Consider the following 115,343-nt stretch of genomic DNA (forward strand, 5'->3'; position numbering starts at 1 on the left):
GAGGTGGACATTCCGGCATGTTGACCCCTGCAAGTCTTTAATAAAATGCGTATCCAGGGGAGTTTTACAGAGGGGTCAGGATCCCGGAACAGGGGTCAGCTTGTTCCGGAATGAGGGGTCAGGATAAAACGGAATTTGCAATAGATCTCTATAACGATATCCTGCGTCAATTCGGTATCGTCAACCCTTCCCAGGCGGAAGAGTACCGCTCATTCCTCCTGAGTTTACCGATAAGAACACAAATCCAGTTTCTTTCGGCTTTCGAAAATACCCCACTTATTAGCCAGGTAGATGTGATGGACACTTTCCTGAGTGACCTGTATGAAAAAAGAGTGGATATCGAAACGGCAAAATCGAGTTACAAACACCTGATCCCGATCATACTCAAACTACTCGTCAAGGAAAAGGCGCTCGATGAAGCATACCTGTTGCAACCCACCACCAGCGATTTCAGCCTCAACAATGCCCTCACCTCATTAAGCTTCCTTTTCACACAAAAAACCATTGACTATCCCTATCTTATTTTTGAATATTTCATCAAAATAGGTTATACGAGAAACTTATTAACCATTCTGGGATACCAGGAGAATGAGCATGAAAAGGTTGTTTCATTACGGTCTCCATCCATTGAGGGATTATGTAAACATGCTTCCATTTTTAGTGACGCAAGCTTAAAAAGCATAGCCTGCTATATCACTTCATACTTACAGGCCGTGCTGGACAAAGATAAAAAGGAAAAGAACTCGTTCGGAATGATAAAATTCCCAAGAAAGGAAGTCTACAAGATGCTTAAGCTTCGAAAGGAGAACGGGAGCATGCGTACCGGAAAGTCCTCGTTCATCTTCGAGAGGGAGAATGTAATCGCCTCTTTTCCCCTGAGCATATCGCAGCATAACAGAAGAAACGAGGGATTCGCCATTTATTCGGTATATGTCTTGCTGGGAACGATCGGAGAATTAATAAAGAAAGTGGAGGTACAGGATACATTGAACGGAATATACGAACTGTCACAGATAAGATCGTATCCCATGCCCCTCTTCGGTGACTCATCTTCCACCGGTACCAGTGACATAGAGGGCCCATTCGATCTGGAAAATACATTGGAGGAAGACTCGTTCTCCTTCCTGTTACCTTCCATTCAAAGATGGATAGATGCATATCCCAAAAGTGACATGTACCTCTCTCCCCAGTTATTGGGAAAAATAAGCAATCGCTTCTTTGATGCCTTGAGCCATATCGAAAACAGGGAAACGTCAAAGCATCTGGGTGACAGCATGCACAAGAGGATCATCGTGTTGATGAATTCAATCCTGGTGGAAGATGTCAAGGAAAATTTATGGGACAGGGTGATATTGAATATCAACAGCCCGATAAACAGCAATGAGATTTTTTTCAGGAATATGCATAAATTGAATAATTTCCCTGATATCAATCATAAATTGTTGTTCTCACGCTGGATGCTTTCCTGTCCGTTACTGCTCCTCTACCTGAATAGGGATAATGATCACCTGCTCGAAGTAATTGAAAAATTTTCTCAAGGTTATCTCGATGAAGAGACAATCGAAACCATTAAAACCTACTCGGTATATGGATTCTTTTCCTCTATTGTCTCGTAAAGGGTCAAGAAAATATAAGATTGCCTGAAATGGCTGTTTTGGTGATATCATGTTTCTTGATAGGATATCCACGGTACATTGGGAGGAATTTATTCAAAAGAAATTTTCCGTGTTGTAATTGATATATAAGTGCCCGTAGAACTACCCTTTTATCTATTCCATCAAGAAAAACCAAAAATAACCTTTCAATCCTAAACTATTTTTTGTATTTTTGTACAGAATGAGGATGTTATGGAAAAGAAGGTATTAACTCAATTTTTGTCCCAATTAGGAATTGGAGACCTTGTTTCCTTCAAAAACAAAGAGGGCAAATATTGCTCTTGCCTACACTTTGACGTACAAAATAAGTTAGCACAGATAAATCCGGATGCCATATATCTCTTCAATCATCAGCCCTTGATCCTTTTCTTCGATTTATCAGACAATACAGACAAAAGCAGGGAAGAGGATACCCACAAAAAAATATGGTCTTTCGACAACTCTCCTATCGCCTTCATCGTCAAAAATAACGAGATAAAGATCTATAACGCGCTAAACTACCTGAAAGAAGAAAAGCAATTAGAAGAATTAAAACTTGACAACGAAGGAATAATTGAAAAGTTCTCTCTCTGGAATTTACAGAGTAATGGGTTCTGGAAATGGTTTCAAGAAGAATATATAGAGAATAACAGAAGAAAAGAAACCAAGAAACGTGCCAACGAGCGGTTATTCCAGAATATAAAAGATGTAAGAAACGCTTTGATCGATAGAGAAAGCGACCCTGAAGGGAGTATTCCCAATTCTCTTATCTTGAGATTAATTTTTATTCGATATTTAATCGATAGGAATGTTGAAATAGACAACGATTTTATTCCGGGTAAAGACATCCACACAAGACGTGCCAGTTTCAGCAACTTAATAAGAGATTATGACAGGTTGTCGCAGTTGTTCGCCATACTGAACAGCAGATTTAACGGGGTTCTATTCAAGGATATAGATATAGATCTTACACCGGTACAAGCTGGAGCTTTATCGGATATTTTTAGCGGTGAGATACCTGAAGAAGGGACTTTATTTTACGGAAGTGACTTCTATTTCGACATATTCGATTTCTCCATCATTCCCGTGGAGGTGATTTCCGGAATTTACGAATCATTGATTGATCCGGAAACAAGAGACCTCCAGTCGGCCGTTTATACATCTTCTTTTTTGGCCGATTATATTTTAAATGACACGGTTGATATTTACCTGGAACAGCACAAGGTTTCTGAATGTAAAATCTTCGAAGTGGCAGTCGGATCCGGTGTCTTCCTGGTCCAGTCCCTGAGGAGGATGATCGAGAAAGAGATCGAACTGAACGGGAATGCAGACAATAAAGCTTTCAGTGAACGCATCAGGGATATAGCCAAACGGAATTTATATGGTGTCGACATTAACAAGGAAGCATTGAAGGTTACTTGCTTTTCAATATACATTGCCTTATTGGATTACCAGAAACCTAAAAATATAAGTATCTATCAATTTCCAACCTTATTGGATGAGAATCTATTCGAGGCTAATTTTTTTGATACGAATCATCCATTTAATCAGGTTATCAATACAGAGAAACCTGGTTATATCCTGGGAAATCCGCCATGGAAAAGCAGTAAAGATGAATGCCATGTAGAATGGCTCAAAGCCAAAAAGAAAACGGTTGGCGGATTTGAAATTGCTCAGTCTTTCCTCCTAAGAACCAAGGACTTCATGGATGACAACACGAAAGTTGCGTTGATTGTTACCAGTACAATATTCTACAATGTTTCTACAACAACCCGGACGTTTAGGAAGGAATTCCTTACCACATACTGCTTGACTAAATTCTTTGATTTATCTCCGGTCCGACGCTTGATATTTGAAGAAAAAAACAGCCCCGCCAGCGTGGTTTACTACCAATTATCGAAAGGTGAGAGTTATGTAAACAACATGGTAAATCATCAAGCCGTCAAGATGAATTACTTTCTCAAACATTTCAAGATGTTCGTGATTGAGAAGTTTGATAGAAAAATGATTCCTCAACGACTTTTTTTAGAAAACGACTGGATGTTTAAAATCGCATTGTATGGTAATACTTTGGATTTTAATTTTATAAAAAGACTCAATGAAAAAGGGAACAGATTACGCGATCATCTAAACAACTGTGCCAAGGGAGCTGGTATTCTAAGTGGCAAGAAGGAGGATTATCCACTTTATAAACAAATAATAGGTAGAGATTTAATATTGAATGGCCAAGTCAATAGATATTTCTCAAGTGTGAATACTCCACATAAAATATCGGAAGAAGAAGCATATTTAAAAAGCGGGAAAATTGCCAACTTATACGAAGGACATCAAATATTATTCAAAGAACAAACGAAAGACGAAAGTTATCTAGCTGTTTCATTGACAGATAAGGCTTATGTGTTCAAAAAGGGTGTTTTCGGTATCAGCTCTTTTGACTATGAATATATAAAGAACCTTTATGCTTTATTTATTTCCAGCTTATATACATACTATATTTATGCTGTTTCAGGATCATGGGCAACATCTACAAGGCCTCAGATCAGGTGGAAAGAAGAATATTTATCTTTTCCTTTTATAGAGCCTGACCTTCCGATAAAAAATAAATTAAGCATCCTGGTTGACAAATTTATAGCGCCTTATAAGGAGTTCTATAAACCATTCAACTTGGGAGAACCTTTTGAAAACGTATCATTATTGTCTCAAATTGATGAGATTATCAATGAACTATATGAGATAAGAGAATACGAAAAAGATCTTATTGACTATGTGCTTACTGTTTCAAGATATCAATTCCAGGAGAGCAAAATAGATTTAATCACAAATTTCACGTATGGTGATAAGACTCATTACAGGAATCATAATCTTGTGATGGAAAGATATGCGGAAGTGTATCTGCAAGAATTTGAAAAAATTTATCCCAACGAACATCTGCAGGTGGAGGTGTATATATTACATCACTTTATCGCCATGAATTTCGTGTTTTATGCGGAGAAGGTAGATAAAAAGATAATTTTTCCGGAAAATAAGAACGAGTTCGAGGTATTAGAACGGTTAGCGGACAATTTAAGCTTGTCGGAAGTAGCGAGTACTACAGATCCTGAAAAGAACCTGTTCATTCAAAAAGATATCAAAGGTTTTGATAAAAATTCATTCTATATAATTAAACCCAACGAGTATAAATCGTGGCACCGTGCCATGGCATGGTACGATATTGCAGAGTTTAAATCCAAGATAGAAGAAGCTGAACTTACTACTCATTTAAATAATAAGGAAAATGAGTGACGCTTCTACATTTATATCCAATAGGAAATATTCCATCACAGAAAATAGGATAAGAAATATTTTCTGGTATATTGGAGAATGCTATACCTTACTTCTGCTCAATACCAAAATACCGTATTCGATAAGCGAGGTAAGAAAATCCACGACAATCCATTTCGAGGATTTTTTAAGATTCAGGTTGGTAGAGGATTATCTTGTCAAGAACAAAGAACTTTTGAAACAAAGAACTTCGACATTGGACGAGATCAATTTTACCGCGGAAACGCAGAAGGAATTTATCGATATAGAAGACAACAAGCAGAAGGTTGATAAAATAGACATTTTTATCAACAGGTTAGGACTTTCCAACACGTGGGGAGAACCTGAAGAGAAAATCTATTTTGCCATTGAGTGTAAAAGAATCAGAGAGTTACACGATACAATCCAATATCTTGGTGATATAGAGAAATTCACCAAAAGAGCCTATATTGATATTAGATTACCATTCGAGGGTCAGTTAGGATTTATTGAAAATAGCTCAATATCCCATAAAGAGGTAGTAAGTAATATTAATTCAAAACTTCAAAATAACAAAAAGATCACGACAGATTTGTTACTGGAAAATTGTGTGCTAAACCAAAATATCGAGAGCACTTATATATCAAAACATAAAAGAAATATACACATCCAAGAGTCTTTTTCTATCTACCATCTGTTTCTGGATTATTCCACTATTGTAACAGACTGATATAATCAAACATTATTTTACACGATCTTTCTCTCCACGGCATATTTTATCAGGGCGGCGGTATTGGGCACCTCGAGTTTGGTCATGATATTCTTACGGTAACTTTTCACTGTTTCATAGCCGATACACATGATGTCGGAGATGGTGTTCATGGTGTGCCCTTCTGCAATGAGACGGAGCAATTCCCGCTCGCGCCGGGAAAGGGAGATGGCGTCCTCCTTTTTGGTGCGTAACAGCAAATCGACCTCTTCACACAGGAACCGCTCACCGAGGGCCACCGTACAGATCCCCTCGATTATTTCCTCGACGGTGGAGTTTTTCAGGACATAGCCCAACGCACCGTTTTCGAGCGATTGGGTGATGACATTCAACTCGCTGTAGCTCGTCAGCATCAATATCTTTATATCGGGATATCTCTTCAGTATCCGGGCACAGGCATCGATGCCACTGCCGTCAGGCAGGCCGATATCCAGCAACAACACTTCGGGGGTGAAACCGGCAAGCATCCTCCAGCACTCTTTCAGCGAACAGGCCGTACCGGTAATCCGTGCTACACCCGAATCGTGAATGATCCTCTCCAACCCATCTACTACCAATGGATGATCGTCAACTATCTGTACCCGTATCATTCCCTTTGATCTTTAATTCCACATGCACTTCCGTCCCTTCCTTCTCCGCAGAAAAGATATCTATATTACCTCCGAGCGCAGCTACCCTCGTACGGATATTCTGCAACCCCGTACCGGCTGTGGCGGCCGAAGTATCAAAACCCCTCCCGTTATCTTCCACTGTCAACGAAATGCGGTCCCTGTCCTGTACGATATGTACCAGGATATGGGTTGCGTCCGAATATTTCAACGCGTTTCCCACCAACTCGTGTACAATGCGGTATACGACTATTTCCAGCTGGCTATCCAGACGATCCTCTTCACCGAACCAGGCAAACTCGATTTTTTCAACGGTGCGGCAAAAATCGGACAGGGCGACTTTTAACCCGTAACGGCCCAACGATTCCGGCATCAGATGATGGGCCACCCGCCGCAATTCACGCAACGACTCGTCGAGCAGGCCCATGATCCGGTTGATACCTTCCACGCCCGGGAACTCCAGCAAAGCCCCGTTTTTGAGTTCGCTCATATTGATTTTCGCTGCCGAGAGGATACCTCCCAGCCCGTCGTGCAGATCACGGGCAAGCCGGGAGCGTTCCTGCATCTCACCCTCAAGCACGGAACGTGTGGCCACCAGTTGTTTCTCCTGTTCCAACTGTTTCAGTTGCAATTCGGTCTTGCGTCGTTTCTGCCGTGACCAGAGAAAGAGGAAGAGCAATGCCAGTATCCCCGACACCATGGCCGCGCCGCCGATAATGCTGATCAGAAGGATCGATTTATGCCTTTGGTTAAGCAATTCGATCTGGGCCTCTTTTTGTCCGGTCCCATATTTTATCCTGAGTTCCTCGTTATTGCGCAGGATATTGTCGCCCAGAATCACGTCGCCAAGGGAATCGACCTTAAAAAGCATTTTTTGACTTTTCACGAAATCCCTCTCATCAAGAAGGGCCAGCTCGGCAAGCACCTGGTAGCATTTACGTTCTTCTTCGATCCACTGCTGCTCCCGGGCGATCGTCAACGCCTCTGCAACGCATGCCCTGGCTTTTTCATAATCGCCTTTATAGAGCTCGCAGTAAGCGATTGCCCTGAGGCTTATCAGATATCCGGTTATGTCGCCGATGGAGTCATGCAACGCAAGGGATTCCCAGGCATATTTTTCCGCGGTTTCATAATCAAATTTTTGCAGATAATGATCTCCAAGATTATTCAACACCGATGCTTTCATATCTATGTAACCGGTTGCTTCCGCTATCCGCAACGCCTCCGTGAGGCATTCCAGATGCTTTTCCCACTTCCTTGGAAAAATATTGGCATAAAGTACTGACAGATTGAGTAGTATATGCCCGCGGATGATATCGTCGGGATAATCCTTCATCAGCTCCAGCGCTTTTTCACCGTACGGGATCCCCTGGTCGGGCTGTTCGGTATGCCGGCAGAAGGTTTGCATCACATCGTACAAGGCTGCGAGGTTTTTCGGGTTTCCCGCTTTCTCGAAATAGGGAAGCGCCTCGATATAATATTCCAGGGCCGTATTGTAAAGACGCTTATAGTGATAGACGTTACCGGTATTGACCAGCACTTTATTGATTTGCTCTTCATCGCCGATCTCACGCGCCAGCTCCAGTGCCTGCAAGTTGATGACAAGAGAAGAATCGAGTTTTCCTTCCAGGTTAAGCAGGTAGGTATAATTGGAGGCGAACCGGATACGCCCGACCGGATAGTCGATCTTCTCGCTGAGTTCGCCTGCCGTGCGGTAAATCCTTTTCGCCGCCTCGTGATCCTGTAACTCCACTTTGTAGCCGAGTTCGTAAAGCCGGTTGATAACGGCCGTATCAGGATTCGCTCTCGCGGCCTGAAGGATCGAATCGATATTTTGCCCGTACAAGTGCATACAGGCCACTGATAACAAGAGGATGAAAGTCATATTCTTCATTGCGGTCACTATATCCGGTTAATGTAAATTTTTTTGTAAAGATATACTATTTATTCAATATCTATCAAGGTATCATTGTTATATGTTTAGCCATTCAACGTTACCTTTTCGGGAAGATCTAAGGAATTGAGGGTAAAGACAATCCCGCATCGAAGTTGATTGCAGGCCCCCCTTCAGCTGCGAACCGTCCGCTGACCTCCGCTCCCGAAAACCCTCCTAATCCGGCTTTCAGGGTGCTGGTAAACGCCACATCTTTGCCTGTGATGCTGACTTTGCTGATGATGCCGGTTGCATGGATACCGAAGCCGGATTTTTTCCTGGGTTTTATTACCGTTCCCAGTCTTCCAGCGGGGGCGGAGGCGGGTCGATGGTAGAAGTGGCTTTCACATTGGCGATACTCCTGAACTCCAACGTCACATGTATCTCGATGGTTCTCCCGTTACCCTCTTCATAGGATTTGCCGGTCAGGATGAACGACCGGATGCCGCCCGAAGGGTTGAGGAAATATTCATTCAGTGGAAATTCGTCAATCAGGGGCGGGGTAACATGCTCCTCGTATTCCCGGTCGGATATCTTCCCCTGTACATTTACCGACACCTCGTTAGTGTAAGGTTCAAGCTTCATCAGTCGGTCGTCCCACCTCAGCATCCGCCCGTTTCCCGGGATGGGTTTTGCGAAATGCTCCGTATAGGTTGATACGTCCAGCGCAACGGCATACTTCCTGTGTACCGGCCTTAATACCGGCTCAGGGTCATTTTCGTCCATTTCATAATAAGGGTGGATTCCCATCCTGATGGTTTGCTTGTCGTTGATTCCCGCCGCGCGGTAATCGAGCGTCTTCACGTACTTTTTACCATCACGGGAGAAATCCTTGTAGTCCCATTCCGTCCGTTCGATGTTTACCTGCAAAGGGCACCGTTTCCGGAATACCACTTTAAAATTGTCGTCCTTTACCTCATAATCGCTGCTGGCGACAAAAACGGGGGTGTGCCCTTTATCCCTTAAATACCACCAGTAGCCAGGATCGGATGCAATTTCTTCAATTCTTCCCCTCACCACATCCCCCACCAAAGAGCCTTTTATCTGCATGATCTCCTCCCATTTTGGCGCAGGAATCCTGTCCGAGGGAGAGGTGTTGACCGTACGCACTTCGATGTTTACCCTCACTTCGTAGCACAGCGGGTATTTCACTTCTTCCTTTTTGCTGACGGTAACGGTGCAGATGGCTCTTTTGGCTCCGCGGTCGGCATAGGCGGTGATGACGGTGGTACCCTCCACGGTACCGGCATATACCCTGCCATCCCGCTCGAAAGCGATACGGGCATCTTCGCTTGTACAGAAATCTATTTTTGCCCCGGCAGGCAGAATGGTAAACTTCAGCGGGGCGCTTTCCCCCATTTTCAGTTTCATCCTGGTGGGGCTGATAGAGAGTGAATCCACTTTCTGCGCGGGCGGCCTGGCGGATTGCCCCAAAGCCGGTGCAACTGCGAGCAGTAGCGCCACCATCACCGGCAGCCATTGAACTTTCCCGAAAGGAAACGCCGTCCGGGGGGATTTCAAACCGTGATATTTTGCTTTTTTCATTGATTTAAAGTGTTTTAATTTCACCTATTAACAATATTATCCTACTTAATCCCTACTTGCAAAGCGGTACTTGGCAGCATTCGTTTCGGGGTCGAGCGAAGGTTTTTCGCCTTCAAGGCTGAAAAGCACATAATCTCCAAACTCGTCCTTGCCGAATTCAAAATAGTCGGACTGGTCGGATTGGGATTTTTTATCTTTCCATGTTTTGCCTCCGTCCGTACTCTGTTCGCCGACCTGCTTGGAAAAAGTAATCACGTTATCCTTCACGGCATATTTTCCGGTAATGGAAGCAGCCCATGTGCCGCCGTATGGGCCGTTCCACACTATCATCTCTGCAAAAGTGCCATCCGCCTTGAAGTAGTAGATCATTCCCATCCCCGCGGCGCCTTCGTATCTGCCGGTAAGGGTATTGTAACGGCCACCCGATATACTACCGGAGAACCATGTCCCAACAAAGCGGAGATTCCACTTGTCCACCTTTCCACACCTTCCCACTTTCCCACATTCCCACTTTCCCACTTTCCCACTTTCCCACTTTCCCACTTTCCCACTTTCCCAAATTGACTAATAATCAACAATCTCCACACCTTCTGGTATTTCAAACTTGTCCGCCGGAGGTGCTACGGTTTCTATTTTGGTTACTTCGGTAGTCACAGGCATTCCCATGGCTTCGCCTTTCATTTTCATCATCAGGTTACCGTAAAGCAGGTATTCCATACCCAGACTGTTTTTGTCACTTTTCAGCCGGTATTTTTTACACGGATATCCCATAAAGGTTTCTTCGCCGAGAAGCTCTATGTTCATCTCTCCCAACATTTCTTTGGATATTTTTTCCATATCCATGCCCATCGGGCTGATAGCCGGCGGCCGGTTGAAATGAACGCCCGTTTTCTTTTCGAGGTCGATTTTCCAGTAATCTTTACCTTTGGTGATCTCGATTTGCCTGTCTACCATTTTTTCTCCCATCATCTCCATTTCGATCACGGTTTCGGTGGCTTCCCATTCGCCCCACTTGTCGAAATAGACCACGGGGTTACTTTCTATTCCCATGGCACTAGTTTTCTGGTAAATAATCCCTTTTTCAAAAGGGTATTTTTTTGCTTTGGCATCCGCCTTCATTTCGGTAACAGGTGTATCCTGCCCGTCCTCGCTTTTGCTTTTCCTGTTGCAGGTGCAGAGTATCACAAGTGCAAAGCAGAGCATTGCAAATAAAATTGATTTGTTTCTCATCTGTTTGAAAAATTAAGTTTTTATTCCTCTATATTAAGTTTTATCCATCAATAGTAAATAATGGTTGATCATTGCAGGATACATTGTTATAGCTGCCCAAGGGTAGTCTCAGAGACCAATTGCGCTGCTCTTTTCGCCAGATCATCTGCTTTTCCTGGATCTTCGCCATATTTCACAGTCAGTGTGAATAGTTTGAAGAGGCCGCCGTCATCTTCGCACATGCCATAATTAAGCGCATTCGTAATATTTCTCACTCCTGATAGTATCTCCATCCGAGTCCATGCAGAGTGTCTGTTGTATGATTCCTGCACCCCACGGGTATTCGTTCAATTGTGGCGGATCGGTTTCACAGTTTACGGTCGAATTCTCTTTATTCATTTCGGCTTTGCGCTCACTGCTTCACAAATTAACTTCTTTCATTTGCTTCGCGACTCGGCAAAGCTCGAACAAGTTCGGCTTTGCGCTTATTGTCCTACAAATTAACTTCGTTCATTTGCTTCACGACTCGGCAAAGCGCAAACAAGTTTGCGCTTTGCGCTCACTGCTTCACAAATTCTACGCGGCGGTTTTTGGCACGTCCCTCATCGGTACTGTTATCGGCTATGGGTGAATTCTGCCCTTTGCCCACAGCTTGTAGCCGATCTTGTGCAATACCCATTTCTATCAACTTATTCATCACGGCTTTCGAGCGTTCATCCGAGAGTTTTTGATTTAGTTCGGCTCCTCCGGTGGAGTCGGTATGTCCTTCCACAGAAAAGCGTAAATCCGATTTCTCGTTCATCAATACGACGATACGGTTCAATTCGCCGTATGATTCGGGCTTGATGGTAGCCTTGCCCACATCGAAGGTAATGCCATAACTGATAAACTTGCCATCGTTTATCATGCGGTCGTAAAGCGGAACAGCTCCCTTTGCCATACGCATATTCGTAATGGCCATGGTGCCGGGAGTCATCCCACCCCAATTGCTCGCGTCGATTGCCAATGTCTTAGGTGCGGCTACGTTGGGGATATTTATCACCCTGATCCCGTTTACGTATGCTTTGAATGCCCGTTGATTGAAGGAAACGGAAAAATGGTGCCAGGAGTTTTCGTTTATCTCAAACTCACCTTCTCCCCGTCGTTGTTCTCCCGAAGGAGTCCTGAATATCCACGATATTTTACCTTTGTGTTCGGATATGAGATCACCGAATCTCAAATAGATCAAGTCATCTCCGGAATAGTGTGTTTTCCCTTGGTAAAAGCCCAGTTCATACTGCTGGTCAAGTTTACTTTTTTTATCGTTTATCCAGAAGTCAAATTCTACCGTAAACACATCGGGCAGATAATTGGACATATCTTTCATCAGCGGAGCGATACGTGCGCCCGCTTCAAAATTGATCGCCTTTACGCCATCAATTTCAGCTACTTCCGAAACGCCATTTATCAAATCCCATTGTGAAGGAAATTCTCCCATTTTTTCATTGGCAAGATTGTCCTCGAAAAAAATTTCATCGCCCGGCACAAAATCCGATTTCATATAGGCCATGGTGACCGACTTGGTGTCCCCACCCTGCTTATCACCGGTAGATTTTCCGGTTCCGGCCTGTTCTGCTTCTGTTTCCGTCTCTTCATCCGTTTCGGTATTTTTATCTTTTTCCGACCCTTTATAAGTATCTTTGTCGGTTGCCTTATCTACGGCTTTACCGACTGCCTGTTCCGTTTTCTGTTCGGCTTTTCTCTCTATGGTACGCTTAGCCGAATTTTCCACTTTTTTCCCTACTTTATCGAGCCAGCTCTGGGCGTTCGCTTGCGTAACGGCAAGCAGGATCAGGGAAATAAATAATAGTAACTTTTTCATGATGCTTGAATAATTAATAGATGAATCTGTTTATTGATGAAATGATTACGGCACCCAATACCGCCGAAAGGATGACAGATACCAGTGCTACTGCCAGCAGGCTGACGAGGAAGAAAGGTGTTTTCTTTTCCGGAGGGGTCTGAAGCATTGGCGATATACCCAAATACAACAGATAGAGTCCGTAAAGCCCGGCAATCGTAGCCAGAAAAGAAAGGGGTGGATAGATCAGTAAAACTCCGGCTACGCACATGGGGGTATAGGAATATACTACTAACCCGAACGCCTTGTCGAAATTTTTCAGTGAATCGAACTTATCGGCCAGGAAAGAGATGATCCATGCCGACAGATATACTCCGCCCACCGTGGAGATAAATGATACCAAAGCCTGTCGTATTCCGTATCCTACCGATCCGAAATGAACACCTATCACACTGTAACCGATCAACCCATACCCGATAAAACCGGCGATTGCCGGTATCAATGCCAACGGAATCAAATAGCCGGTCAACAATTTAATATGACCGTTATTTTCTTCCGAGATCAGATCCCACTCTGTTTTGGGAGTCATCAGAATGTTTTTCGCTCTCTCAATTGTTTTCATACGATTAGTTATATTATATCATTAAAAGTGTCAGCAATAGAATGACCGACACAAAAATAAGGAGTGTAAAATATACGATTTCACCCCCTTTTTCGGGTTTTTCAAGAATTTTTCAAAAATAATATGGTGGTAAAAGGTATTCTTTAAGACATAAAAAACGCCCTGAAAATTCAGGGCGTTACATCTGAGCGAAAGACGGGACTCGAACCCGCGACCCTAACCTTGGCAAGGTTATGCTCTACCAACTGAGCTACTTTCGCATAATTATTTGGTTTTTCACTAAATCCTCTGATTCAGCCTCCTTGCCAAGGTTAGTTCCCATTTCCTTTTTGGGGCAAGGTTATGCTCTACCAAGTTCTAATTATGGTGCAAAGATACCTTTTTGTTTTGTCTCGGCAAAATATCAGAGAAGAAAATTAACGTACCAAGGCACATATTTTTTCCAGATAGAAAGCATCGATTTCGTCGAAATGATCGAGCCGGTCACTGTCGACATCCAGCACCGCAGTTACCAAACCGTTATTCCTAACCGGAACAACGATCTCAGAACGCGACAAGCTGCTGCAAGCAATATGGCCGGGGAACTTCTCCACATCGGGGACGATAAGGGTATGGCCCCCTTTCCATGCAGTGCCGCAAACTCCTTTGCCATACATAATACGGGTACAGGCCGGGGGACCTTGAAAAGGGCCGAGCACTAACCGGTCGCCTTCCACACGGTAAAAACCGACCCAGAAAAAACCAAATGCTTCCCGAAGGGCTGACGCAATATTCGCCATATTGGCTATGAGATCAGGTTCACCATCCGTCAATGCCTGCAACTGAGGGAATAGCGCTTTATATATTTCCCCTTTGGATGCTCCATACGGAACTTGTAAATCTTCTGCCATCACATTCCTCTTTGATGTGTGAAAAGTCGCGTTGCCTTTACAGACAACGCGACTCCATGAAAACATTAAAGAAAAACGAGTTACAGGACACGCACTTATCGTGCCTGTTCCTGTGCTTCGCGTACCATTTTGGCGTTAGGAAGAATGAATACTTCCACACGACGATTCTGTGCCTGACCGGCCTTCGTATTATTATCGGCTATAGGTTGGGTAGAACCAAAACCTTCTGCAACCATACGAGTTCCGGACACACCTTTCGATATAAGATAGTTGTATACCGACTCGGCACGGCGCTGCGACAACGGATTGTTGATAGCATCACTACCTGTACTGTCGGTATGGCCATAAATCTTCACATCGGTATCGGGGTTGCTTTGCAGTGAAGCGGCAAACTTGTCAAGTGACGCGCGTGAAGCGTTGTTGAGCGAGCTTGAGTTGAGCGGGAAAAGAATACCCGATTCAAAGGTAACCTTGATAGCCTGACCTTCATTCACTTTCTCTACCTGCGCTCCTTCAATCTTCTCGAGTTCGGCTGCCTGCTTGTCCATCTTGTTACCGATAATAGCTCCGGCAGATCCACCTACCGCAGCACCGATCCCGGCACCCCAGGCTGCACCTTTACCTCCACCGGCAATAGCACCTATTCCCGCACCGATAGCTGCACCGGCTCCTGCACCGATACCTCCACCTTTTACCGTATTGCTTGCTCCACAGCCTGATAACACCAACGCGCCACCCAAAAGTCCGATGGCAAATAATTTTGAAAATTGTTTCATAGTTCGTTTTTTTATTTAATCTTATTTTTTGGTTAATCGAACAAATTAAGCGTGTCGCAATAACCCAATTCACCGGCCACGATAGCTTCAATCTGCTCGTCTGTATAATCTTTTCCTATTATCTCCTTGTTTTTACGGGCATTCTTGCCAATATATTCCAGAAGTTCTCCTTCATCCTTATCGAAATCGATTTCTAAATCCTCGTCGGCATCCTCATCGAAATAGCCCCTCTCCTCATAGAAGTCATAAAAAAGATCTACGATGTAGCTAATCTCGTCATCCGAGAACTCGTCCTGCATCTCTTCAGGCAGATTCTCCCGTATGAAACGCAGTGAATCGTCCTCATCATACTCAAGTACTTTATCTTCCTGACTCATGTGCTTATGTTTTTAAAAAGTAATGTCGTTTTACTAAATAATGAACAAAGATGAGAAAAATAAGTTCACCTTATTGTTAAAAACTCATCTTTTAAAGTGGATGTGGTTTTTCTCTACAACAGAGGTATTGAAAAGGTAAATGATCTCCGGACAAAGGGAGGGTACCCTTCTATCCGGAGACTCTTTTTTAACGACGGACGTTGCGTTTGGCGTTTTCTTTAGCCTTCTCACGTGCCACCTTCTCTTGCATCTTCTGCGCTTCTTCAAGACGAGCCATGAAGCCCGATTTCTTTTTGACTTTCTTCTTGTTGGCTTCTAACTGTGCCAGGATCGCATCCTCGTCAATCACCTGTTTCATGATAAGGGTAAGAGCAATTGTGATCAGCGTGGAAAGGAAATAGTAGTAATTCAATCCGGCAGGATAAGAGTTCAGGAAGAAGAACATGAAAATGGACATAAAAATGGGCATATACTTCATACCGGGCATCGTCTGCGCACCGGTATCGGTCATCGACATGTTGTATTTGGTGTAGAATACATTAACCACAGTCATCAACAGACAGAATATGCTGATGTGATTCCCCAGGAAACGGGAGATCAAGGGAATATTGCCGCTCCAGGATATCAGGGAGTCGTAGGTTGACAAATCATCCGCCCAGAGGAAACCCTGTTGACGCAATTCAATGGCGGCCGGGAAGAAGAAGAAGAGGGCCAACAATACCGGCATCTGTATCAACATGGGGAGGCAACCACTCATCGGGTTGACGCCCGCTTTATTGTACAGTTCCATAGTGGCTTGCTGACGTTTCATCATCATCTCCTGATCGGTGCCGGGAAATTTCTTCTCAAATTCCTGTATCTGCGGACGAAGGACTCTCATCTTCGCCGACGACATAAAGGATTTGTAGGTGAGCGGCAGAGTAATGATTTTCACCATAAGAGTGAGGATAAAGATGATAAGCCCCATACCCCAATTGAGAGAGAGAAAAACGTTAAAGACCGGAATCACGAACCATTTATTGACCCAACTGAGCCACTTGTAACCCAGGTAGACATTCTCCTCAAGTTCCAGTTTATCGACACTATTGGTAACTCCCTTATCGTAAGCCTTGAGCGTACTGTAATGTACCGGACCGAAGTAATAATTAAAACCGGCGGTAATCAGATCGCTGTCGGGACTTACTTGCGCAGGAACCCATCCTTCGGCCTTGTAGTATTTCGTATAATCGTGACTGGTAAGCACTTCGGAATTGAGTATGGTATTGTTGAAGGGTTGCTTACCGATGATGATAGAAGTAAAGTACTGATCTTTGAACGAGAACCATTTAAGCGGTTCGGAGAGTTCCTTATGATCGTTCTTTGTCTCACTCATTTTCTCTACATCCTGCTTGTCGTATTTATAGTGGATGCGGGTGAAACGATTTTCGAACATACGTCCCTTCTCTTGCTGGCGGATTTTCTGCTCCCAATTCATACGGAAATTGGTAAGACTTTCGGGATGAAGGCCATTTTTCATACCGGCCAGCCGCACCTCAAAATCCATCATGTATTCATCGGGCGGAAGGGTGTATACAAAATCGATATAATGACCCGGACCTTGTTGCAGGCGCATAGTAACTGATTGTCCATCCGCGCCTTTCATAGGCGTAAACATCTGGTCTTCAGTAGAGAGACGGACGCTATTACGATTGAACAGGTTCAGATTGAAACGCGCTTCATCGCGGCCATCAAACAAGAAGAGGTTTTCTCCGGTGTGATGAAGATATTCCTTGAGTTGTACCGACTGTATAACACCGCCACGCGTATTAAGGAGGATACGTAGTTTCTCATTTTCCAATACCACGGTCTCTTCCTTCGCCGGGGTAGGAACTACCGTTGGGGTATCCGGATATGTAGCTTCCTCACTACTATTCTCCATGGGGAGAACAGTAGTAGTATCTACCGCATTGGGTGCACCCGTGCTAAAGAAATCATCAACAATGTTTATCTTACCGGGTACAGCCGTGTCAGAGGCCATACCTGCCCCCTTTTGTTGCGCCTCGAGTTGGGCACGTTCTGCATTCACCAACTCGATGGAGTCAAGCGCACGTTGCCGTGCCTCCCTTTGTTGTTGATCGGGCCTATTAAAAATAGTAAAAGCAATAATGATGGCTGTGATAAGCAGCAATCCTGTGACTGTATTTTTATCCATTATCAGTTTTTATTTTTTACCTGCATCGTGTAACTCCGCCGCTGCCTGCATAAAACTCATGAAAAGGGGATTGGGAGAAATTACGGTACTATTGTATTCAGGGTGGAACTGGGTACCGAGGTACCAGCGAAGATGAGGCACCTCTACCACTTCCACCAAGTCAGAATCGGGGTTGATACCGGTACATTTCATACCGGCTGCCTCAAACCGATCTTTATAGGAATTATTAAATTCATAACGGTGACGATGACGTTCACTCACCTTCGTCTTCCCATAAGCCTTGTATGCCAGCGATCCTTTTTTGATGGCACAATCATAAGCACCAAGACGCATAGAAGCACCCATATTGGTGATATGTTTTTGCTCTTCCATCAAGTCGATAACCCTATCGGTCGCCTTGGGATCGAACTCGGAAGAGTTTGCTCCCGGGATATTCAAGACGGAACGTGCATACTCAATGACCATACATTGCATACCGAGACAGATCCCGAAAGTAGGTATATCATTTTTACGCGCATATCCCAATGCCAGGTACTTTCCTTCAATACCCCGTTGTCCGAAACCGGGAGCGATAACGATCCCATCGGCATCATGGAGTATCTCTCCAATATTCTCTTCGGTAATCTTTTCAGAGTGACAGAGATCCAGTTTTAGTTTCCTGTCATTATAGATAGCTGCCTGTGAAAGCGCTTCGTTGATCGATTTATATGCATCGGGCAACTCGGCGTATTTGCCTACCAATTTGATACAGACATCTTTCTTCGCATTTTTACGTTTTTGCAGGAATGCTTTCCATGCTTCCAGGTCGGCACTACCTTCCAACGGCATATTCATCCTACGCAACAGCACCTCGTCCATACCCTGTTTCTGCATCATCACAGGCACTTCATAGATGGTAGATACGTCGACAGACTGCATCACAGCTCCCTGCTCCACGTTACAGAAGAGGGCCACCTTATCGAGAATATCCTTATTGAGATAGCGGTCGGTACGTAACACCAGCATATCGGGCTGGATACCGAGCGATTGCAGTTCCTTGACGGAATGCTGCGTGGGTTTGGTCTTCACCTCTCCCGCAGCTGCAATATAGGGCACATAGGTGAGATGAAGACAGAAGCAATTACGTCCCAGTTCCCAGCGGAGTTGTCGTACCGCCTCCAGAAAAGGAGTAGACTCGATATCTCCCACTGTCCCGCCGATTTCGGTGATGACGAAATCGAACTTACTTTTCACACCGAGTGATTTGACATTACGTTTGATTTCATCGGTAATGTGTGGAATGACCTGCACGGTCTTACCGAGATAATCGCCGCGGCGCTCCTTATCAATAACACTCTGATAAATCCGTCCGGTGGTGATATTATTCCCTTTAGTTGTCTGTATATTAAGAAAACGTTCATAGTGTCCCAGGTCAAGGTCGGCCTCGTGCCCATCCACCGTGACATAACACTCACCATGTTCATAAGGATTAAGGGTTCCAGGGTCGACGTTGATATACGGGTCGAACTTCTGAATGGTGACTTTATAGCCTCTTGCCTGCAATAGTTTACCAAGCGATGCTGCAATAATCCCCTTTCCCAGAGAGGAAACTACACCGCCTGTAACAAAAATATACTTTGTATCGGCCACGATTATGAATTTATTTAACGTGAATGAATTTTCGAAGTTGCAAAGATAATAAAAAGTGGAAAGGTGGGAAAGTGGAAAGGTGAAATTTAATATGCCAATCCCGATAAATCGAGACAAGTAATGCTAATATACCAATCCCGATAAATCGGGACAAGTAATGCCAATGTGAATAATGTGTGTAATTGTTGAATTGTTGTTGAGTTATTGATTGATACAGATTGAACCCTAAATCCTAAATCAAAAAAGTCTTGACTCTAACAGTCTAACAGTCTAACTGTCTTGGTTCTAAAAATCTAACAGTCTAACAGTCTTGGCTCTAAAAGTCTAACTGTCTAACAGTCTTGGCTCTAAAAATCTAACAGTCTAACAGTCTTGGTTCTAACAGTCTAATAGTCTAACAGTCTTGAATCTAAACTACATTTCCACCAGTGATGCGTTTTCACAACGCATGATTTTACCGGGAAAAGCCTGTACGATAGAGTAATTATGGGTAGTCATAATGACGGCAGTACCACGGCTGGAAATCTGCTGCAAAAGAGCGACGATCTGGCTGCCGGTTTCGGGATCGAGGTTACCGGTAGGCTCATCTGCCAGGATGAGAGCGGGAGAGTTGAGCAGGGCACGTGCGATCACCACCCTTTGCTGTTCCCCTCCCGACAGTTCGTGTGGCATTTTATAAGTCTTATTCTGCATGCCAACCTGTACCAGCACCTCGTTGATACGGTCCTTGATCTCACGCCGGTTCTTCCAGCCGGTAGCACGCAATACAAACTCAAGATTTTTCTCGACAGAGCGATCGATCAACAGTTGAAAATCCTGGAACACAATACCTATCTTCCTACGAAGAAAAGGAATCAGCCGGCGTTTGATACCGGCTAATTCATAATCGAATACCTGGGCATATCCCTCCTCGATGGGCAGCTCGGCATACATACTTTTCATCAGGGTACTTTTCCCGGAACCTACTTTACCAATAATATAAAGAAAATCTCCACGCTTGACAGTAAGATTGACATTGCGGAGAATGATGTTTTCCTCCCGATTGAGTTGTACGTTGGAATAATTGACAAGTTGTTCCTGCACCATCGTTCTTTATTTAATGAATTGGATAGTAAACGGGTATTTCCAGTACTCTCCGTTATTTCCTTTGACGGCAGCAATCACCATAAAGATAGTATATGCCACTCCCAAAAGAGCTGCCAACGGAATACCGATCACAGTAATACAGAACACAACAGCATAAATAGCATAACTGATCATAGCATTAAGAATGTTCTTACCATGCTTATCAACATTGGCATTGGTATCTTTATTGGTGGTCCACATAAGGATTGGAATAATGAAACCGGCCAACGGCACTATGGCTCCTGCAAACTGGGTGAGATGCATCAACATCAGATAAGTGTTCTCCTCAAGACCGAAGAGAGGCTTTTTTCCGGCATTACTGAAACTATTACCCGGATCGTTGAGAATTCTTTCTTTCTCGCGTTGGTATTCCTCTTCGGAAATACTCCCTTTTTCCCGTAATTCGTCGAGAATTTTTAAATCTTCGTACTTCATAATTCAAGTTAATAGTGAAAAGTGAAAAATTAAAAGTGAATTTTCCCAGAAACAGGGCAAAGTCAAATTTATTTGTACTCTGCCGAGTCGCAATAGACTCAGGAGCCGCCCAATAGCAAGTCGATGGTCTCTACCATACGTTCGAACTCCTCTTCTTCGAACAGGCGTGTAAGCATTACGATCTTGCCTTCCCTGTCGATGATGATATTACGGGTGATACCTGCCTTCTTTTCGGCATACAAGCCAAAGATACCGGCATCGGGATCCAATCCTACAGGATAGGTTACTTTAGTGGCGTTGATCAACTCCCTGATCTTTTCTACCGGCTCTTCACGGTCAATACCGTAAAGTGCAAATTCAGGGTTATCCTTGTGACGCTGCCAGATGCGAGATTCGATATAGGGCATTTCCTTACGGCATACACCACACCAACTGGCGGTAAATTGCAGCATCACCACTTTCCCCTTTAAAGAAGAAAGTGAAACATGGGTGCCGTCGGGCAATTTCATCTTAAAATCGGGAGCCTGGTCTCCCACCTTCACCAGAAACTGACGATCGTCATCTCCTACTGTTTCCTGTACTTCGGCAACATTATCACAGGAGACGGCTGCTGCCTCACGACCCTTTCCGGGAGCGGAAGCAGATGAAATTAACAATATAACTGCGAGAGAGATATAGAGTATAAAAAATTTACGCATATTGATCATTCTTCTTATTTGTAACCATAGCTTTTTTACACATATCGATCTTACAAAGATATATTTTTTTTCGATCGTTGTCGTTTTTTAAAAAAAATAATTACAATCACTGTAGCTACAAGTGATCCGATGATATCGGCAATCCAATCACCCCATTCGGCACTGCGCGATGAGAAGAAATACTTCTGCAACAGTTCAATGGCACCTCCATAAAGCACAGGGATAACGAATCCCCAGAAAATCATACGTAAAAGAGGAGGATTCCCATTGTGCATCCTGTAGTAATCAACCAATGAGACAGCAGAAAGGACAAAGAACATACCGAAATGGACCAGTTTATCCCACGGAATTCCTTCGGGCATACCCGGCATTTGAGAAGAGGAAATAAGACAGGTAGCAATGAAAATAATCAATACTGTGAGTAATGGGAGAAATGTATAACGGAAGAGATTCTTCATAAACAATAATGTTGTAAAACTGCAAAGATAACCTCTACTAAACGATTTTACCCAATCTTTGTTGAACAATTTTTTTTTGTTCATGAAAAATGAGGTTAAAGAAAAGGGCTACCACCTACCAACGAACGGGATTTATAAACATATAACTAAAACAGTATTTTATTTTCGTCAAAAATTCGTTCCTTTGCCTTCTGGAAATGGTGGATAGGTGGGTAAAGTGGACAGGTGGTTTAGACTCTAAAATAATGGAATATAATATGAGAAGGATTTTTCTTTGTATACTGGTAATTTTCTCCGCTTTGCAAATGAAAGCACAAGCACCGGCGGCGGAAAATAAAAATCAACGTTACTTCGATATCAATAAGAATATCGACATCTTTAACTCTGTACTGCGTGAATTGGATATGTTTTACGTGGACAGTGTAGAGGTGAATAACCTGGTACAAAATAGCATCCGCAATATGCTGACCCGGCTGGATCCGTATACAGAGTATTATGCAGAGGAGAACATGGAAGACCTTCAGTTCATGACGACAGGTGAATACGCCGGCATCGGAGCAATCATATCCTATAATAACGGACAGATAGTGATCAATGAACCTTATGAGGGACTTCCGGCAGATAAGGCAGGATTGAAAGCGGGCGACGCCATCCTGGAGATTGACGGGAACGATATGCGTAAATCGACAGTAAAGGAGGTCAGCGATAAATTGAAGGGAACCCCGGGTACATCGCTTGAATTGAAAATCCGCCGCCCCGGAGAAGACAAGGAGCGGAAATTAACAATCGTACGTGAAAAGATTGAAGTGGATCCTATTACCTACGCGGGAGTGATAGACGACAAGATCGGTTATCTTCATTTCGGGAGCTTCACGACACGAAGTGCCGACCGGGTGAAGAAAACAGTTCTGGATCTGAAAGCGAAAGGAGCCACATCCTTGATCCTGGACCTGCGCGGTAACGGAGGAGGTATCCTTGACGAAGCGGTGGATGTGGTGAACCTGTTTGTTCCGAAAGGGGAAGAGATCGTATCGACCAAAGGAAAAGTGAAGCAATGGGACAGGACCTATCTGACCCGCAATCAGCCATTGGATGAGCTTATCCCTGTTGTGGTGCTGATTGATACCGGGTCAGCCTCGGCATCGGAGATCGTCGCAGGCGGCCTTCAGGACCTCGACCGGGCAGTAATCGTTGGTAACCGGTCATTCGGAAAAGGACTGGTACAAACACCTCGTGATCTCCCCTATGGAGGAAATATTAAGATCACTACCTCAAAATACTATATCCCAAGTGGCCGTTGCATCCAGGCGTTAGACTACTCGCACCGTAATCCGGACGGAAGCGTGGCCCGGGTCCCCGACTCACTGACAAACGTGTTCAAAACACGTAACGGACGTGAAGTACGTGACGGTGGGGGTATTACTCCGGACATTACCATTCCTCAACCCAGAGGTGGGACGATCGCTTTTTACCTGATGACAGACAATATCATCTTTGATTATGTGACCGGATGGGTACAAGAGCACAAGGAGATTGCTCCACCTCAGGAATTCCGGCTTGCAGAGAGTGACTACGAGGCCTTCAAGGAGTTTGTAAAGAAACGGGAGTTTGAATATGACCAATTAAGCGAACGTTCCCTGGAGCAACTGAAGAATATGATGGAATTCGAAGGATACATGGACGTGGCAAAAGAAGAATTTGCAGCATTAGAAGCCAAATTACATGCAAATCTGGATCGGGATCTGGATCTGTTTAAAGAAGATATTTCCAGCATAATCGAATCGGAGATCGTACAACGTTTTTATTACAAGAAAGGCGTACTGCTGCATCAACTGTCGAATGACAATGTGTATGAAAAGGCTGTGGAGGTACTTCGCAACCAGGAAATGTACCAGTCGATACTCCGTCCCATGCCGGCCAAAGTCCCGTCTGCTGATGAAATGAAAGAAAAGCTGAAAAACCAGTATTCATGGAAAGACAATAAGGAAAAACAGCGGGAAAGAGGACTGGTTAGCTGGATGATGTGCTGATAAAAAGTGGGAAAGTGGGAAAGTGGGAAAGTGGGAAAGTGGGAAAGTGGGAAAGTGGGAAAGTGGGAAAGTGGGAAAGTGAATAGGTGGACTGGTGGTTTTAGGTTTAGGTGCCGGTTAGGCTTATAATATTTCCGCGATGATGATGCCGGTACATGAAGATTGACCAGTACAATAGTCACTAAGTGTCTTTTGGTCGATTACCACCTTTTTCTGTGTGGATGAAGCATGAATAAAAGTGAGACGGTTTCTTTCGTGAAAAGCAAATCCCATGTGGGTTACATCCAGCCCTTTAATATCTGTAGCGAATGCCACCATAGACATATGGGGGATGATAACTGCCTTACCGGCTATATTTTCTTTCGGTAGATAATAAAATCCACCCCGTTCATTGACGCCTTTTTCTATCGCCTGTACCTGCTGCCACAAGACATCATCACTCTTTAACTGCCGATAAGCATTGCGGTGAGTAGTCATAAAATCGATATTTTTTTTCTCCAGGATACCCCCCAGTCCGGCAGATCTGTTTTTCAATATTCCCTTCTTCTCATTGTCATACAGCCAATCGGATGTATAATGAAGCCGGGAGGCATATCCCCGAAGGTTATTATCCCGGTAACGGATTCGTAGCAGCTCCCTGAGAAAAATGTCGAAGTGAGGATTTTCAGACCTGACGGTGTTCACCAATGCCACTACCGACTCTACAAAAGTAGTGCAGTCGAACTCACGCAGGTTAACCACCAACTTTTCTTCACCTTCCATCTCAAGCGTATGCGATACATAGGGATTCCCTAAAAAAAAGAGGGCTGTCTTCTCAAGCAGGCTATCGGTTGAAACAGATTTCCAGGGATCGATATAGGTGAGGTAACGGCCAAAAATATCCCGGTCTTGGGGAGTATATACCGGCTCCGGGGTATCATACATGGAAATAACCGGTTCAAGGATACCGTATTCGGAAACAACTGTATCAGGAGCCATTTCCATAGCTTGGACCGGCGCAAAGAAAGACAATGCGGGCGCTATTATCAAAAAAGCTATGATTAACTTTAATGAACTGGGGATTGGCCTATTTTGTATGAGAACATTTCTCATGTCCATTTGATCCGATTACAGATTTGATCCGATTACAGAATCGGAGAGGTAGCTTTCGAAAGCAGATAGGCATCCATAAGGGTGATAGCTGCCATAGCCTCCACGATAGGCACCGCACGTGGCAAAACGCAGGGGTCATGACGACCTCGCGCCTTAATGACCGTATCGTTTCCATGTATATCCACTGTCTCCTGCTCCCGAAGGATGGTAGAAACCGGTTTGAACGCTACACGAAAGTAGATATCCTGTCCATTGGAAATGCCAGCCTGAATCCCGCCTGAGTGATTGGTGCGGGTATTCACCCTGCCATTATCATTATAGAAAGCATCATTTATCTCCGACCCACGGGCAGATACATCGAAACCTGAACCGTACTCGAAACCTTTGACGGCATTGATACTCAGCATGGCTGAACCTAGCATTGCATGAAGCTTACCGAAGACCGGTTCTCCCAAACCCACAGGTGTCCCTTTAATTACACAGGTGACAGTCCCGCCAATAGTATCACCCTGATAACGCACTTCCTGAATAAGCTTGATCATTTGCTCCGCGATATCAGGATCGGGACAACGGACAAAATTATCTTCGGTACGAGAAAGGTCGTATATCCTATAATCATTCTCCAGCGCAAGATTACCCACTTGTGATGTATAGGCCGTAATGGCCATACCGAGATGCCGCAGGTAGAGTTTTGCTACGGCACCTGCCACCACACGGGCGATGGTCTCCCGTGCGGAGGATCGTCCCCCACCCCGGTAATCGCGGATACCATATTTCTGGTGATAGGTAAAGTCGGCATGAGACGGGCGGAAAGCCTCTTTGATATTATCGTAATCGGACGACTGCTGGTTCTCGTTCCTCACCAAAAAACCGATTGGAGCACCGGTAGTTTTATTTTGAAATATTCCCGAAAGAAATTCCACCTTATCGGTCTCCTTACGGGGTGTAGTGATACGGGACTGTCCGGGACGTCGCCTGTCGAGTTCCGATTGTATAAAGTCCAAATCTATTTCCAGCCCCGGAGGACAACCATCAATCACTCCTCCCACTCCGGCCCCATGTGATTCGCCGAATGATGTCAACCTGAATATTGTTCCGAATGAATTCATCGAAATAAGTACCAATTTACCAGTCAATTACTAATGACCAATTATTAATTACCAATGATCAATAACTGTATGGTTAAGATTAATGGCAGCCGCAACCACCTTCTCCATGTCCGTGAGAGGATCCGCAACCGCAACCGTCTTCTGCGTGTTCGTAGGAAGACCCGCAACCACAACCACCTTCTTCGCCTGAACCGCAACCACCACAGCCACAACCGCCTCCGGAAAAGAGGGCTGCAATCTCTTCGACAGAGGCTTCACGCACACCCACAACAGTTCCTTCGAAATGCATGATCTCACCTGCTAGCGGGTGATTAAAGTCCATGGTAACCACTTCATCATCAATAGAAACGATAGAACCCATCAGGCGATTACCGGCAGAATCCATCATAGGAAGGGTATTACCTTCGAAAAGCACCTGGGCATCGATTTGACCATCGATCTCAAAAACATTCTTGGGCAATTCAATAACTTTGGTTTCGTCATAATCACCATAAGCTTCGTCGGGAGTAAGATGAAAAGAGAAGGTGTCACCTTTTGAAAGCCCTTTGAGTTGATCTTCGAAGGCTTCAAGCATTGAGTTAGTGCCAAAAATAAATTCCAGCGGTTGTTCAACGGTTGCCCGTTCCATCAATTCCCGTTCTTCTCCTTCGCCTACATTAAGGTCGTAGGTAACCGTAACATATTTGTTGTCTGATACTTGCATTGTCTCTCGTTTTAATTTATATTGTTATTTTTACTTCTTCACAATCCACCTATTCACCTATCCACTTATCCACTTTGTCCACTTCTCAACATCTAACAACTCAATAGCTCCGATGTTTAGGGGTGTATTGCTTTTTTCAAATTTATTAAGCCCTTTTCGAGGGTGCTACGCGGACATCCCGCATTGAGTCTCATAAAACCTTCTCCGCCCAAACCGAACATGGCACCGTCGTTTAACGCCAGATGTGCTTTTTCAATGAAAAGTTTCACCAGCTCACGTTGGGGCAGGTCAAGGGTCCGGCAGTCGAGCCACACCAGGAAAGAGGCTTCAGGCAGGATTGTTTTTATTTCCGGGATATTCTCTTTAAGATAATTATCCACAAAATCAATATTCGCCTGCACATAAGCCAGCATCTGATCGAGCCACTCCTCGCATTCGTCGTAGGCAGCACGTGTAGCGGTGAAAGCGAAAATGGTTCCCTGTTGCAATTCGCGCGGTTCGAGGTAAGCGAGGTATCTCTCCCTTATCTTTTTATTAAGGATGACCGCAAAAGAACTGACAATACCGGCAATATTGAATGTCTTGCTGGGTGCCATAAGCGTTAGCGAAATTTCCTCCGCCTTCGCTGAAACCGAAGCAAAAGGAGTATGTTGGTGTCCGGATAATGCCATATCAGCATGGATCTCATCGGAAACGACCAATATATTGTTTCCATAACAGATGTCGGCCAGTTCATTCAACTCAGCGGGTGACCAGGTCCTACCACCGGGGTTATGGGGATTACAAAGTATCAACATCTTACAGTCATTATCAGAAACGATCCGGCGCAATCCTTCGAAATCCATTTTATACTGCCCCTCTTCGAGGATCAACGGATTATTGACCACTTCACGGCCCAGTGATTCAGTCACGATACGAAAAGGGTGATATACCGGCGGTTGGATGATTATCTTGTCCCCTTTGGCAGTAAACTCATCGATGGCAAAGGCAAATCCTTTCACCACGCCCGGTACAAAGTTGATATGATCGCCTTTTACCTGCCAATGATGACGCCTCGCCAGCCAATTGACGATAGAAGAGGTATATTCTTCCGACGGAAGTGTATAACCAAACACTCCATGTTCGACTCTTTGCTTCAATGCCTCTACGATAGCCGGTGGCGACTTGAAATCCATGTCGGCCACCCAAAGCGGAATAAGATCCTCCTGTCCAAAGACAGGTTTCAACCTCTCTAATTTAACGGCATTACTACCCGAACGATCTACTATTTCATCAAAATTATATTGCATCTTTTTATTTTTAGAACCAAGACTTTCAGAACCAAGACTGTTAGACTGTTAGAGTCAAGACTGCTAGACTTTTGGAGCCAGGACTTCTAGATTGTTAGAGTCAGGACTTTTGGATCTAGGATTTTTCAATCTTCACCCAATCCCTATCAATCTCATTGGCATTACTTGTCCCGATTTATCGGGATTGGCACATTCATCATTCATTCTCAAACTCATCCAAACAGTTAAACAGTCAAACGATTAAACGATTAAACACTAATAATATACCGATGGGAGCGACGTATTGTTACGGGCTCTTTTTCCCCCGAAGTTGAGTGATTCCACTGCAAAACCGGCCATGAACTGATGAGAAACAATTCTTGTGATAAGATCATTCACGTGGCTATGATAATAATCTCCCAAATAGGCAGCACGAAGAGTGATATTATGGAGTGGAATATCCACCGAAAAATAGTTACGTAATGCACGTTGATTATGGAAAGAACCAAAATGAACTGTTCCCTTCCCATTTCCAAGGGTAAAAATCTCATAATAGGAATGTCCGTATTCAGGAGAAAAGAACATCCCGGCGAAAGGAGTACCAACCTGCCAGCGGAAAGTAAATATCTTCCAGTTATAGAGAGCGATCGCTGAAAGATGGAGATTGGTGGATACTTTCAATGATCCCGGGTTATTGGAATTTCGCACATTGTACATCCCACCCAATGATGCTCCCCATCCACCTCCTCCGTAAATCTTCAGATTGTCTCCTTTGAGCAGGGGATAAAAGCCGGTGAGCCGGTAATCGAGATTACCATAATATTCCGATGCCGAAGCAGTAGGATTTTTAGTGATAGCAGTCTGTATAAGGAATTGCTGCTGCATAAGCAGTCTACCTTTCACATAAGAGGTTCCTTTGATACGGTCGTGCATGAGTGACACGCTAGTTCCCCTATACCTGAGAGGAGAAAGGTAGCTATCATCGAGAAACGCCTTACCAACACCAAGCAGGGTAGATTGGTTGACAGGACTTACCGGGGAAATATGGGAGTAATTCTCCTGTGAAACCGTCATAAAGAGAAAACCTATCCATATACTAAGCAGTAGTACTGTTTTTTTCATCCTGTTTTTTTATCTTTAGAATTAAAACAATTTCATCTGGCCCGTGATTTCGTCACGCAAGTCGGCATCAGAGACGTCATACTCCCCGTTTTCTTCACTATAACCGTTGTCACCATTCTCTTCCGCAATCTCCACCTTCATTACCTGCTGCGGCTCTTCTTCCGGTTCCGGAAAGCGGAGCGGTTCAAGCTCCTCCACGGTCACCACCTCGTAATTGGATATACGTTTACCTTTTGCCTTATAACTTTTCACACCGATGAATTCCTCTACGTCGATCTCCAATGGTTCGCGAAAATCGTCGTGACCACCAAAGACAGCCTTTACTCTCGGGAAAACCGTATCGGTAAGTAAAAAGAGGCGTGATTGGGGGTTATCACCTATAAAGCGAAGCGGTTTCTCCGACGGTTCAAACGTGAACCGTTTCAGATAGACATACTTTTGATCGGCATCAAAAAGTGCTGCCGTCCATACCTTATGTTCGTCGAACTTCGCGATATGGAGTATATTATGTGGAAAATGGTTGGTGAGGTCGAAGTTACAGATGTAGTATTCACCGTTGGTAGTGACCACAAGAATCATATCTTCACCCTGGAACTCACCGAGGAATTTACCGCTGCCTTCATAATTGAGACGGAACACGTCGGGATCAAACCATACCTTGCGACCGCCGAGTGTGGAGACCCCTTTTTGCTTAAGCTGTATCCGATGTATTTCTGCCTTGGTCAGGATATTACCCATCGCTTGCCTCCCTTTGATCTCTATCTCACTGAAATCCTTCTCGAACTGGAGGATACGCATGCGGGGCTTGGGTTTAAGGATCACTTTGATGGTTTCAGCCTCTCCATTTGGATTGACACTGAAATAAGCGATACGCGATCCGGGTTCACCACGGGTGAGATCGTATTCCTTGTCACGGTTGACACCGATCACCGCAAAGCGCTTGATATAGTGAGGTGCCTTTTTGCCATCGCGGTATACCACATTATAAATGGTTCGCTTGTCATTTCTTTTGAATACACCCGCATAGAGTATACCCTTACCGACAAACATCTTTTCGCTCACTTTCACCACCTTGTATTTTCCATCTTTGAAGAAGACAATGATATCGTCGATATCGGAACAATTGCAGACAAACTCGTCTTTTTTCATGCCGGTACCGATGAAGCCTTCCTCCCGATTCATATAGAGTTTCTCGTTGGCTTCGGCAACCTTGGTGGCTTCGATATTTTCAAAACTACGGATAATCGTATGACGCGGGAAATTCTTTCCATATTTTTCCTTGAGCATCAGGAACCATGCAATGGTATAGTCGACCAGATGGTCGAGGTTATGATCGATCTCCTCGATATCTTCCTTCAGTTTGGCGATCACCTCTTCCGACTTGTCGGAATTGAATTTGAGGATACGTGCCATCCTGATCTCCATCAGCCTGAGAATATCGTCACGGGTGATCTCCCGAAGGAAAGAAGGTTTATAAGGTTCGAGACGGTGATCGATATGCGTGACGGCATTATCCATATTTTTAGCGTTCTCAAACTCCTTGTCCTTATAGATACGCTCTTCGATAAAAATCTTCTCGAGAGATGCGAAGAGGAGCGCCTCCTGTTTCTCAGCCTTCTCGATCTCCAGTTCACTGCGCAGCAGCTCACGGGTGGTATCTACAGAGGAGCGCAACACATCGCTCACAGTGAGGAAATGCGGCCTGTTATCATCGATGACACAACAGTTGGGAGAGATACTAATCTCACAATCGGTAAAAGCATAGAGCGCGTCGATTGTTTTATCGGAGGAGACACCCGGTGCCAGTTGTACATGGATTTCCACATTTTGTGCCGTGATATCATCGACTTTCTTGATCTTGATCTTGCCTTTGTCGTTGGCTTTAAGGATGGAGTCAACCAAACCGGCCGTAGTCTTCCCATAAGGGATATCCTTGATGATAAGGGTTTTATTATCCAACTTGGTAATGGTAGTACGGATCTTGACAGAACCGCCTCTTTCTCCATCATTGTACTTCTCCACGTCGATATATCCTCCCGTCTGGAAGTCGGGATAGAGTGAGAACTCCTCATCCTGAAGGTAACTCACGGCGGCATCACATACTTCGTTGAAATTATGCGGCAATATTTTAGAAGAGAGCCCTACGGCAATCCCTTCGGCACCCTGTACCAGAAGAAGAGGAAATTTGGCAGGAAGTGTGACCGGTTCTTTATTCCGACCATCGTATGATGCTTTCCACTCGGTGGTCTTCGGGTTGAAGAGCACTTCGAGGGCAAATTTATTGAGACGTGCTTCAATATAACGTGGTGCGGCAGCACCGTCACCGGTAAGTATATTTCCCCAGTTACCCTGACAGTCGATCAGCAGATCTTTTTGTCCCAGTTGTACCAATGCATCGCCGATAGAAGCATCACCGTGTGGATGATATTGCATGGTTGTCCCGATGATATTGGCTACCTTGTTATAGCGGCCATCATCCATCCGCTTCATAGCGTGCAGGATACGACGTTGTACGGGCTTGAGTCCGTCGAAGATATGGGGCACCGCACGCTCCAGGATCACGTAAGATGCGTAATCAAGAAACCAGTTCTGATACATTTTAGAAAGGTTGAGTGAACTGTCGTCACCCAGTTTTACCGGCACTTTAGAACCGGCAAAAGATTCGGAAGAGAGATAAATTTCATCTTCTTCCTGATTTTCCTCTCTCTCTTTTATATCGTCGTCGTTAGGTAATTTAGGAGACATATATTTTATTTAGAACCAAGACTGTTAGAGCCAAGACTGATAGACTGATAGACTGTTAGAGCCAGGACTGATAGACTGTTAGAGCCAAGACTTTTAGACTGTTAGAATCAAGACTTTTAGACTGTTAGAGCCAAGACTGATAGACTTTTAGACTGTTAGAGCCGAGACTGTTAAAAGCGAGACTGTTAGAGCCAGGACTTATAGGCTTTTAAAACCAAGACTTTTAGATTTGGGATTCAATCAATCTCAAACCAATCTCATCATTCACATTGACATTACTTGTCCCGATTTATCGGGATTGGCACATTAAATTATTCCTCAAAGGTAACAATTTCAAGGGTAATTGCCAAATCAGAAAGTCCACTCTTTGGAAGTTTTCGCCTTGTCAGTTTCTATCGGTACGTCCGCCTTCGTTTTAATAGGTTCTTTTGTATTGTTCTGAACTCCTGCACCTTTATAATACTGCAATACATTGGGCATAATTGATTCAATCCGAGCAATGCGATTATTATCGTTGGGATGTGTACTCATGGCTTCAGGAACCTGGGCTCCACCTGAATTTTCCGCCATTCTGGTCCAGAAAGAGACGGCAACACGGGGGTCGTAACCAGCGATAGCCATCAGTATCAATCCGATCTCATCAGCCTCATATTCATGTTTACGGGCATAAGGCATCATCACGCCATATTGTGCTCCCAAGCCAAAGACAGCACTTCCAAGCTGTTGCATAACCTGCGAATTACCCAAAAATCCTCCTGCGATAGCACCTCCATACTGTAAAGCTACCTGCTGGCTTAACCTCTCATTGGAGTGGCGCGCGAGCACATGGGCTATTTCATGCCCCATCACTACGGCCAAAGCATCTTCTGTTTGGGTAATAGGGAGCAGGCCGGTATAAACAACCACCTTACCACCCGGCATGGCAAAGGCATTGACACTATTATCCTTTACCAGATTAAATTCCCACGAATAGTTATCCAGCTCAGATGCGTATCCATTATTGGTATAAAAAGTCTTTACCGCAGTGGCTATGCGTGCACCTACGCGGCTGACCATCTGCGCATTGGTTGTCCCTCTCTCCACAGGAGCCGTACGCATGAAATCCTGATACTGCTGCAAACTCAATGCAATCACCTCCTCGTTAGAGACCAACTGCAACTGCCTTCTCCCGGTAAACGGTACGCTTCCACATGCATCGAGCAGCACTACTGCCACAAACATTACAAGCGTCAATTTTATGGTTCTTTGTAATTTTTTTTGCTCCATATTATATTGTTATTTACGATTTATGATCTGGGATTCATGATTGGGGAATCATAAATGATAATCAATTTTGGCAAAAGTATAAAAAAATCCGATCCAAATAGCGCGACTCCACATAAAAAAGGGTAACCTGTCCTCAAATCATCCGACAAGCTACCCTTATAATATACTGTATGGAGACTTTTCCTCTTTTACCTCCTCAACCGGTTGAGTGACCTCACCAACGCTTCATCGGCACCTATCCTGCGAATGGCGAGCAATGAGAAGATGATAGCGATTACCGGCATAATAACCCCAATTCCTATTTTCAGGAATTGCAGACTTTCCGCCGAAGTAAGTGTATATAGGATGAATCCAAGATAGAGATAAAATCCTATCATGAAGATAACATTGAATATGGAAAGACGTATCTGCAACATCCTGTTCTTGTAGAGGAAAACAGTAAGGAGTGCCAATACCGAACTGGCAACACCCATAACGAACAACCCCCAGGTAGAATCGTTCAGTTGGTCGTTCATGTATACGCCCATTGCCTTAAACACAGCCTGATCGGAATTATAAAGAAACAGGGCAAGAGGTGTTACGGAAGCAACCAACATGGCAACCGCAGCCAGGAGAAGGAAAATCGACTGGATACGTTGTAACATATTATCCGAACATTTCTTTTTCCTTGGACGGATTGCGGTAGTAAATCTCTCCTTCTTTCCATTCTTCAATGGCCAGCAAAGAAGGCTTAGGCAGTTTTTCGTAGAAACGGGAGATCTCGATCTGTTCGTGATTTTCGAATACCTCTTCCAGATTATCGCTATAGGAAGCGAATTCCTGTAGTTTGGCATCGAGATCCTGCTTCATTTCAACAGCCAACTGATTGGCTCTCTTACCGATGACCATCACCATTTCATATACATTACCCACCGGATCCGACATTTTCATTACATCGCGTGTCTCAGTGTTGGTACTTGCAGCAATTTTCTTGTAATCCATTTTTATTGTTTGTCTTATTGTCTGTTTTCTTTTGATCAAGAAGAGGGAAGCTCATCTATTTTGTCCTGAGCTTGACGATAATACTTATCGGCCTCTGCTATATATTTACCTTCGGGAAATAAGTTCTTATAGTTGAAATACTCATCAACAACCATACGATAACGCTCCGGCTGTGCCCTCAAAGCACTGTTCTGTGCGTACTCGAAACGGGCCCGCAGGATGGTAATCTGATATTCCTCCATATATTTGGAGAAAGGATAGCTCTTCATCGCCTCACGGGAAGTGATTACAGCCGACTCATAATTATTACCCATAAAATTGCCCAGATTCAGGTAAAGTTGGGCAGCAAGCAATTCTTTATAAGCCAGTTTCTCCTGAAGTTCGAACAGGTAGTTCTTCGCCTGATCGGCTCTCTCGGTTTGCGGATAGCGTTCGATATATTTTTGGAATTCAGCAATTGCAGTATAGGTTTTTGTCTGATCCAAACGGGGGTCGGGAGAATCGAGATACATACCATACGCCGAATAGAAAAGGGCCGGTTCGGCATATTCTCCTTTAGGATAAGTAGTGTAGTAGGTTGTAAACCACTGGGTAGCTGAATAGTAATCTTTTGAATTGTAGTGACTTTGAGCAAGGAGATAGACCGACTCTTCAGCCTGGGCTGTTCCCTTCATAAAAGCGACCAACTCTTCGAGCAATGTAATGGAACGGTTATACTTACCTTCCTCGAAATACTTTTTAGCATAACTGTATTTCAAGTCCCTGTCGGTACTTTTCAGAATCTTGTTATACTCATTACAAGAACTTAACGCCAAAGCGAGCAGCAAAAAATAGTACAGTTTTATTCTCATTACGTCACCAGTGGGTTTTAGGGTGCAAATTTACTGAATCTTTCTCATTTATGGATAACGGAATAGCTGTTTTTATTCAATTTTAGGATTTGGAGTTGATAAAATCGAGGATACTATCCACATATTTCCGTTCATTGCTCAGTTTAGGTACCTTGTTTTGTCCTCCTGCTTTTTCCCTGAATTTCATCCATTCATAAAAAGTATTCTTTTCGACGACCTTCACAATAGGCATACCGAGAGACAGGTTGTAAGAGCGTTTTGCTTCATAGTCGGAATTGAGCCGTTTCAGGCTCTCATCGAGAATATGTACGAAATCGACGAAATCACCGGAAGGAGGAGTTTCGAACTCGATAAGCCATTCGTGTGCTCCGTTGCTGTACTCCCCGAAATAGACAGGAGCAGCAGTGTATTCAGTCACTTTGGCTCCGGTTGCGCGACAGGCTTCATCGATAGCTTTATCGGCATTATCGACGATCAACTCTTCCCCAAAAGCATTGATAAACTGCTTTGTACGTCCCGTCACTTTGAAAAGATAGGGATCAGTAGAGGTAAATTGCACAGTATCGCCAATCCTGTATCGCCACAGACCTCCACTGGTAGTGATTACCATAGCGTATTGCTTGCCGGTTTCTACTCCGCTCAGGGGAACAGTGTACGGATTTTCCTTATCCCACTCCCCGATAGGGATAAACTCGTAATAGACATCGTTATCGAGCAATAAAAGCATATCTTTGGAAAGGGATGAGAACTGTACGCCAAAGAATCCCTCCGAAGCATTATAGGTTTCCCAATAACGCATCTTTTGCGAAGGGATGAGTAACTCATACTGTTCCTGAAAAGGAAGAAAACTAACTCCACCATGAAAGAATACTTCGAGGTGTGGCCATAGTTCGGGGATAGAACGGCCGGTATCTTCCACAATTTTTTTCAGTAACACCAGTATCCAGGAAGGGACTCCCACCATAGCACGAATATCGGCTTTGACTGCAAAGTCGGTCAACTTCTGCAGTTTTTCCTCCCAGTCGGGTAACAGTGCCACACTCTCGGGTGTTCTTTTTCTTTTTGCCATTATCGGAAGATTTTTCATCAAAATAGCAGAAATATCTCCTGTATAAATATTACCCCCGATACGGTTGATCTGCTGGCTACCTCCCAACACCAAAGTTTTCCCCAATATGAACGCGGTATCGGGATGATGAAAAGCATAGATTCCCAACATATGATAACCGGCCCGATAGTTTCCGTTATACAACGACTCTTTAGTGACAGGAATATATTTGCTTTTATCTTCAGTAGTACCCGATGACATGGCGAACCATTTCACAGGAGTATCCCAGAGTACATTCTGTTGATTATTTATGATTATCTTATCAAGCCAGGGACGTAATTCTTCATAGGAAATAAGCGGCACCCGTATCGTAAAATGATCACTATTCCGAATGGATTGAAAATTATTCTCTTTTCCGTAAAGTGTATTCCGCCCATGCTCAAGCAAGTTCTTAAAGGTTTTCTGTTGAGTTCCGAGCGGATCATCTACAAATTTTTTCACCGGCCTATAATAGCCGGTAAGTATGGAGCGGGTTATTTTCTGAATCATTCGATAAGGAATTGAAACGCAAAGGTAGACAAGAGTTTCGTAAATTTGAAGAACAAATTCACAATTTAATTAAAAACGGGTTATCCCATACGACTGATTTTATGGAGTCTCTCTTCATCGATGATCTTAATCTTTCTACCATCAATGGCAATGATGCGTTCGTTTACAAAGTTAGAAAGGGTACGAATAGCATTCGATGTAGTCATATTAGAAAGGTTGGCCAGGTCTTCACGTGCCAGGTAGATATTGATAGTGGCGCCATCTTCTTCAAGTCCATAACTCTCCATAAGGGCCAGAAGAGACTCAGCTAACCGCCCTCTCACATGCTTTTGCGTAAGGTTGACAATTCTCTGGTCGGCCACACCAAGATCGACAGATAACAACTGTATGAATAAAAGAGCCAGATTCCCATTCTTACGCAGGAACTTTTCTATCAACTCCATGGGAATCATGCATACAGTACAGGATTCGAAAGCCATAGCGGCTGTCACATAATTCTCACGCGCAAAGTAAGCCCTATAACCAAAATATTGCATAGGGCGTATAATCCTTATGATCTGACTTCTACCTCCTATCCCACTTTTAAGGATTTTCACCTTCCCGTTAAAAAGGCACATCAGGTATTTAGGCACATCGTTCTCAATATATATCGCTTCATTTTTCTTAAATTGAACAATACGAGCAGAGCTGCGCAACATTTCCCGTTCGGCATCCGTCAGTATCCTCCAAATATCAGATAATGTGGAGGATAAATCGATGACTTCTTTCTTTTTTCCTGCCATGAATGTTATAGAACTATGTTCTAAAACACAAATATACCGGTTTTTTTATAATTCACCTTAAAAAAATATCTTTTTTCTGTGATATCGAATAAGTTTAAGCAAGCTTGGTTTTTCTCCCGGCTTTCACTATATTTGCATCTTGTAAAAAAATGAAAGGGAAAGTCACTGTATATATCCTGTTTCTGTTCATTACTCCCTTAAAAAGTTTCGCTTTGGAAACGGAGTTGCCGGTAGATACCATAATGAAGAGAGTAATGCTTGCTGCTGAAAGATACAACGATCTGGTCGAGAGTTTTTCTGCAGAAATATATACACGTACCTATGTGGAAACCCTGAAGAAAAATTTCCTTTATAAATACACCCATCTGATTCCCCGGTTTGTATTGCATGACCCTGACAATGCGGCAGCTGTGATTGAAACCATCAGTGATTTACGATTTGAACATCCGAATAACTATGTACAGGACATACAACACGTGACCGGTACGCTTACCGCCAGAAAAGATCTCGACATGATACCGTTCGAGTTACTGAATATCAATATTTACGGCGAGACTACCAATGATGAAAGTTTTTTCATGCCTCTCCGATTCAGCACATCCAAATATTACCGGTATACGCTGACACGTACCTTTACCGAAAATGAAAAGACCTATTACAGTATCAACTTCAATCCTATTTACACAAACAGCAAGCTATTGAGAGGGACATTCATCATAGAGAATGGGAGTTGGCGTGTGATATCTTTCAGGGGCGAGGGTATCGATATCTTTTCTGATTTCTCGTTCGAAATAACCATGGGAGACGAATGGATCACCCTCTTCCTGCCGGTGCGATTCACCATCTATGAAACAGCATCTTATCTTGGAAATGTACTGGCAAGCAGGCACCTGGCAACGATCAAATACAAAGAGATGAAAATGAGACGGACAACAGAGTCTGTCCGTTCACTCAATATCAGCGACTTCTACAAAATACGGCTAGACTCCGTACCGCTGCAAAGCGATTCAACTTTCTGGAATGAACATCGGCCCATCCCTTTGCAGGCGATGGAAAGGGATGTACTTAGCCAGTATCGGCAAAGACAAGCGGAGAAAGCAGCCCGAAAGGCCGGGAACGATACTCTCCGCAGCCACAATTTCGCGCAACAGGTACAGCGGGTAGTGATGAACTCCAACTACGAATACCGTTCTACGGCAATCGGATATTCGGGTTTGCTCAACCCTTTGATGGTGGGATATACTTCGCGCGACGGTATAACCTACCGTCAGAAACTATTTTTTAATTTTGACCTGAAACATAATCGTACCGTAAAGATGAATGCCTTCGCCGGATTTATGGTCCGTCATAAGGAGTTTTTCACCGACCTGACCTCTACATGGAATTATGATCCTTACAGGTTGGGGAGCGCCACCATATCCATAGGAAACGGTAATCCCACCTATAGTTCTTTATTCGTCGACCAGATTCAGGACAGCCTTAATAACAGGGGCATCAATTTCGAGGATATCTCAGTGAAATACTACAGGGATTACTACCTGAAGTTGTACAATACATTCGAAGTGACCAACGGCCTGTTAGTGCAGACAGGGATTGATTACCATATCAGAAAGAGCAAAAACAACATGAGCAAGTTACGTTCTTCCGACAACGACAGTGAACCGATCGAAGAGCTGTTTGGCACCCGAAAATCATTCGCACCGTTCATCCGTATCAGTTGGACTCCTCAACAATATTACCGCTACGATGGACGACAAAAGATATATGAACGTTCTCCCTTTCCCACATTCAAGCTGGAGCTATCCCGAAGTTTTCAGAATGTCCTCGGGAGTACTTCGGAATATAACCGGATAGAGGTCGATCTCAGCCAGAATATCTCTTTTGGATTGAGACATTCACTTCAGTATCATGTGGGTGCAGGCAAATTCATCAACCAGAAAACAGAGTATTTTGCCGATTTCGTCTATTTCTCCAAAAACAACTTCCCGGAAAACTGGAATGACGGGTTGGGCGGCATCTTTAATCTGCTAAGCCGAGACCTGTATAATGCCTCCGACTCATACATTCAGGCGCATACCATGTTTGAAGCACCTTTTCTCATTCTGAAAAGTATTCCGTTCGTCTCCGATTTCGCCGAGAATGAACGAATTTACGTGAGTCAATTATACACCCCACAGATCATTTCCTATTCCGAACTGGGATATGGTATCGGCAACCGTTTTTTTAATGCCGGTTTCTTCTGCTCGTTCCACAAGACCGACTTCAGGCAACTGGGGGTAAGGGCGTCGTTTGAGTTCTGAGGAAAGTGGATAAGTGGACAGGTGGACAGGTGGTTAGAAATAGTTCAAGCAAGCTTGGTTTTTCTCCCGGCTTTCCTTATATTTGCGGGGCTATTTGTTTAGAGAGAAGAGAGAAGATTGGCTAACCGACAGAAGAGAATGTCAGGTGTATAAATAGCCTAGTTTTATTTGAAAAGTTTAACGGCAGATGATCTGTTTTCCCAACGCAAAAATCAATTTAGGGCTACATGTTGTTTCCCGCCGGACGGACGGCTACCATAACATTGAAACCATCTTCTATCCTATCGGGTTGAGAGATGCCTTGGAAATTATACCTGTAGAAAAAGAGTCTGCAGGAATTCCTGAATTTTCAGGAAACACCCATTCAATAACAACACGAGATAATACTTCTTCCCGGAAGTACCGTTTTTTTCAGACCGGAAACCCAATTGATGGTGATCCGGATAACAATTTAGTAATCAAAGCGCTGAATCTTATTACCTTTGAGAAAGAACTCCCGGAAATCGATATCCATCTGCTCAAAAAGATACCTTCCGGTGCAGGACTGGGCGGTGGATCATCGGATGCTGCCTCTACACTGATACTACTCAATGAGACTTTTGGCTTAGGGTATTCGAATGAGGAACTAATACTACGTGCCGCCCGTTTAGGTGCCGATTGTCCCTTTTTCATCCTGAACCGCCCTGCTTTCGCTTCCGGCATTGGAGATGAATTGGAACCCATAGAAATAGACTTAAGCAACTATACTCTCTTACTGGTAAAACCGGATATTATGGTGTCTACCAGAGAGGCTTACAGTATGATCAACCCACGAGAACCGGAGTTATCACTGAAGGAGATCATACGAAAATCACCGGAAACATGGAAGGAATTGATGAAAAATGATTTCGAACCACCTGTTTTCAAAAAATTTCCCGAAATTTGCAGGATTAAGCAACAACTTTACGAGATAGGAGCAGTGTATGCCTCCATGAGTGGATCGGGATCATCGGTCTTCGGTCTTTTTGAAAAGGCTCCCGATTGGCAGGGAAAATTTAATGATCACTTTGTCTGGTCGGATAAGGAAGATTGAGGGTGATTGGGTAGAGATTGATTAAAGATTGAATGAGATTGATGTGATAATGCGCCAACCCCGATAAATCGAAACAAGTAATGCCAATGAGATTGATTGAAGATTGAAAAATCCTAAATCCAAAAATCGTGGCTCTAACAATCTAAAAGTCCTGGCTCTAAAAGTCTAGCAGTCTTGACTCTAACAGTCTAACAGTCTTGGCTCTAACAGTCTATCAGTCTTGGTTCTAAAAGTCTAAAAGTCTAAAAGTCTTGGTTCTAAAAGTCTAAAAGTCCTGGCTCTAATAATTTATAAAATATGAAGCGATATATTTTTTATTCTTTTTTTACGGTTATTTCACTGGTAATGAACGTAAAGGCTCAGCAGTCACTGATGCCAGATAAGATTTATTCTTTCGAGCCCATTCCGGTGCAAAAGCCGGTAATGCTGGATAGTGTAAACCTGGACAAATCCGCCTTTTCAGATGAGCAACTACTTGCCTACCAGGTTTCCTTTCCGGCACAGGACCAGTTTACCACAGCCCTAACCTCGAATATAGCCGGTTTTTTCACTCTGCCAAAACCACAGCAGGGACAAGCATTGCAGTTATTTTCCTTCTTTGTCACCAGCGACCAGTATGGTAAGGGAAAACTCACCATCACATCTCCCAACCCATTGGAATTGTGGGTCGATAACGAAAAACGGGCAACTAAAACCCAGGTGAATGACAGCCTGCGCGGGGCGGGATCGGTGGATACTAACCTGAGCGGTCCGGCAAATAATGTACGTATTATCATAAAAATGCTTATCTCGGCGGATTACAAGGCCAACCCCGCCCTGAAAATCGAACTAAAACCCGACAAGGAAAATTCTTCGCTTACCTATACATTTAATAATATAGACAAACGAAGGATCAATATAAAAGATATCCTGGAAGGAAAAAGAGTAAACAGCTCCTCCATTTCCCCGAGCGGTCGATTTGTGTTACTCGGCCTGAGAGAAACATTACCTGGCGGCAACGTACGTAATTATACAGAGGTATACGATACCAAACAGAAACGGACAATATTATCGGAACCAGCCGGCAGAACACAGTTGGGTTGGATGCCCAAATCGGATTTGCTTTATTATGTGGAAGACAGCAATGAGGGACGGACGATCTACACTTTGGATCTACTCACGGCAGAGACAAAGATTATCGCGGAAGGACTCCCTAAAGAGCATTTCTATATGTCACCCGATGAACAATCGATCTTCTTCTCGACAAAGAAAAGCATCTCCATCAATAATCCCGGTGGACTAAAAAGGCTGATGGGAATTGATGACAGGCAATCGGGATACCGTGATCGCTACTTCCTTTATCGGCATTTTTTCAATACCGGACTCACCCAACAACTCACATTCGGGCGACAGACAGCATCGCTTAACCATATAACCGACGACGCAAAAAAGCTACTCTTTTCCACCTCCGAAGAATATCTTACGGAGCGACCATTTCAGAGGAGTTCACTCTATTTACTGGATTTGGAGACGATGGAAGTAGACACTATCTGGAAAGATGAATCTTACGCCTACAATGCCCAGTTCTCACCCGACGGAAAATATCTGTTGATCCATGGTGCTCCGGAAGCGTTCGGAGGGATCGGTCTCAATATCAAAGAAGGACAGATTGCCAATAGTTACGACACCCAGTCGTTTATCATGAACCTTGCTACCCGAAAGATAGAACCAGTCACCAGGAATTTCGGACCTACTATCAGCAGCCAGCAATGGAGTACAAACGACGGCCATATTTATTATCGCGTGGAAGAGGGAGACCGTGCAAATGTTTATCGCTATGATCCACAACGGAAAAAATTAGATAAGCTACCGCTCAAAGAAGATGTGATCCGCTCATTCAATATTGCTGAAAACGCAACATGGGCAACCTACACGGGTGTAAGCACCTCGAATTCAAACCGGAGCTACCTGTTGAATCTGAAGACGATGGAATCAATTCTCATTTCCGATCCTTATGCAGAAAAGCTTAATAAGTTGCAATTGGGAGAAGTGAAGGACTGGCAGTTCACCAGTTCTTTCGGCGATGTGATCGAAGGACGTTACTATCTCCCACCCAATTTCGATCCACAGAAAAAATACCCTCTGATCGTTTATTACTACGGTGGAACCAGTCCCACTTCACGAACATTCGAAAGCACTTATCCGTTACATGTCTATGCTGCACAAGATTATGTTGTCTACACGCTACAACCGAGCGGCACCACCGGCTACGGCCAGGAGTTCTCAGCCCGCCACGTGAATGCATGGGGCAACCAGACAGCTGAGGAGATCATAGAAGGGACCCAGACATTTGTAGCTTCGCATCCTTTTGTAGATGGAACCAGGATCGGTAATATAGGAGCATCGTATGGTGGATTCATGACTCAATATCTTATTACCAGAACGAATATCTTCTCCGCATCAGTATCGCATGCCGGCATCAGCAATATTGCCAGTTATTGGGGTGAAGGATATTGGGGTTACTCCTACAGTGCCGGAGCAAGTGCAGGAAGTTATCCATGGAACAATCCCGATCTCTATGTGAAACAGAGTCCACTCTTCGCGGCTGATAAAATCAACACACCACTGCTACTACTACATGGTACAGTCGATACCAATGTACCAATGGGTGAAAGTATCCAGATGTATAATGCACTGAAGCTGCTTGGCAAGGAGGTGGAATTTATCCAGGTGGAAGGAGAAAATCACGCCATTTACGATTACGAAAAACGAATCGCATGGAACAATGCCATCTATGCATGGTTTACCAAATGGCTGAAAAACGACTCCCGCTGGTGGGACTCCATGTTCCCCAATGAGTGAAAAAGTGGATAGGTGGTTAGGTGGATGTGATAATTTAACGATTTAACGATGAAATGATTGATCTGGAAAAACTTTGCAATGAGGTAAAAGAACTGGCACTCTCTACGGGCCAATACCTAAAGCAAGAGCAAGCGGTTTTGCGAAAGGGAGATATCAAGCTAAAAGGTACGCGTAATTACGTAACTTATATCGATAAAGAAGCGGAAAGCAAATTAGTAGAGGGATTGAGCAAATTACTACCCGAAGCGGGATTCCTCACGGAAGAGGAAACTGTGAAGTTTGAACCGAGAAAATACACATGGATCATTGATCCGTTGGACGGCACAACCAACTATGTACATGGCGACTTGCCCTTCTCGGTAAGCATCGCACTGATGAAAGCAAAAGAGATTATCCTGGGAGTGGTCTATGACCCGGTAGCTGGGCAGATGTATTCTGCCACCGGAACCGGGAAATCTTTTATGAATGATAGTCCGATAGGTGTAAGTAGGCACTCCACATTAGTAAATGGCTATATAGGCTTTGGCATTCCGTACAGCCTGGACGAGAGAGGCGAGAAGATACTCTCAAATGCCATGAAACAATTTCGCAAATGCAGTTTCCGCATCAGGGGATCAGCCGCGCTGGAGATCTGTTATGTGGCGGCAGGCGTCAGCGACACTTACTTCCATAGCGGCCTCTCACCGTGGGATGTAGCTGCAGGAGCGTTCATCCTGCAGTGTGCCGGAGGGAGATGCACCGACTTTTCAGGCGGGGACAATTATATTTTCAACAAGGAGTTGGTAGCTTCAAACGGGATCATTCATCAGGAAATTATGGATACGATTATACATGCAAATTAATGGATAACCAAACTGTTTTAATAGCATTCCTACTCACTCTTTTTGCCGGGCTATGCACCGGTATCGGCAGTTTGACCGCTTTTCTGGCAAAACGCACCAACACCAATTTCCTGAGTTTCTCATTGGGCCTTTCCGCAGGTGTGATGATCTACGTATCGTTTATGGAATTGATGCCCAACTCATTGGAAGGACTTACCGGAGAGTTTGGAAAAAAAATGGGGATGCTCTATATGATCCTCGGTTTTTTCGGCGGGATTGGACTGATCTCTTTGATAGACTTCCTGGTACCCAAATCGCAGAATCCTCATGAGATACATGGCGTGGAAGAGATGCACTCAAACTACCGGTTGAAACAAACAGGTATGATCACGGCCATCACCATTGCCATCCACAATTTCCCCGAAGGGATTGCGACGTTCATGTCCGCTTTGAATTCCCTTGAAATAGCCATCCCCATCACGGTGGCCATCGCCATCCATAATATCCCTGAAGGGATTGCAGTATCAGTCCCCATCTATTACGCTACCGGCAGCAAGAAAAAAGCATTCTGGTTATCATTCGCATCAGGATTGGCAGAGCCTTTGGGTGCGATGATAGCTTTCCTGTTCCTGCTTCCTTTCTGGACTCCGCTATTAGATTCGCTTATTCTCTCGGCAGTGGCAGGAATAATGGTTTTTATCTCCCTGGATGAGCTGCTACCCAGTGCGGAGAAGTATGGAAAACACCATCTATCCATTATCGGGTTGATGGTAGGTATGGCGATCATGGCATTGAGCCTCTATTTGTTTGTCTGAACAAAAAAGATTATTTTTGTTTCTCATTTTCAACACTCAATACATACAGCGATGACAACAGATATTAGACAAATAGGCGAACGTATTAAAGGGTTACGCGAAGCAGTCGGTTTATCTCCCGAAGAGATGGCTCACAGGCTGGAAGTAGATACAGATGATTACCGGCAATATGAAGTGGGTGAAAAAGATATCTCAGTCTCATTCTTACAACGCATTGAGCGGGAGTTCAGTGTGGATCTGGGTACCCTGATGTTTGGAACTGAACCACGGATGAATTCCTATTTCATCACCCGGAAGGACAAAGGTGTAAGCGTGGAAAGAGTTTCAGCTTATAAATACCAGTCGCTCACCTCCGGGTTCACCAATAACGTAGCGGAAATCTTCGTGGTGACAGTAGAACCCAAACCGATAGAGAGTGATTTCTATCAGAATATCCACCCGGGGCAGGAATTCAACATGGTACTGGAAGGAAGCATGATGCTGCATATCAACGGCAAGGATCTTCAGTTAGACGAAGGCGACAGCATCTATTTCGATTCGTCGCTTCCACATGGGATGAAGGCACTCAATGATAAGCCGGTGAAATTCGTTGCCGTCATCCTCTACCCATAACAAACCGAGAAACAAAATATTTACCTACATCCGTCGGGATCTTACCATCAGAGGATTTTGACGTTATAACAAGGTTATCATGTTAGAAAAATTTATAAAGAAAACATCGTTCAGTTCGCATCAGGATTTTATCGACAATTATCACATCTCGGTACCCGAGAACTTCAATTTCGCGTATGACGTGACCGACGAGTGGGCACGGACCAACCCCGAAAAACGAGCGCTCTGCTGGACAAACGACAAAGGGGCACATAGGGATTTAACGTTCGGCGAGCTGAAAACACTTTCGGACAAGGCTGCTTCGTTCTTCCAATCGCTCGGTATCGGAAAAGGAGATATGGTGATGCTTATCCTGAAGAGAAGCATCGAATTCTGGCCAGCTATACTGGGGTTGCACAAGATCGGTGCCATAGCTATTCCCGCCACTCACCTGCTGACCGACAAAGATATTATCTACCGCAATAATGCGGCCGACATAAAGGCGATCGTAGCCGTAGAGGACGACAACCTGATAGGGCATGTGAACAAGGCGATGGACAAATCACCCACAGTACAATACCGCATCATGATAGGCGAGACCATTCCCGAAGAATGGATCGATTTCTGCCGTGGAACAGAGGAAGCTGCCCCATTCGTGAAACCGGAGAAGGTGAACGACAACGACGACATCATGATCCTTTACTTTACTTCCGGCACTACTGGCGAACCCAAGATGGTGGTACATGATTTCACCTATCCCCTGGGACATATCACCACCGCCAAATACTGGCACAACCTTCACGAGGATAGCGTACACCTGACCGTAGCGGATACCGGATGGGCCAAGGCAGTCTGGGGAAAGTTGTACGGACAGTGGATCGTGGGTGCCTGCGTATTTGTATATGACTTTGAAGGCCGTTTTATTCCAGAAGACATGCTCAGGATGATATCGGAATACAAGGTCACTTCGTTTTGCGCTCCTCCTACTATCTTCCGGTTTTTGATCCGTGAAGACCTTTCCAAATACGATCTTTCGGCGCTGGAATATTGCACTACCGCAGGAGAAGCACTGAACCCCTCGGTATTTGAAACGTTTTATAAGCAGACGGGTATCAAGATGATGGAGGCGTTCGGCCAGACCGAAACGGCACCTACCATCATCACCTTCCCCTGGATAGAGCCGAAACCGGGATCGATGGGTGTTCCCAATCCCCTTTACAAGATGGATTTGCTGACACACGACGGCCGTTCGGCGGAAGATGGGGAGCAGGGTGAAATTGTCTTCCACACCGATGAAAACAGACCACTCGCTCTGTTTAAAGGGTATTACCGCGATGAAGCGCTTACTCGTGAAGTGTATGCCGATCACGTGTATCATACGGGTGATATGGCGTGGCGTGACGAAGACGGCTATTACTGGTTTGTGGGACGTACCGATGACGTGATCAAAAGTTCCGGATACCGTATCGGCCCCTTCGAGGTGGAGAGCGCCGTAATGACCCATCCTGCCGTAGTGGAATGCGCGATCACCGGCGTACCTGACGAAATCAGGGGACAGGTGATCAAAGCCACCATCGTGCTGGCTCAGGAATATAAAGAAAAGGCAGGTGACGAACTGGCCAAAGAGATCCAGGAGCATGTGAAGAACGTGACAGCTCCTTATAAATACCCCCGATTGATTGAATTTGTCAACGAATTACCAAAGACGATCAGCGGCAAAATCCGACGGGTGGAGATCCGGGAGAAAAACTAATGTGCCAATGTGACTAATGTGACTAATGTGCCAATATGACTAATTGAAAAGAAGTGAAGAAGTCGAGGTATGGAGAAGTCATTTTCAATTGTCCATTGTCAATTGTCAATTAATAAAGTCTTGGCTCTTGATTCTAAATAATAAAAATTTTAATGATATGAAGAAAGCATACGTATTTCCCGGTCAGGGAGCCCAATATGTGGGCATGGGTAAAGAGTTGTATGAAACATCACCCTTAGCGAAAGAGTTGTTCGAGAAAGCGAACGAGATTCTCGGGTTTCGGATTACCGACCTGATGTTTGCAGGTACGGATGAGGACCTGAAACAGACAAAAGTTACGCAACCGGCCATCTTCCTCCATTCGGTGATTATGGCGAAAACACTGGGTGAAGAGTTCCAACCGGATATGACCGCCGGCCATTCACTGGGAGAATTTTCAGCATTGGTAGCGGCCGGTGCCTTATCATTCGAAGACGGCCTGAGGTTGGTACATGCCCGTGCATTGGCGATGCAGAAAGCGTGCGAGAAACAGCCTTCCACCATGGCGGCCATCCTGGCGCTTGACGATACAAAAGTAGATGAGATCTGTGCATCGATTGACGATGTGGTAGTTCCCGCCAACTACAACTGCCCGGGACAGATCGTGATCTCCGGATCGATCGGCGGCGTTGAAAAAGCGTGCGAGCTGATGAAGGAAGCCGGTGCAAAACGGGCATTGATCCTGAAGGTAGGTGGTGCCTTCCACTCACCGTTGATGGAACCGGCACGCGTAGAGTTGTCGGCTGCCATCGAAGCAACACCCTTCTCTGTACCGGTTTGTCCCGTGTACCAGAATGTATCTACCACCGGTGAAACCGATCCCGAAACCATCAAGAAGAACCTGATCGCACAACTTACCTCACCGGTAAAATGGACGCAATCGGTACAACAGATGATTGCCGACGGTGCTACAGAATTTGTAGAACTCGGCCCCGGCACCGTATTACAGGGTTTAGTATCGAAAATAAATAAGGAAGTATCTGTTTCAGGAAAGCAATAACCCGCTTCAGATATTGTCACAATAAAAAGAGGCTGTCTCAGGATGAAGTTGAACTTCAGTGAGACAGCCTTTTATCGTAAACTGCTGAATTCATCTTTTAATTCATTTGAAGATTTATCCATCATCCATTTTTTATTGCCGCAAAGTTGGCTACCCATTGGAAGATAAAGAATCCGATAATGAAAATAAGTGTCAGCAAATTAAATACCATTCCTGTCGAAAAGGCTAATATGACGGCAAGGATACCTGCGATTCCGAGTGCGATTGAATAACCGGGCAGGAGATATTTGGATTTGGATGGTAAAAATATGACGCTGAATGGTACCATCATGACAAAACCAAACAAAGCAATAGTGAGAAATCTCACATCCGACAGGATGAAATAAAGCAGCATACCGGCAACACATGTGAACAATGCTCCAGCCACAAAGTTGGAACTCATCTTTTCTTTCTTGTCGAGCAATAATTGCCCATAAACGTTGAACCGTAAAAAAAGATTGCTTATAGGCCCGATTATCCAGGTAGAAAATGCTATCAATGAGAGTAAGATGACCACTGGGATCAGGTAGGGCTGTAAAGAGTCATTAGTTTGGGCGGTAGTATTTAAAAACCTCACCACAAAATAAAAACCGATAATAATCCCCCACTGATATCTGGCAGTGTGTTTTTCCATCCAAAAAGCATATTTCAGGAACGCCCTATAAATGGGATTGGCTGCTTTCAATGCCTCCAACATTCCGGATTGTGCATAACTGTAGTCTGGATTGTTTTTCAAGGACTCCTTAAAATGTTCCAATGCTTTTTTATGGTCGCCCTTTTCCAATAATCCCCAACCATAATTAGCGTGAGTGTAAGCGTTATTCGGATCTTCTCTCAGTGCGCCTTCAATAGTGTTGAACGACTCTTCGCTTCTATTCAATTTCAGTAAAGCCGTACTTCTGGTGTTCAATCCCAGGATATTTTCGGGATCAATTTCCAATGCCTTATTGGCAAACTCCAACGCTTCGTTATATTGCTTGCGGGTCAGTTTGATATTGGCCAGCAGGGCAAAGTAATCGGCGTCGTATGGATCTAATGCTATGGATTGCCTGATATTCTTCTCTGCCTCATCATAATCACCCTGTTTGTAGGCAATCCGGGATTTGGTATAAAACAAGCCAGCCACATCGGGTGATAATCCAATGGCATTGTCGATGATATTTGTTGCCGTATCATATTTTCCCAGTTGCAAATTGGCTTCCGCCAACAAGTAGAGATACTGGATATTTTCCGCATCGGTCGTAAGCATATCTCTCAATATATGATCTGCCTCTACATACCTTCTCTGTTCGAGTAAAACTTGCACCCTCGATAGTCCGCTGTCTTCTGTCATCTTATTTCTTTATTTGCATATAAGTCAAAATATCATCATATAACCCCGAGTCGTTTGCGAATAAAGCGAAGTTCCTGGCTGTCATAAACCACTCCTGTGTAGTTGGTTTATGCCTTTTAGCAGCATTCAGCAAATCCCGGGTATTGATCGGTTTGGGAATACCATCTAAAAATGAAGATTCCAACTTTTCTTCAATCGCCATATCGATGATCGCATCGATATCGGCACCGGAATAGTTCTCCGTCTTTTTGGCAATTGTGCTGTAATCCACTGATTCTATCGGCTTTTTTTGCAGTTTGAGCCTCAGGATAGACTCCCGGCCCATCTCGTCTGGTGGTGGCACGAAAATGATACGGTCGAACCTTCCGGGACGCCTGAAGGCAGGATCTAAATTCCAGGGCGTATTGGTTGCGCCAAGAATTAAAACCCCTTCATTGTCACTGTTTATACCGTCCATCTCCTGTAAGAACTGATTGATCAAATGCCGCCCGCTGGACTGTTTCATATCGCTACGGCTTGCCCCTAATGCGTCAATCTCGTCGATGAACAGTACGCAGGGAGTATGTTTTCTTGCTAACTCGAAGATTTCATGCAGATTTTTTTCGCTGTTGCCGACCCACATATCCAGGATATCATTCAAGTCTACACTGATAAATTCAGCGTTTACCTGGCCTGCCGTTGCTTTGGCAAGATAGGTCTTGCCGCAACCCGGAGGGCCGTATAGTAAAATTCCGCCCCCGGCTTTCTTCCCGTAAGCCTTGTAGAGGTCGGGATGGAGTAACGGTCTGATAATCTTTAGTTCGATCTCTTTTTTGACACTCTCCATACCGCCTACATCGCTAAAATTGATGGTCGGCTTTTGCAGAAAACGGTTATCGATCTCCTCATCTCCGTCCATTAGTTCTTCACGGGCTCCCCTCACTCTCAACTGAGAGTCCAACTCTTCGTCGACATAACCAGGATCTATCGCCAATGCTTTCTGATAAGCATCTATTGCTTTAGATATTTCATTTTCTTTCAGAAGCCCCCTGGCATACAAGATAAAGGTCGTACCATCCCGGGTACCTCCCTCGATCACCTCTTCCAGGATCACATTACAAGCAGAATAAGATCCTTTTTTAAAGTAGAGATTGGCAAGCCCTACTTTTACTTTCGTATCGTTTGTTGAGTTCAGGAGAGTAATATATTCCAATTCGGCTTCCTCAAACCGGTTAAGTTCCAGTAATGTCTCTGCCAGTAAAAGTCGCAAAGGCCTGTTGTCAGGCGAATGCTTTAATGCCTCTCTTAAACTCTCAATGGTGCTGTCATTCATGCTTACATGCGTGATGTTATGTCCATAAAATAATGTCAATTCACAAATATATGCATTTTTTCTTAGTCAATAATTCTATCTGAATGTTTATTGCATGATTGTGAAAATAGACCTTCGGGAACTACTGATCCTCTCTTCAAATTTTTCAGCAGTTTTCAGTGACAACAGTAATAAGAGTTGCATTTTCATTGTGGATTAAGGATTCTTATCTAATTTTTTTTGTTAAAACCGCAATTAGAAAATACATTTGCACCGTAACTCAATTACTAAAACAGAAAACTATGCAGAAATTAGTGCTCATATTTACACTCATTGCATCTGTTGCTCTTTCGGCACAGGCACAGGATGAGTTTTTCAGCGCTCCCGACTATGCGCAAATTGGAAGGAACATAAAAGAACCTACTTCCTCTTATTATTATCCGAAATTGATGGAGAAATATATGTCCGGTGATGATAAAATGACTATGGAGGAAGGGCGGCATCTCTATTTCGGATTTATCTTTCAGCCTCAATATACACCGGTAGATACCTCCACCTATAACAATAAATTGGTAGAAGTATTGTCGAAAAAGACTTTTACACCCAATGATTTTAAGAGTATCCTGGAGTACTCTAATGCACTGTTGCTGGAAGATCCGTTCAACCTGCGTGCATTGAATGCCAAACTACTGGTGTACGCACAGGAAAACAATGTCGAAGAGTATAAGAAGGTGGCTCAACAAAGACATGTGGTACAGAATGCCATAGCCGGGACCGGAGATGGGATGTCGGATAAAACGCCATTTTACGTGATCAGGGTAGCACATGAATACGATATACTCCCTTTCCTGGGATACAATTTCGGCGGTGAGGATAAAATCCTGTCAAACAAAAAGGTGAATTATCTGTCACTCGGCACCAATCGATTCGGCGTAGAAAGGGTATATTTCAATATAGCACCGGTTATCGATCAGGTGAGTTCACGTGGCGGAGGAAAAATGTAAAGTGGTTGTTAAAACCACTTTCTTTTTTTAAAATACCATAGCATACCAATGGCGATTAACACCATCACTCCCCAAACAATGAAATAACCATATCTGAGATGCAGTTCGGGCATATTATCGAAATTCATTCCGTAGACACCTACAATAAATGTGATAGGGATAAATATGACCGAGAAGATGGTAAGCAGCGCCATAATATCATTGAGCTTTGTACTCATGGAAGAGTGATAAATATTCAATTCATCATACAGTAGTTCACGGTAGTAGTCTAATAGCTCTACCACCTGGTTTATATTATCCTGAAGTTCCTTGTAGTGTTTTTCGTTTTGAGGAGTAATAAAATCGCTATCAGACTTCACAAGACCTATGATCATCTCTCTGGCAGGCCTTATATTGCGTCCCAAATTGCTGAGTTCACGTTTGAGAAGGTTTATTATTTTGAGAGTTTCCTTACCGGGATTTAAGATCATCTCGTTTTCCAAATTTTCAATCTTTTCGCCCAATACCCCCAGGATAAAGATGTAATTATCAATTACCACATCCAGCAGAGAAAAGCCCAGATAATCGGCACCCAATGTCCTGAATCTCTTTGAATGCTTTCTGACCCGTTCCCTGACGGGGTTAAAAAGATCGCTCTTCTCTTCCTGAAAAGTGATGAGCAAGTGATCCATGATCATTACACTCAGGTTGTCAATCGATATAAGATTCGTCTTTTCATCGATTTGCATCATCTTCAATGAAATAAAAAGGCCATTATCGAACTCTTCCATCTGAGGGCGGATACCGGTTTGCATCACATCCGACAAGATATCGGCCGGAATCTGCAGAGTATCCACCAACTCAGCCATCAATTGCTCATCGTGTAATCCATCGATATTCAACCAGACAAGTGCTTCTCTATTTTTATAGGACAGAAGCTCCCCTACCGACCCGATTGTCAGCTCATTCACCTTCTCGAAATCAATCTCAAAAAGTGTCATCCGGACTTCTTCGGAACGGTGCCGGCCACGGAATTTCAGTTCGTATGGTGAGAGGCCAATGTCTTCTCTACGTTTAGGCATAACGAAACTTTTCTAAATGAATAGGATGAAGTAACAAATTACGACGTTCTTCTTCCAAATCTGATGTTTATTCATAATCGTTTTTAGTGATAATCTACAAAATCCAAATTTACAGTATTTATTTGAAAAACAACAAAATTTCCCGTAAACTTAAAAGAGGCCGAATGACAACGTGTAACAAGCCTAAACACTTCTATTCCAAATCAAATCTCCCAGCTATCACAAATCTAAAGAAGCTAAGTTTGGAACACTAAAATCAATTAGTAAAGAATTGGAGTTAAACTTCAGGTGAATTTCGTTTGAGCCGTATTCCCTTTTCCAGTTTTATCGTGCGAAAAGCATAAAAAACCGCTCCCGATCCTGCAAGACAAACAGGCTTGGAGAGCGGATTTTCAATTATTGATTGTCCTAAGCCTACTTAGTCATTCATCAATACATGCATGATCTGGCAGGCTGATTCGGTGATGGAGCTTCCGGGACCGAAGATGGCCGATACGCCGGCACGGTAGAGGAAGTCGTAATCCTGAGCAGGAATTACTCCACCAGCGATGACCACGATATCGGGGCGGCCTAACCGTTTCAGTTCTTCGATCACCTGCGGCACAAGTGTCTTGTGGCCTGCAGCCAACGAAGAAACACCCAACACATGCACATCGTTTTCAACTGCCTGACGGGCTGCTTCTGCCGGTGTCTGGAACAGGGGTCCCATATCCACGTCGAAACCACAGTCGGCATAACCGGTAGCTACCACCTTGGCACCACGGTCGTGTCCATCCTGTCCCATCTTGGCGACCATAATCCTGGGCCTGCGACCCTCTTTCTGTGCAAACTGGTCTGTCAAGGCACGCGCTTTCTCCAGCGTCGGTGCCGATTTTGATTCTGATGAATACACGCCTGAAATTGTTCTGATTACTGCATTATAACGACCTACTATCTTTTCACATGCGTCGGAAATCTCTCCCAGAGTAGCACGCAACCTCGCAGCTTCTATGGAGAGTTCAAGGAGATTACCTTCTTTGGTCTCTACACAACGGGTGATGGCATCAAGCGCTTTCTGTACCGCTTCGTTGTCACGGTTGGCTTTCAGTTGGTTGATACGTTCCACCTGCTGCTTGCGCACTTCGGTATTGTCGATATCGAGAATATCGATCGGATCTTCCTGTTCAAGCCTGTAACGGTTCACACCGATGATCGCCTGCACACCCGAGTCGATACGGGCCTGTGTACGGGCAGCGGCTTCCTCGATACGCATTTTGGGAATACCGGTCTCGATGGCTTTGGCCATTCCACCCAGCTTTTCAACCTCCTGAATAAGTGCCCAGGCCTTATCGACCAGTTCCTGGGTAAGTGCCTCTACATAGTAGGAACCGGCCCACGGATCAACTTGACGGGTGATCTGAGTCTCTTCCTGGATATATATCTGGGTATTACGGGCGATACGGGCGGAGAAATCGGTCGGCAGCGCGATCGCTTCGTCGAGTGCATTAGTGTGGAGCGACTGGGTATGTCCCAATGCAGCAGCCATCGCCTCGATACAGGTACGTCCCACGTTATTGAACGGATCCTGTTCGGTGAGAGACCATCCCGATGTCTGTGAGTGGGTACGCAATGCCATCGACTTCGTATTCTTTGCACCGAAACTCTTCACGATCTTCGCCCACAACAGACGTGCCGCACGCATCTTGGCGATTTCCATAAAGTGATTCATACCGATCGCCCAGAAGAAGGAGAGACGCGGTGCAAAAGCATCCACGCTGATACCGGCATTGATACCGGCTCTCAGGTATTCAATACCATCAGCCAGGGTATAAGCCAGCTCGATATCGGCGGTAGCACCCGCCTCCTGCATGTGGTATCCGGAGATAGAGATGGAGTTGAACTTAGGCATCTTCTGCGAGGTGAACTCGAAGATATCGGCAATGATCTTCATCGAGAATTCCGGCGGATAGATGTATGTATTACGCACCATGAATTCTTTGAGGATATCGTTCTGGATGGTACCGGCCATTTCATCCAACTGTGCTCCCTGCTCCTGTGCAGCTACGATGTAGAATGCAAGGACGGGCAGTACGGCGCCGTTCATCGTCATGGATACCGACATCTTGTTCAATGGGATACCATCGAACAGGATCTTCATATCTTCTACCGAGCAGATGGATACACCTGCTTTTCCCACGTCACCCACTACTCTTTCGTTATTGGCATCATAACCGCGGTGGGTAGGCAAGTCGAAGGCGACGGAGAGCCCTTTCTGTCCCGAAGCAAGGTTACGGCGATAGAAAGCGTTGGATTCTTCAGCCGTAGAGAACCCGGCATACTGACGGATCGTCCAGGGACGCATCACATACATCGTGGAGTAAGGTCCACGCAGATAGGGAGCCACACCCGCAGCATAGTTCAGATGCTCCATGCCCTCAAGGTCTTCCTTCGTATAGACCGGTTTTACCGGAATCTGTTCCGGTGTGATCCAATCGGGTTTGATTTCATTTTTTTCAGCCCATCCTGCTACATCGGTCGACGTAAAACCGGCTGAATGAATATCTATATCTTTAAAATTTGGTTTCATTTTTTTGATTTTTTGATTTTTAGAAGCAAGACTTATAGACTTTTAGAGTCAAGACTTATAGGCTTTGAGAATCAGGAGTCAAGACTATCGGACTGCTTGGCTTTTTTAAACCATTGACAAATGCAAAAATCATCTTTTGGAGTTCACCTATTTTGACTTGGAACTCTTCTAACATATCGTTACTGATATATGATAAATTAGATGCGATAATTAAGGAAGTTTCAAGTTCAAATGATGAGCCAACGGCAATTTCCAGGAAACGGGCAAAATCTTTATCACTGGACTTTGCAGAACCTTCTGATATATTTAAAGGAATGGAAGTGGCTGCCCTACGTGTCTGTGAAGTCAACCCAAAAACCTCGTGCTGTGGATAAGCCTGGGTTAATTGATAGACTTCTGTAACAAGCGCCACGGCCCTTTTCCAAATCTCTAATTTCTTGAAGTTATGCATTGTCTTAAATCTAACTTTCTTGATTCTATTTATCTTGACTCTAATAGTCTTGATTCTAACTGTCTAATCGTCTTGATTCTAATCGTCTTGGTTCTAAAAAAGCTTCTGATTGAATGCTTTCAATGTCTCCAGCACGTTACTGCGTATATTGATGAAATGCTCGATGCCAATCGCTTTGAGGTCATCCATGCATGCGGGAGCACCCGCTACCACGAAAACCTCTTTTCCATCTTTGAGATGATTATAAGCTTCGGGAGCCAAATCAGCATATTCGTCATCACTTGAGCATAATACCACCACATCGGCATCTTTGGCGCGGGCTGCATTGACACCCTCTTCCACTGTCTTGAATCCGAGGTTGTCAATCAACTCATAACCGGCACAGGCAAAGAAATTGCTTGAGAACTGTGAACGTGCCAGACGCATAGCCAGGTTACCGATGGTAAGCATAAACACTTTGGGGCGTTTTCCGCTCTGTTCGGTAGCCAGACGCAGTTCGTCGAATGCATTGGAAAGACGGCGTGTATTGAGTCGCTTGAGCGGCCTCTCCTGCTCATCATCGTTTCCGCAACCGCAGTGGCACGACTTATCTTCAATTTTGGTATTCATGGCCTCATTAAAGTTGGGATACTGATTGGTACCCAACAGTATTTCACGACGGTTGGCCATGGCATTGAAGCGGGCATCGGCCGAAGCATTGATAGCATCTTGTACCGTACCGGCCTTGATGGCTGCATAGAAACCGGTCTCCTCAGTTTTGAGGAACAGCTTCCAGGCTTGTCCGGCCAACGAAGAGGTGAGCATTTCAATATAGTATGATCCTGAGGAAGGATCGGTGATCTTGTCAAAATGAGATTCCTCTTTCAGCAACAGTTGTTGGTTCACGGCAATACGTTCCGCGAAAGCAGTAGGAGTTTCAAAAGCCTCGTCGAATGGACGTACCGTAAGTGAGTCGACAGCACCGATGGTGGCTGACATAGCTTCTGTCTGTGTCCGCAACATATTCACGTAGGGGTCATACAACGACTGGTTGAATCGAGAAGTAGAGGCATGGATATTCATTTTAGCGGCACAGCGGCAGGTACCGTCGGGTGCTTTGTTATCGCATTCATGTGCACAAGGTGGTTTATAGGCATCCACGATCTCAGCCCACAGCCAGCGGGCAGCACGGAACTTTGCGATCTCCATGAAGTAGTTGGCACCTACACCCAGTTCGAATTTTATCTTTTTGGCTGCCATGGAGGGGTCGATACCATTCTCAATCAGCGCCGAGAGCACCTGGTTTGCGTAGGAGAGGCTGTAACCTAACTCCTGATAGCTATAGGCTCCGGCATCGTTCATCCTGTCTCCGGATACGGTAATAGCACGATAGCGGGGAAGCGGTGCTGTAATTTTTATTATTTCCACTACCTTTTCCACCCAATTGGGTTCATCAATCCCTTTTTTCAGGATTTTCCTGAACGGATCGAATTCAATCGAGCCAAAGCATTCCATCACATTAAGATTCCGTGAACGGACATAGTCTACCACCAACCGTGCCAGATCGATCGTACGCGAGATACAGGTACTGAAGTTCAGCTCTACCTTATCGGGGGCGATACCCTGAAGGAGGATTGCAAGGTTCTCTGCCGAAAGTTCATTCTTCGGCAACCGAAATCCAAATGAGGTAACACCCTTTTCGAGCAAAACAAGTGCTTTCCCATTTGCTTCTGCAAAGTTCTTCACATTGATCTCCTGACGCACATACCACTTATTATCCTTTCTGGTACTGCGTACATAAGGAAATTGCCCCGGCAGATTTTCAACGGCCAGGGATCCCTCGATATCTTCCGCACGATAAAAAGGATTCACATTAAACCCTTCGTTGGTTTTCCATACCAGTTTTTTTTGGAAGTCGGCCCCTTTCAGGTCCTTTGTGATAACATCCATCCACTCTTCGGTGGAAACCGGAGGAAAACCTGTGAAAAGTTTCTCTCTCTGATTACTCATAATTCTCTATTTATTTATTATTTTGAAGTTGCATTATCAAAACCGGATCCACCGGTGCTAAAAGAGAACAAAAATAATTCTTTTTATTCTCTTTAAAAAGTATTTACGCTCTTAATTATTGAACTGTCCAAGCGATGATTTTATTGAGTCGTTGAACCGTTGAATTGATAATTGATATAGATTGAATGAGATTGATAAATTTCAAATCCAAAACTCAAAAGCCCCGGCTCCCGGTTCTAACCGCCCTGACTTTAACTGTCCTGGCTCTTGGCTCTAACTATCTAAAAGTCTAACAGTCTTGGTTCTAACAGTCTTGGTTCTAATAGTCTTGGCTCTAAAAGTCCAAAAGTCTTGGCTCTAAAAGTCTAACAGTCTTGATTCTAAACATCTAGCAGTCTTGGCTCTAATAGTCTAACAGTCTTGGCTCTAATAGTCTAACAGTCTTGGCTCTAACAATCTAACACTCTTCCCTCACATCGATATCAATCCCCTCCGAATGGCGTAGAAAGTAAGCCCTGACACGGTTTTGATTCCTGTTTTAGAAATGATGTTTTTCCGGTGTGTAAGTACCGTATTATGGCTGATATGTAATTTTTCGGCTATCTCTTTGTTGAGGTATCCCCTTACGATAAGGCGAAGGATCTCCTCCTCGCGGTTAGTGAGTTGATGTGCATGTTGTGCGGGGTGTTGTTGAGCATGTTCACCGGTAATAGCATGGTGGAGGTGCCGGATACCGGTTGAGTCGAGTTCGTTCAATTTCGGGCGCAATATTTTCTCGCGTAACCGATTGTGTATGGTAAGATCTTTTTCAAAGGAATGAACAGAAAAGATGATCGCATAAAGAAGGTTCTGATTTAGCTCCTTGGAGAGGTGTCTGATCAGGATGTTCTTCAGATCATGAAGTAATTCATAAGGGAAGTCGTCATCGAAAAGGGTTTGATTCTGGAGATGCTCGGTCATTTTATCCTTGAATTTCACAAAGAGATTATTGAGCATTCCTAACTCCTCGTTTCCCGGAGCGCTGATGGCAATAAAGGCATTCAAGTGTTTCCCTATATTAGGTATCAGTTCGTGGATATAACTTTCTACCGTAGACTGAAAATAATCCGCTATCGATTCGGCATCGAAGAGAGAGAGTGATGCCTCCGGGAGATAATTTTCGTCGAGGTAGACATTGAGGATAGCCAGGATGAAATCGGGGTTGAGTGAATGCTCGTCACACAGTTCCAAAATAGTCTTATCACCCACACCAAGCCGTATTCCAAAACGGTTCAGTACAGGAATAATCTCATTGTGCTCCAGTAGCACATCTGCTATAATATTATTTCGATTCAATAATGGCACTTATCTATTTTGATTTACTTTGGTTTTGGCCGTGTAATTGCGATCGCGTTTGCGCTCCTGATATAAATGGCGAATAGTAGCCAAAGGGTGCAAAAAAAGCATTCGGGGTGCGGCAAAGCGCATCACCTCCTTAATTTTCGCCCTCATACTTTTCTGATAGCAATGAATGGTGCAACTGGCACAGGAAGGCTTTCCTTCACCAAAGGGACAACATTCCAACCGAAGTAGAGCATACTGTTCCAATGATTGACACCCTTTGCATAATTCCCTCCCGGAATCGTGTTTGGAACGACAGTAAAGTGCAATCATACTGCTGACAACTTTTTTCTCCCTTTCGTTCATTCATTTCCCTCCTAAACTGTAAAAATAGCCATATTCTTTATTACAGCCAAATCGATTTTTCATTTTCCTTCTATACCAAGCCCTAATGATCCAGTAGAAACAATACGATTATTTTCTTGAAATCAGATAATTACCCTCTGAATTCTGACTGATCCGGTATCCATCGTTCAGTTCAATAATCCATCCTTTTCCCACAACTTTCTCATCTGTTATTTCCAATGGTGCCGAGACAATTGCCCATCGCCAATCATTCCGGAGTAGTACTCCTCCCTTCTCCACAACAAGGATACCCCAACTATCACTAAGAGTGATGGTGGGATAAACCGTTCCTTCATCCTCATCAAGAGGAATCAGGCTTAACGGATCGAAAGCCATATCCATCTCTTCCAACCGGATTTCGAGGCATGGCCGTTCAAAAAATTTCTCCCGGTAGATATCGAGTAGGATATTATGGGTAAACTCCCTCTTCGATTCTTCTTCGGCAATGACCCATCCCCCATACTCTTCGGCAACCTGTTTGACATAGGATTGCAACAGGATGCGCCTCTCTACACCAAATGCATCCGAAAAGAGTTCAGTGAGTTGGGTATCACCATTAATTCTTTTATTCCAGTTGTTATCTTTCTGATACAGGAAGAATCCATACACCGAAACTGTTTCATAAGCAAAGGAACGGACAAATGAGGGAACCTTTTCAAAATCTCCGATCCGCCGGATGAGATATTCACGCCACTGCCACTTATCACGTCCACTCATTATCTGCCCGGTGTATGTAGCCAGTCCTTCGAGCATTTCGAGGCTGTTTTCCCTTGTCTCGGCTCCCCGGTAGAGCACATACCGGTATTTTCTGAAAAGCAGTGCGTTCCTCAGGTGTTCTTCGGCACGATTGGCTCTTGGAGCCCTCAATGCAGCCTCCAAAGCAGCCATTTCGAGACGCAGATAAATTCGTCCTTCCCGAAGGTCGAGATGGGCGTTTTCCTCCTTTTGGAACTGAAATCCGAGTGATGGTTGGGCCACATGGAACAATTCGTGGGTAATAAGATCGGTACGGTCCTGCTCGTTGTAGGATAACGGCAGTTTGATCATCGCCCAATGAGTGCCGCTCCACCGGATATCGGTATTGGAAAGAGGTACAGCTTTGGGTAATATTCCTTTGTAGAGGCCATTCTCGAATGTCAGGAGACCCTCCGCATCGGGTCGGTTGGCATAAGCCTCTCTCGTCTCCGGATCTACAAGTAGAATGGGCCCATAAATATTTTTATCCCACAATCCCTGATATAAAGAAGTTGCATCCTCTACTTGTTTGAAATAGAGTAAGAGTGAGTCTGCCGGATATTGTGAAGCCTTTGCGGCTGTTGTCGCGAGCAGTCCCGTCAGACATATGCCGATGAGCAGATTCATTGTTTTTACGCTCTTTACTTACGCATTATTTTCGCAGAGAGCCGTGTGACCCATTTTCTCGGCAGGAATCGAATACCGAATGGGGCCAATTTATTCATAGTACCATGGATGACCACGGGCTTACCTTTCATCATAGCCCTGAATCCCAGTTCAGCTACCTCTTTCGCATCTGCTATCTTCACGTTCTTCACTAACTGGGACGCGTTCATATTCGATACTTCACCGAAATGAGTACTGGTGGGCCCAGGGCAGAGTGCGGTAACTGAAATATGGTCATTCTCCAACTCATTTCCCAATGCTTCCGACAAGTGGAGCACAAATGCTTTAGAGGCAAAGTATACCGCCATCATAGGCCCGGGCTGGAAAGCTGCCGTGGAAGAAAGGTTCAATATTCGCCCTTTTTTACGTCCTTTCCACTCCTGCACGAAGAGATGGGTGAGTTGGGTAAGCGAAGTGATATTCAGTGTGATCATCTCTTCATAGCACTCCCAGGAAGTATCGACAAATGATCCATAATCACCGAAACCGGCATTATTGACCAAATAATCCACCTCCCATCCTTTTTCCTTAACCTCCCGGAAAAGTTCCCCTGCCGCCCCGGAAAGTGAAAGATCCTTTACGACGGGATAGACAGTAACACCATACCGGCTCTCCAATTGCTCCTTCAACAACATCAATCTGTCGCCGCTACGGGCAGTAATGATCAGATCACAATGGTTTTCCGCGAAAAGAATGGCCAATTCCTTTCCTATCCCTTTAGATGCGCCGGTGATCAATGCTGTTTTTTGCATACTTCTATCCATACTATGGCAAAAATACACTTTTTTTAGTTGATATCAACTTCGTTTTCTCGATTTATCGATCCGGAGAAAAATAAAAAGCAGGATAGTAAACCCCCAGAGTGATGAACCTCCGTAACTAAAGAAAGGCAAAGGGATTCCGATAACGGGCATAATACCAATCACCATACCGATATTGACAATCATGTGAAAGAGGAAGACACTTACCACGCTGTAGCCATAGGTACGTCCAAAAACAGTTGTCTGTCGCTCAGCCAGACGAAGTAAGCGGAGCACAAATATCATCATCAGCAATAACACAACTGCGGAGCCGATGAAACCATGCTCTTCACCTATGGTACAGAAGATGAAATCGGTATCTTGTTCCGGAACGTACTTGAGTTTCGTCTGCGTACCGTTAAGGAATCCTTTTCCTGTCAGCCCACCCGAACCGATAGCGATCTTGGATTGTCCCACATGGTATCCCGCACCACTCAGATCCTGTTCCATCCCCAGCGTCACCTTGATACGCATCTGTTGGTGTGGTTGCAATACATCATAAAACACATATTCCGACGATTCGAGAAAAGCAAAAGAGCCAATCAGAAACAGGAAAATATAGAGATACGTTTTTCTTCTGTAACGGAAGAAATTGAATAAGAGGAAGAGCGCGGTAAAAGACAAGGCTATAATAGCGATAATGCCCCAGTCTACCTTCACGGAAAGAAGGGTAGCCACGAAAGCCATCAGGAAGATTGTGCCTGCCGATAGCAAAAGGATAAGAGAACTACTCAGACGTTTTATATAATTCCAGACCATGGCCGCACAGAAAACAATGATCAGAATAACCGTGATAAACTCTCCAATGGAGAGCGTCCCCATCTGGCTATCTGAAAATCGGATTCCCAGAATAAAATAGATGATGGCGGCGATACCCATAAAAAGGAAGCCACCCGGCAGTCCTTCCCTGTACATCACCAAAATGAAGCTTAGATATACCAGTGCCGTGCCCGTTTCACTCTGGGCAATCACCAGGATCACCGGTAACAGGATGATACCGCTTATCAGCAATAGATTTTTTCGTTCCATCAGGTGGAAACCGTAAGAATTAAATACCTTGGCAAGCGCCAGGGCGATAGTGAATTTCATAAATTCGGCAGGTTGCAAGCGCACCGGCCCGATGATCAACCAGGAACGGGAGCCATTGATATCTTGCGCTACCAGAAGTGTGACTATCAGCAATAGAATGCCTGCCAAATAAAAAAGAAAAGCATAGGTTTCGTAGAAAGCAATATCGATTTTCAACAATGCAAAAGCCAGTAGAAGGGAAGTTCCTATCCAGACCAACTGCATCCCTGCCCGGGTAGAAAGATCGAACAAACCCTTGGCATTTTCCAGATCGAAACTGGCAGCATAGATATTAAGCCATCCAAGCAGCACAAAAAGGAGGTAGAAAATGACAGTTATCTTGTCTACTTTCCCCTTTTCCTGTATATCGTTATTTGCCTGATAAACCATCGTATCCCATTTTTTATTAGTTCTTCGGCGGAAGTGAAGGCAGATTTCTGAGATACCAGGAAGGCTGTATTGCACGGTTTACGATGGTAGTCTCCAGCCATTGATCGCTCTCGGGGATCTCACCCATAAAAAATTTCTGCATCATCAGCCTCGCGATGGGTACTGCGTTCGTAGCTCCAAAGCGGCCGTTTTCCACCAATACCGCGATGGCCACCTGCGGATCATCTTTCGGTGCAAATCCCATAAATACTGAATGGTCGTCACCATGCGGGTTCTGCGAGGTACCGGTTTTTCCACACACATCCACCAACGGCGACAGGTTTATTCCCCGGCAAGTACCCATAGTCACGGCATCCCTCATTCCTGCGACGGTTACATCAAAATATTCCCTGTTGATACCCGATTCATGACGTGTTGTATAGGCTTCATCCAACGGTGCTCCTTTCCGTTCTTTCACCACATGAGGTGTATAATAATATCCCCTGTTGGCTATCATCGCTCCCAAGTTGGCAATCTGCAGGGGTGTAGCCGAAATCTCTCCCTGTCCGATAGCAATCGAGATGATGCTATGGGCATTCCAACGTCCTGATTTGAATATATTCGTATAAAACTTGGAATTGGGAATCAATCCCCTTTGCTCGAAGGGAAGGTCTACTCCCAGCTTGTAACCGTATCCCAATTTCACCATATAATCGCGCCAGACGTCCAAAGCCGCCCCTGTCGACTCGTATTTCGTCCTGTTGCTCAACATGGCGTTAAGGCCGTAGCAGAAGTAGGAGTTACAGGAAGTGGCCAACGCCGGTTGAAGTGACAGTGGCGATCCGTGGGGGTGGCAGCCAGGACGTCCTCCCAACGGAGGGTATCCACCATAGCAGGAATAGTGAGTCTGAGTGGTGATAATACCTTCCTGCAGAAAAATAAGTCCCTGTGCGGGTTTGAATGTAGATCCCGGAGGATATGCACCAGCGATCGCCCTGTGCAAAAGGGGTTTATACGGGTTACTCTCGAGTTGACGGAAATTGGCACTGAAATTGGAGCTCTTCCCGGTAAGCAGCACCGGATCGTAAGTAGGCGCCGAAACCATGCAGAGTATCTCCCCCGTTTTGGGATCGATCATCACGATGGCTCCCACTTTATTGTGCATCAACTTCTCGCCATAAGCCTGCAGATCGATATCGATACCCAGGGTCAGGTCCTTTCCCGATACGGGCGCTTTATCATGAGCTCCCTCTTCATATCTCCCCTGCACCCTTCCATGTGCATCCCGCAGCAGGATCTCCACCCCCTTTTCACCCCGTAGATCCACTTCATGAGACAATTCAATCCCCGATTTTCCCACATAGTCCTTCCTTACATAATAAGGATCGGTGGCGATCTTGTTCTGATCCACCTCAGCCACATAGCCCAGTACAAGCCCCATATTGGGATAATTGTACTGCCGCTCGGTACGGCCCTGGATATAGATGCCAGGGAATTTATAGAGTTTTTCCTGTAATAGTCCGTACTCTTCCACATCGAGTTGTGACATGAACAGTTGCGGGGTATAGGATGAATAACCGGGGTTCTTGCGACGATCTCTCATATCGGCATTCAGTATATGAAACCGCTCTATATCTATATTGAGTGTGCGGCAGAAATCGAGTGTATCGAATTGTTTCATCTCCCGCACTACCATCATCACATCGTAAGTGGGCCTGTTATAAACAAGTAGTTTACCGTTTCTATCGTAAATGGCTCCCCTTGCCGGATAGAGAGTTCTCCGCAGGAAGGCGTTACTATCGGCGTAATGCCTGTATTGAGGGCTCATCAACTGTAAATTATACAGTTGAAACAGATAGACCAATACAACTATTACCGCTATGGCGGCAATAACATATCGTCTTTTGGCGAGGGGATTGTTATTGTTCACCAGGTTTTCTCCTAAACATTAAACTATCCAGGGCAATAATCAACGGGATTGTGACAATGGAGGAGGTTCCAATCCTTAGCAGTGTATTCTTCAGATTAAAGAGTGTGAACGATTCAATAAAGAACAACAACGTGAGATGCAGGAGCACCATAAAGATGGTGAATCGCACGAAAGGACCGGCAGCAGTATTGATGCCGGGCACGAAATCGTCGTACCCTTCCCTCTCAAAGAAAAGCCCCATAATACTTTCCCTGAAGGCAGCCACAATGGTAATTGCAGCGGCATTCATTCCCGGCGTATTCAAAAAGATATCGATGATCAGTCCCATCAGAAAGGCGAAAATAATCACATAATAGGGGCTTCTACCCACAGGCAGCTTCAGCAGAAAATAAATATAGAGAACCGGAGTGGCAAAACCGAACAGGCTGATCCGGTTCAGGAGCAATGTCTGAAGCAATATCAGCAGCAAAAAAAGCACTATTTCATAAATATAATTCAGTTTCATTGCCGTAACATATCTTCGAGTTGTTTCTGTTCCTGGTAATAGGTATCGTCTATCACCAGCACGTCTTGCAATCTATAGAAATTAGTAGCCAGCCGAACATTGAACGTATTGAAATTATCATCCTTCGACCAGCCTTCACTGCTCACAAAACCAATAATCGTATTTCTTGGAAAAATACGGGAAAAACTGGTCAACACCGTATCACCTTTATGAAAGATCTCATGTTTGGGCAATTCCTGCAATTGTGCCTCCCCTATACTTGTCCCGTCCCACGAAATAGAACCATAATTTTCAGAATTTTTCAATCGGGCACTCAACCGGAATTTGGGGTTAATGAGAGGAATTATAACCGATCTGTTTTGAGAAACAACGGATACCACTCCCACTACACCTCCTGCCGAAATCACTCCCATATCGGGTTTGACTCCATGTTTCGATCCCTTATTGATCGTAATAAAATTATTAACCCCGGAAAAACTGAGATTGACCACTTCGGCAGGGATATAATCGAATTGGGGCATAGGAACGGAATCGCTCACAAAAGCCGTCACTTTAGTGGAATCGGCTGCAGTAAGGATATTTAGTCTCTCTTTAAGCGACAGAATTTCCCGTTCCATTTCTGCGCTTCTCTCCAGCAATAACTGATTATTTTTCTTCAGATGGAAGAAGGTTGTAACATCTTTGGTGAATGTGTAAAACCATCCTGTCACCTGATTGGCAGAGGTAAGATAGACACTACGCTGGTAGGAGTTATGCGTAAAAACGAGATAAAAACTGAATGTTACCAACAGTGTGGCAAGCAACCAGTGACTATTCCGAATGATAAAGTTAAAAAGATTACGCATCTAAACCTATATCTGATATCTTACATTCTAAATCCTATATCTGAAATCCTACATCTAACATCAGACATCCTAGATACTATATCTGATATCCTATATCTAACATCCTAAATCCTGTTTATCGCATCAAAAAGGTGAATTTATCAATATTCCTCAACGCAATACTGGTTCCCTTTGCTACCATATGGAGCGGATCGTCTACTACTCTGAAAGGGATACCTATCTTCTCCGACAGTCTTTTGTCGAGACCTCTCAGCAAAGCGCCACCGCCGGTCAGGTAGATGCCGTTACGTACAATATCAGCATACAATTCGGGAGGTGTTTGTTCCAACGCGCTCAGTACAGCTGAGTCGACCTTGGATACCGACTTCTCGATGCAATGGGCAACCTCCTGATAGGATACAGGTACATCCATGGGAAGAGATGTCATCCTGTTAGGGCCATGCACGACAAAATCTTCCGGCGGATTATCGAGCTCGGTCACCACGGAACCTACCTGGATTTTGATCTGTTCAGCGGTACGGTCACCCACCTTTATATTATGTTGACGTCCCATATAATCCTGGATATCTTCGGTGAAATCATCACCGGCGATCTTGATCGATTTATTGGAGACGATGCCGCCGAGAGAGATCACTGCGATCTCGGTAGTACCCCCACCTATATCCACAATCATATTTCCTTCGGGAGCCTCCACATCGAGTCCAATCCCAAGGGCGGCAGCCATCGGCTCGAAGATCATATAGACATCACGGCCACCGGCATGCTCTGCCGAGTCGCGCACCGCACGGATTTCCACTTCAGTACTACCGGAAGGAATACAAATAACGACACGTAAGGATGGCGAAAAAAGTCCACCTTTATTTTTATTTGCCATTTTAATCATACCCCGGATCATCTGCTCGGCAGCATTAAAATCGGCAATAACACCATCCCTCAACGGCCTCACCGTACGAATATTCTCATGTGTTTTACCGTGCATCTGTCTCGCTTTCTCACCCAGAGCGATCATCTTATCGGTCTTGCGATCCAGTGCGACGATAGAGGGTTCGTCCAGAAGTATCTTTCCCGCGTTGTTCACAATAACGGAATTAGCAGTACCGAGGTCCATTGCCAGCTCCTGTGTAAATGAAAATAAGCCCATAATTATACTATTATGCAATATTGTTTTTAATGTTTGAAGTGCCTTACTCCGGTTTTCACCATGGAAAGGCCATTTTGGTTGCAGTAGTCTATCGACTCCCCATCTCTGACAGAGCCGCCAGGTTGAATCACAGCTGTAATACCCGCCTTGTGTGCAATCTCCACACAATCGGGGAAAGGGAAGAAAGCGTCACTGGCCATCACTGCACCCTGCAGATCGAAATGGAATGTGCCCGCTTTCTCAATTGCCTGGTTCAGCGCATCAACCCTTGAGGTCTGTCCTGTACCGCTGGCGATCAGTTGCTTATCCCTCACGAGTACAATAGCGTTCGACTTGGTATGCTTGACCAGGATATTAGCAAAGAGGAGATCTTCCGTTTCTTTCGCCGACGGAGTCTTGGCTGTCATCACCTGCAGATCATCAGCAGTTTCGACACTCATATCCTTATCCTGTACGAGTGTTCCATTCAGTACAGAACGGTATTGCATCCGTTGTGTAGTTTTCTCACTCGATTTCATCACCAAAATTATACGATTTTTCTTTTGGAACAAAATATCCAAAGCTTCTTTATCGTATTCAGGGGCAATGATTACTTCGAAAAATAGCTCGTTAATAGCTACAGCAGCATCTTTGTCTACACACCTGTTGGTGACGACGATACCACCAAAAGCAGATACCGGGTCAGCGGCTAACGCTGCGTCCCACGCCTCTTTCACTGTCGGGCGGCAAGCCATACCGCAAGCATTGTTATGTTTGAGGATTGCCAGAGCTGTTTCATCAAAATCAGAAATCAGCGATACGGCAGCATCAATATCAAGTAAGTTGTTATAGGATATCTCTTTCCCATGAAGCTGCTCGAACACATCATCAAAGTTACCGTAAAAGAGCCCCTGCTGATGAGGATTTTCTCCATAACGGAGAGGCTTTCCGCCATCCTGGGCAATACGAAGCGCCGTGTTGCCATCACCGTCAAAATAACTAAAGATTGCCGAATCATAACCGGATGAAACCATAAAAGCCTCTTTTGCAAAACGACGACGATCATCTATGTCGGAAGACCCTTTCTTTTCTTTGAGCAAGGCGAGTAACGGCTTGTATTGTTCTTTCGAAGCTATGATAATGACATCCTTATAATTCTTCGCAGTAGCACGTATAAGGGAGATTCCTCCTATATCGATCTTCTCGATGATCTCCTCCTCTGTTCCTCCTGCAGCAACCGTTTCCCGGAAAGGATACAAATCTACAATTACCAAATCGATAGACGGTATATCATATGCTTTCACCTGTTTCTTGTCACTCTCATTGTCGCGACGGTAAAGTATTCCTCCGAATATTTTCGGATGAAGGGTTTTTACTCTTCCCCCCAGAATCGAGGGGTAACTGCTGACATCTTCCACTGCTTCGCACTCATAGCCCAAAGACTGGATAAACTCCTGTGTACCGCCGGTAGAAATAAATTTAACCCGTAAAAGATGTAGTTCCCGAAGTATTTCCTCCAACCCATCTTTGTGGTAGACCGAAATAAGGGCTGTTTGAATTTTTTTTGACATTATGTGTCCGTTTAAGTCATTATTTTTAAAATGAGTACAAAGGTATAAAATCTATCGCTCTTTTTTGTCAATAGACTTGTTAGTTTTGCATAAATTTGAAAAAAAACAGCCGGCAATCACTTGCAAGCTGAACCCCATGTGGTAAAATGATCCATTTACCACCAAATAGAGAGAATGAAAGCACAAAGGTAACGCTGATTCCTGTCGGAACTGCATAAAACCGGTTAAGTTAATATGAAGTTCCTGTTACAAAAGTGTTTCATTCCATTCGTATTGATTATTTGTTACTCCCGGGATATAAACAAAGGGACCGCTAAATAGCAGCCCCCATTGATATATGGTCATGAAAAAAAATCAACCTCTTACTTCCCAACCCAATGCGCTGGCACCCAATACGGCTGCATCACTCTCTTTGAGTTCGGAGAACATCAGTTGTACTTTATTCTGAAAGATGGGTAACATATTCCTCTCCATACTTTCACGGATAGGATCCATAATGAGATTACCCGCTTTGGAAAGACCTCCGAAAAGGATAATCGCCTCAGGACTTGAGAAAGCCACAAAATCGGCAAAAGCCTCACCCAGCATCTCACCGGTGAATTTGAAGATCTCTTTGGCGAGTTCGTCTCCAGCCACAGCGGCATCAAATACATCCTTGGAGGTGATATCTTCAGCGGGGATATTGCGGAGACGAGTCTGTGTGTCAGGCTTCAGTTCGAGGTATTCACGAGCTGTACGTGCCACACCTGTTGCCGAAGAGTATGCTTCGAGACATCCGGTTCTTCCGCACCCGCAAAGACGGCCGTTGTGACGGCGCATAATCACGTGCCCAAGTTCACCGGCAAAGCCGTCATGCCCATACACCAACTGTCCGTTCACGACAATACCGCTACCCACACCTGTACCCAGTGTGATTACGATAAAATCTTTCATTCCGCGGGCTGCACCATAGGTCATCTCTCCAATAGCTGCAGCATTGGCATCGTTGGTGAGTGCTACGGGAATACCCACCCGGTCTTCCAGCAACTGGGCAAAAGGGATTACTCCTTTCCAGGGAAGGTTGGGTGCAAACTCGATACTTCCGGTAAAATAATTACCGTTGGGGGTACCTGCACCGATTCCTTTGATCTGATCTTTGGTGGTTGTTCCCGCGATAAGATCTTCAATCAGGTCAGTCAATTCATCCAGATAATCTTCTACCTGAGTATGTTTGGATGTTTTGATACTGCCACTCTTTAAAATCTGTCCTCTTTTGTCAACAATGCCGACCACGGTATTGGTACCGCCGACATCAATACCTATTGCATAGGGTTTATCCATAGATTTGTTTTATTAAAAGTTAGTCAATGAATGATTATTCAATTTTTTATCCGCACAAATATAGGACTTTTTTGTTAAAATGGCTCCATAGTGAGGGATTTATTTCATTTTTCTTCTATCTGTCGTTTTTTTCTTATTATTAGTCTTTTAATTTTTGTTTTTTATACAAATTATTTCTTCTTTTTGATTTTAATTTCTTTCTTTGTAGTCGAACAAACTGAGACTTTCAAACTATTTAAAATTCATAGAAGTAAATAAAAATCTTCGTCATTAAATAGTTTCTTATTATATCAAAGAACGGGTAGAGTAAAGATATGTACAACACGGAGGATGATGTTTTTATCTGGAATGAATTTCTTGCAGGAAATGATCGCGCATACGAATTCATATACAGCAAGTATGCCCAGACACTTTTTACATATGGCCTTACTTTAACCGATAATACAGACCTGGTACAAGATTGTATCCACGATATTTTTGTACGTATATATGAAAACAGGAAAAATCTGGGAACGACAAATAATATCAGATTATATCTGGTCTCAGCGCTAAAAAACTCCATTCTGATGGCATTCCGCAAGCAACAAAGTTATAACAAGTTTAAGAATTCTATCGATGAAGAATATTGGGAAGATTCTGAGAGTATAATCGACAAATTAATCAGTTCGGAGGAAGAAACAGAGCAAAAGGCTGTTGTTGATCGTATCTGGTCGATCCTGACCACCCGACAAAAGGAGATTGTTTATTACAGGTTTGTTGGAGGGCTTTCATTAAGCGAAATTGCTGAACGCCAAAATATGGATTATCAATCTGTTGCAAATATCATCTATCGGGCCATAAAAAAAATAAAAAAATTTTATTCAAAAAGTGATTAAAAAATGATAGCCGTGCATTATATTAATATAATGCGTGCATCATGGAAATTGAAAAACAAAATAAGAATTATAGGGATTTCACATTTGAAGATTTTCTTCAGGACGATTTTTTTATCAAATCCATGCTAAGGCCTACGGAAGAGTCAGAGTCTTTCTGGCGTGAGTACCCCAAAAACACGAGAGAATATGACAAGGCCGTTAAGTGTATTCAGGATTTGAATGAGGATTTGTTGGATGAGCATGATGTATATAAAGTGTGGCATCTTATTCAAGCCTCCAATCATCGCCGACGGACAAAAGCCAGACCGTTTTATTTAATCATGGGTTTGGCAGTAGCAGCAAGTATCGCCCTATTACTCTACTTCAACCCTTTTGTTGGGAAAAACAATAATGACAATCGAAATATAAGAAGTTTTGCCCACAACAATATACCTATTATTGAAACAACTGAAACACAATTATTCATATCAAATAACAAAATCATATCCGTACCGGAAAAGGAATCGGTTATACGATATGATTCGGCTTCAATAAAAGTCTCCTCAAAGGTTATCTCCCAAGAAACAGTAGAGCAGGAAATTTCAAGGGATAATATAGCCGATTTTAATCAACTGGTCATACCAAAAGGCAAACGCTCTTTTGTTAGTTTGGAGGATGGCACACAAATATGGGTCAATTCCGGCACCAGACTGGTATACCCGTCGCGGTTTGCAAGCGACAAAAGGGAGATATTTGTTGATGGCGAAATCTATATCGACGTGAAACCGGATCACGATAGGCCATTTATAGTACAGACCCGCGATATGGACGTACAGGTCTTGGGAACCAGGTTTAATGTGCAAGCTTACCATGCAGATGGACAGAAACGTGTAGTGTTGCAATCGGGATCCGTCAGGATTTCTTCTGCCATATCCAAGGGAGAAATCATTCTGCAACCATCTCAGATGTATGAAGTAATCGGTGCAAACGAAACAGTCAAACCCGTTAACGTAAATAACTATACTTCCTGGACTGACGGGATGTATATCTGTGACAGTGAAAGATTAGACTTTATTCTTAACCGGCTCTCCCGATATTATGGAAAAGAGATTACCGTAGATAAGAGAGCAGCAGGATTGAAATGTAACGGAAAATTGGATTTAAAGGAGAGCTTGAATGATGTATTGAACATTCTTCAATATATCGTACCTATAGAATATACGAGAGAGAATGAGATATATTCGGTAACATATAAACCCTGAACGCCTATGGAGAAAGTAAAATAAAAAAAGCGGCCCGATATTGCAGTATCAGGCCACCCGGTTAGTAATTAACAAGTCACTTCAATAACTAATTAAGAACTAAATGCAAATGTACTACATTTATAAGAATTTACATCAAAAAAGTTCATTTTTGATAAGGATGAAGTTTACCTTTATTTTTCTAATTCTGGGAGTCAATCTCAGCTATGCCCTGAATAGTTACTCACAGTCGACTCTCTTTTCCATTCATCTTGAAGATAAAAGTATGAGAGAGGTGCTAAGTGAGATTGAGAAAAAAAGTGAATTTATTTTTATCTACGAGGATGCGTTGGATCTGAATAAAAAAGTATCCATCAATGCTATAAATGAGAATATATACATTATTCTCAATAGACTGTTTACGTCGACCGATATTCAATACATGATTTCGGATCGACAGATTGCCATCTCCAGGAAAGCCGAATTGACACAGTCTCCAGCCCAAAGGAATATTCGCATTACCGGTACTGTATCCGACAACATGGACTATCCGCTACCAGGGGTAACCATACTGATCAGGGGAACCACACAAGGCACAACCACGGATGTGAACGGGGAGTACACTATTTCTGTCCCGAGTGACACTTGCGTATTGCAATTCAGGTATATCGGGTACACAACCCAGGAAGTTGTGGTGGGAAGTAAAAGGGTTATCTCCGTATATCTTGCAGAAGAGATAACCGGACTCGACGAGGTAACTATTGTTGCTTTCGGTAAACAGAAGAAAGAGAGTGTGATCGGTTCAATAACAACTATCAATCCTGCTGAATTAAAAGTCCCTTCAAGTAACTTAACCACGGCGTTTGCCGGACAGATGGCAGGAGTAATAGCCTACCAAAGAAGCGGTGAACCCGGGGCCGATGATGCAGACTTTTTTGTACGAGGTATCACCACTTTTGGCACCAATCGTAATCCTCTGATTTTAATAGACAATATAGAACTAACCAAGACCGATTTAGCGCGTCTGCAACCCGATGATATAGCCAGCTTCTCGGTAATGAAGGATGCCACAGCCACAGCTCTTTATGGAGCACGTGGTGCCAATGGGGTTATTTTAGTGACGACCAAACAAGGAGAGGAAGGGGCCACCAAAGTATCATTCAGGCTTGAACAATCCCTTTCTACACCAACGAGAAAAGTAGAATTTGCAGATCCTGTTACCTGGATGAGGCTGGCTAACGAAGCTGTGCTTACAAGGGATCCTAAGGGATATGCACCCTTCACCGAAGAAAAAATCGACAATACGATTAACGGTACTGATCCATTGCGTTATCCGGCAGTTGACTGGATGGGGATGCTGATAAAAGACAATGCTTTGAGTCAACGGTATAATGTGAGTCTGAGTGGGGGAGGAAAAGTCGCCCGTTACTATGTTGCCGGATCCTATAACCACGATGACGGGATAATGAAAGTGGATAAACGCCAGAATTTCAATACCAATATCGACAATAAAGCCTACACAATGCGCTCGAATATAGAGCTAAGGCTTACCTCTACAACCAATATGAATGTGAGGCTTAGTGGTACTTTTGACGACTATAGCGGCCCCTTAACGAGTGGAACCGATATGTTCAAAAATATCATCAAATCCAATACAGTATTGTTTCCACCCTATTATCCACCTACATCGAAAACTCAGGCTATAAGGCATATTATGTTTGGAAATAAGGATAATCAGTATTATAATCCTTATGCCGAATCGGTGAAAGGATATAAAGAACGGAATCGTTCCCAGTTACTCGCACAGGTTGAAGCTATTCAAAAACTGGATTTTATCACTGAAGGGCTTTCCTTAAGAGCAATGTTGAACATTTCCAGGCTCGCTCAATTTTCAGTGAGTCGTTTCTACACCCCATATTGGTATGAATTGGCGGGCAGGGATGAGGAAACAGGAGAATACAATTTATACAACACCAATACCGATGGTACCGACTGGCTTGATTACAGAGAAGAGGGCGGTGATAAGGTAACCAACTCCACTACTTATTCCGAGTTAATGGCCACCTACAACCGAACGTTCGGTGATCACGGCATAAGCGGTTTGTTGGTAGGAACAACCCGTCAATCATTGAATGCAAATACCGGAAGTTTACAGCTATCGTTACCGTCCCGCAACCTTGGCCTTTCCGGACGTTTCACCTATTCGTACACCAATCGTTATTTCTTCGAGTTCAATTTCGGATACAACGGTTCGGAACGTTTTCACAAATCGAATCGCTTCGGGTTCTTCCCGTCCGCTGGAGTTGCATGGAATATTGCCAATGAAAAATTCTGGGAACCATTGGCCGATAAAGTTAATTTACTAAAGTTACGTTATTCATATGGTATTGTGGGTAACGACCAGATTGGTTCAGACACGGATCGTTTTTATTATCTCTCGGAGATGAACATGAATAACGCCAATCGCGGAATGCGCTTCGGAAAAAGGCTTGGTGAATATGAAACCGGTATTTCCATCAAACGGGATGCCAACGCCAATATAGGGTGGGAAAAATCCTATAAATCGAATTATGGATTCGAACTTGGTTTGTGGAATGATTTGACTTTAATAGCCGAATATTTTCAAGAAAAGCGTACCAATATTCTGATGACCAGAAGCCATATTCCCCAGACGATGGGATTAACTTACGAATCAAAAGCCAATGTAGGTGCAGCAAGCGGTCGTGGAACAGATATAAGCCTGGAATACCAGAAAAGCTGGACAAAAGATTTCTGGACATCAGCGAGGGCCAATTTCACATATGCTGTCAGCAGTTACGATATTTATGACGAACCGAAATATGACAATGAACCATGGCGTTCCAGAGTGGGCAAGTCTCTGAGTCAGCAATGGGGATATATCGCAGAACGTTTATTTGTGGATGATGCCGAAGCACTTAGTTCACCCCGACAGGAAATGACAACTTACCCATATGGAGGAGGTGATATTAAATATACCGACATCAACAAGGATGGTAAAATAACAACCGCCGATGCTGTTCCCATTGGACTTCCCACCACTCCTGAAATCGTATACGGATTTGGGGTTTCTCTTGGGTATAAAGGTTTAGATTTCTCGGTATTCTTTCAAGGGCTCACCAACGAATCTTTCTGGATAGATGCAAGTTATACTTCACCGTTTGTCGACAACACGCAACTGTTGAAAGTGTATGCCGACAGTCACTGGTCAGAAGATAACGGCAATATTTATGCAACATGGCCCCGGTTAAGCTACAACCGTAATACAAATAATGTGGGTGTAACAAATACATGGTTTATGCGTGACGGAACATTCCTTCGCCTTAAACAAGCGGAGATAGGTTATACTATCCCTGGCAAATGGCAGCAAAAACTACATATAGGGAATCTTAGGTTTTATGTAAGCGGAACTAATTTATTACTCTGGAGCCGGTTCAAACTATGGGATGTGGAAATGGCTGGCAATGGTCTGGGATATCCCATACAGAGAGTTGTCAATATGGGATTAAATTTCACTTTCAATTAAAAAGCTCTATAGTTATGAAAAAAATAATGAAGATGGTTGAAAAATTACTCATCATAATCATGATGACTACTATAATTTCATGTTCCGATTTCCTGGACGTGGTTCCCGAAGGCACAGCCACACTTGAAAGCGCTTTTAGCATGCGTCGTCATACATTGCGTTATCTCTATACCTGCTATTCCTATTTACCGAGTAATTCCGTTGGATCGTCTATTGACGTGATGGCCGGGGACGAAGCGTGGGTAAACGATGATCCGCAATATACACAGAATATAGGCAGAGATGCAAACCGGATAGCAAGAGGATTACTGACCTCCACCAATCAATTAGGCAGTATGTGGAGCCATTATTATACGGCTATCCGTGATTGCAATAACTTCTTAAAGGGAATTGAGACTACAGTCGTTCCCGACCTGATGGAATTTGAACGGAGACAATGGATAGGAGAAGTAAAAGCACTAAAAGCTTATTATCATTTTTTACTTCTTTCCCAGTATGGCCCTATTCCTATCGTCAGGGAGAATCTACCGGTATCGACAGATGTCTATGGTGTCCAGGTTCCTCGCAATACAATAGATGAAGTTGTCAATTATATCGTGGAACTGCTCGATGAGGCCATTCCGGATTTGCCGGCAACGGTTCGATCTGAAATAGATGATCTTGGCCGTCTGACCCTGCCAATAGCCGTATCTTTAAAAGCGCAGGTATTGGTTACTGCCGCCAGTCCTCTGTTCAATTGCAATGAGGAATTCGCGACAATGAAGAACAAGGATGGCACTCAACTATTTCCGCAGGACAAAAGCCAACAGATAGAGAAATGGAAGCTGGCAGCGGAAGCATGCCGCGAAGCGGTAAGAGTCTGTATGGATTCCCTCGGGATGGAACTCTATACCTATCCGGGAGATCCTAAATATAATCTGAGTGATACTATAATCCAACAGATGACACTTAGGCAAGCCTTTTGTGAAGACTGGAACAATGAAGTCATTTGGGCTGACACCCGTGATTGGGTTTCAACATTACAACATCGCGTTTTACCCGTGCTGAATCCAATGTTCGATGCCCAGCCACAAATGGCAGAGGTCTTTTCTGTACCCCTAAAAATTGCGGAAATGTTTTACACTGAAAATGGAGTGCCTATTGAAGAAGATACCGAATGGGATTATAATAGCCGCTACACACTAAGGCGTGCCACCAAAGAAGAAGGGCTTTATATCCGTACAGGGGGTGAGACGGCAAGAGCAAATTTCGAACGAGAACCTCGCTTTTACGCCTGGCTTGGGTTTCCACAAGGAATCTGGTATGGCTCCGGTTCATACGACGACAGTAAACCTGGAGAATTATATCATTATCCCGATATTAAAGGTGCAAGAATTTCAGGAACCGACATGAGAGAGCCTACCGGGTATGTCCCTAAAAAATGGATTCACTATCAAACACTACAGCCGGTAACCTTACAAATTAGCGTCTATAACTATATCTGGCCCAAATATAGGTTAGCAGAATTGTTACTCTACTACGCCGAAGCTCTTAACGAAGCTGATAATACACAGGCTGCACGCCAGGAAGCAATAAAATATGTAGATATGATACGTGAACGGGCAGGACTGCAACCGGTAGCTGAATCATGGAGATTACATTCAAATAATCCCGGCAGGTACAATACCCAGGAAGGGTTAAGAGAAATTATCCATCAGGAACGATTGATAGAGTTATGCTTAGAGGGCAAACGGTTTTGGGATTTACGCAGGTGGAAAACCGCCAGAGAAGTCTTAAATCAGCCTATACAGGGATGGAGTTTGTTTAATACCAATAATGCAGAAATATATAAACCTCTGACCATCTTTAACCAGAGATTTGGTTTGAAAGATTACTTCTGGCCTATTGGTGAAGACGAACTCACACGAAATACAAATCTGATACAAAGCCTGGGATGGTAATTTTGTAACTCAAAAACGGATTAATTATGAAACATATAATAAATAATTTTCGTAATCTGCTCCTATTGGCAGTAATGTTGAAAATACTTTTTGCATGTCAGGAAAGCACAAGTCTTGTATATTATGACGAAAATGCTCCTGCACCGGTGTCGATTGACGTGAACAGTGTTACGGTGGAAAACTCACCCGGGAAATCCATATTAAAATATGTTGTGCCCCTGGATGAAAATCTGCTATACGTAAAAGCAGTATATGAGTCCTCTCCTGATGTGATAAGGGAGGCACATTCCTCTCGTTTTGTAGACACTTTGGCACTTGAAGGTTTCGCAAAGGAAGGGAACTATGATGTAAAATTATACACAGTAGGAAAAAACAAGAAAGAGTCTAATCCAGTTACCATAACGGTATCTCCTCATATTCCTCCTATCGTTGAAGTTTTCCCGTCACTCAATATGATTGCTACTTTCGGAGGAGTTGAAGGTAGTTTCAGAAATGACAATAAAGCGACCCTGAAGGCTGTTCTAATGGCCGACACCGCCAATACCGGCGAACCGGTATTCCTCCAGTCTTTTGTGATCGATAATCCCAATGCTATCTTTACCATCAGGGATCTTGAGTCAAAACCTATCAAGTTTTATGTTTATCTGATGGACAGATGGGGAAATAAAAGCCCAACGAAAGAATATGAACTCACGCCTCTTTTTGAGGAGAGGTTGGACAAATCTCTCTGGAAAGAACACAAACTACTTTCTGACTTTCAGAATACACTCGAAAACAACTATTGGGGATATGTTTTCGCCGGAATATTCAACAATTATATTTGTCCGGTGAATGGATGGAACGGCAATTTCATTCCTGAGGTGCGACCATTACCGAGTCTCTTTACCATAGACCTGGGAGTAACGGCAAAGATATCCCGATTCAACTTTGTTCCCTGGTGGACCTGGGTTTACACCCTATATCCAAGGCGTTTTGAAGTGTACGGAACTGCAAGTTTAAATCCCGGAGATGACTTAACCGGAGATGAATGGAAACTTTTAGGAGAATTCAATTCTTACAAGCCATCCGGAGAAGATCCCGGTGTGATTACTGGAGAGGATAACTCTTTCATATGGCCCAATGGGGAGAATTTTGATGTGAAAGCATCCGAACGCCAACCAGATCCTTATTTCCCGGTTAGAATAATACGTTTTAAAATTCTTCAAAACTGGAACAATGGAGATCAATATTCTATTGATGAATTAAGTATCTGGGGAGAAATAGTAAAATAATGTACACTTAATAATGCGTATTATGAATCATTTCTTTTATATAAATAGCAGAATCATAGCTGTTCTGATAATCTCTCTGACACTATATTCCTGTAAAGACCAGGATGCAATGTTTAAAGAATATGTGGTGAAAGGAGGCATTTCTTATTTGGGGAGTGTTTCAGGTCTAAAAGCCCGTATCGGATATAACCGTCTGGAGGTTAACTTCAATGTAGTGGATGCCAGTACTACAAAGGTAGGTATTTACTGGAATGATTACCAGGATTCGGTCATGATTGACATTACTTCTGCAAAGGCGGTAAAACAAATTGTCAACCTCCCCGAAGGTCAATATTCCCTGTTTGTAAAATCCTTTGATAAATATGGAAATTCATCTAATCCTGCAGAACTGATCACCCGTACCGTAGGCGATAATTTCTTCGCAACGCTTGCACATCGTGGTCTTAAATCAAAAAGCACCAGTTTTAGCAACGATTTGTTGCTCGAATGGCAAAATGCGGATCCCATCAATGGGGCTCGATTTACAGAGTTGGTTTACATTTCCACCGATGGTAAAGAAAAACGTATTCGAGTGGAAAACGAAACGACAACTACCTCTATTGATGACTATAAAGAAGGAACAACATTCAAGAGGATCACCTATTACAGTCCAGATAACCAGTGGCTCGACACAATAATCCCCCCGGTTGTTCCTGAAACATCCTTAATGATTAACAAAAAGTTAGGGAGTGTTATCGCTTATTCAACTCAAAATGGAGGAAACGCCGCAAAAAATTTCTATAATGGGAATCAGGCAGATATGTGGATGACCAACAACAATTATCCCGAATATGCCACCATCGACCTTGGACGTGAAATACCGGTTTCAGGCTTTGGAGTGTGGCCTTCCTATCAACAAACCAATGGGCGTGCCGACCCACGTGCTCCTACCCGTATAAAATTTGAATGTAGCCTCAATAATGAAGAGTGGACTACAATATCCGAATTCGATTACGACAATAGCATGTATTACTATTCCAGAGTATTTGAGATACTAGTAACCAAAGCCCGTTATGTACGGTTTACAGGGGTAGAATGTACTCAATCTCCCGTCTTTTCTTCCGGAATTGGCGGACCTGGAAATAAGATAATGAATCTCGCTGAGTTAGACGTTTTCTTTAGTTTGGAAAGTAAATAAAGCGGGTATTATTCATCAGACTTCTCATTCAAGAGTTTTTAGTTTATTTTTCTTTGCTTTTCAAGGAGGGTGTCAACTATTTATATTAAAAAAACATATAATTTTGACACCCGTTATCCTAATTATGAGAGCTATCAACAAAAACAACTCAATTATTATGAATTATATCTTAAAGACAATTTTCACAAGAGAAAAAATAGTTTTCGTTCTTCTGGCAATTTTGTCCGTTTTTTTCTCAATTGCTTGCTCAGAGCCGGTTAGTCTTACTCTATCGGATAGAGGAAAAGCAAAATATGTCATCGTCCTTCCCGATGAACCACTACCTGTGGAAACAACCGCCGCGAATGAATTAAAAAAATACCTCGATAAGGTTACAAACTCCAAATTCAGCATTATTCACGAATCGGATGCAGACACGTCACAACCGCTATTGGTTGTGGGAAACTCATCACTGGCCAAAACTCTTCTCCCTAAGGTCGATGCCACTCAGCTACCCTACGACGGGATTGTAGTGGAAACCATTGGAAAAGACATCATTATGCTGGGACATCCGGTCAGAGGAACCCTATATGCAGTAAATACGTTTCTGGAAGAAGCTGTTGGGGTTCGTTGGTGGACATCAACCGATTCCTATATTCCTAAAGCAAAGAGGCTGAAAGTACCCATGTTGCATATTCGTTATGCACCTGATCTGACTTACAGAGAAGCCTTTTACAAAGATGCATTCAAAGATGAAGCGTTTGCAGCCCAGATGAAATGCAATGGTGATTTTTCGAAGATTACCCCCGAATATGGAGGATATCACAAATTTCAGTATTTTGTGCACTCTTTTTATCCTATTCTACCTCCTCAAAACTATTTCGAGAAACATCCGGAATGGTATAGCATGATCGATGGTAAACGTACCCACCATCACGCACAACTATGCCTATCCAATGATGCCATGCGGAAGGAATTTACAAAGAATGTATTAGATACTCTTCGCAGTCATCCTGATATGGATTTCATCTCAATCAGTCAAAATGACTGTCATGGTGCCTGTCAGTGCGAACATTGCCAAGCGATTGTCCGCGAGGAGGGAAGTGAATCCGGTCCGGTGATCAGGTTTGTGAATGCAGTAGCAGAAGAGATCGAAAAAGAGTTTCCCCATATCTGGGTCGAAACTCTGGCCTATCAATATACCCGTACAGCACCTCTCAAGGTCAAACCCCGTAAAAATGTAGTTGTTCGCTTATGTACAATTGAGTGTTCTTTCTCCGAACCGTTAGTCGAAGGCGAACAGAATAAAGCTCTCCGCGATGACATAGAAGCGTGGAGTAAAATTGCCGATAACCTCTTCGTCTGGGATTATGTTACCAATTTCACCTCCTATATGCTACCCCATCCCAATATTCATGTATTAGCACCCAACATCCGTTTCTTTATAAAGAATAACACAATCGGACTTTTCGAACAAGGTGATTATTATTGCGATGCAGGAGACTTTGTAAGAATGCGCAACTGGGTTATTTCCCGTTTAATGTGGAATCCCGCTCTCAATGAAAATAAGCTGATTGATGAATTCCTTGCAGGATATTATGGGGAAAGAGCGGCTCCTTACCTGCGGCAATACTGGGATTTGCTCACCACCAGTGTAAAGGAGTCGGGGGTCTATCTACGCTGTTATATGGGAGATACCTCCGGCTGGCTTACTGTACCCGTTTATATACAAGCGACCTCACTTATGAAAAAGGCTATAGAAGTAACAAAAGACGAAATATTACGTAATCGCCTGCAACGGGAAGAAATCCCGCTTAAATTCGTTTTATTACTTGAAAATGCACGTTTTAAAACATATGAACAGGAAAACAACATCTCACCGGTGACACCTCCTAACCCTGAAGAAGCATTGACAGAGTTCATGTCCCTACTCAAAGAATTCAATGTAACCATGGTGAGGGAAGATTTCAGTTCTCATCCCAATCATACCCAATGGGTAGAACAACTTTTGCGAAGCAGGTTGTTTCCCGAAGAAAAATAGAGTCAACATGAAAAAATTATCATGTTTATGTAAGAAAATTGATAATAAGAACAATCTTCCACAAGTTTCAACGGGGAAATTAAATCCGACCCATTTTCGAATACATTTTTTGTCTGTATTGGGTTGTTGTATATTTTTTTCTTGCTCCCAGAAAACATCACTTGACAGTTTTTCTTCTTGGAAAGAAGCATCAAATATTTCTACGACAGTCGTCAATGAGTATCAGTTTAACGGTTATACATCTTTTTGGCAAGATGTGTATCAATACCGCTATCGCTATGGGAATCTTTTTCGGCTGAACATTCCAAATATTGAAGCCTCGGTATGCCAGGCAAAAGTTGATATAGCAGAAGCTCTATGTGTACCGGGGTTACAACTACAGGAAGGCTTTATTAACGAATTAATAACAAACAGCACTGAATACAGATTTCTCGAAAATCCGTCACTGGAAACTTTGAATAAGGTGATTACACAGAACAATGTGCTGGTGTATGCTGATACTACATCCCAAACAGGAAAGAAGTTATTGGAAAAGGCCGGTGAAGTTTTTAAGAACAATAATATTGGACATCAAGCAATGGCCAATGACCACTCACCCCTTTATGCTTTTATCTTAAAAAGAGGAAAACGTTGTTTGTATACAGTAGTAGGTGCCTCACAGGAACAATTAATACTTTTTCGAACTTTACTCGATGACACATTTAAACTTGTTTCCGAATATGACTTGAAGCGGGGTTGGTTTGGAGCCCAAACTTTAATTAAAAGTGTAACCTGTACACCAGGAACACCTATTGATGTGATCGGAAGAGGTTTGAACGAGGGTAATTCGTGGTTTGTTTTTGATGGCTATATGGAATTTCTGGCAAGAGATGAAATAGATAATTGGGCTTCTGAAAGTGAATTACCAATAGTTACTGATGTAGGATTCCCTCCTCTTTACAACTGTTCCGATTATGATGACTTACAAGTTCAATTAATGTTTACTCCACAAGATTGGGTTGAGTACGCTAATAGTAAAAATGGATACCTATTCCGTCAGGTCGATGACAAAGAAGCCGATAATCTCCCATATAGCGGATATTATGCTAATCAGGGAAATGCACGACAAATAAACAACGAAAACATCCCTTTTGTTATTCAGACAGGCGATTTGCTTTCAGGTGCCGCTTCACATATGGTACTTTTCAATAAAAAAGAGCACTCTTTTGATAAGGAAAAATTATGGGATGCCATCATGGATCGTCGAGCCGTAGCAGTTACCGAAGGCGGATTTATGATGGGTGCAGAAAAATACCGCAATACCCTTCAATTATTGTTTCTCGATAGAATATATCTCGAAGAATACTTCGGTGACAGGATAGATCTTGAGACCAAAACGCAGGGGAACCAGATTTTACTTACAATTACAAATACTTACACCCATCCTATAAAAGGCCAGTTAAGAATAAATATTCCAAAGCAATTATCCATAAAAGGAGAAAAGATTGCAAATATCAACTTGGGCACGGGAGAATCTAAAGTACTCTCTTTTAATATCGAACCGACGGCAGAAGCTATGGGCCGACGCAACTTAATCACATTCACTTATAATTGGGAACCCCATTCCACTAAATCGACCGTTTCCCTGTTAGAACTTCCACCTATTATTTCTATTCATAGACTGCTCTACGGCACATCCTCAGGTATTAAATTTCCTGTCAGTGTAGATAATTTCTCAGAGCAGGATTCTATTACCGTAAAAATAAGTGTGGCTAAAATGTTTGAGCCGTTCAATCCGATTGTTGAAACAGAGAAGAATGTTGGAATAACTACAGGAAATTATTGTGATATAGAATTTGATTTACAACTGCCGGCAGGAAATTATCTTGTTACGACTTCGGCGTTAGGAATGACGGAGACAAGCCAACTTGGCGTAGAGGATTCTTCAAGTCATGCACATGTTGAAGAGATCGATATTAATGGCGATGGGATATCAGAATATATTATGGAAAACGAACAAGTGAAGGTTACCCTGCTTGCAACGGGAGCCCGTGTTATAGAGTATATAGTGAAAAAGAAAAACGACAATGTGCTATTCAAACTCTGGCCACAGAAACCCGATGATGATCGTCGTCCTTTTCGTGAACGAGGATTTTATCCTTACGGAGGCTTTGAGGATTTTCTTGGTCAGCCGAGTATAGAGACCCATAAAATATATAAGGCTACTATAGAAAAAAAGGAAGGAAATTACGTACAAGTGCGTATGATCGCCGATTATTTCGGCAATTCGATAGAAAAGACCTATACGCTCTACGGTAATACACCATTGCTCGAAGTCCGTTTTGCTTTGAAAATGATAAATCCCGAGCTAAATATGCTTGGTCCACAACCTATCTACGAAATCGGGAAAAAACACGGACCTGAAGATGTCTTTATTGTTCCTGAAAAAGATGGACTACATGAATATCGTATGCGAACCGATCGTTATTACGGTAAGAAGTTGGATATAAATGAAGGATGGAATGCTGGCTATGATACACTTGAAGATATTTCGTTTGTTAGTGCCTATCCGGTTACACAACCAATTTTTCTCCATATGTGGATGAATCATCCTTCCAATCCCGACGCACATTATTTTTATGCCGAATTTCAACCCTGGACCCCATTGTATATGCGGACTACATCCTATTTCTCCTATTATATGTGGGCTGACGAAGGAAGTTGGAGTAAAGTGCTTATGGAATTAAAAAACAGAAACCTGATAACAGTCAGAGATAAAACATAAGATTAAAATATTATGAAGAAAGTATTTTTTTTATCTATTTTTTGTGTGTGGCCAATTTTCGTTTTTCCACAGACAAAAAATAAACTCGGCACCCTTAATATTAGCCATATTGAATTGGGATATCCACATCCTGCTATCCCTTTTTATCATTTCAAGGCTAACCTGGAATTACCTGAATCCTCTATGATTGAGGTCGAAACTATGGTCGATGGTAAAACGTTGAGATTTGTAAATCTTTACAAAGGCGATATTGTAGAAGAAGACAATAAACCCGGTTTTATTCATCGCCCCCCTTCGGGATATGCACTCTCACAGGATAACACACTCTACAAAAACCCACTCATCACTGCATGGGTAAAATGGGAGCCCGGAAAAACCTATAAGATTGACATAAAAATAAGGATGAAGAAATCGATAAAACCCTCCCCCCAGGATATGATCATTTCGGCAACAGCCAACGTAAAAGCGCCCGATGGAGTAGCTGTATTCGATCCTGCATGGAAATCATACAAATCCATTGTATTGAGCGAAACGGCAGGCTTAGAACGGAAAAAAGAACCGGTTGAGATACTCCTGCCATTTTATCCTGATGAAGTTTCCGACCTGAAACGAGAAATCCGTGTAATGGGCGTAAATCCTGTAGACTATAACCTTACAGAAATACCTTGTCAAGTATTTGAAATACAAGAATATTCAGTCAAGGATAGTCTGAATCCATTGGGAGGAGACACCCGTCCAAGGCAGATTCCGCTTTGGATGCCAACAATTACTTGTAAATTAGCATTTCTGGCCGATGTCCCCGCTAATACAAGCCAGGTATACCTCGTTTATTACAATAATCCGAAGGCATTTACAAAAACGTATCATACTGATCTTCAAGTCAAAGGTGAATTACCAGGACTGACTATTGATAATGAATACCTTAATATTGTTTTACACCCAAATTCAGGCCATATCGATGAAATCACTCTCAAGTCAAACCCTGAAAATCCCTTATATCACCGTATGGAAACGAATGGTGCTATCCATTGGAATCCTGACGTCTATGCACCACCAAAAGCTTGGGCGCACACTTCCGACTGGAAGAATGATCAAAATATGCATAGCATTACGGGGCCGGTTCTGGCAACGAGTGAGTTTTGGGGGCAAATGCGTCACATGCCCGAGGTTGATGTTGCTGTGCGTTATGATTTCTTCCCGGGTGTACCATACTTCTTTGCAACTACCGACATGCGGATAAACCAAACGATTCAAACTCTCGCACTCAGAAATGCCGAAATTGTATTCAAAAGGGAATTGATGACACACGCTGCATGGTACGACGTTATTAGAGATAAAATAATTACATATGATGTATTGAATATGACCGATCTAACCGACTTAAAAATGGAAGCAGACGTCCCGTGGATCACGTTCTATAATGAACAAACCGGAATTGGTTTTGCCGGTATCAATTTGGAATATGCAAATGTTTCACTCGATTCTCGAACCAGTTTGCTTAACCCTTATTTTTACATTACCGGTGGACCGTGGATTTATTGGACACGTGCTCTTTCGCTAAGTTTTCTTTCCTCAAACATGCAACAGGTGATTCCTGTAAAAAAAGGCAGCATGTTCCATGAAAAATGGGCTTATCTTATCTATCAGATCAGTAAAGAAACGCCCTATACCCCGGTTTTAGAATGGAGTAAGCGTCTAAAGAATCCGTTACGTATCAGGTTGGAAGAAGAGGTGGATGACCGAGTTTCAAAAACACTTATTGAGGTCTATATGGACGAAGGAAAGAGTGGATGGGAGGAACGTGAAACCGGGAATCATTAGTACAATTTATAATAAAATCATAAATATGAAAAAACATCTATTTTTATTCTTTTGGATATTTGTTTTCTTCTCTTGTACTGGAGAAAGGACAAATAACGACGATCAGGCAAATATGGAGGATCTGGGTTTTGAAGAATTTCCCATTTTAGCATGGATTGGGGTGCCTGAGGGTGAAACAACGGTAGAGCGCTTCAAGGAATTAAAGGAATCAGGGATTAACATCAATTTTTCAGTTTATTCCAATATAGAAGCAGTTGAAAAAGCTTTGGATGTTGCACAAGAGGCAGGAGTGAAATTATTGCTCTATTGTCCGGAACTGAGTACAGATCCGGAGGAAACAGCCAGAAGGCTGATGAAACATCCTGCGTTGATGGGCTATCATTTAAGGGATGAACCATCTGCGTTGGCATTTCCCCAATTGGCTGAATGGATAAAAAAAATTCAGTCTGTGGATAAAGAACATGGTTGTTATATCAATCTTTTCCCGAATTATGCCAATAAAGAACAACTATTCGGGAATATTGAAATAGATCGGGAAAGGGATGTATACGCCCAACATGTGGAGGTATTTCTCAAAGAAGTACCCGTTCCGTTTATTTCTTTTGATCATTATCCTGTGATAGAAACGAATGGCGTAAGAACCCTTCGGGCGGAATGGTATAAAAACCTAGAGATCATTTCAGAAGCATCCCGCAATTCAGGCCTCCCATTCTGGGCTTTTGCACTTGCGATAGCACACAAGCCCTACCCTATCCCAACCCTTGCCGAGCTCCGCCTTCAGATGTTCAGCAACCTGGCGTATGGCGCACAGACACTGCAATATTTCACCTATTGGCACCCGGGCGAAAATCCCACCTGGGATTTCCACGATTCACCCATTGATCTGGATGGTAAGCGTACCATCGTATATGATCTCATCAAAACAGTCAATAGTGAAATCCATTCTTTGGCTCCGATCTTTCTTGGTTCCGAAGTGATTTCAGTATGCCACACCGGTGAACAGCTACCGATGGAGACACACCCGCTGAAGAATCTCCCGAAGTCGATTAAAACATTAAAAACAGGTGGTATCGGTGCAATAGTATCGGTACTAAAGAAAGGAGATCAACGATTTCTGGTGATTGTAAATCGTGATTTTCAAAACAAGATGGAATTGAATATCTCCACGGATAAAACGGTGCGGAAAGTATTGAAAAATGGTAAAATTGCTAAACTCAACAACTATTCAGAGGAAGTGATTATCGATCCCGGCGATTTGATGATTTATACATGGAAAGAATAAATATGGGTACAAGAATGAATTTATGGTCAATACCTCCGTGGTATATCACATATCTACTTTTTATTTTTACATTTGTGAAGCTCTCTGCCCAGCAGGAAATGACGCAAACCGAAATGGCCCAAATTTATGAGGAGATTAAAACACCCTATAAATACGGATTGGTCATAATCCCTGAGTCAAATGAATATATGATTGACTCACCCACAGTTTTCCGTTATGGTAAAAAATGGTATATGACCTATATTGTCTGGGGTAAAGACGAAGCGAAAAACAGGAATGGGTATGAGACATGGATTGCCGAAAGCGATAACCTGCTTGAATGGAATACTCTCGGTCGCATCCTCTCGTTTCCCGATGATTCTACTTCCTGGGACAAAAACCAGCGCGCCGGTTATCCGGCCTTGCCTGATATGGAATGGGGAGGGAGTTATACACTTTTGCCATATCAGGGAAAATATTGGATGACTTATCTTGGGGGTGAGTTGCCCGGATATGAAACATCTCCCTTGAAAGTAGGAGTCGCCTGGACAAAGAAAAAAAATATGGGTAAACCGGTAGGGTGGCAATCATTAGGTAAACCGATTCTTTCACCTTTTGACATGCAGGCACAATGGTTCGATAATCAGACGATCTATAAAAGTACTGTCTACTGGGATAAGAAACAATCACTTGGTGCACCTTTCGTGATGTTTTACAATGCCGCAGGCAACCATCCCGAAACTGGACTGAAAGCCGAAAGAATAGGAATTGCCCTTTCGAACAATATGAGAACATGGAAACGATATCGGAATAATCCGGTTTTAGCGCATGAAGTAAGTGGTTCGATAACCGGTGATGCACATATTCAAAAGATAGGCAATATATATGTCATGTTCTATTTCAGGGCTTTTATACCCACCCGAAAATACAGTGCATACAACACTTTCGCATGTAGTTACGACCTTATCCACTGGTATGATTGGGAAGGTGAAGATCTTGTTTATCCGACTGAAGATTATGACAACCTTTATGCCCACAAGAGTTATGTGGTGAAACATAACGGAGTAGTGTATCATTTCTATTGTGCGGTAAACAAGCAAAATCAACGGGGAATCGCCGTGGCAACAAGCCAGCCCATGGGACATTCGTCACTCCATTTTCCAGAGGAATAATTTTCATCATTATAATAGATTTCAATATGAAAAACAATATCATCCTACTTATATCCTGCTCATTATCTTTAGTTTTTTTATCCTGTAATAAAAATACACAAAGATCAGAGAATGGAACTGTCCGTGATAAATTATGGCTCTGGGGGCATATAGAAGGCTCACACAATGGACGATGGAATCTCCCGTCAGGAGATGAAGGCTCTCAAATCACCATAGCCGATGCCTGTAATTATATGGATATCAAAAATTGTATCGTGGTAGAATTTGAAGGTAAACCGGAGCCAGGAACAGAAGCCACCTATGCTGCCCAATTATCCGATTGTAAAAGAGTGGGATGGTCTGCAGTGGGTGCTAATAGCCCCCATAGTGTTATTTCAGATCATCTGGAACCGGTCAGAACTATTCTTAAATTGTCGGATGAATTTCCAAATATCAATGAAGTAATGTTCGATGATTTTTTCACGGCTGATAAGCCCCGGGTAACTTTAAACCAATTAATTGAAATGCGGGATTTATTGCATGAGAGAGAAAATCCTCTTGACATGTGGGTGGTTGTATACGATTTCAACCTCGAAAAATTCTTGAAGGATGATTATTTACAATATTTCGATGTACTCAATTTCTGGACCTGGGAATCCGAAAATTTAGAAGCCCTGGAAGCAAACCTTGTCAAATTACGGTCACGCGTACCTGGCAAACGGATAGTCCTTGGCTGCTATATGTATGACTACGGCATTGGAAAGCCAATACCTGTCACCCGGATGGCGGCCCAATGCCAGTTAGGTCTCAGGCTTCTCAACGAGGGAGTTATTGAAGGAATGGTTTTTCTGGCAAGTTGTATTTGCGACCTCAATATCGATGCTGTAGAGTGGACACGTGAATGGATCACTCATGTGGGAAATTATAATGTCGGGGAAATCGATCTGGAAGAGGTAGCATTATGGAGTGAACAAGCTATCGGGAAATATAACAAATAGGCTTTACAATCCTTTATTCTTGGTTTCGCAGGAAAAGGTGGGGCCAAAATCATGAACAGAGGATTATTTATTATAAAAACAGAAACTCTCATGAAGTTTATCAAGACATTTCTTCGGGAAATAACTGTGACTCTCTTTATTTTAATTTCAATGATGACGTCATACGCCTCCGTGCAACCGACTTTTAGATTCCACATAGAGTGGAAGAATAGTAATATTCGGGGTGAGATAACGGCTACAAACGGAAAGATCAATAAAATTACAGTATCCAAAGGAACAATAAAAGGGAATAGTTTTCGTATACCCGTTAATGCCAAAGCCCGATTGACCGTTGAAGTATCGGATTATAATAATGCACCGGGACCGGATCCAACCGTTATATCGGTAAAGACATCCGGGCAATCCTTTTCTTTTTTCCTACGGGATATCCACAATGATTGTCCTGTATTTATTCCTGATTATAATGTAGTGATATTGGCTGAAGAGGAAAATCGTTCTTTCACAGAGATCGGGAATGATATAGCACAGCGAAACAATCTAACCAAGATACAACGGATTGAGAACGAAGAAGAAGCATCCTTTGAGGCTGCCGCGCTCGCCACACGGAATATGAGTGTCCCTGTTTTGTTGGGTATAAGTAGGGATATGAGATTGTTCGAGATATCTGAAGAACTTGAAGATATGGCACAGGAAGGGAAAATAATACGCCCGAGATATGCATCCACAGATGTCGGTCTGCCCGATTCAGAGAATAGGGCTTATCTCTATGCTTTAGGGCGAGGAGTTGGGGTAAGAAATAATATAATCCGGAGATTGGATGAAGGTTATATGCCCATATATCATTCTGAATTAGTAGATGACGATGTTTTATATCACACTATCTCTTTTGTTTCTTTTGCTGAAACACCTTTAATTACAGCCGAAAACAAGGGTACCCATTTTGTAGTTTCCGACAGGCACAGCTATGGAAGGACGTTTACCGAGGAAAAGGCAAAGGAAGCGGACGAAAAGATGAAGACAGCCTATGATTTTCAAAACAGTATAGTATTGTATTGCCGCACCACCATTGAGAATACCGGAAGAGTACCAAGATATGCCTGGATAAAATCGCCCAGACCGGGAATGGGTTGGTGGCAAAAAAAAGTGCACAGGTACGATGAAGAGACCGGATTTTCATTTTATACGGATGATAGGATCTTTTGTATCGGCCTACTGAATGGGAAACCCTTGCAGAATGAAGAGCTTGCCATTCTACTTCAACCTGGAGAAAAGGCAGAGTATGATTTTTTTATGCCGCACACGCCTATTTCAAAAGAAAAGGCTGTTGCCCTGAAAGAACAATCATTTGAAGAGAGGCTGAAAGAAGCCCGGATATACTGGGAACAAAAACGTGCCACTGCCGCTACCGTCAGGTTACCTGAAAAGAGAATCGAGGAAATGTTGCAAGCCGGGTTATTTCATCTCGACCTGATTACTTACGGTGCAGAACCCCAGGGTACATTAGCGCCCAATGTAGGTTCGTATTCACCCATCGGTACGGAAAGCAGTCCAATTATCCTGTACTATCTGTCAATGGGATGGCACGATGTTGCCAAACGAGCGTTGAACTATTTTATGGAAACACAGCGCCCGAATGGACATATTCAAAATTACCAGGATTATGAAAGTGAGACCGGGGCTGTATTATGGATAATCGGAGAGTATATGCGGTATACCCATGATACTATTTGGTTGAACAAAAATAAGGAAAAAATAGTCAAAGCCTGTGAGTATCTTATCAGTTGGCGTAATAAAAATAAGATAGATAGCTTAAAGGGGAGAGGCTACGGTATGATTGATGGAAAAGTGGCTGATCCGGAAGATCACTACCATCAGTTCATGTTGAATGGATATGCCTGCATGGGATTATCAAGAATTGCCGAAGCGATGAAAGGAATTGACACCACCTCTGCCGATCGTTTAAAGAAAGAATCGGATGAGTGGAAAAAAGATATCCTTGAAACGGTAAAAACTCTTCTGGCTATTTCACCGGTTGTTCCACTGGGCGACGGGCGCTGGGTACCAACCTTACCTCCCTGGACCGAAGCCGACGGGCCAAGAGCTCTTTATCAAAAAAAAGAAACGTTTTGGTCACATTCAACCTTCACGGTGGCTGACGCTCTGTTAGGACCTATGTATCTGCTGTTTTGTGAAATAATAGATCCGGAATCACTTGAAGCCAAAATGTTATTAGAGTACCAAAGTGACCTTTTTCTCCAGGGAAATTCGGCATTCAGTCAACCTTACTATAGCCGCCACAATTGGCTGCAAGCGAAAAAAAAGATGGTAAAACCTTTCCTGAACACCTATTATCACACCTTTGCGGCCCACGCAGATCGGGAAACATATAACTTCTGGGAACATATGTATAGGCTCACACCACATAAGACCCACGAAGAGGCGTGGTTCCTGATGGAGACCCGGTGGATGCTGTATATGGAAGAGGAAGAAACATTGAATCTGTTCAATACCATTCCCCGACGTTGGTTGGAAAAGGGGAAAAGTATAGAGTTGAAAGGTGTCAGAAGTTATTTCGGCTCTCTGGATGTATCAATGTCCGCAGATTCTCATCTGGATGTGATCAGGGCGACGGTAAAATGTCAGAATCCCTCAAGACCGAAAATCGTGAAAATACGGATACCACATCCAAAAAGCAAAAAACCGGTAAAGGTGGAAGGTGGTAATTATGACGAACAATCTGAAGTAGTGACCATAATACCATTTGAGGGAGAAGCCAATATAGTCGTTACATATTAAAAAGTGATCATTATGCACACCTACTTCCGAAGGATAATAATTGTTACTATTATTATAAGCACCTTCTCTTCCGTTTCATGCCAGGATATTTTAATAGAAAACAATGATTTTCAATACCAAATATCATCCAAAGGAAAAAACATAGGCTTTATCGATAAAACAGGCGGGACCGACTACCTCTATTCCGATACGGTGTCTTATTGTGCCTATATTGTGCAGGATGGGGAAATTCATAACGTCCGATCGGTATCATTAAAAAATAATATATTGAATCTCGATTTCGGAAAAGCGGGAGTAAAGGCAAAAATCCATATTAAATCAACCAATGACTATATTAGTTTCAAAGTGGTCGATATGAACGGAAAAGCCGAATCACTCACCTTTTTGAATATTCCTTTACAATTGGAAGCGATGCCTTATGAATCGTTTGCAACCTGTGCCCTTTCTTTGAATTTATTTACATATGTGCGACAATTACCTGCATTGCAAAACAATCTATGGGCTACTTGTTATGAACGATTTGGCATGCAAGGTGCAGAAGTCGCGCTGTTAGGAACAGCTCAAAAAGAGATATTACCAACCATCCGCAAGGTGATTGAAGAAGCCAAAGACATTCCTTTTTCCGATAAGGGAGGAGCATGGGCGCAAATGAACAAGGAAGGATTTGGTTCCTATTTAATGAATTTTGGTACTCTCACCGAAGAGACAGTGGATGAATGGATTGAGACCTGTAAGAGATTAGGTTTTACGCAAATCGACAATCATGGGGGAGGTGGTTTTTTCGAGTTCGGTACTTTTGAGTTGAATAAAGAGAAATGGCCTGATGGTTGGGATTCTTTCAAACGGATCAATCAGCGTTTACATGCCGAGGGAATTTCTTCCATATTCCATACTTACGCTTTTTTTATCGATAAAAACTCGGAATATGTAACACCTGTTCCCAGCGAAGATTTGGGTTATGCAGCAACTTTCACCCTTGCCGAACCATTGTATGAGACATCTACAGAAGTGGTTGTAAAAGAATCCACTGCAAATATCTCTACCATTACAGGTTTTCATACTGAGAATAGCGTCACCCTTCGGATTGGAAATGAATTGATCACATTCAGCGGCGTCACACAAACACCTCCATATAAGTTTACGGGGCTTACACGTGGTGCCAACGGCACCAAGCCATCTTCCTATAATACTAACGAAACAGCTTTTCATTTAAGTGAACGCTTCGGCAGATTTGTTCCGGGACCGGAAACAGATCTTTTCAAAGAGATGGCACGCCGTCATGCCGAAATCGTCAGTGAATGTGAGTTCGACGGGATTTATCTGGATGCCATAGATGGGAGTGCGGTGCTTGCCGGTGAAGAAAATTTCTGGTATTATGGCACTAAATTCATTTTTGAAATTGCCCGACATTTGAAAAAGCCCGTAGGGATGGAAATGAGTTCCATGGCCCATCACTGGTGGCATTACCGTTCCAGGTACCAGGCATGGGACAGGCCTGTGCGTGGTTACAAACGATTCATAGATATTCATCTGGCATCCATCAAAAATCCAAGTTATTTTCTCCCCCGAAAGATAAAATCGAATGAATGGGAACATGGTCTTTGGCGCGGACATTCTCCTTTGATTGATAAATACGCATCTGCAGAATCGAGCCAGACGATGCTGCCGTTACATCTGGGATGGTGGGGCAATCAGACCTGGGCGCCCCCTCAAATTGAACCTGTCTTTTTTGACGATATAGAGTACCTGGGGAGTAAAATGATTGGAAATAACGCTGGTTTTTCACAGTTAGGAGGGATGGATGAAGAAACTTTCAAAGCCATTCCTCTGTTCAGGAGAAATGCAGAAATTCTTAAACAATACGAGACACTACGACAAATAAATTATTTCAGCGATTCCGTCAGGTCTCTTTTGCGTCAGGCCGGAAAGGAATTTACCCTGTGCCAGGATGAGGTGGGTGGTTGGCACTTCAAACCTGCGATCTACAGAAAACATAAAGTTTTGGGAGTGGAGGATTCTTCGGCACTCTGGATTGAAAATAATCCATTTGAAGAGCAACCTATTAAGTTAAGAATTGAGCCTTTAATGGCCGTAAAATCATACGATGATCCTTCGGGTATCATTCTTACGAATTTTTCCCAACCGGAGAATTTCATCAGGGAAGCACACGTCAATGGGGTGTCAGGCACCATTGAGCCATCAGTCGAAAAGAGTGAAAATGGTGAACCAGCCGGTAAATTCACCGCGATGAACGATAGTGAATTGCCCCGGGAAAGCACTTATATCAACATTGAAAAGACTTTTACTCCAGGACTTGATCTCAGCAATCATCAGGCATTGGGAGTATGGATAAAAGGAGACGGTAACGGACAATTACTGAACCTGAGTTTAAGAAGTCCTATCCATACTTCTCACGGCGCTCATGGGGACCATTTTATAAAAATTGATTTTACAGGATGGAAATATTTTGAATTAGTTGAGATTGAATCGTCCGAAATCAGCAATTACCTCTGGCCCGATGATTCTCATTTTTATGTATATGACTCGTACAGACACACCATACAATTTGAGAATATCGATAGGATTCAATTCTGGTATAATAATCTTCCCCATAAGAAAAGTGTCAACTGCACCATTGGTACAGTAAAAGCATTGCCAACAGTACCAGTGACCATTGAAAATCCAGAGATCACCGTAAATGGAGAAAAGTTGGTTATTCCCGTAAAAATGGAATCGGGTATGTTTCTCGAACTTCTTTCACCCACTGATTGTAAATTATATGGATCAAAAGGTGAATTATTACAGGAAATCCGGCTGGAAAAGAAGATACCATTATTTTTACAGGGTGACAATAAAATTTCATTTTCATGCACCGGCACTAAAGATGTAAATATACGGGCTCAGATTACGGTTATTGGACATGGTAAACCTATTGAATAATTTGCTGGTAATAAATCCTATTGACAATTTACGTAGTTTTATTTATCATTTTTACTATCGTCCTCTCGAGCATCTCGTGTCGGTGGGGACTCTTTTCTTATTGTGAAGAAGATGGCACAAAAGGCAGAGTTGGATCGTATCTGGGCGATCCTCACCTCCAGGCAAAAAAAATTGTCTATTACAGGTTTGTGGGAGGGCTTTCATTAACCGAAATCGCAGAGTTAGAAAACATGGATTATCAATCTGTTGCGAATATCATCTATCGCGCTATAAAAAAAATAAAAAAATTTTATTCAAGAAGTGATTAAAAAAGTAATGATCATGCATTATAACATATATATTGCAGATCATGGTAATTGATAAACAAAATAAAAATTACATAGATTTCACATTTGAAGATTTTCTTCAGGACGATTTTTTTATAAAATCCGTTTTATGGCCAACAGAGGAGTCGGTGATTTTCTGGAACAAGTACCAGAAAGAAAACAGAGAATATGCAAAGGCTGTAAGATGCCTCAAAGATTTGAACAAGAATCTGTTGGATGAAGATGATGTATATAAAATATGGTATCTTATTCAAACATCCAACCATCATCGACGGGCAAAGATCAAAGGGTTTTATTTTATCATCAGTTCTGCAGTCGCTGCAACTCTGGCTTTGCTGCTATACATCAACGGTCTGTCCACGAAAGAGGATAATAATCTAAGAGACATAAAAGAATTTGCCTATAACAATATACCTATTATTGAAACAACAGAGACACAATTATTCGTATCAAAAAATAAAGTCATTTCTGTGCCGGAAAAGGAATCTGTTATACGTTATGATTCGGCATCTGTAAAAGTCACTTCCAAATTCACTACTCAACAATCGGTACAGCACGAAATTTCAAGAAATGAATTAGCAGATTTTAACCAGCTAATCATTCCAAATGGAAAACGGTCTTTTCTTACTTTGGCAGATGGCACGCAAATATGGGTCAATTCTGGTACCAGATTAGTGTATCCGTCGGTATTCGCAGATGACAAGAGGGAGATATTTGTTGATGGAGAAATCTATATTGACGTACAACCAGATCATAACAGACCATTTATCGTACAAACTGCAGATATGGCCGTAGAGGTTTTGGGAACGAAATTCAATGTACAGGCTTATCATTCGGATGGACAAAAACGGGTAGTGTTACAATCCGGATCTGTTAAAATCTCTTCAGGTAAATCCAAAGGAGAAATTATACTTCATCCATCTGAAATGTATGAAGCAATCGGTACCAATGAGATTGTTACACCGGTTAACGTAATTAACTATATTTCCTGGACTGATGGGATATATATTTGTGACAGTGAAAGACTAGACTTTATTCTTACCCGGCTTTCCAGATATTATGGAAAAGAAATTATTGTAGATAAAAAAGCAGCCGGGTTGAAATGTAACGGAAAACTGGATTTAAAGGAGAACCTGAATGACGTATTGAATATTCTTCAATATATCGCACCGATAGAATATACGAGAGAGAACGATATATATTCAATAACTTATAAGCCCTGAATGCCTATGGAAAAAGTCGAATAAAAAAAACGAGTGGCCCGATATTGGAGTATCAGGCCACGAATTAGCAATTAACAAGTCATCTCAATAACTAATTAAGAACTAAATGCAAATGTACTACATTTATAAGAAATTACATCAAAAAAATTCATTTTTGATAAGGATGAAGTTTACCTTTATTTTTCTAATTCTGGGAGTCAATCTCAGCTATGCCCTAAACAGTTACTCGCAATCGACCAGCTTATCTTTACATCTTGAGGACAAGAGTATAAGAGAGGTATTAAGTGAGATTGAGGAAAAAAGTGAGTTCATCTTTATTTACGAAGATGCACTGGATCTGAATAAAAAAGTATCTATCAATGTTAAAAACGAGAAGATACATACTATTCTCTATAAATTGTTTGCATTAACCGATATTCAATTCTTGATTTCGGACCGGCAGATTGCCATTTCCACTAAAAAAAGTTCTATACAATCTCCATCTCAACAGAGTATTCGTGTGACCGGAACTGTATCCGATAATCTGGACTATCCCTTACCCGGGGTAACCATTATGATCAAGGGAACAGCACATGGAACAACCACAGACATGAATGGGGAATACGTTATTTCTGTTCCGAATGACACTTGCGTATTACAGTTCAGTTTTATCGGATATAAAACTCAAGAAGTCATTGTTGGGAATAAAAGGGTTATTTCCGTATATCTGTCGGAAGAAACCCTGGGTCTTGACGAAGTTGTTGTCGTTGGATTTGGAAAACAAAAAAAGACAGATGTTGTCGGTTCCGTTGTATCTATCAGACCCTCTGAACTCAAAAAAATATCTTCCAGTAATATGACCACCATGATGGCTGGGAATATTGCCGGAATGATATCGTATCAACGTAGTGGCGAACCGGGAGCCGACAATGCAGATTTCTTTATTCGCGGTGTGACAACATTTGGATATAAAGTAGATCCGTTAATACTCATTGATGGGATCGAAGTTTCTAAAACCGATTTAGCACGAATGCAACCGGATGACATCGAGAATTTTTCAATCATGAAAGATGCAACATCAACCGCGGTGTACGGTGCTCGCGGAGCAAACGGTGTCATTTCCATTACAACCAAAGAAGGGAGAGAAGGTAAGTTGAATATATCAGTTCGTTTTGAGAATGCATTTACGATGCCAACTAAAAATATCGAACTAGCTGATCCTATTACCTATATGAATCTGGGAAACGAAGCAGTAGTTACTCGTGATCCATTGGGAACTCTCACCTATTCAAAAACAAAAATAGACAATACTATAGCCGGAACAAATAAATTTGCATATCCCGCCACCGATTGGCAAAAAGAATTACTAAACGACTATGCCACTACCCAACGCATCAATTTAAATGCCAGCGGAGGAGGGAAAGTAGCGCGTTATTATCTGGCAGCCACCTTTAATCAGGATAACGGAATCCTTAAAGTCGAAAAACGTAATAACTTTAATAATAATATTCGCCTGAGAACTTATTCTTTCCGGTCGAATGTTAATTTCAACCTGACAAGAACCACCGAGGCTGCACTGAAAATATCCGGCACTTTTGATGATTATACAGGACCGATACATGGCGGGACAGAGGTATATCGCCAAATTATGCGTACAAATCCGGTACTATTTCCGCCCTACTATAAACCAGATGAGACCTACAAAGACTCTAACCATATTTTATTTGGCAATTACGGCACTGGAGCGAGATATATAAATCCCTATGCTGAAATGGTGAAAGGTTATAAAGACTACTCCCGCTCAAAAATTGATGCTCAATTTGAATTGACACAGGATTTTTCCTATATTACCGAAGGGCTTTCATTCAGGGCTCTGTTCAACACCTCCCGTTACGCATATTTTGATGTTTCCCGTTTTTACAATCCCTATTATTATACGGTTGGGAACTACAATAAGGCCAATAATACCTACATGCTGGCTTCATTAAATGAAGGGACAGAGTATCTCGGTTATAACGAAGGGGATAAGGACGTATTAACCTCCACCTACATTGAGCTGATGACTAATTACAACCGTACTTTTAACGAAGCACATAGTTTCAGTGGTATGTTGGTATATATCATGCGTAATGAACTGAAAGGAAATGCGGGGAATCTTCAACTTTCACTGCCCCGAAGAAATCTGGGATTATCGGGAAGAGCGACCTATTCATATAAGAGCAGATACTTCGGTGAATTTAATTTCGGTTACAACGGAAGTGAACGTTTTCATAAAAAGCACCGATTTGGATTCTTTCCTTCAGCCGGTTTAGCCTGGACTTTATCAAATGAAGATTTCTGGGATGTTCCGGCCATTACAAATTTTAAATTTAGGGGTACTTATGGTTTGGTGGGTAATGATGCTATCGGTAGTGATCAGGACCGCTTCTTTTATTTGTCTCAGGTAGACATGAATAGTGGCTCCAGAGCAGCTCGATTCGGGACATTGAGTGACTATGTTCGAAACGGAGTCCTTGTACAAAGGAACGCAAATGAAGATATAACATGGGAGATCGCCCGAAAGACCAATATCGGTTTTGAAATGGGACTTTTTGACAAACTGACCCTTGAAGCGGATTATTTCCATGAATACAGGACGAATATCTTAATGACCCGATCTTCTATACCTACAACGATGGGCCTCTATAGTACTGAAATGGCAAATGTGGGTGAAGCCGAATCGAGAGGGATTGATGGTTCGTTGGATTATACCACAAGTTTCGGCCGCAATGCATGGTTACGCGCTCGTGCTAACTTCACCTACGCTACCAGTAAGTTTCTTGTCTATGAAGAACCTAAATATAAGGAGCCATATCGACAGCAGGTTGGTCATCCTATACGGCAACAATGGGGCTACATAGCCGAAAGGCTCTTTATTGATGAAATGGAAGTAGCAAATTCGCCACAACAATTTGGGATTTATGGTGCCGGAGACATCAAATATCATGATGTCAACAAAGATGGTAAAATAACCAGTGCGGATATGGTACCGATTGGATATCCAACCACTCCGGAAATCATGTATGGATTTGGGCTTTCGGGAGGATATAAAGATCTGGATATCTCTTTTTTCTTTCAGGGTTCCGCCCGTTCCAGTTTCTGGATCGACGTAGCAAGTACTTCTCCGTTTTATAATGAGACACAATTATTAAAGGCTTATGCGGACAGCCACTGGTCGGAAGAGAATCAGAATATTTACGCTTTGTGGCCAAGATTAAGTACAACAATCGTTGAAAACAATAATCAACGTAATACGTGGTTTATGCGTGACGGTTCGTTTTTGCGTCTTAAATCGGTTGAGATTGGCTATACCTTACCAGCCAATATTTTAAATAAGTTATTCCTTTCCAATGCGAGAATTTATTTAAATACAACCAATCCAGTCCTTTTCAGTAAGTTTAAACTATGGGATATTGAAATGGGGGGAGATGGACTTGGATATCCGATACAAAAGTCGTATAACATCGGGTTAAATATATCATTCTAAACTATAAAGACTATGAATATCATAAAAATAAATATAATATTGATCTCTTTATGCATGCTTCTTTGCGTCTCCTGCGATTATCTGGATGTCGTTCCTGATAATGTGGCTACCATTGATAATGCATTTACCGACAGGAATGAAGCAGAGAAGTTTTTATTTACCTGCTATTCCTTTATGCCTACTCACGGCGACATAAACTCTCAATCATTTGGAATGAGTGACGAATTTTGGTTCCCTTATCCACAGGCTGAGTTGTTCTTCAGTTGTTATCCCTTCGAGTATATTGCCCGGGGAGGACAAAATGTCAACTCTCCTGCAGTGAATTACTGGGACGGAGCGAATTATGGAAAACCAATGTTTCAAGCGCTGAGAAACTGTAATATCTTTCTGGAAAAAGTAACCAACCATATTCCGGGTCTATACGAAACTGAAAAGAACAAATGGATTGCAGAAGTAAAATTCCTGAAAGCATATTATCATTATTGGCTTCTGCGTATGTACGGCCCGATCCCACTCATAAAAGAAAATCTTCCGGTATCTTCATCGATCGAAGAGGTACAAGTGAAACGAATGCCGGTCGATGAATGCTTCGATTACATCGTCAGTCTACTGGATGAGGCATCTCCTGATTTACCTGTTAAAGTACAAAATCCGGCGACCGAACTGGGACGGGTAACCAAGGCTATGACGCTTTCCTTGAAAGCAAAAGTACTGGTGGAAGCTGCCAGTCCTTTATTCAATGGCAATACCGACTATATTAATTTTAAAGGAGTGGATGGGGAACAACTTTTCAACCCGGAATATGACGCCGAAAAATGGGGTAAAGCCGTTACTGCCTGTAAAGAGGCAATAGAGGTATGTCATGAAGCAGGAAATAAGTTATTCGAATTCAGCCCCTCATTCGGTACCGATTTACAAGAGTCCACGATACGACAGATGAGTATCCGGAATAGTATCACAGAACGATGGAATAGTGAAATAATCTGGGCCAATACCAATAGTTCCTCTGCGGCGATGCAACGCTATGCTACTCCTTTTATCGATCCAAGCAAGACCTCCAATTTAGGTGTACGTTCAATGTTAGCACCCCCATTACGTATAGCCGAAATGTTTTATACCAAGAACGGAGTACCGATCGACGAAGACGAAGAATGGGCCATCTCGGGAAAATATGCACAGCGGTATGAAGTAAGGACTGCCGGAGAAGCAGACAAATATAATATCAAGGAGGGTACACAAACCGCTACCTTGAATTTTGACAGGGAGATCCGTTTTTACGCCAATCTGGGATTCGATAATGGACTATGGTACGGAATTGGGAAATTTGACGATAACGATCAGTGGCATATCAAAGCTAAAGCCAATGAACATGCGGGTAAACGTTCCGTTTCTCTATTTTCGGTAACGGGCTACTTTTGTAAAAAAATACCGCATTATGAAAATAACATATTGCCGGGTGATGGTGCCGGTTATAGTGTTGTTGATTATCCATGGCCTGTAATGCGTTTGGCTGACCTTTACTTATTATGTTCAGAGGCTATAAATGAATATTCAGGCCCGTCTCAGGAAGCCTATGAGTGGATCAACAAAGTAAGAGAAAGAGCCGGACTGGAACCTGTGGAAACCGCATGGCCAAAGTATGCAAGGGATAACCGGAAGAACAAACCTACCACGAAGGAAGGTTTAAGAGAGATCATTCAACAGGAACGGTTAATCGAACTGGCGAACGAGGGTCATCGGTATTGGGAAATAAGAAGATGGAAGTTAGCAAAAGAAATATGGCACAATCAACCTATCCGGGGTTGGGACATAGAACAAGAAACGACGGAAACTTATTATCGCATACGTACACTCTATACTCCAAAGTTTACAACACGAGATTATTTCTGGCCAATCAGAGAATATAATTTCTCGGTAAACGTCAACTTAGTGCAGAATCCGGGATGGTAATTTCACTTTAACTATTAATAGAAGAAATATGAAGACTTATACATACTTGATCTTTTTTATTTTTGTCTGGCTAATTACAGCATGTCAGGAAGAGAACGAAAGAATTCCTTTCTCTTCCGACACCACTGTTCCTAAAGCAATTTCAGATATCAAGGCCGAATCATTGCCGGGGGCAGTTAAACTGACTTATAGAATTCCAGACGACAACATCATTTCATATGTGAAGGCCGAATGTATGATCAACGGGACACTGCGTGAAACAAAAGCTACACCTTATCAAAACTCGTTGATAATAAACGGATTCCCGGATGTAAAGAGTTATGATGTAAAGGTATATACTGTCAGCCGTAACGAAATACTCTCAGAGGCGAAGATTATACAGGTAGAACCGTTAACTCCACCTTATCAGGAAGTCTATGAAACATTAGACCTATTCCGGGATTTCGGAGGGGCTACCGTTTCTTTTGAAAATCCAAATGAGTCTGATTTAGCGATATCTCTTATTTACGTTGACAGCCTTGGATTTTGGGATATTGCCGAGACCTACTATACGCGGAAAAAGAATGGTACCATATCTGCACGTGGATTTGATCCTGTTGAAACAAAATTTGGAGTTTACATCAGAGATCGTTGGAACAATATTACTGATACGCTGGTAAAAGATTTGGTTCCTATTTTTGAAAAACAACTGGATCGCACCAAGTTCAGGGAAGTCAAATTACCAAGTGATCAGGAATCTGCATGGGGATGGACTATGCCTTATATTTGGGATGGAATAATTGTGAATAACATAAATCCCGACAAGCCGGGATTTCACACTGCACCGGGAAAAGGATGGCCCCATTGGTTCACTTTTGATCTGGGAGTTGAAGCCAAACTTAGCCGCTATAAATTCTGGCAGAGGGGAGCAAGTCCTTACGTATCATACAACGACCGCAATATTAAGAAATTTGAAATATGGGGAAGTCTTAATCCGAGTGTGACTGGAGAATTTGATGAGACGTGGACACTTCTCCTCTCAGCTGAGGTAATCAAGCCTTCAGGATTACCATTGGGAGAATTATCGGACGAGGATATTGCAGAAATAGTGAATGGAAATGAATTTGTATTTCCTCCAAACACGCCGATTACTCGCTACATAAGAATAAAAGTACTGGAAACCTGGACCGGCGCCGATAGTTTTTATATCATGCAGGTAGCCTTCTGGGGAGCAGAAGCCGACGAACTGGACGAATGATGCAGCTTTGCTATTTATTCAATATCATTTAAACAATATATTATGATGAAAAATTATTTCAGATTATTTATATGCATTTTTGCACTATCTCTTCTTTGTGCAAATTGCACCAAAATGGATGATTACAAACAATATATCCCTGACGGAGAGACTATATATCCTCAGAAGGCAGATTCATTAAAAGCATATTCGGGAAAAAAACGAATTATGCTTGAATGGCAGATTATTGATCCGAAGGTAGATTTTTGTCAAATTTCCTGGTTCCAGGGTACTGAACAAAAAAACATGGATGTCCTTATCGAAACTAATTCGGAATATGACAATAATACGACTCAGGTTATCATTGATAATTTAGAGGAAAGTAATTACATATTCACCATAGTATCCTTCGATAAGTTGGGGAACAGGTCAATTCCTGTTGAAATCGAGCAGGTATCCTATGGAGATATGTATGAATCCTCTTTGGTAAACCGTGTTATTAAAAGTAAAGAGTACATGCCTGAATCGGGATTGACTATTGAATGGTATCGTGCCGAAGAAAGCGAGATAAATGTTGAATTGAACTATACGAGTATAAGCAAAGAACAAAAAAACATCATCATATCGAATGAGTCTACAAGTTCTTTCATATCGGATTTTAATGTAGAATATCCATTCACCTATAAGACATCTTACAGGCCTGATTCCACGGCAATCGACATTTTTTATGCAGATATTCAAGAAGAACGTGTCTCATATTATGCAGATATTACCGATGATTTTTTACAGAACACAGGAGATCCGTTTCAATTGGGAAGTATGGTACATGATAATCGGTTCTATGCCGCTCCGGGATGGATTGGAAATACTGTCGGCACTAGAAACGGGAACATTGACGTATTAAAAAATGCACCTAACCATGGATTGACTTTATGGGCATGGAGCGGCTACAGTCCTCTCCCTTCATTTGAAAACGGCAAACTATTCCAAACAATTGAATTGGAAGCAGGAACCTATCGTTTTGATGCATTGGTTTATGCTGTATCTTCCAACTTAAACAGATCTTATATAGTAGTTGCTTTAGGTGAAGATTTACCCGATATCAGCAATATTTCCTCGGCATTGGCATCAACGGCAGTACCCAATAACATCAAAGAAGGAGATACCAATAAACCTACCCTATCTGTGGAATTCGAGCTCACAGAAAAATCGAAGGTATCTTTGGGTTTTGTAGCCAATATAGGTCATGCTCAGGAAACCATATACAAGAAAGTAAGATTATTCGAAAAAAGATAAATGTGTAATCTGGATTTTTTTAGGTTGTTGATTTCCGGTATTCGATGAATACCGGAAATCACTTCTTTTTCAACAAATATCTGTAGCATTATTTTCCTATGATCAGAAAACAGTTGTTCGTCATTTTTTATTTTGCATCTTTTTTTGTTTTTGCACAAGAACCGGGCATTATCCTTCGTAAAGATTTTCGTTTTCTCGAAGAAATGGTTAAAGATGTGACAGAAAGTTCTCGTATCTATCCCGGGCAAAAGTTGCCTGATCCGTTTGGGAGCAACAATACAGGAGGTGTGTTGATCAGGCCGGGAGGCAGAGACACTTATCCGGCTTTCTGGATAAGAGATTATGCCATGTCTATTGAAACGGGTCTTGTAGATAAGAAAGAGCAGAAACACATGCTATTACTTACCGCCGCAACGCAATGTGATCAGACCTGGATTACACGGAGCGGCAAGGGTATGGTTCCGATGGGTGCTATTGCTGATCATATCCTGGTTGGATCAAGCCGCCCTATTTATTATCCGGGAACTTATGACTATGAAGTACAAGAGAACAATGAATCGCAATACGGACATTTCCCCCCCTATTGTGATCAATTCTTTTTTATAAAAATGGCCTATCTATATGTAAGAAACAGTTCCGATATAAAGATCTTAAAAAAAGAGATCAATCATATCAAACTGATCGATCGGCTGGAACTGGCGTTCAAAGTACCTCCCGTCCGCGATGGAAGCCACCTGGTATATACCACGGAAACTTTTCTGGGAGTAGACTTTGGATTTAGAGATGCTGAGAAAATAACGGGTGATCTGGCTTTTCCCTCGATCATGAAGTTTTGTGCGGCCAATCAGCTTTCCTGGCTCTTTGAAAAACTGCGGGATAAGCAAAAATCAGAAATATATAAAGATATCGCCACTCAAATAAAAAAAGCGATACCCGATACTTTTTTAAATGCAGACGGCATGCTATGTGCTTCTACCGGTTTAAGCAAACAAGCCGATGTCTGGTCGACAGCCTTAGCCGTTTATCTGGGTATTCTTGAAGATGAAAACATATTAAAAGCGTGTCGACATCTCGATCGAGCATATATCGAAGGAAAACTCGCCTATAAAGGAAATATAAGACATATTATACAAGGTGAGGATTTCAGCAATACAACGGCATGGGAAGCCTCAAAAGTTGGCATCAATGTTTACCAAAACGGAGCCTATTGGGGAACACCCACCGGTTGGGTTGCATATGCCATATCTAAAGTCAATTCGGAACATGCGGCACAACTGATAAGGGAATTCATCGATGATTTGCGGGAAAACGATTATCGAAAAGGCTCTGAATATGGGGCTCCTTATGAATGTATCTATCCACCGGACTATTTCAGAGGTCCGGTGTATCTGACTACTGTTTCCTGCCCCTATATCGTTTTAAAGTCAATGATAAAAGAGAACCAATAAAATCCCGGAGGACTTTCCTTTGGCTTTCTTGCAGGCCCCCAACTATGATAAATGCATTGACAATTTACATAGTTTATTTATCATTTTCATTTATAAATATTGAGTATTTTTGGGAAAACTGTGAAGCGCTTATAACTGCGCTGATTCGGGCTTGAAGGCTGTGGAATACACTCGAAATTGAATCAATAATGTCGGAAATAATAAACTATATTAGAAATGAAAAAATTACTTTGTGTACTTATCCTTTTTTGCTGTATGATGTCTATCGTTGTCGCTCAACAAAAAAAAGAACCGGCACAGATACCCATTCTGGGATGGTATGGCGTATCACCCAAAGACAATACAGTAGAACGATTCAAAGAACAAAAAGAATCGGGGATCACCCACAATTTCACCTTCTACAAGAACGCGGAAGAGTTGGCAACCGCCCTTGATGCAGCGCAAAAAGCAGGCATAAAAGTGATTGCCCACTGTCCGGAATTGGAGAAAGAACCGGAAAAAACAGTCAAACGGTTTATGAATCATCCTGCCCTGGCAGGTTATTTCCTGCGTGATGAACCGGGTAGGGCCGATTTTCCGGAACTGGGTGCCTGGGCTAAAAGAATACAGAAAGTGGACAACAGCCATTTCTGCTACCTCAATCTTTTCCCTGTTTATGCACCGCCAGCCGCACTCGGAACGGATACCTACCGCGAGTACGTGCAACAATTCATAGAGGAAGTCCCATTACAACTTTTATCATTCGATCATTATCCGATCATCCTTGACGAAACAGGAAATCGCATAGTGCGTAACGGCTGGTATGAAAATCTTGAAATCTTTTCAGAAGAGGCGGCCAAGGCCGGAAAACCGTTTTGGGCATTCGCGCTTACTGTAGCACATGCATCCTACCCTATTCCCACCATCGAAGAGATCAGGTTGCAGGTATTCAGCAACCTGGCTTATGGTGCGCAAGGGATTCAATACTTCACCTATTGGACACCCGGCACGGATGAAGGTTTTGACTTTCATCACGGGCCCATCGACCACGACACCCGCAAACGGACCGAGGTTTTCGACCGGATAAAAGAAATGAACCGGGAAATTCGCAATCTTTCAAAAGTCTTTTTAAATGCAAAAGTAGTTTCTATCGCCCATACAGGGGATATCATTCCTGATGGTACAAAACGACAGGCGAAACTTCCGGATGTGATCAAAATGTTCGAGACGGAAGGGGAAGGAGCGATTGTTTCAATTCTGGAAAAGGGAAACGACTCTTTCCTGGTAATTGTGAATCGTGATTTCAAGAAGAGTATGAAGGTCAGGATTGAAGGTGATCACTCCTTACAAAGGGTTCTCAAAGATGGTACGGTTGTGCCGGCCCGTGCCTACATCAACACCCTGGAAGTCGATCCCGCGGATCTGTTGATTTACAATTGGAAAAAATAACGCTACGCAATTACTCAAATAAAAATGAAAAATATTCTATTTGCATTCCTGTTTATTTCGATGATGTTATCCATGATATCGTGTTCGCCAAAGGCATCGATATCGGTGAATCATCAAACCTGTGAATACAGGGAGAACCCGTTGGGTATCGATATCACTCAACCCCGTTTCAGCTGGACATTGGCCTCCTCCAAAAGGAACCAGTTGCAAACGGCCTATGAAATTATCGTGAGTGATAACTTGGATGATATAAAAGCCGACAAGGGGAATACGTGGTATTCGGGTATAGTGAATTCCGACCAGAATTTTCATATTCCTTTCGAGGGGACTCCCCTCCAATCCTTTACCCGTTATTACTGGAAGGTAAGGGCTTATGGCACACAGGGAAAAGCCTCTTCCTGGAGCAAGGTAGCCTGGTTCGAAACGGCAATGATGGATGACAGCGACTGGAAAGCCAAATGGATCAGCGACGGTAGCACTACCCCCGAAAACAAAGCCGACTTTTACAAGGATGATCCTGCCCCCTTATTCAGGCGGACATTCAATATTTCCAAAAAGATCGCCAATGCCCGGCTTTATATCACCGGTGTGGGTTATTACGAACCTTACCTGAACGGGGAAAAAATAGGTGAACAGGTGCTTGATCCGGGATGGACCACCTACGGAGAACAGGTGTTGTATGCCACTTACGATGTCTCCGACAACTTGCAAAAAGGAGATAACGTGATTGGTATCATGGCAGGAAATGGCTGGTACAACCTTCTGCCGTTCAACATGTGGTGCAGCCCGATCCGTAACCTCAGACAATACCTGGATTGCGGACGCCCTACCGTGAAGGCGCAGTTGCGCATCACCTACCAGGACGGGAGTATTGAAGAGATCTGCACCGGCCAGAATTGGGAGACGGCTCCCGGCCCCATCATCCGGAACAATATCTATCTGGGCGAAATGTATGATGCACGGCAGGAACAACCCGGCTGGACATTGCCCGGTACAACACTGAAGAAAGCCAAGGCAGCCACCGAAACCGAAGGGCCAAAAGGAAAACTGATGGCTCAAATGCAGCCCCAGATAAAGCCGATAGAGATTATCAAGCCTGTCAGCATCAACGAGGTGGAACCGGGCATATACCTTTTCGATATGGGCGTGAATTTTGCCGGTGTAGTACGGCTGAGAGTCAACGGCCCGGAAGGGACTACCATCTCCCTTCGCTACGGGGAAGATATCTATCCCGATGGGAAACTGAACGGGATGACTTCCGTGGCAGGACAGATGAAAGGATGTGATGCCGGAGAAGGGGCTCCTCATATTGCATGGCAGGAAGATCATTACACATTGAAAGGAGACCCGAAAGGGGAAACCTGGAGTCCCCGATTTACATTCCACGGGTTCCGTTACGTGGAAGTGAAGGGATGGCCTGGCACACCCACATTAAACGATATGGAAGGGTTACGGTTGTCTTCCGGCGTGGAAGACGCGGGGACCTTCACCTGCTCGAACGGGATGTTCAATACCTTGCAGGACAATATCCGGCGTACCTTCAGGAGCAATATGTTCAGCGTACAATCCGACTGCCCTGCGCGCGAGAAATACGCTTACGGAGGAGATATCCTCTGTACCACCGAAGCATTCATGTTCAACTATGACATGGCACAGTTCTACCGCAAGACAGTCGATGATCACCGGATTGCCCAACGCCCGTTGGGTGGTATCACTGAAACGGCGCCCTATGTAGGCATCGAGGATCATGGTCCCGGCGACGGATCCGGGCCACTCGGGTTCCAGCTGGGTTACACCTTTATCATCAATAAGTTATATGAGTTTTATGGAGATAAACGCATTATTGAAGAGAATTATGTGGCCTTGAAGAAACAGGCTGATTTCCTGATCAGCAAAGCGGATGATCATCTATATAACAGCGGTCTTAGTGATCATGAGTCACTGGATGAGAAACCTTTCGGATTAACCGAATCGCTTTTCTATTACAACCATATCCAACTCATGGCGAAATATGCGAAACTGATGGAAAAGCCGGAAGATGCCGCTTATTACACGGAGATCATGCAACAGATCGGGGACCGCGTGGTGGAGACCTATTATAATCCCGAAACGGGAGTCTTTGCCAACGGCACACAGACAGCACAGGTTTTCGGGCTGGGCTACGGCCTCCTGGCAGAAACCGACAGGGAGAAAGCTTTCTCGGCACTGGAACAGGCATTTGAAGCCCGGAACCATCATCTCTCCACCGGTATATTCGGCACCAAGATGATGCTCGACCTGTTGCGCCAGCACGATATGAATGAACAGATGTACCGGATTGCCAACCAGCGCGACTTCCCGGGATGGGGATATATGATAGAAAAGGGAGCCACCTCCCTCTGGGAAACCTGGGCATACTCCGACAATGTCTATTCCCAGAATCACCCCATGTTCGGATCTGTCAGTGAATGGTTTTACAGGTCATTGCTGGGTATTAATCCCGATGAACCCGGATTCAAGAAGATCATCATCAAGCCTCAACCGGCTGGTGACCTGACTTTTGCCAAAGGATCATACCTCTCGGTGCAGGGACTCATCACTGTGGATTGGAAGATCAGTGACGGGAAGTTCATCCTCTCGCTGGAAGTGCCGGTAAACACCACCGCACGGATATATATTCCTTCCACATCAGGAGAGGTGATGGAATCGGGGAAAAAGACCGACAGCAATGAATTCCGGGATCAAAAGGCAGAGAACGGTTATATCTCCCTATCCGTGGGATCGGGAAAATACCGATTCGAAACCGGGTACAAAAAATAAACCATCTAGTTACATACCGGATTGCTTATCTATTTATATATTAGCGGTCAAATATAATAACAACGACATGAAAAATCTTATCTATGGAGTATGCATATGGATGAGCATCAGTTTCTCGCTGTCGGGTCACAACCCGGCAGAAAAAGAAGAAGGTGATATTATCATTAAAAACGGCCTGTTCAGATTAGTCGTAGGGAGTAACGCGATCGCCAAAAGCCTTACGCTCACATCCACCGGAGAAGAGTGTTTAATGCAGGAAGAAAATGTCCCGCTCTTCTCGGTTACGCAGGAACGTCCATACCACAACGAGATCAAACTGTCACACCCGAATAAGAGAACCACCTTCCAGGCAAATTCGATCCATCGGGAAGGAGACAAACTGATTGTCGGTTTTGAACTGGTCCCCTATCAGGCTGTCATTCAACTAAAGGAAACGCCGGCTTATGTCGGCTTTTCTCTGGAGGGTTTTATAGTGGCACCCGGCACCTACCCTTCCTATCTCAAGATAACCCCTCCCCCTGCCACGGAGTTATGCCTTCTACAGCTACCGGTTCGCAACCATACATATTTCGGAGAATGGTTAAACGTGAGTTGGGATGAGAATGTGGCTGTCAATGTCCTGGCAACGGATGAGAATGCTTATATCGATTTCGAGAAGCATAACAACTACAAGCTCCTAACCGCCACGGCTTTAAAAGAGATCAAATTTGAGGGTACCGGTGCCGCCCTGATTGTATGCAAACCGGAAGATCTGCTGGATAACATCGCACAAATTGAAGAGGATTTCGATTTACCGAAAGGGGTGGAAAGCAGGCGAAGCAATATGATCAATGCCTCCTACTATTGGTCGCCTCAAGTGAATCCGGGAAATGTGGATCAGCATATCCGGTATGCCAAAATGGGGGGATTCAGGGCGATGAACCTTTATTATCCCTGCTTTGAAGGATTTGGAGGGTATGATCTGATCGGGAATTACGAGATCGACAGGAAACTCTACCCTAACGGGAAAGAGGATCTGAAGAAAATGCTAGACAAGATCAAGGCGGCAGGCATTACACCTGGTGTACATTTTCTACACTCCCATATAGGCCGGAACAGCCAATATGTAACACCTATTCCCGACCACCGGTTAAACCTCACCAGGACATTTACCCTATCAGAGGATATAGCACCTGATGATACGGAAATATTTGTGGAGCAAAACCCCAAGGGTACAGTTATGGCAGACGGATGCAGGGTGCTGAAAGTGGGTTCTGAATTCATTACATACGAGAATTATACCATTACCCCACCCTATAAATTTATCGGTTGTACACGAGGTGTCGATCAGACGACTGTTAACGGCCTATCCAAAGGCTCGATCATCGGGATTGTGGATGTCAGCGAATTTGGAGCCACAAGCCTCTATATCGACCAGCGGACTAGCCTGCAGGATGAAATTGCAGAGAAAATCGCCGATATTTACGATGCTGGTTTTCAATTCATCTATTTCGACGGATCGGAAGGTGTAAATCCGCCCTTCGGAATAAATGTAGCCCTGGCACAATACCGTGTCTTCAAACGATTGAAACCCGAACCATTGTTTGCCGAAGGAGCTGCAAAATCACATTTCAGTTGGCACATGCTAAGCGGCGGTAATGCTTTTGATGTATTTGCCCCTGAAGTACTAAAGGAAGAGGTACGGAAATGGCCGGGGGAGGAAGCGCCACGGATGAAACAGGATTTCACCCGCATCAACTTCGGCTGGTTGGGTTACGTCATCCCTGATGAAAACACCGTCGGTACGCAACCCGATATGCTGGAATATGTGACCAGTATGGCCGCAGGCTGGGATTGTCCGGTCTCGATTCACGCTTATCCCCATATATTAGATGCACATCCCAAAACAAAAGATAATATGGAGGTATTCAGGAGATGGGAAGAAGTGCGAGCCCGGAACTGGCTTACCGATACACAAAAGAAGATGCTGCAGAATGTAGAGCAGGAGCATCACCTCCTCCTGGACGAACAGGGGCAGTTCGAGCTGGTAGCCTACGATCAGATCAGTGATGTTGCCGGCGGAAGCAGGGATATCAGGGCCTTTACCTTCAAAAGGAAGGGTGAATATTATGTGGTATACTGGCATATTTCGGGAGATAAAAAGCTTCAACTGCCACTAAAACCGTCCGATATCACCTTGTATGAGAAACTGGATAAAAAGAAAAAGGTTATTTCTGCTACAAATAACAGTGTAACCGTGCCGGCAAGTAACCGTCATTATATCAAAACCAATAAACTGACAACAGAACAACTATCGGATGCCTTTAAGAGTGCACAAATTATAGATTAAATATGAAAACCACCAAATTACTATTTCTTTTCATCATCGCGGGAATGTATATATTCCAGATACATGCTGAGAGCATCCCCACCACTCTCTTATATCACAAGATATTGAACGAAACGGGATCATTTCCAGAACTGGTGGCAGATGCCGGAATCACGGCAGATTACACACCTGATGGTTTGAAAATCACCGGAAAAGAAGGAACCATCAGGCTGGACAGATATTATTCCCTGGGAGAACGGATGATCCGTTATCACGTGAAATTCAGTGATGACGCGGTAGCACTTTTCAAGAGTAATACCGGCGACTTTCAGGTATCTGTCGATATAGCCCGGAAAAGGGTCTCGGTAGCGACAAACCCTGAGAGTTGGAAGAAGATGGATTTTCTGGATGCAACGCATGAATACCTGGTAGAGATCTACCGCTCCTATCAAAAACATATGATCCGCATAGTGGATGTATATACCGCTGAATCCGATATATTGTCTTTGACAATGGATGGTCCCGGCGGATGGGGTGTCGGCATAGAGAACAGCAGTTTCGACACCGGCCGTCAGCATGATTATTACTGCTTCGGTTTGCAGTCGGGCACCTCCCTGCTGGTGAGACAGATCAGCGTATTGGCCGGAGCATGCGACCTGTTCCTGTTGATTTACGGCGATTCCATCACCGAGCCGGACGGATATTTCCCCACCCGCGATTTTCCTTCGGCATGGACACAACTGATCATGAAAAACGTACCGGGAAGAGCCATGAGCAGCGGCCGGGGAGGATGCACCATCCACCATGTGCTGGAACGGATCAAAAACGAATTACCCTATGTCAAAGCCAAATATGTGATGGTTACCATTGGCACCAATGGTG

At 43.3% G+C, this 115,343-nt stretch carries 85 protein-coding genes, 1 tRNA gene and 1 pseudogene (1 of these 87 running past the window's edge); 39 read left to right on the forward strand and 48 right to left on the reverse strand.

Annotation, left to right across the window (positions count from 1 at the left end):
- The first annotated feature begins 110 nt into the window (after positions 1-110).
- The 3 genes from VB073_RS00635 to VB073_RS00645 all read left to right on the forward strand — a co-directional run bounded on the left by VB073_RS00635 (position 111) and on the right by VB073_RS00645 (position 5,643).
- Positions 111-1,616: a hypothetical protein gene (locus tag VB073_RS00635; protein WP_323402204.1), complete on the forward strand. Its 1,506-nt coding sequence runs from the start codon at positions 111-113 to the stop codon at positions 1,614-1,616.
- 231 nt (positions 1,617-1,847) lie between these two features.
- Complete coding sequence (locus VB073_RS00640) at positions 1,848-4,916, forward strand: Eco57I restriction-modification methylase domain-containing protein (RefSeq protein ID WP_323402205.1); 3,069 nt, start codon at positions 1,848-1,850, stop codon at positions 4,914-4,916.
- A 214-nt stretch (positions 4,917-5,130) separates the two neighbouring features.
- Entirely contained in the window at positions 5,131-5,643 is a 513-nt protein-coding gene (locus tag VB073_RS00645) for a hypothetical protein (protein ID WP_323402206.1), read from the forward strand.
- Positions 5,644-5,660: 17 nt separating this feature from the next.
- Here the strand turns inward: VB073_RS00645 and VB073_RS00650 are convergent, their stop codons facing one another.
- Positions 5,661-6,272 (reverse strand): response regulator transcription factor, encoded by a 612-nt coding sequence (locus VB073_RS00650; RefSeq protein WP_323402207.1) that lies wholly within the window; start codon positions 6,270-6,272, stop codon positions 5,661-5,663.
- Entirely contained in the window at positions 6,250-8,184 is a 1,935-nt protein-coding gene (locus VB073_RS00655; protein WP_323402208.1) for a sensor histidine kinase, read from the reverse strand. Before VB073_RS00655 ends, VB073_RS00650 begins: the two co-directional genes overlap by 23 nt.
- 155 nt (positions 8,185-8,339) lie before the next feature.
- On the opposite strand from VB073_RS00655, the gene VB073_RS00660 reads away from it, so the two are divergent.
- Positions 8,340-8,558 (forward strand): hypothetical protein, encoded by a 219-nt coding sequence (locus VB073_RS00660; RefSeq protein ID WP_323402209.1) that lies wholly within the window; start codon positions 8,340-8,342, stop codon positions 8,556-8,558.
- On the opposite strand, the gene VB073_RS00665 is transcribed toward VB073_RS00660, so the two are convergent.
- From VB073_RS00665 to VB073_RS00745, 17 genes are all read right to left on the reverse strand, one after another.
- On the reverse strand, positions 8,512-9,768 hold the full coding sequence (locus VB073_RS00665) for a hypothetical protein (protein ID WP_323402210.1): 1,257 nt from the start codon (positions 9,766-9,768) through the stop codon (positions 8,512-8,514). The genes VB073_RS00660 and VB073_RS00665 overlap by 47 nt on opposite strands.
- Before the next feature lie 45 nt (positions 9,769-9,813).
- Positions 9,814-10,311: a hypothetical protein gene (locus VB073_RS00670; RefSeq protein WP_323402211.1), complete on the reverse strand. Its 498-nt coding sequence runs from the start codon at positions 10,309-10,311 to the stop codon at positions 9,814-9,816.
- A gap of 21 nt (positions 10,312-10,332) precedes the next feature.
- On the reverse strand, positions 10,333-10,998 hold the full coding sequence (locus tag VB073_RS00675; RefSeq protein WP_323402212.1) for a hypothetical protein: 666 nt from the start codon (positions 10,996-10,998) through the stop codon (positions 10,333-10,335).
- An 86-nt stretch (positions 10,999-11,084) separates the two neighbouring features.
- On the reverse strand, positions 11,085-11,270 hold the full coding sequence (locus VB073_RS00680) for a hypothetical protein (RefSeq protein WP_323402213.1): 186 nt from the start codon (positions 11,268-11,270) through the stop codon (positions 11,085-11,087).
- Positions 11,227-11,376 (reverse strand): hypothetical protein, encoded by a 150-nt coding sequence (locus VB073_RS00685; protein ID WP_323402214.1) that lies wholly within the window; start codon positions 11,374-11,376, stop codon positions 11,227-11,229. Before VB073_RS00685 ends, VB073_RS00680 begins: the two co-directional genes overlap by 44 nt.
- 160 nt (positions 11,377-11,536) lie before the next feature.
- Positions 11,537-12,838, reverse strand: a complete 1,302-nt coding sequence (locus VB073_RS00690) for an OmpA family protein (RefSeq protein WP_323402215.1) — start codon at positions 12,836-12,838, stop codon at positions 11,537-11,539.
- A gap of 13 nt (positions 12,839-12,851) precedes the next feature.
- Positions 12,852-13,439, reverse strand: a complete 588-nt coding sequence (locus tag VB073_RS00695; RefSeq protein ID WP_323402216.1) for a Yip1 family protein — start codon at positions 13,437-13,439, stop codon at positions 12,852-12,854.
- 187 nt (positions 13,440-13,626) lie between these two features.
- A tRNA-Gly gene (locus tag VB073_RS00700) sits at positions 13,627-13,699 on the reverse strand.
- Positions 13,700-13,855: 156 nt separating this feature from the next.
- A complete protein-coding gene (locus tag VB073_RS00705; RefSeq protein ID WP_323402217.1) occupies positions 13,856-14,329 on the reverse strand; it encodes a GAF domain-containing protein in 474 nt (157 codons plus the stop codon).
- Between the two features lie 95 nt (positions 14,330-14,424).
- On the reverse strand, positions 14,425-15,105 hold the full coding sequence (locus VB073_RS00710; RefSeq protein WP_323402218.1) for an OmpA family protein: 681 nt from the start codon (positions 15,103-15,105) through the stop codon (positions 14,425-14,427).
- 32 nt (positions 15,106-15,137) lie between these two features.
- Complete coding sequence (locus tag VB073_RS00715; protein WP_323402219.1) at positions 15,138-15,482, reverse strand: hypothetical protein; 345 nt, start codon at positions 15,480-15,482, stop codon at positions 15,138-15,140.
- Positions 15,483-15,669: 187 nt separating this feature from the next.
- Positions 15,670-17,673 carry a membrane protein insertase YidC gene (yidC, locus tag VB073_RS00720; protein WP_323402220.1) on the reverse strand — a complete coding sequence of 668 codons (2,004 nt, stop codon included), beginning with the start codon at positions 17,671-17,673 and terminating at the stop codon, positions 15,670-15,672.
- A gap of 9 nt (positions 17,674-17,682) precedes the next feature.
- Entirely contained in the window at positions 17,683-19,302 is a 1,620-nt protein-coding gene (locus VB073_RS00725) for a CTP synthase (protein ID WP_323402221.1), read from the reverse strand.
- A gap of 414 nt (positions 19,303-19,716) precedes the next feature.
- Positions 19,717-20,388, reverse strand: a complete 672-nt coding sequence (locus VB073_RS00730; protein ID WP_323402222.1) for a cell division ATP-binding protein FtsE — start codon at positions 20,386-20,388, stop codon at positions 19,717-19,719.
- Between the two features lie 6 nt (positions 20,389-20,394).
- Positions 20,395-20,862, reverse strand: coding sequence for a DUF4870 domain-containing protein (locus VB073_RS00735; RefSeq protein ID WP_323402223.1), 468 nt, complete (start codon positions 20,860-20,862; stop codon positions 20,395-20,397).
- Between the two features lie 98 nt (positions 20,863-20,960).
- Positions 20,961-21,560 carry a TlpA disulfide reductase family protein gene (locus VB073_RS00740; RefSeq protein WP_323402224.1) on the reverse strand — a complete coding sequence of 200 codons (600 nt, stop codon included), beginning with the start codon at positions 21,558-21,560 and terminating at the stop codon, positions 20,961-20,963.
- Positions 21,561-21,610: 50 nt separating this feature from the next.
- On the reverse strand, positions 21,611-22,102 hold the full coding sequence (locus VB073_RS00745; RefSeq protein WP_323402225.1) for a VanZ family protein: 492 nt from the start codon (positions 22,100-22,102) through the stop codon (positions 21,611-21,613).
- Positions 22,103-22,275: 173 nt separating this feature from the next.
- Here VB073_RS00745 and VB073_RS00750 point away from each other — a divergent pair, with 173 nt between their 5' ends.
- Entirely contained in the window at positions 22,276-24,048 is a 1,773-nt protein-coding gene (locus tag VB073_RS00750) for a S41 family peptidase (protein ID WP_323402226.1), read from the forward strand.
- Between the two features lie 123 nt (positions 24,049-24,171).
- Here VB073_RS00750 and VB073_RS00755 read toward each other — a convergent pair whose 3' ends face one another.
- From VB073_RS00755 to VB073_RS00810, 12 genes are all read right to left on the reverse strand, one after another.
- Positions 24,172-25,077, reverse strand: a complete 906-nt coding sequence (locus VB073_RS00755; protein ID WP_323402227.1) for an N-acetylmuramoyl-L-alanine amidase-like domain-containing protein — start codon at positions 25,075-25,077, stop codon at positions 24,172-24,174.
- Positions 25,078-25,172: 95 nt separating this feature from the next.
- Positions 25,173-26,249 carry a chorismate synthase gene (aroC, locus tag VB073_RS00760; protein WP_323402228.1) on the reverse strand — a complete coding sequence of 359 codons (1,077 nt, stop codon included), beginning with the start codon at positions 26,247-26,249 and terminating at the stop codon, positions 25,173-25,175.
- A gap of 79 nt (positions 26,250-26,328) precedes the next feature.
- On the reverse strand, positions 26,329-26,952 hold the full coding sequence (locus VB073_RS00765) for an FKBP-type peptidyl-prolyl cis-trans isomerase (protein ID WP_323402229.1): 624 nt from the start codon (positions 26,950-26,952) through the stop codon (positions 26,329-26,331).
- Positions 26,953-27,068: 116 nt separating this feature from the next.
- A complete protein-coding gene (locus VB073_RS00770) occupies positions 27,069-28,241 on the reverse strand; it encodes a PatB family C-S lyase (RefSeq protein ID WP_323402230.1) in 1,173 nt (390 codons plus the stop codon).
- A 255-nt stretch (positions 28,242-28,496) separates the two neighbouring features.
- Entirely contained in the window at positions 28,497-29,342 is an 846-nt protein-coding gene (locus VB073_RS00775) for a DUF3316 domain-containing protein (RefSeq protein WP_323402231.1), read from the reverse strand.
- Positions 29,343-29,363: 21 nt separating this feature from the next.
- The gene (locus VB073_RS00780; protein ID WP_323402232.1) at positions 29,364-32,087 is read right to left on the reverse strand and encodes a DNA gyrase/topoisomerase IV subunit A; all 2,724 of its coding nucleotides are present in this window, start codon (positions 32,085-32,087) and stop codon (positions 29,364-29,366) included.
- A gap of 351 nt (positions 32,088-32,438) precedes the next feature.
- Complete coding sequence (locus VB073_RS00785; protein ID WP_323402233.1) at positions 32,439-33,353, reverse strand: M48 family metallopeptidase; 915 nt, start codon at positions 33,351-33,353, stop codon at positions 32,439-32,441.
- 188 nt (positions 33,354-33,541) lie between these two features.
- Positions 33,542-33,997 carry a DUF4293 domain-containing protein gene (locus VB073_RS00790; protein ID WP_323402234.1) on the reverse strand — a complete coding sequence of 152 codons (456 nt, stop codon included), beginning with the start codon at positions 33,995-33,997 and terminating at the stop codon, positions 33,542-33,544.
- 1 nt (position 33,998) lies between these two features.
- Positions 33,999-34,334 carry a DNA-directed RNA polymerase subunit omega gene (locus VB073_RS00795; protein WP_323402235.1) on the reverse strand — a complete coding sequence of 112 codons (336 nt, stop codon included), beginning with the start codon at positions 34,332-34,334 and terminating at the stop codon, positions 33,999-34,001.
- 35 nt (positions 34,335-34,369) lie between these two features.
- On the reverse strand, positions 34,370-35,185 hold the full coding sequence (locus tag VB073_RS00800) for an outer membrane protein assembly factor BamD (protein WP_323402236.1): 816 nt from the start codon (positions 35,183-35,185) through the stop codon (positions 34,370-34,372).
- A gap of 82 nt (positions 35,186-35,267) precedes the next feature.
- Positions 35,268-36,782, reverse strand: coding sequence for a GH3 auxin-responsive promoter family protein (locus tag VB073_RS00805; protein ID WP_323402237.1), 1,515 nt, complete (start codon positions 36,780-36,782; stop codon positions 35,268-35,270).
- Positions 36,783-36,862: 80 nt separating this feature from the next.
- Positions 36,863-37,564 carry a Crp/Fnr family transcriptional regulator gene (locus tag VB073_RS00810; protein ID WP_323402238.1) on the reverse strand — a complete coding sequence of 234 codons (702 nt, stop codon included), beginning with the start codon at positions 37,562-37,564 and terminating at the stop codon, positions 36,863-36,865.
- 149 nt (positions 37,565-37,713) lie between these two features.
- Here VB073_RS00810 and VB073_RS00815 point away from each other — a divergent pair, with 149 nt between their 5' ends.
- From VB073_RS00815 to fabD, 8 genes are all read left to right on the forward strand, one after another.
- On the forward strand, positions 37,714-39,864 hold the full coding sequence (locus tag VB073_RS00815; RefSeq protein WP_323402239.1) for a DUF5686 family protein: 2,151 nt from the start codon (positions 37,714-37,716) through the stop codon (positions 39,862-39,864).
- A gap of 187 nt (positions 39,865-40,051) precedes the next feature.
- Positions 40,052-40,936, forward strand: a complete 885-nt coding sequence (gene ispE, locus VB073_RS00820) for a 4-(cytidine 5'-diphospho)-2-C-methyl-D-erythritol kinase (RefSeq protein WP_323402240.1) — start codon at positions 40,052-40,054, stop codon at positions 40,934-40,936.
- Positions 40,937-41,233: 297 nt separating this feature from the next.
- Positions 41,234-43,777 (forward strand): S9 family peptidase, encoded by a 2,544-nt coding sequence (locus VB073_RS00825; protein ID WP_323402241.1) that lies wholly within the window; start codon positions 41,234-41,236, stop codon positions 43,775-43,777.
- Positions 43,778-43,830: 53 nt separating this feature from the next.
- Positions 43,831-44,619: an inositol monophosphatase family protein gene (locus VB073_RS00830; protein ID WP_323402242.1), complete on the forward strand. Its 789-nt coding sequence runs from the start codon at positions 43,831-43,833 to the stop codon at positions 44,617-44,619.
- The gene (zupT, locus tag VB073_RS00835; protein WP_323402243.1) at positions 44,619-45,413 is read left to right on the forward strand and encodes a zinc transporter ZupT; all 795 of its coding nucleotides are present in this window, start codon (positions 44,619-44,621) and stop codon (positions 45,411-45,413) included. Before VB073_RS00830 ends, zupT begins: the two co-directional genes overlap by 1 nt.
- Positions 45,414-45,464: 51 nt before the next feature.
- Complete coding sequence (locus tag VB073_RS00840) at positions 45,465-46,025, forward strand: XRE family transcriptional regulator (RefSeq protein ID WP_323402244.1); 561 nt, start codon at positions 45,465-45,467, stop codon at positions 46,023-46,025.
- A gap of 79 nt (positions 46,026-46,104) precedes the next feature.
- Positions 46,105-47,757, forward strand: a complete 1,653-nt coding sequence (locus tag VB073_RS00845) for an AMP-binding protein (RefSeq protein WP_323402245.1) — start codon at positions 46,105-46,107, stop codon at positions 47,755-47,757.
- A 157-nt stretch (positions 47,758-47,914) separates the two neighbouring features.
- Complete coding sequence (gene fabD / locus VB073_RS00850) at positions 47,915-48,796, forward strand: ACP S-malonyltransferase (RefSeq protein ID WP_323402246.1); 882 nt, start codon at positions 47,915-47,917, stop codon at positions 48,794-48,796.
- Positions 48,797-48,917: 121 nt separating this feature from the next.
- Here fabD and VB073_RS00855 read toward each other — a convergent pair whose 3' ends face one another.
- On the reverse strand, positions 48,918-50,168 hold the full coding sequence (locus VB073_RS00855; protein WP_323402247.1) for a tetratricopeptide repeat protein: 1,251 nt from the start codon (positions 50,166-50,168) through the stop codon (positions 48,918-48,920).
- Between the two features lies 1 nt (position 50,169).
- A complete protein-coding gene (locus tag VB073_RS00860; protein ID WP_323402248.1) occupies positions 50,170-51,519 on the reverse strand; it encodes an AAA family ATPase in 1,350 nt (449 codons plus the stop codon).
- 242 nt (positions 51,520-51,761) lie between these two features.
- Here VB073_RS00860 and VB073_RS00865 point away from each other — a divergent pair, with 242 nt between their 5' ends.
- Entirely contained in the window at positions 51,762-52,463 is a 702-nt protein-coding gene (locus VB073_RS00865; protein WP_323402249.1) for a DUF4919 domain-containing protein, read from the forward strand.
- An 8-nt stretch (positions 52,464-52,471) separates the two neighbouring features.
- Here VB073_RS00865 and corA read toward each other — a convergent pair whose 3' ends face one another.
- The 15 genes from corA to VB073_RS00940 all read right to left on the reverse strand — a co-directional run bounded on the left by corA (position 52,472) and on the right by VB073_RS00940 (position 71,184).
- Positions 52,472-53,524 (reverse strand): magnesium/cobalt transporter CorA, encoded by a 1,053-nt coding sequence (gene corA / locus VB073_RS00870; protein WP_323402250.1) that lies wholly within the window; start codon positions 53,522-53,524, stop codon positions 52,472-52,474.
- A 418-nt stretch (positions 53,525-53,942) separates the two neighbouring features.
- Entirely contained in the window at positions 53,943-56,090 is a 2,148-nt protein-coding gene (gene scpA / locus VB073_RS00875; protein ID WP_323402251.1) for a methylmalonyl-CoA mutase, read from the reverse strand.
- A 55-nt stretch (positions 56,091-56,145) separates the two neighbouring features.
- Entirely contained in the window at positions 56,146-56,541 is a 396-nt protein-coding gene (locus VB073_RS00880; protein WP_323402252.1) for a four helix bundle protein, read from the reverse strand.
- Positions 56,542-56,634: 93 nt separating this feature from the next.
- The gene (locus VB073_RS00885) at positions 56,635-58,530 is read right to left on the reverse strand and encodes a methylmalonyl-CoA mutase family protein (protein WP_323402253.1); all 1,896 of its coding nucleotides are present in this window, start codon (positions 58,528-58,530) and stop codon (positions 56,635-56,637) included.
- A gap of 471 nt (positions 58,531-59,001) precedes the next feature.
- A complete protein-coding gene (locus VB073_RS00890) occupies positions 59,002-59,865 on the reverse strand; it encodes a LuxR C-terminal-related transcriptional regulator (RefSeq protein ID WP_323402254.1) in 864 nt (287 codons plus the stop codon).
- Between the two features lie 9 nt (positions 59,866-59,874).
- The gene (locus VB073_RS00895) at positions 59,875-60,216 is read right to left on the reverse strand and encodes a nitrous oxide-stimulated promoter family protein (RefSeq protein WP_323402255.1); all 342 of its coding nucleotides are present in this window, start codon (positions 60,214-60,216) and stop codon (positions 59,875-59,877) included.
- 108 nt (positions 60,217-60,324) lie between these two features.
- Positions 60,325-61,617: a hypothetical protein gene (locus VB073_RS00900; RefSeq protein WP_323402256.1), complete on the reverse strand. Its 1,293-nt coding sequence runs from the start codon at positions 61,615-61,617 to the stop codon at positions 60,325-60,327.
- A 14-nt stretch (positions 61,618-61,631) separates the two neighbouring features.
- A complete protein-coding gene (locus VB073_RS00905) occupies positions 61,632-62,408 on the reverse strand; it encodes an SDR family oxidoreductase (protein ID WP_323402257.1) in 777 nt (258 codons plus the stop codon).
- A gap of 45 nt (positions 62,409-62,453) precedes the next feature.
- Entirely contained in the window at positions 62,454-63,914 is a 1,461-nt protein-coding gene (gene rodA, locus VB073_RS00910; RefSeq protein ID WP_323402258.1) for a rod shape-determining protein RodA, read from the reverse strand.
- A 16-nt stretch (positions 63,915-63,930) separates the two neighbouring features.
- Positions 63,931-65,826 (reverse strand): peptidoglycan D,D-transpeptidase FtsI family protein, encoded by a 1,896-nt coding sequence (locus VB073_RS00915; RefSeq protein ID WP_323402315.1) that lies wholly within the window; start codon positions 65,824-65,826, stop codon positions 63,931-63,933.
- Positions 65,813-66,328: a rod shape-determining protein MreD gene (mreD, locus tag VB073_RS00920; RefSeq protein WP_323402259.1), complete on the reverse strand. Its 516-nt coding sequence runs from the start codon at positions 66,326-66,328 to the stop codon at positions 65,813-65,815. Before mreD ends, VB073_RS00915 begins: the two co-directional genes overlap by 14 nt.
- Complete coding sequence (gene mreC, locus VB073_RS00925; protein ID WP_323402260.1) at positions 66,325-67,173, reverse strand: rod shape-determining protein MreC; 849 nt, start codon at positions 67,171-67,173, stop codon at positions 66,325-66,327. The genes mreD and mreC overlap by 4 nt, the downstream gene beginning before the upstream one ends.
- A 115-nt stretch (positions 67,174-67,288) precedes the next feature.
- The gene (locus tag VB073_RS00930) at positions 67,289-68,314 is read right to left on the reverse strand and encodes a rod shape-determining protein (protein WP_323402261.1); all 1,026 of its coding nucleotides are present in this window, start codon (positions 68,312-68,314) and stop codon (positions 67,289-67,291) included.
- 26 nt (positions 68,315-68,340) lie between these two features.
- Positions 68,341-69,864: a bifunctional phosphoribosylaminoimidazolecarboxamide formyltransferase/IMP cyclohydrolase gene (gene purH / locus VB073_RS00935; protein WP_323402262.1), complete on the reverse strand. Its 1,524-nt coding sequence runs from the start codon at positions 69,862-69,864 to the stop codon at positions 68,341-68,343.
- 354 nt (positions 69,865-70,218) lie between these two features.
- Positions 70,219-71,184 carry an ROK family protein gene (locus tag VB073_RS00940; protein WP_323402263.1) on the reverse strand — a complete coding sequence of 322 codons (966 nt, stop codon included), beginning with the start codon at positions 71,182-71,184 and terminating at the stop codon, positions 70,219-70,221.
- A 314-nt stretch (positions 71,185-71,498) separates the two neighbouring features.
- Here VB073_RS00940 and VB073_RS00945 point away from each other — a divergent pair, with 314 nt between their 5' ends.
- The 25 genes and pseudogenes from VB073_RS00945 to VB073_RS01060 form a co-directional block, all read left to right on the forward strand.
- Positions 71,499-72,059 carry a sigma-70 family RNA polymerase sigma factor gene (locus VB073_RS00945; RefSeq protein ID WP_323402264.1) on the forward strand — a complete coding sequence of 187 codons (561 nt, stop codon included), beginning with the start codon at positions 71,499-71,501 and terminating at the stop codon, positions 72,057-72,059.
- Positions 72,060-72,100: 41 nt separating this feature from the next.
- Entirely contained in the window at positions 72,101-73,300 is a 1,200-nt protein-coding gene (locus tag VB073_RS00950) for a FecR family protein (RefSeq protein ID WP_323402265.1), read from the forward strand.
- A gap of 160 nt (positions 73,301-73,460) precedes the next feature.
- Positions 73,461-76,823, forward strand: a complete 3,363-nt coding sequence (locus VB073_RS00955) for a SusC/RagA family TonB-linked outer membrane protein (protein ID WP_323402266.1) — start codon at positions 73,461-73,463, stop codon at positions 76,821-76,823.
- Between the two features lie 14 nt (positions 76,824-76,837).
- Positions 76,838-78,763 (forward strand): RagB/SusD family nutrient uptake outer membrane protein, encoded by a 1,926-nt coding sequence (locus VB073_RS00960; protein ID WP_323402267.1) that lies wholly within the window; start codon positions 76,838-76,840, stop codon positions 78,761-78,763.
- A 26-nt stretch (positions 78,764-78,789) separates the two neighbouring features.
- Positions 78,790-80,034, forward strand: coding sequence for a DUF4959 domain-containing protein (locus tag VB073_RS00965; protein WP_323402268.1), 1,245 nt, complete (start codon positions 78,790-78,792; stop codon positions 80,032-80,034).
- Positions 80,035-80,056: 22 nt separating this feature from the next.
- Positions 80,057-81,211: a DUF4998 domain-containing protein gene (locus VB073_RS00970; RefSeq protein WP_323402269.1), complete on the forward strand. Its 1,155-nt coding sequence runs from the start codon at positions 80,057-80,059 to the stop codon at positions 81,209-81,211.
- A gap of 157 nt (positions 81,212-81,368) precedes the next feature.
- Positions 81,369-83,231 (forward strand): DUF4838 domain-containing protein, encoded by a 1,863-nt coding sequence (locus VB073_RS00975; RefSeq protein WP_323402270.1) that lies wholly within the window; start codon positions 81,369-81,371, stop codon positions 83,229-83,231.
- Between the two features lie 7 nt (positions 83,232-83,238).
- Positions 83,239-85,995 (forward strand): hypothetical protein, encoded by a 2,757-nt coding sequence (locus VB073_RS00980; protein ID WP_323402271.1) that lies wholly within the window; start codon positions 83,239-83,241, stop codon positions 85,993-85,995.
- Positions 85,996-86,007: 12 nt separating this feature from the next.
- Entirely contained in the window at positions 86,008-87,816 is a 1,809-nt protein-coding gene (locus VB073_RS00985; RefSeq protein WP_323402272.1) for a hypothetical protein, read from the forward strand.
- Between the two features lie 25 nt (positions 87,817-87,841).
- On the forward strand, positions 87,842-89,098 hold the full coding sequence (locus tag VB073_RS00990) for a hypothetical protein (RefSeq protein WP_323402273.1): 1,257 nt from the start codon (positions 87,842-87,844) through the stop codon (positions 89,096-89,098).
- Between the two features lie 14 nt (positions 89,099-89,112).
- Positions 89,113-90,243: pseudogene (locus VB073_RS00995) on the forward strand (beta-galactosidase); the annotation flags it as partial.
- 32 nt (positions 90,244-90,275) lie between these two features.
- Positions 90,276-91,226 (forward strand): hypothetical protein, encoded by a 951-nt coding sequence (locus VB073_RS01000; RefSeq protein WP_323402274.1) that lies wholly within the window; start codon positions 90,276-90,278, stop codon positions 91,224-91,226.
- A gap of 90 nt (positions 91,227-91,316) precedes the next feature.
- Positions 91,317-94,022, forward strand: coding sequence for a hypothetical protein (locus VB073_RS01005; RefSeq protein ID WP_323402275.1), 2,706 nt, complete (start codon positions 91,317-91,319; stop codon positions 94,020-94,022).
- 12 nt (positions 94,023-94,034) lie between these two features.
- A complete protein-coding gene (locus tag VB073_RS01010) occupies positions 94,035-96,962 on the forward strand; it encodes a carbohydrate binding domain-containing protein (protein WP_323402276.1) in 2,928 nt (975 codons plus the stop codon).
- A 20-nt stretch (positions 96,963-96,982) separates the two neighbouring features.
- On the forward strand, positions 96,983-97,270 hold the full coding sequence (locus VB073_RS17395) for a sigma factor-like helix-turn-helix DNA-binding protein (protein ID WP_416349487.1): 288 nt from the start codon (positions 96,983-96,985) through the stop codon (positions 97,268-97,270).
- A gap of 41 nt (positions 97,271-97,311) precedes the next feature.
- Positions 97,312-98,511: a FecR family protein gene (locus VB073_RS01015; protein WP_323402277.1), complete on the forward strand. Its 1,200-nt coding sequence runs from the start codon at positions 97,312-97,314 to the stop codon at positions 98,509-98,511.
- Positions 98,512-98,674: 163 nt separating this feature from the next.
- Positions 98,675-102,016: a TonB-dependent receptor gene (locus VB073_RS01020; protein ID WP_323402278.1), complete on the forward strand. Its 3,342-nt coding sequence runs from the start codon at positions 98,675-98,677 to the stop codon at positions 102,014-102,016.
- 12 nt (positions 102,017-102,028) lie between these two features.
- A complete protein-coding gene (locus VB073_RS01025; protein ID WP_323402279.1) occupies positions 102,029-103,966 on the forward strand; it encodes a RagB/SusD family nutrient uptake outer membrane protein in 1,938 nt (645 codons plus the stop codon).
- A 28-nt stretch (positions 103,967-103,994) separates the two neighbouring features.
- Positions 103,995-105,203 (forward strand): DUF5000 domain-containing lipoprotein, encoded by a 1,209-nt coding sequence (locus VB073_RS01030; RefSeq protein ID WP_323402280.1) that lies wholly within the window; start codon positions 103,995-103,997, stop codon positions 105,201-105,203.
- 114 nt (positions 105,204-105,317) lie between these two features.
- Entirely contained in the window at positions 105,318-106,478 is a 1,161-nt protein-coding gene (locus VB073_RS01035; RefSeq protein ID WP_323402281.1) for a DUF4998 domain-containing protein, read from the forward strand.
- A gap of 98 nt (positions 106,479-106,576) precedes the next feature.
- On the forward strand, positions 106,577-107,926 hold the full coding sequence (locus VB073_RS01040) for a hypothetical protein (RefSeq protein ID WP_323402282.1): 1,350 nt from the start codon (positions 106,577-106,579) through the stop codon (positions 107,924-107,926).
- A 216-nt stretch (positions 107,927-108,142) separates the two neighbouring features.
- Positions 108,143-109,354: a beta-galactosidase gene (locus VB073_RS01045; protein ID WP_323402283.1), complete on the forward strand. Its 1,212-nt coding sequence runs from the start codon at positions 108,143-108,145 to the stop codon at positions 109,352-109,354.
- Positions 109,355-109,378: 24 nt separating this feature from the next.
- On the forward strand, positions 109,379-112,153 hold the full coding sequence (locus VB073_RS01050) for a family 78 glycoside hydrolase catalytic domain (RefSeq protein WP_323402284.1): 2,775 nt from the start codon (positions 109,379-109,381) through the stop codon (positions 112,151-112,153).
- Between the two features lie 67 nt (positions 112,154-112,220).
- Positions 112,221-114,482 carry a hypothetical protein gene (locus VB073_RS01055; RefSeq protein ID WP_323402285.1) on the forward strand — a complete coding sequence of 754 codons (2,262 nt, stop codon included), beginning with the start codon at positions 112,221-112,223 and terminating at the stop codon, positions 114,480-114,482.
- Between the two features lie 2 nt (positions 114,483-114,484).
- Positions 114,485-115,343, forward strand: partial view of an SGNH/GDSL hydrolase family protein gene (locus VB073_RS01060; RefSeq protein ID WP_323402286.1) — the 5' portion only. Its footprint extends 347 nt past the window's final position; 859 of the gene's 1,206 nt are visible here — the first part of the coding sequence; the start codon lies at positions 114,485-114,487; the stop codon falls past the right edge of the window.

Origin of the sequence: Proteiniphilum sp., from assembly GCF_034927365.1 — a bacterium.
Lineage (GTDB): Bacteria > Bacteroidota > Bacteroidia > Bacteroidales > Dysgonomonadaceae > Proteiniphilum.

Coding starts and splice junctions, on each gene's coding strand:
- VB073_RS00955 (WP_323402266.1), top strand. CDS start 73,461: ATGAAGTTTACCTTTATTTTTCTAATTCTGGGAGTCAATCTCAGCTAT.
- VB073_RS00880 (WP_323402252.1), bottom strand. CDS start 56,541: ATGCATAACTTCAAGAAATTAGAGATTTGGAAAAGGGCCGTGGCGCTT.
- VB073_RS00840 (WP_323402244.1), top strand. CDS start 45,465: ATGACAACAGATATTAGACAAATAGGCGAACGTATTAAAGGGTTACGC.
- VB073_RS00740 (WP_323402224.1), bottom strand. CDS start 21,560: ATGCGTAAATTTTTTATACTCTATATCTCTCTCGCAGTTATATTGTTA.
- VB073_RS00830 (WP_323402242.1), top strand. CDS start 43,831: ATGATTGATCTGGAAAAACTTTGCAATGAGGTAAAAGAACTGGCACTC.
- VB073_RS00690 (WP_323402215.1), bottom strand. CDS start 12,838: ATGAAAAAGTTACTATTATTTATTTCCCTGATCCTGCTTGCCGTTACG.
- VB073_RS00945 (WP_323402264.1), top strand. CDS start 71,499: ATGTACAACACGGAGGATGATGTTTTTATCTGGAATGAATTTCTTGCA.
- VB073_RS01005 (WP_323402275.1), top strand. CDS start 91,317: ATGAAGTTTATCAAGACATTTCTTCGGGAAATAACTGTGACTCTCTTT.
- VB073_RS00855 (WP_323402247.1), bottom strand. CDS start 50,168: ATGACAGAAGACAGCGGACTATCGAGGGTGCAAGTTTTACTCGAACAG.
- VB073_RS00845 (WP_323402245.1), top strand. CDS start 46,105: ATGTTAGAAAAATTTATAAAGAAAACATCGTTCAGTTCGCATCAGGAT.
- VB073_RS00895 (WP_323402255.1), bottom strand. CDS start 60,216: ATGAACGAAAGGGAGAAAAAAGTTGTCAGCAGTATGATTGCACTTTAC.
- VB073_RS00970 (WP_323402269.1), top strand. CDS start 80,057: ATGAATCATTTCTTTTATATAAATAGCAGAATCATAGCTGTTCTGATA.
- VB073_RS00900 (WP_323402256.1), bottom strand. CDS start 61,617: ATGAATCTGCTCATCGGCATATGTCTGACGGGACTGCTCGCGACAACA.
- VB073_RS01000 (WP_323402274.1), top strand. CDS start 90,276: ATGAAAAACAATATCATCCTACTTATATCCTGCTCATTATCTTTAGTT.
- VB073_RS00965 (WP_323402268.1), top strand. CDS start 78,790: ATGAAACATATAATAAATAATTTTCGTAATCTGCTCCTATTGGCAGTA.
- VB073_RS01015 (WP_323402277.1), top strand. CDS start 97,312: ATGGTAATTGATAAACAAAATAAAAATTACATAGATTTCACATTTGAA.
- VB073_RS00680 (WP_323402213.1), bottom strand. CDS start 11,270: ATGGAGATACTATCAGGAGTGAGAAATATTACGAATGCGCTTAATTAT.
- VB073_RS00885 (WP_323402253.1), bottom strand. CDS start 58,530: ATGAGTAATCAGAGAGAGAAACTTTTCACAGGTTTTCCTCCGGTTTCC.
- VB073_RS00715 (WP_323402219.1), bottom strand. CDS start 15,482: ATGAGTCAGGAAGATAAAGTACTTGAGTATGATGAGGACGATTCACTG.
- VB073_RS00710 (WP_323402218.1), bottom strand. CDS start 15,105: ATGAAACAATTTTCAAAATTATTTGCCATCGGACTTTTGGGTGGCGCG.
- VB073_RS00655 (WP_323402208.1), bottom strand. CDS start 8,184: ATGAAGAATATGACTTTCATCCTCTTGTTATCAGTGGCCTGTATGCAC.
- VB073_RS00985 (WP_323402272.1), top strand. CDS start 86,008: ATGAAGAAAGTATTTTTTTTATCTATTTTTTGTGTGTGGCCAATTTTC.
- VB073_RS00980 (WP_323402271.1), top strand. CDS start 83,239: ATGAAAAAATTATCATGTTTATGTAAGAAAATTGATAATAAGAACAAT.
- VB073_RS01020 (WP_323402278.1), top strand. CDS start 98,675: ATGAAGTTTACCTTTATTTTTCTAATTCTGGGAGTCAATCTCAGCTAT.
- VB073_RS00735 (WP_323402223.1), bottom strand. CDS start 20,862: ATGAAGTACGAAGATTTAAAAATTCTCGACGAATTACGGGAAAAAGGG.
- VB073_RS00790 (WP_323402234.1), bottom strand. CDS start 33,997: ATGTTACAACGTATCCAGTCGATTTTCCTTCTCCTGGCTGCGGTTGCC.
- VB073_RS00960 (WP_323402267.1), top strand. CDS start 76,838: ATGAAAAAAATAATGAAGATGGTTGAAAAATTACTCATCATAATCATG.
- mreC (WP_323402260.1), bottom strand. CDS start 67,173: ATGCGTAATCTTTTTAACTTTATCATTCGGAATAGTCACTGGTTGCTT.
- VB073_RS01010 (WP_323402276.1), top strand. CDS start 94,035: ATGCACACCTACTTCCGAAGGATAATAATTGTTACTATTATTATAAGC.
- aroC (WP_323402228.1), bottom strand. CDS start 26,249: ATGAATTCATTCGGAACAATATTCAGGTTGACATCATTCGGCGAATCA.
- VB073_RS00950 (WP_323402265.1), top strand. CDS start 72,101: ATGGAAATTGAAAAACAAAATAAGAATTATAGGGATTTCACATTTGAA.
- VB073_RS00865 (WP_323402249.1), top strand. CDS start 51,762: ATGCAGAAATTAGTGCTCATATTTACACTCATTGCATCTGTTGCTCTT.
- fabD (WP_323402246.1), top strand. CDS start 47,915: ATGAAGAAAGCATACGTATTTCCCGGTCAGGGAGCCCAATATGTGGGC.
- ispE (WP_323402240.1), top strand. CDS start 40,052: ATGATCTGTTTTCCCAACGCAAAAATCAATTTAGGGCTACATGTTGTT.
- VB073_RS00805 (WP_323402237.1), bottom strand. CDS start 36,782: ATGATTCAGAAAATAACCCGCTCCATACTTACCGGCTATTATAGGCCG.
- VB073_RS01045 (WP_323402283.1), top strand. CDS start 108,143: ATGAAAAAATTACTTTGTGTACTTATCCTTTTTTGCTGTATGATGTCT.
- corA (WP_323402250.1), bottom strand. CDS start 53,524: ATGCCTAAACGTAGAGAAGACATTGGCCTCTCACCATACGAACTGAAA.
- VB073_RS00765 (WP_323402229.1), bottom strand. CDS start 26,952: ATGCAAGTATCAGACAACAAATATGTTACGGTTACCTACGACCTTAAT.
- VB073_RS00815 (WP_323402239.1), top strand. CDS start 37,714: ATGAAAGGGAAAGTCACTGTATATATCCTGTTTCTGTTCATTACTCCC.
- VB073_RS00730 (WP_323402222.1), bottom strand. CDS start 20,388: ATGGTGCAGGAACAACTTGTCAATTATTCCAACGTACAACTCAATCGG.
- VB073_RS00770 (WP_323402230.1), bottom strand. CDS start 28,241: ATGCAATATAATTTTGATGAAATAGTAGATCGTTCGGGTAGTAATGCC.
- VB073_RS01055 (WP_323402285.1), top strand. CDS start 112,221: ATGAAAAATCTTATCTATGGAGTATGCATATGGATGAGCATCAGTTTC.
- VB073_RS00930 (WP_323402261.1), bottom strand. CDS start 68,314: ATGGGCTTATTTTCATTTACACAGGAGCTGGCAATGGACCTCGGTACT.
- scpA (WP_323402251.1), bottom strand. CDS start 56,090: ATGAAACCAAATTTTAAAGATATAGATATTCATTCAGCCGGTTTTACG.
- VB073_RS00685 (WP_323402214.1), bottom strand. CDS start 11,376: ATGAATAAAGAGAATTCGACCGTAAACTGTGAAACCGATCCGCCACAA.
- VB073_RS00640 (WP_323402205.1), top strand. CDS start 1,848: ATGGAAAAGAAGGTATTAACTCAATTTTTGTCCCAATTAGGAATTGGA.
- VB073_RS00775 (WP_323402231.1), bottom strand. CDS start 29,342: ATGAAAAAAACAGTACTACTGCTTAGTATATGGATAGGTTTTCTCTTT.
- VB073_RS00990 (WP_323402273.1), top strand. CDS start 87,842: ATGAAAAAACATCTATTTTTATTCTTTTGGATATTTGTTTTCTTCTCT.
- VB073_RS00635 (WP_323402204.1), top strand. CDS start 111: ATGAGGGGTCAGGATAAAACGGAATTTGCAATAGATCTCTATAACGAT.
- VB073_RS01050 (WP_323402284.1), top strand. CDS start 109,379: ATGAAAAATATTCTATTTGCATTCCTGTTTATTTCGATGATGTTATCC.
- VB073_RS00825 (WP_323402241.1), top strand. CDS start 41,234: ATGAAGCGATATATTTTTTATTCTTTTTTTACGGTTATTTCACTGGTA.
- VB073_RS00745 (WP_323402225.1), bottom strand. CDS start 22,102: ATGAACAAAAAAAAATTGTTCAACAAAGATTGGGTAAAATCGTTTAGT.
- VB073_RS00905 (WP_323402257.1), bottom strand. CDS start 62,408: ATGCAAAAAACAGCATTGATCACCGGCGCATCTAAAGGGATAGGAAAG.
- VB073_RS00780 (WP_323402232.1), bottom strand. CDS start 32,087: ATGTCTCCTAAATTACCTAACGACGACGATATAAAAGAGAGAGAGGAA.
- VB073_RS00750 (WP_323402226.1), top strand. CDS start 22,276: ATGAGAAGGATTTTTCTTTGTATACTGGTAATTTTCTCCGCTTTGCAA.
- VB073_RS00785 (WP_323402233.1), bottom strand. CDS start 33,353: ATGGAGCAAAAAAAATTACAAAGAACCATAAAATTGACGCTTGTAATG.
- VB073_RS00650 (WP_323402207.1), bottom strand. CDS start 6,272: ATGATACGGGTACAGATAGTTGACGATCATCCATTGGTAGTAGATGGG.
- VB073_RS00975 (WP_323402270.1), top strand. CDS start 81,369: ATGAATTATATCTTAAAGACAATTTTCACAAGAGAAAAAATAGTTTTC.
- rodA (WP_323402258.1), bottom strand. CDS start 63,914: ATGGTTTATCAGGCAAATAACGATATACAGGAAAAGGGGAAAGTAGAC.
- VB073_RS01035 (WP_323402281.1), top strand. CDS start 105,318: ATGGATGATTACAAACAATATATCCCTGACGGAGAGACTATATATCCT.
- zupT (WP_323402243.1), top strand. CDS start 44,619: ATGGATAACCAAACTGTTTTAATAGCATTCCTACTCACTCTTTTTGCC.
- yidC (WP_323402220.1), bottom strand. CDS start 17,673: ATGGATAAAAATACAGTCACAGGATTGCTGCTTATCACAGCCATCATT.
- VB073_RS00800 (WP_323402236.1), bottom strand. CDS start 35,185: ATGAGAATAAAACTGTACTATTTTTTGCTGCTCGCTTTGGCGTTAAGT.
- VB073_RS01030 (WP_323402280.1), top strand. CDS start 103,995: ATGAAGACTTATACATACTTGATCTTTTTTATTTTTGTCTGGCTAATT.
- purH (WP_323402262.1), bottom strand. CDS start 69,864: ATGTCAAAAAAAATTCAAACAGCCCTTATTTCGGTCTACCACAAAGAT.
- VB073_RS01040 (WP_323402282.1), top strand. CDS start 106,577: ATGATCAGAAAACAGTTGTTCGTCATTTTTTATTTTGCATCTTTTTTT.
- VB073_RS00675 (WP_323402212.1), bottom strand. CDS start 10,998: ATGAGAAACAAATCAATTTTATTTGCAATGCTCTGCTTTGCACTTGTG.
- mreD (WP_323402259.1), bottom strand. CDS start 66,328: ATGAAACTGAATTATATTTATGAAATAGTGCTTTTTTTGCTGCTGATA.
- VB073_RS00795 (WP_323402235.1), bottom strand. CDS start 34,334: ATGGATTACAAGAAAATTGCTGCAAGTACCAACACTGAGACACGCGAT.
- VB073_RS00940 (WP_323402263.1), bottom strand. CDS start 71,184: ATGGATAAACCCTATGCAATAGGTATTGATGTCGGCGGTACCAATACC.
- VB073_RS01025 (WP_323402279.1), top strand. CDS start 102,029: ATGAATATCATAAAAATAAATATAATATTGATCTCTTTATGCATGCTT.
- VB073_RS00695 (WP_323402216.1), bottom strand. CDS start 13,439: ATGAAAACAATTGAGAGAGCGAAAAACATTCTGATGACTCCCAAAACA.
- VB073_RS00810 (WP_323402238.1), bottom strand. CDS start 37,564: ATGGCAGGAAAAAAGAAAGAAGTCATCGATTTATCCTCCACATTATCT.
- VB073_RS00705 (WP_323402217.1), bottom strand. CDS start 14,329: ATGGCAGAAGATTTACAAGTTCCGTATGGAGCATCCAAAGGGGAAATA.
- VB073_RS00665 (WP_323402210.1), bottom strand. CDS start 9,768: ATGAAAAAAGCAAAATATCACGGTTTGAAATCCCCCCGGACGGCGTTT.